General features: G+C 37.8%; 90 protein-coding genes, 1 other RNA gene, 6 pseudogenes and 1 riboswitch. Of the genes and pseudogenes, 80 read left to right on the top strand and 17 right to left on the bottom strand.

Annotated elements, in window-relative coordinates:
• Window positions 1-54 precede the first annotated feature (54 nt).
• From secG to BUB93_RS04350, 9 genes and pseudogenes are all read left to right on the top strand, one after another.
• Window positions 55-282 carry a preprotein translocase subunit SecG gene (secG, locus tag BUB93_RS04390; RefSeq protein ID WP_073269862.1) on the top strand — a complete coding sequence of 76 codons (228 nt, stop codon included), beginning with the start codon at window positions 55-57 and terminating at the stop codon, window positions 280-282.
• Window positions 283-316: 34 nt separating this feature from the next.
• Entirely contained in the window at window positions 317-2,299 is a 1,983-nt protein-coding gene (locus tag BUB93_RS04385; protein ID WP_073269861.1) for a sodium-translocating pyrophosphatase, read from the top strand.
• A 127-nt stretch (window positions 2,300-2,426) separates the two neighbouring features.
• Window positions 2,427-2,693, top strand: coding sequence for a DUF1294 domain-containing protein (locus BUB93_RS04380; protein WP_073269860.1), 267 nt, complete (start codon window positions 2,427-2,429; stop codon window positions 2,691-2,693).
• A gap of 46 nt (window positions 2,694-2,739) precedes the next feature.
• Complete coding sequence (gene rnr / locus BUB93_RS04375) at window positions 2,740-4,866, top strand: ribonuclease R (RefSeq protein WP_073269859.1); 2,127 nt, start codon at window positions 2,740-2,742, stop codon at window positions 4,864-4,866.
• A gap of 59 nt (window positions 4,867-4,925) precedes the next feature.
• Window positions 4,926-5,393 (top strand): SsrA-binding protein SmpB, encoded by a 468-nt coding sequence (gene smpB, locus BUB93_RS04370; protein ID WP_073269858.1) that lies wholly within the window; start codon window positions 4,926-4,928, stop codon window positions 5,391-5,393.
• Between the two features lie 204 nt (window positions 5,394-5,597).
• Window positions 5,598-5,952, top strand: a pseudogene (locus tag BUB93_RS04365) (four helix bundle protein).
• A gap of 96 nt (window positions 5,953-6,048) precedes the next feature.
• Window positions 6,049-6,397: a transfer-messenger RNA gene (ssrA, locus tag BUB93_RS04360) on the top strand.
• A 615-nt stretch (window positions 6,398-7,012) separates the two neighbouring features.
• Window positions 7,013-7,342 carry a type II toxin-antitoxin system Phd/YefM family antitoxin gene (locus BUB93_RS04355; protein WP_073269857.1) on the top strand — a complete coding sequence of 110 codons (330 nt, stop codon included), beginning with the start codon at window positions 7,013-7,015 and terminating at the stop codon, window positions 7,340-7,342.
• Window positions 7,339-7,659, top strand: coding sequence for a type II toxin-antitoxin system RelE family toxin (locus BUB93_RS04350; protein WP_073269856.1), 321 nt, complete (start codon window positions 7,339-7,341; stop codon window positions 7,657-7,659). The genes BUB93_RS04355 and BUB93_RS04350 overlap by 4 nt, the downstream gene beginning before the upstream one ends.
• Window positions 7,660-8,024: 365 nt before the next feature.
• Here BUB93_RS04350 and BUB93_RS11500 read toward each other — a convergent pair whose 3' ends face one another.
• From BUB93_RS11500 to BUB93_RS11315, 3 genes and pseudogenes are all read right to left on the bottom strand, one after another.
• The gene (locus BUB93_RS11500; protein ID WP_073269855.1) at window positions 8,025-8,249 is read right to left on the bottom strand and encodes a transposase; all 225 of its coding nucleotides are present in this window, start codon (window positions 8,247-8,249) and stop codon (window positions 8,025-8,027) included.
• 131 nt (window positions 8,250-8,380) lie between these two features.
• Window positions 8,381-9,586 (bottom strand): IS256 family transposase, encoded by a 1,206-nt coding sequence (locus BUB93_RS04340; protein WP_073269854.1) that lies wholly within the window; start codon window positions 9,584-9,586, stop codon window positions 8,381-8,383.
• 123 nt (window positions 9,587-9,709) lie between these two features.
• Window positions 9,710-10,798: pseudogene (locus BUB93_RS11315) on the bottom strand (IS1182 family transposase); the annotation flags it as partial.
• 557 nt (window positions 10,799-11,355) lie between these two features.
• Here BUB93_RS11315 and BUB93_RS04330 point away from each other — a divergent pair.
• Entirely contained in the window at window positions 11,356-13,515 is a 2,160-nt protein-coding gene (locus BUB93_RS04330) for a BglG family transcription antiterminator (RefSeq protein WP_073269852.1), read from the top strand.
• Window positions 13,499-15,892, top strand: coding sequence for a glycyl radical protein (locus BUB93_RS04325; protein WP_073269851.1), 2,394 nt, complete (start codon window positions 13,499-13,501; stop codon window positions 15,890-15,892). Before BUB93_RS04330 ends, BUB93_RS04325 begins: the two co-directional genes overlap by 17 nt.
• On the opposite strand, the gene BUB93_RS04320 is transcribed toward BUB93_RS04325, so the two are convergent.
• Complete coding sequence (locus BUB93_RS04320; protein WP_073269850.1) at window positions 15,887-16,945, bottom strand: IS3 family transposase; 1,059 nt, start codon at window positions 16,943-16,945, stop codon at window positions 15,887-15,889. The two genes, BUB93_RS04325 and BUB93_RS04320, sit on opposite strands and share 6 nt — an antisense overlap.
• On the bottom strand, window positions 16,942-17,439 hold the full coding sequence (locus tag BUB93_RS04315; RefSeq protein WP_073269849.1) for a transposase: 498 nt from the start codon (window positions 17,437-17,439) through the stop codon (window positions 16,942-16,944). Before BUB93_RS04315 ends, BUB93_RS04320 begins: the two co-directional genes overlap by 4 nt.
• A 160-nt stretch (window positions 17,440-17,599) precedes the next feature.
• On the opposite strand from BUB93_RS04315, the gene BUB93_RS04310 reads away from it, so the two are divergent.
• The 11 genes from BUB93_RS04310 (at window position 17,600) to BUB93_RS04260 (ending at window position 32,295) form a co-directional block, all read left to right on the top strand.
• Window positions 17,600-17,881, top strand: a complete 282-nt coding sequence (locus BUB93_RS04310) for a PTS sugar transporter subunit IIB (RefSeq protein ID WP_073269848.1) — start codon at window positions 17,600-17,602, stop codon at window positions 17,879-17,881.
• 336 nt (window positions 17,882-18,217) lie between these two features.
• Window positions 18,218-19,501 (top strand): PTS ascorbate transporter subunit IIC, encoded by a 1,284-nt coding sequence (locus BUB93_RS04305; RefSeq protein ID WP_073269847.1) that lies wholly within the window; start codon window positions 18,218-18,220, stop codon window positions 19,499-19,501.
• Window positions 19,502-19,795: 294 nt separating this feature from the next.
• Window positions 19,796-20,713 (top strand): glycyl-radical enzyme activating protein, encoded by a 918-nt coding sequence (locus tag BUB93_RS04300; RefSeq protein ID WP_073269846.1) that lies wholly within the window; start codon window positions 19,796-19,798, stop codon window positions 20,711-20,713.
• A 175-nt stretch (window positions 20,714-20,888) separates the two neighbouring features.
• A complete protein-coding gene (locus BUB93_RS04295) occupies window positions 20,889-23,252 on the top strand; it encodes a glycyl radical protein (protein WP_159432061.1) in 2,364 nt (787 codons plus the stop codon).
• 1 nt (window position 23,253) lies between these two features.
• Window positions 23,254-24,138, top strand: coding sequence for a glycyl-radical enzyme activating protein (locus tag BUB93_RS04290; RefSeq protein ID WP_073269845.1), 885 nt, complete (start codon window positions 23,254-23,256; stop codon window positions 24,136-24,138).
• A 728-nt stretch (window positions 24,139-24,866) separates the two neighbouring features.
• The gene (locus BUB93_RS04285) at window positions 24,867-25,628 is read left to right on the top strand and encodes a DeoR/GlpR family DNA-binding transcription regulator (RefSeq protein WP_073269844.1); all 762 of its coding nucleotides are present in this window, start codon (window positions 24,867-24,869) and stop codon (window positions 25,626-25,628) included.
• 240 nt (window positions 25,629-25,868) lie between these two features.
• On the top strand, window positions 25,869-28,220 hold the full coding sequence (locus BUB93_RS04280; protein ID WP_073269904.1) for a glycyl radical protein: 2,352 nt from the start codon (window positions 25,869-25,871) through the stop codon (window positions 28,218-28,220).
• Between the two features lie 163 nt (window positions 28,221-28,383).
• Window positions 28,384-30,408, top strand: a complete 2,025-nt coding sequence (locus BUB93_RS04275) for a BglG family transcription antiterminator (RefSeq protein WP_073269843.1) — start codon at window positions 28,384-28,386, stop codon at window positions 30,406-30,408.
• Window positions 30,389-30,850 carry a PTS sugar transporter subunit IIA gene (locus BUB93_RS04270; protein WP_073269842.1) on the top strand — a complete coding sequence of 154 codons (462 nt, stop codon included), beginning with the start codon at window positions 30,389-30,391 and terminating at the stop codon, window positions 30,848-30,850. The genes BUB93_RS04275 and BUB93_RS04270 overlap by 20 nt, the downstream gene beginning before the upstream one ends.
• 21 nt (window positions 30,851-30,871) lie before the next feature.
• The gene (locus BUB93_RS04265) at window positions 30,872-31,924 is read left to right on the top strand and encodes a PTS fructose transporter subunit EIIC (RefSeq protein WP_073269841.1); all 1,053 of its coding nucleotides are present in this window, start codon (window positions 30,872-30,874) and stop codon (window positions 31,922-31,924) included.
• A 50-nt stretch (window positions 31,925-31,974) separates the two neighbouring features.
• Window positions 31,975-32,295, top strand: coding sequence for a PTS fructose-like transporter subunit IIB (locus BUB93_RS04260; RefSeq protein WP_073269840.1), 321 nt, complete (start codon window positions 31,975-31,977; stop codon window positions 32,293-32,295).
• A 237-nt stretch (window positions 32,296-32,532) separates the two neighbouring features.
• On the opposite strand, the gene BUB93_RS04255 is transcribed toward BUB93_RS04260, so the two are convergent.
• Window positions 32,533-33,246 (bottom strand): MurR/RpiR family transcriptional regulator, encoded by a 714-nt coding sequence (locus tag BUB93_RS04255; RefSeq protein WP_073269839.1) that lies wholly within the window; start codon window positions 33,244-33,246, stop codon window positions 32,533-32,535.
• A gap of 392 nt (window positions 33,247-33,638) precedes the next feature.
• On the opposite strand from BUB93_RS04255, the gene BUB93_RS04250 reads away from it, so the two are divergent.
• From BUB93_RS04250 to BUB93_RS04185, 15 genes and pseudogenes are all read left to right on the top strand, one after another.
• Window positions 33,639-35,117: an FAD-binding oxidoreductase gene (locus BUB93_RS04250; protein ID WP_143159056.1), complete on the top strand. Its 1,479-nt coding sequence runs from the start codon at window positions 33,639-33,641 to the stop codon at window positions 35,115-35,117.
• A 99-nt stretch (window positions 35,118-35,216) separates the two neighbouring features.
• Window positions 35,217-36,518: an MFS transporter gene (locus BUB93_RS04245; RefSeq protein WP_073269838.1), complete on the top strand. Its 1,302-nt coding sequence runs from the start codon at window positions 35,217-35,219 to the stop codon at window positions 36,516-36,518.
• A gap of 1 nt (window position 36,519) precedes the next feature.
• Window positions 36,520-37,311 (top strand): electron transfer flavoprotein subunit beta/FixA family protein, encoded by a 792-nt coding sequence (locus BUB93_RS04240; protein ID WP_073269837.1) that lies wholly within the window; start codon window positions 36,520-36,522, stop codon window positions 37,309-37,311.
• Entirely contained in the window at window positions 37,308-38,294 is a 987-nt protein-coding gene (locus BUB93_RS04235) for an electron transfer flavoprotein subunit alpha/FixB family protein (protein ID WP_073269836.1), read from the top strand. The genes BUB93_RS04240 and BUB93_RS04235 overlap by 4 nt, the downstream gene beginning before the upstream one ends.
• Before the next feature lie 28 nt (window positions 38,295-38,322).
• Window positions 38,323-39,102 (top strand): SDR family NAD(P)-dependent oxidoreductase, encoded by a 780-nt coding sequence (locus BUB93_RS04230; protein WP_073269835.1) that lies wholly within the window; start codon window positions 38,323-38,325, stop codon window positions 39,100-39,102.
• Window positions 39,103-39,128: 26 nt separating this feature from the next.
• Window positions 39,129-40,574 carry an FGGY-family carbohydrate kinase gene (locus tag BUB93_RS04225; RefSeq protein ID WP_073269834.1) on the top strand — a complete coding sequence of 482 codons (1,446 nt, stop codon included), beginning with the start codon at window positions 39,129-39,131 and terminating at the stop codon, window positions 40,572-40,574.
• 97 nt (window positions 40,575-40,671) lie between these two features.
• Window positions 40,672-42,252 (top strand): BCCT family transporter, encoded by a 1,581-nt coding sequence (locus BUB93_RS04220; protein WP_073269833.1) that lies wholly within the window; start codon window positions 40,672-40,674, stop codon window positions 42,250-42,252.
• Window positions 42,245-43,024, top strand: coding sequence for a 5'/3'-nucleotidase SurE (surE, locus tag BUB93_RS04215; protein ID WP_073269832.1), 780 nt, complete (start codon window positions 42,245-42,247; stop codon window positions 43,022-43,024). The genes BUB93_RS04220 and surE overlap by 8 nt, the downstream gene beginning before the upstream one ends.
• 260 nt (window positions 43,025-43,284) lie before the next feature.
• Window positions 43,285-43,476 carry a transposase gene (locus tag BUB93_RS11550; RefSeq protein WP_073269831.1) on the top strand — a complete coding sequence of 64 codons (192 nt, stop codon included), beginning with the start codon at window positions 43,285-43,287 and terminating at the stop codon, window positions 43,474-43,476.
• Window positions 43,477-43,516: 40 nt separating this feature from the next.
• Window positions 43,517-43,678: pseudogene (locus BUB93_RS11545) on the top strand (hypothetical protein); the annotation flags it as partial.
• Window positions 43,672-43,815 (top strand): annotated as a pseudogene (locus BUB93_RS11540) (IS3 family transposase); the annotation flags it as partial. The pseudogenes BUB93_RS11545 and BUB93_RS11540, both read left to right, overlap by 7 nt.
• A 178-nt stretch (window positions 43,816-43,993) precedes the next feature.
• Entirely contained in the window at window positions 43,994-46,459 is a 2,466-nt protein-coding gene (locus BUB93_RS04200) for an HD domain-containing phosphohydrolase (protein ID WP_073269830.1), read from the top strand.
• A gap of 250 nt (window positions 46,460-46,709) precedes the next feature.
• Window positions 46,710-48,116 carry a sensor domain-containing diguanylate cyclase gene (locus BUB93_RS04195; protein ID WP_073269829.1) on the top strand — a complete coding sequence of 469 codons (1,407 nt, stop codon included), beginning with the start codon at window positions 46,710-46,712 and terminating at the stop codon, window positions 48,114-48,116.
• Between the two features lie 130 nt (window positions 48,117-48,246).
• The gene (locus BUB93_RS04190) at window positions 48,247-49,470 is read left to right on the top strand and encodes an HD-GYP domain-containing protein (protein WP_073269828.1); all 1,224 of its coding nucleotides are present in this window, start codon (window positions 48,247-48,249) and stop codon (window positions 49,468-49,470) included.
• A gap of 389 nt (window positions 49,471-49,859) precedes the next feature.
• On the top strand, window positions 49,860-50,684 hold the full coding sequence (locus BUB93_RS04185) for a Fic family protein (RefSeq protein ID WP_242945364.1): 825 nt from the start codon (window positions 49,860-49,862) through the stop codon (window positions 50,682-50,684).
• Window positions 50,685-50,907: 223 nt separating this feature from the next.
• Here BUB93_RS04185 and BUB93_RS04180 read toward each other — a convergent pair whose 3' ends face one another.
• A complete protein-coding gene (locus BUB93_RS04180; protein ID WP_073269827.1) occupies window positions 50,908-51,477 on the bottom strand; it encodes a carboxymuconolactone decarboxylase family protein in 570 nt (189 codons plus the stop codon).
• Between the two features lie 238 nt (window positions 51,478-51,715).
• Here BUB93_RS04180 and BUB93_RS04175 point away from each other — a divergent pair, with 238 nt between their 5' ends.
• Complete coding sequence (locus tag BUB93_RS04175; RefSeq protein ID WP_073269826.1) at window positions 51,716-53,269, top strand: ABC-F family ATP-binding cassette domain-containing protein; 1,554 nt, start codon at window positions 51,716-51,718, stop codon at window positions 53,267-53,269.
• A gap of 66 nt (window positions 53,270-53,335) precedes the next feature.
• Here BUB93_RS04175 and BUB93_RS11365 read toward each other — a convergent pair whose 3' ends face one another.
• Window positions 53,336-53,509, bottom strand: coding sequence for a hypothetical protein (locus BUB93_RS11365; RefSeq protein ID WP_159432060.1), 174 nt, complete (start codon window positions 53,507-53,509; stop codon window positions 53,336-53,338).
• Between the two features lie 522 nt (window positions 53,510-54,031).
• Between BUB93_RS11365 and BUB93_RS04170 the strand changes: the two genes are divergently transcribed.
• The 4 genes from BUB93_RS04170 to BUB93_RS04150 all read left to right on the top strand — a co-directional run bounded on the left by BUB93_RS04170 (window position 54,032) and on the right by BUB93_RS04150 (window position 58,778).
• Window positions 54,032-55,114, top strand: coding sequence for a PQQ-dependent sugar dehydrogenase (locus BUB93_RS04170; protein ID WP_073269825.1), 1,083 nt, complete (start codon window positions 54,032-54,034; stop codon window positions 55,112-55,114).
• 494 nt (window positions 55,115-55,608) lie between these two features.
• A complete protein-coding gene (locus tag BUB93_RS04160; RefSeq protein WP_073269823.1) occupies window positions 55,609-56,256 on the top strand; it encodes a cobalamin B12-binding domain-containing protein in 648 nt (215 codons plus the stop codon).
• Window positions 56,256-57,287: a uroporphyrinogen decarboxylase family protein gene (locus BUB93_RS04155; protein WP_242945363.1), complete on the top strand. Its 1,032-nt coding sequence runs from the start codon at window positions 56,256-56,258 to the stop codon at window positions 57,285-57,287. The genes BUB93_RS04160 and BUB93_RS04155 overlap by 1 nt, the downstream gene beginning before the upstream one ends.
• A 147-nt stretch (window positions 57,288-57,434) precedes the next feature.
• A complete protein-coding gene (locus BUB93_RS04150; RefSeq protein WP_159432059.1) occupies window positions 57,435-58,778 on the top strand; it encodes a GGDEF domain-containing protein in 1,344 nt (447 codons plus the stop codon).
• Window positions 58,779-58,880: 102 nt separating this feature from the next.
• Here BUB93_RS04150 and BUB93_RS04145 read toward each other — a convergent pair whose 3' ends face one another.
• Window positions 58,881-59,549, bottom strand: a complete 669-nt coding sequence (locus BUB93_RS04145) for a molybdopterin-dependent oxidoreductase (protein WP_073269820.1) — start codon at window positions 59,547-59,549, stop codon at window positions 58,881-58,883.
• 755 nt (window positions 59,550-60,304) lie between these two features.
• On the opposite strand from BUB93_RS04145, the gene BUB93_RS04140 reads away from it, so the two are divergent.
• The 12 genes and pseudogenes from BUB93_RS04140 to BUB93_RS11535 form a co-directional block, all read left to right on the top strand.
• Entirely contained in the window at window positions 60,305-69,139 is an 8,835-nt protein-coding gene (locus tag BUB93_RS04140; RefSeq protein ID WP_242945352.1) for a glycoside hydrolase family 94 protein, read from the top strand.
• 292 nt (window positions 69,140-69,431) lie between these two features.
• Window positions 69,432-70,037 (top strand): sigma factor, encoded by a 606-nt coding sequence (locus tag BUB93_RS04135; protein ID WP_159432058.1) that lies wholly within the window; start codon window positions 69,432-69,434, stop codon window positions 70,035-70,037.
• On the top strand, window positions 70,034-71,026 hold the full coding sequence (locus tag BUB93_RS04130; RefSeq protein ID WP_073269818.1) for an anti-sigma-I factor RsgI family protein: 993 nt from the start codon (window positions 70,034-70,036) through the stop codon (window positions 71,024-71,026). Before BUB93_RS04135 ends, BUB93_RS04130 begins: the two co-directional genes overlap by 4 nt.
• A gap of 369 nt (window positions 71,027-71,395) precedes the next feature.
• The gene (locus BUB93_RS04125; protein WP_073269817.1) at window positions 71,396-72,454 is read left to right on the top strand and encodes a galactitol-1-phosphate 5-dehydrogenase; all 1,059 of its coding nucleotides are present in this window, start codon (window positions 71,396-71,398) and stop codon (window positions 72,452-72,454) included.
• A 128-nt stretch (window positions 72,455-72,582) separates the two neighbouring features.
• Window positions 72,583-72,876 (top strand): PTS sugar transporter subunit IIB, encoded by a 294-nt coding sequence (locus BUB93_RS04120; protein WP_242945346.1) that lies wholly within the window; start codon window positions 72,583-72,585, stop codon window positions 72,874-72,876.
• Window positions 72,877-72,881: 5 nt separating this feature from the next.
• Window positions 72,882-74,132: a PTS galactitol transporter subunit IIC gene (locus BUB93_RS04115; RefSeq protein ID WP_242945340.1), complete on the top strand. Its 1,251-nt coding sequence runs from the start codon at window positions 72,882-72,884 to the stop codon at window positions 74,130-74,132.
• Window positions 74,133-74,288: 156 nt separating this feature from the next.
• Window positions 74,289-74,948 (top strand): deoxyribose-phosphate aldolase, encoded by a 660-nt coding sequence (gene deoC / locus BUB93_RS04110; protein ID WP_073269815.1) that lies wholly within the window; start codon window positions 74,289-74,291, stop codon window positions 74,946-74,948.
• A gap of 434 nt (window positions 74,949-75,382) precedes the next feature.
• Window positions 75,383-76,084, top strand: coding sequence for a pirin family protein (locus tag BUB93_RS04105; protein WP_073269814.1), 702 nt, complete (start codon window positions 75,383-75,385; stop codon window positions 76,082-76,084).
• A gap of 271 nt (window positions 76,085-76,355) precedes the next feature.
• Window positions 76,356-77,549 carry a flavodoxin family protein gene (locus tag BUB93_RS04100; protein WP_073269899.1) on the top strand — a complete coding sequence of 398 codons (1,194 nt, stop codon included), beginning with the start codon at window positions 76,356-76,358 and terminating at the stop codon, window positions 77,547-77,549.
• A gap of 99 nt (window positions 77,550-77,648) precedes the next feature.
• On the top strand, window positions 77,649-77,963 hold the full coding sequence (locus BUB93_RS04095; protein WP_073269813.1) for a hypothetical protein: 315 nt from the start codon (window positions 77,649-77,651) through the stop codon (window positions 77,961-77,963).
• 102 nt (window positions 77,964-78,065) lie between these two features.
• Window positions 78,066-78,596 carry a hypothetical protein gene (locus tag BUB93_RS04090; protein ID WP_073269812.1) on the top strand — a complete coding sequence of 177 codons (531 nt, stop codon included), beginning with the start codon at window positions 78,066-78,068 and terminating at the stop codon, window positions 78,594-78,596.
• Between the two features lie 363 nt (window positions 78,597-78,959).
• Window positions 78,960-79,190 (top strand): annotated as a pseudogene (locus tag BUB93_RS11535) (ATP-binding protein); the annotation flags it as partial.
• An 808-nt stretch (window positions 79,191-79,998) separates the two neighbouring features.
• On the opposite strand, the gene BUB93_RS04080 reads toward BUB93_RS11535, so the two are convergent.
• Both BUB93_RS04080 and BUB93_RS04075 read right to left on the bottom strand, forming a co-directional pair.
• Window positions 79,999-81,165: a levoglucosan dehydrogenase gene (locus tag BUB93_RS04080; protein WP_073269811.1), complete on the bottom strand. Its 1,167-nt coding sequence runs from the start codon at window positions 81,163-81,165 to the stop codon at window positions 79,999-80,001.
• A 50-nt stretch (window positions 81,166-81,215) separates the two neighbouring features.
• Window positions 81,216-82,130 carry a sugar phosphate isomerase/epimerase family protein gene (locus BUB93_RS04075; RefSeq protein WP_073269810.1) on the bottom strand — a complete coding sequence of 305 codons (915 nt, stop codon included), beginning with the start codon at window positions 82,128-82,130 and terminating at the stop codon, window positions 81,216-81,218.
• A 246-nt stretch (window positions 82,131-82,376) separates the two neighbouring features.
• On the opposite strand from BUB93_RS04075, the gene BUB93_RS04070 reads away from it, so the two are divergent.
• The 6 genes from BUB93_RS04070 (at window position 82,377) to BUB93_RS04040 (ending at window position 91,291) form a co-directional block, all read left to right on the top strand.
• A complete protein-coding gene (locus BUB93_RS04070; RefSeq protein ID WP_073269809.1) occupies window positions 82,377-84,410 on the top strand; it encodes a LacI family DNA-binding transcriptional regulator in 2,034 nt (677 codons plus the stop codon).
• A 1,105-nt stretch (window positions 84,411-85,515) separates the two neighbouring features.
• Entirely contained in the window at window positions 85,516-86,325 is an 810-nt protein-coding gene (locus BUB93_RS04060; protein WP_073269807.1) for a sugar phosphate isomerase/epimerase family protein, read from the top strand.
• A 63-nt stretch (window positions 86,326-86,388) separates the two neighbouring features.
• Window positions 86,389-87,552, top strand: coding sequence for a substrate-binding domain-containing protein (locus BUB93_RS04055; RefSeq protein ID WP_073269806.1), 1,164 nt, complete (start codon window positions 86,389-86,391; stop codon window positions 87,550-87,552).
• Window positions 87,553-87,633: 81 nt separating this feature from the next.
• Entirely contained in the window at window positions 87,634-89,139 is a 1,506-nt protein-coding gene (locus BUB93_RS04050; protein WP_073269805.1) for a sugar ABC transporter ATP-binding protein, read from the top strand.
• Window positions 89,117-90,094 (top strand): ABC transporter permease, encoded by a 978-nt coding sequence (locus tag BUB93_RS04045; RefSeq protein ID WP_073269804.1) that lies wholly within the window; start codon window positions 89,117-89,119, stop codon window positions 90,092-90,094. The genes BUB93_RS04050 and BUB93_RS04045 overlap by 23 nt, the downstream gene beginning before the upstream one ends.
• Window positions 90,095-90,118: 24 nt before the next feature.
• Entirely contained in the window at window positions 90,119-91,291 is a 1,173-nt protein-coding gene (locus BUB93_RS04040) for a Gfo/Idh/MocA family protein (protein WP_073269803.1), read from the top strand.
• Between the two features lie 346 nt (window positions 91,292-91,637).
• Here the strand turns inward: BUB93_RS04040 and BUB93_RS11465 are convergent.
• Together BUB93_RS11465 and BUB93_RS11460 are read right to left on the bottom strand one after the other, a co-directional pair.
• Window positions 91,638-92,207: pseudogene (locus BUB93_RS11465) on the bottom strand (IS3 family transposase); the annotation flags it as partial.
• 147 nt (window positions 92,208-92,354) lie between these two features.
• On the bottom strand, window positions 92,355-92,807 hold the full coding sequence (locus BUB93_RS11460) for a transposase (protein ID WP_073269802.1): 453 nt from the start codon (window positions 92,805-92,807) through the stop codon (window positions 92,355-92,357).
• Between the two features lie 200 nt (window positions 92,808-93,007).
• Here BUB93_RS11460 and BUB93_RS04025 point away from each other — a divergent pair, with 200 nt between their 5' ends.
• From BUB93_RS04025 to BUB93_RS03985, 10 genes are all read left to right on the top strand, one after another.
• Window positions 93,008-93,769 carry a class I SAM-dependent methyltransferase gene (locus BUB93_RS04025; protein WP_200789413.1) on the top strand — a complete coding sequence of 254 codons (762 nt, stop codon included), beginning with the start codon at window positions 93,008-93,010 and terminating at the stop codon, window positions 93,767-93,769.
• Between the two features lie 65 nt (window positions 93,770-93,834).
• Complete coding sequence (locus tag BUB93_RS11415) at window positions 93,835-93,987, top strand: hypothetical protein (protein WP_200789410.1); 153 nt, start codon at window positions 93,835-93,837, stop codon at window positions 93,985-93,987.
• A gap of 95 nt (window positions 93,988-94,082) precedes the next feature.
• A complete protein-coding gene (locus BUB93_RS04020; RefSeq protein WP_073269801.1) occupies window positions 94,083-94,688 on the top strand; it encodes a DUF502 domain-containing protein in 606 nt (201 codons plus the stop codon).
• Between the two features lie 92 nt (window positions 94,689-94,780).
• Window positions 94,781-95,761, top strand: coding sequence for an alpha/beta hydrolase (locus BUB93_RS04015; protein ID WP_242945338.1), 981 nt, complete (start codon window positions 94,781-94,783; stop codon window positions 95,759-95,761).
• The gene (locus BUB93_RS04010) at window positions 95,748-96,197 is read left to right on the top strand and encodes a DUF3788 domain-containing protein (RefSeq protein ID WP_073269800.1); all 450 of its coding nucleotides are present in this window, start codon (window positions 95,748-95,750) and stop codon (window positions 96,195-96,197) included. The genes BUB93_RS04015 and BUB93_RS04010 overlap by 14 nt, the downstream gene beginning before the upstream one ends.
• A gap of 214 nt (window positions 96,198-96,411) precedes the next feature.
• Window positions 96,412-97,356: a nickel ABC transporter permease gene (gene nikB / locus BUB93_RS04005; RefSeq protein WP_073269799.1), complete on the top strand. Its 945-nt coding sequence runs from the start codon at window positions 96,412-96,414 to the stop codon at window positions 97,354-97,356.
• Window positions 97,357-98,226: a nickel transporter permease gene (gene nikC / locus BUB93_RS04000; RefSeq protein ID WP_242945334.1), complete on the top strand. Its 870-nt coding sequence runs from the start codon at window positions 97,357-97,359 to the stop codon at window positions 98,224-98,226.
• 11 nt (window positions 98,227-98,237) lie between these two features.
• Window positions 98,238-99,788 carry an ABC transporter substrate-binding protein gene (locus BUB93_RS03995; protein ID WP_073269798.1) on the top strand — a complete coding sequence of 517 codons (1,551 nt, stop codon included), beginning with the start codon at window positions 98,238-98,240 and terminating at the stop codon, window positions 99,786-99,788.
• The gene (locus BUB93_RS03990; protein WP_073269797.1) at window positions 99,785-100,570 is read left to right on the top strand and encodes an ABC transporter ATP-binding protein; all 786 of its coding nucleotides are present in this window, start codon (window positions 99,785-99,787) and stop codon (window positions 100,568-100,570) included. The genes BUB93_RS03995 and BUB93_RS03990 overlap by 4 nt, the downstream gene beginning before the upstream one ends.
• A gap of 3 nt (window positions 100,571-100,573) precedes the next feature.
• The gene (locus BUB93_RS03985; protein ID WP_073269796.1) at window positions 100,574-101,329 is read left to right on the top strand and encodes an ABC transporter ATP-binding protein; all 756 of its coding nucleotides are present in this window, start codon (window positions 100,574-100,576) and stop codon (window positions 101,327-101,329) included.
• A gap of 55 nt (window positions 101,330-101,384) precedes the next feature.
• On the opposite strand, the gene BUB93_RS03980 is transcribed toward BUB93_RS03985, so the two are convergent.
• The 3 genes from BUB93_RS03980 to BUB93_RS03970 are packed head-to-tail and all read right to left on the bottom strand — an operon-like array spanning window position 101,385 to window position 103,039.
• A complete protein-coding gene (locus BUB93_RS03980; RefSeq protein ID WP_073269795.1) occupies window positions 101,385-101,612 on the bottom strand; it encodes a thioredoxin family protein in 228 nt (75 codons plus the stop codon).
• 35 nt (window positions 101,613-101,647) lie between these two features.
• A complete protein-coding gene (locus BUB93_RS03975; RefSeq protein WP_084116939.1) occupies window positions 101,648-102,655 on the bottom strand; it encodes a permease in 1,008 nt (335 codons plus the stop codon).
• A 36-nt stretch (window positions 102,656-102,691) separates the two neighbouring features.
• Complete coding sequence (locus BUB93_RS03970) at window positions 102,692-103,039, bottom strand: ArsR/SmtB family transcription factor (protein WP_073269794.1); 348 nt, start codon at window positions 103,037-103,039, stop codon at window positions 102,692-102,694.
• Between the two features lie 197 nt (window positions 103,040-103,236).
• Between BUB93_RS03970 and buk the strand changes: the two genes are divergently transcribed.
• Genes buk through BUB93_RS03945 form a run of 5 tightly spaced genes read left to right on the top strand, consistent with a single transcriptional unit; the run spans window position 103,237 to window position 106,940 of the window.
• Entirely contained in the window at window positions 103,237-104,322 is a 1,086-nt protein-coding gene (gene buk / locus BUB93_RS03965; protein WP_073269793.1) for a butyrate kinase, read from the top strand.
• Between the two features lie 15 nt (window positions 104,323-104,337).
• Window positions 104,338-104,586: an indolepyruvate ferredoxin oxidoreductase subunit alpha gene (locus BUB93_RS03960; RefSeq protein ID WP_073269792.1), complete on the top strand. Its 249-nt coding sequence runs from the start codon at window positions 104,338-104,340 to the stop codon at window positions 104,584-104,586.
• Complete coding sequence (locus BUB93_RS03955) at window positions 104,579-105,649, top strand: 3-methyl-2-oxobutanoate dehydrogenase subunit VorB (RefSeq protein ID WP_073269791.1); 1,071 nt, start codon at window positions 104,579-104,581, stop codon at window positions 105,647-105,649. Before BUB93_RS03960 ends, BUB93_RS03955 begins: the two co-directional genes overlap by 8 nt.
• Window positions 105,646-106,392: a thiamine pyrophosphate-dependent enzyme gene (locus BUB93_RS03950; RefSeq protein WP_073269790.1), complete on the top strand. Its 747-nt coding sequence runs from the start codon at window positions 105,646-105,648 to the stop codon at window positions 106,390-106,392. Before BUB93_RS03955 ends, BUB93_RS03950 begins: the two co-directional genes overlap by 4 nt.
• Window positions 106,393-106,394: 2 nt before the next feature.
• A complete protein-coding gene (locus tag BUB93_RS03945) occupies window positions 106,395-106,940 on the top strand; it encodes a 2-oxoacid:acceptor oxidoreductase family protein (protein WP_073269789.1) in 546 nt (181 codons plus the stop codon).
• Here the strand turns inward: BUB93_RS03945 and BUB93_RS03940 are convergent.
• Window positions 106,937-108,415 carry an alpha-amylase gene (locus tag BUB93_RS03940; protein WP_073269788.1) on the bottom strand — a complete coding sequence of 493 codons (1,479 nt, stop codon included), beginning with the start codon at window positions 108,413-108,415 and terminating at the stop codon, window positions 106,937-106,939. The genes BUB93_RS03945 and BUB93_RS03940 overlap by 4 nt on opposite strands.
• A 184-nt stretch (window positions 108,416-108,599) precedes the next feature.
• Between BUB93_RS03940 and BUB93_RS03935 the strand changes: the two genes are divergently transcribed.
• The 5 genes from BUB93_RS03935 to BUB93_RS03915 form a co-directional block, all read left to right on the top strand.
• On the top strand, window positions 108,600-110,282 hold the full coding sequence (locus tag BUB93_RS03935; protein WP_073269787.1) for a GGDEF domain-containing protein: 1,683 nt from the start codon (window positions 108,600-108,602) through the stop codon (window positions 110,280-110,282).
• Window positions 110,283-110,434: 152 nt separating this feature from the next.
• A complete protein-coding gene (locus BUB93_RS03930; RefSeq protein ID WP_073269786.1) occupies window positions 110,435-111,499 on the top strand; it encodes an inorganic phosphate transporter in 1,065 nt (354 codons plus the stop codon).
• 3 nt (window positions 111,500-111,502) lie between these two features.
• Window positions 111,503-112,135, top strand: coding sequence for a DUF47 domain-containing protein (locus BUB93_RS03925; protein ID WP_073269785.1), 633 nt, complete (start codon window positions 111,503-111,505; stop codon window positions 112,133-112,135).
• 157 nt (window positions 112,136-112,292) lie between these two features.
• On the top strand, window positions 112,293-113,351 hold the full coding sequence (locus tag BUB93_RS03920) for a DUF5050 domain-containing protein (RefSeq protein WP_073269784.1): 1,059 nt from the start codon (window positions 112,293-112,295) through the stop codon (window positions 113,349-113,351).
• A gap of 109 nt (window positions 113,352-113,460) precedes the next feature.
• A riboswitch (cyclic di-GMP riboswitch) is annotated at window positions 113,461-113,544 on the top strand.
• 115 nt (window positions 113,545-113,659) lie between these two features.
• A partial coding sequence (locus BUB93_RS03915; RefSeq protein WP_159432057.1) for an InlB B-repeat-containing protein occupies window positions 113,660-115,343 on the top strand: 1,684 nt, incomplete at its 3' end.

Here is a 115,343-nt window from a genome sequence, read left to right as displayed (position 1 = left end):
TCCCATAAGACTGTGTTACAATACATATGTTAACCATTCGGGGAGGTAAAAAACATGGATAAACTACTAATTGCACTATTGATTTTGTCCAGCATCGTCTTGATTGCAAGCATACTGCTTCAACCGGGAAAAAGCGCTGGATTATCAGGTTCGATTGCAGGTGGCGCTGAGAGTCTGTTTGGCAAGAAAAAAGCCAAAGGCTACGAAGCAATGCTTGAAAAAGCGACAACCATTTCTGCAGTTATTTTTATGTTGTCGGCATTTCTATTTTCTATAATTTAATAAAGGCATATATCTAAAGGAGGAATTTTACACAATGGAGTTAATGTACTTAGCCCCTGCTGTGGGAATCGTCGCGCTTGCGTTTGCCGCTTATCTTTCTGCGAAGGTAAACAAAGTTGACGAGGGAACAGACAGGATGAAAGAAATCGCATCTTACATTCAAGAGGGAGCAATGGCTTTCCTTAGAAGAGAGTATAAGTCCATCGCGATTTTTGTTGTGGTATTGTTTATTGTTTTAACTTTTACGCCTGGACTTGGAGTAAAAACGGCCATTTCTTTTCTTGTTGGTGCGCTTTTTTCAGTTTTAGCCGGATTTTTCGGTATGAAGGTTGCAACAAAAGCCAATGTAAGAACAGCAAATGCAGCTAGAACATCCGGAATGAACAAAGCGTTAAGCGTAGCTTTTTCCGGCGGTGCCGTAATGGGCATGAGTGTTGTAGGTCTTGGCATTATTGGTGTCAGCGGACTTTATATTATTTTTGAAGACCCGACTATTATAACGGGTTTTGGCCTGGGAGCTTCTTCAATTGCACTTTTCGGACGTGTCGGCGGTGGAATCTACACCAAAGCTGCGGATGTTGGTGCTGACCTTGTTGGTAAGGTTGAAGCTGGAATTCCTGAAGACGACCCAAGAAACCCTGCGGTTATAGCAGATAACGTTGGAGACAACGTAGGAGACGTGGCGGGAATGGGCTCTGACCTTTTTGAGTCTTATGTAGGTTCTATCATATCAGCCATTACTTTAGGAGCTTTGGCATACGGATTAAACGGTGTTTTATTCCCTGTAATCCTGGCTTCAGTTGGTATCTTGGCGTCTATCGTCGGTACTTTCTTTGTTAAAGGCGACGAAGGATCTGATCCACACAAGGCACTTAAGAATGCAACTTATGTAAGTGGAATAATAATGATAGCAGTAGCATTCTTCTTAAGCAAGTACTTCCTTTCAGAAATAAGCGAAAGCGCAGGTACGGGAGAATTCGTAGCGATTATTGCAGGTTTGGTGGTGGGTATCGCCATCGGACAGGTTACAGAGGTATATACTTCTGAAGAGTACAAGTCGGTTAAAAAGATTGCACAGCAGTGTGAAACAGGACCGGCGACAGCAATCATCAGTGGACTTGCTGTCGGCATGTACTCTACGGCACTTCCTATTGTAGGTATCGTAATCGCAATCTTAGTTTCTTACCAATTTGCAGGTCTTTACGGAATAGCTCTTGCGGCTGTAGGAATGCTTTCTGTAGTAGGCATAACCATAGCGGTTGATGCTTACGGTCCAATATCTGACAATGCCGGTGGTATTGCTGAAATGGCTGGACTTCCTAAAGAAGTAAGAGGTATTACTGATAAGCTTGACGCAGTGGGCAACACTACCGCTGCAATCGGAAAAGGTTTTGCGATCGGGTCTGCGGCTCTTACTGCTCTTGCGCTGTTTGCATCTTACTCCCAGGCTGTAGGACTAAGTCGAATAGATTTACTAGATCCCTTTGTTATTGCCGGATTGTTCCTTGGTGCGGCAGCCCCGTATTTGTTCTCAGCTCTTACTATGGAGGCTGTAGGCTCGGCGGCAAACCAAATGATCGAAGAAGTAAGAAGACAGTTCAAAACTATTCCAGGAATCATGGAAGGAACAGGAAAGCCGGATTACGCTAGATGTGTTGATATTTCAACTACTGCAGCACTTAAGCAGATGGTCGTTCCTGGCCTATTGGCAGTCCTTCTGCCTCTTGCTACCGGATTATTGCTTGGAAGCGAAGCCCTTGGCGGACTTCTAGCAGGTGCTTTAGTATCAGGTGTTCTTATGGCGATTCAGATGGCCAACTCCGGTGGAGCTTGGGATAATGCCAAAAAGTACATCGAAGGAGGAGCCCATGGCGGCAAGGGAAGTGAAGCCCACAAAGCCGCTGTTGTTGGAGACACTGTAGGAGATCCATACAAGGATACTTCAGGTCCTTCAATCAATATCCTGATCAAATTGATGACAATCGTATCTTTGGTGTTTGCACCACTGTTCATGTAATCACACTGCCGCAGGTATTATTCCTGCGGCTTTTTATATGCTTGATTGCGGATTTTGAGCAAAGCAAAGATTCTTTGTTTTACTGAGGATCTGCTATATGTTAAAATGAAACTGAGGAGATTAAATTATGATAGATGAGAAATTGATCATAGCAATATTTTTAAACATAATGGGCTTTGCTTCTATGGGTCTTGACAAACTATTTGCTGTAAAAAATAAAAGAAGAATCCCGGAGAAAACCCTCATTGCTTTAGCTGTGCTGGGGGGGAGCGTTGGAACGCTCATCGGAATGCAGGTATTTCATCACAAGGTAAGAAAGCCTCTGTTTTTATACGGAGTCCCTGTGGTACTTACGCTGCAGCTTTATCTATACTACTATTTCTTTATCAGATGATGGAGAAATGAAGAAAACGCGCATTGGCGCGAAATGAGGAGATTAAATGAAACTTAAAAACGTATTATTAAACGTGATGAAGAGCGAAAACTACAAGCCCCTTGGGTACAAGGATCTTATGTTTTTGCTTGAGATCAAAAACAAAAGCGAAAAGGCTGAATTTAAAAAGCTGTTGGATAGGATGTTAAGCGAAGGAGAAGTCGTGAAGAACAAAAAAGGCAAGTACATCCTGCCGCCAAAAGACCTTTATGTCAAAGGAACCCTTCAGGGGCATGCCAGAGGTTTTGGATTTGTAATACCTGAGGATGCTATTACAGGAAGCGACATCTTCATTAGCGCATCAAGCTTGAATGGAGCTTTGGACAAGGACAAGGTATTGGTCAAGATTATCAAAAAGACTGCTAAAAGAGATGAAGGCGAGATATTCAAGATATTAGAGAGGGGACATCAAAAAATCGTAGGAACTTACGACAAGAGCAGAAACTTCGGCTTTGTGATCCCGGATAATGACAAGCTTGTCAAGGACATATTTATCTCAAGCTCAGATGAAATGGGAGCTAAGAATGGGGACAAAGTAGTAGTTGACATAACCAATTGGCATCCGAAGAAAAACCCCGAAGGCAAGATAATAGAGATACTGGGAAGCGCCGACAGCGAAGGGATAGAAATACTTTCGATAATTAGGGAATACGACTTCAATGTTGATTTCCCACCGGAGGTTGTATCTGAACTAAACGAAGTGCCGGATAAAGTGGATCCCGACGAGGCGAAGAACCGAAGGGATTTAAGAAACATAAAGATGGTCACCATAGACGGCAAGGATGCAAAGGATCTAGATGATGCGGTATCGGTCAAAAAACTTGATAACGGCAATTATCAGCTTGGAGTCCATATTGCAGACGTCACCCATTATGTAAGGGAGGACACCGCACTTGACAGAGAGGCCTACGGCAGGGCTACCAGTGTATACTTAGTTGACAGGGTAATACCCATGCTTCCCCAGAAGCTGTCTAACGGGATATGCAGCTTAAATGCAGGAGAGGACAGACTTGCGTTTACTTGCATGATGGAGATTGATTCTAAAGGGAAGGTCGTTACTCACGAGGTATTCAAATCCGTTATCGATATAGATGAAAGAATGAATTACGAGGACGTAACAGCCATCTTGAAAGGTGAAGACGAAAGCCTTATGAAAAGGTACGAAGACTTCATCCGGGACTTCAAGCTTATGGAGGAGCTTGCAGAGATTCTAAGGACCGAGCGCCGCGACAAAAGAGGAGCGATTGACTTTGACTTCCCTGAATCTAAAATAATTTTAGATGAGAAGGGAAAGCCTGTGGACGTAGTATTATACGAAAGAACTGTGTCCCATAAGATAATAGAAGAATTCATGCTCGTGTGCAACGAGACGGTGGCTGAATTTATGTTTTGGTCTAACCTGCCTTTTCTATACCGAGTGCATGAAGATCCTTCAAGCGAGAAACTGGATGCCTTAAGGAATTTTCTCACAAACTTTGGTTACACCTTAAAGAAGGGAAAGGAGATTCATCCGGCGGCTATTCAAGAGCTTGTAAAGGATATTGAGGGAACTGATGAAGAGGATTTTTTAAGCAGGCTTATTCTAAGAGCTATGCAGCAGGCTAGGTATTCACCGGATAATATTGGCCACTTCGGCCTTGCAGCCAAGTACTACTGCCATTTCACTTCTCCTATAAGAAGATATCCGGATCTATTGATACACAGGATCATGGGTCAGATGTTGAACAATGAGCTGACTGAAAAGAAGATAAAAAAATACATAAAACGAATGGAAGAGATGGCAGACCACACTTCTCAGCGGGAAAGACTGGCTGAGCGGGCTGAAAGAGACACCGATGATCTTAAAAAGACTGAATTTATGGCAAATAAGATCGGCGAGGAGTACGAGGGGATAATATCAAGCGTTGCATCCTTCGGTTTTTTTGTGGAACTCAAAAATACAGTGGAAGGCCTTGTCAGAGTACAGGACTTAGGTGATGACTATTACATCTACGACGAAAAAAACCACAGGTTCATAGGGGAAAGAACAAAAAAATCATTCAAGCTGGGAGATTCAATATCTGTAAAAGTAGCAAAGGTAAGCATCCCGCTGAGACAGGTAGATTTTGCTGTCGTTGACAAAGATGCAGAATAACAATATAATTAAAGGATGCGGCTAATTAATTTTGCCGGTGAATCAAGTAGAGGTGTGTTATGAAAAGTGGAGTAAAAGTTATAGCTCAAAATAAAAAAGCAAGACATAATTATTTTATTGAGGAAACCTATGAGGCGGGTATCGAGCTTTTCGGTACTGAGGTCAAGTCCATTCGGGGCGGCAAGGTAAACCTTAAGGATAGCTATGCGGACATCTATAATGGCGAGCTATACGTATACAACATGCATATAAGCCCCTACGAACAAGGCAACATCTTCAATAAGGATCCTTTAAGGATCAGAAAGCTTTTGATGCATAAAAAAGAGATTGCAAAGCTGATCGGCCTTAAGCAGACACAGGGATATACCTTGGTGCCCCTTAGCCTTTATTTTAAGGGCAGCAGGGTAAAGCTTGAACTTGCCCTTGCCAAAGGTAAAAAGGTCTACGACAAGCGACACGACATAGCGAAAAAGGACGCAGACAGAAGGATCCAAAAGGCAACGAGGGTAGACCGAAGAGGAGAATAGAAATTACAAGTTGTAAGCTATAAGATATAAGCTGCAAGTAAAAGCAGGTTGACACCATTAAGAAAAATCAAACATGATTGAAGGTGCGTGCATTTAAGAGATATTAAAGGTGTACGTGCTATAATTCTAAATGTGGGCAAAAGTTGATTTCAGTTATGTATATTTAAATCCGCAATTTATGAAATTGATTATAGGAGTCAAATAGTGGAAAATAATTTTGAGAATCTATTAGTTTGGCAAAAATCCAGAGATTTGACAATGGTGTTATACGATATTATTGATAATTTTCCAGATGAGGAAAAGTACGCAATGGGAAGTCAATTGCGAAGAGCTGTAAACTCGATATCAGCAAATATCGCTGAAGGAACTGGGAGGGGTAGCAATAAGGATTTTGCAAATTTCTTATACTTTGCCAGAGGATCTTTGTTTGAGACGAAAAATTTTATATATTGCTAAGGATTTAAAATATATCGACATAAAAAAATATGATTTTTGTATAGATATAATAAATGAAATTGGGAAAATGCTAAACGGTTTAATTAAAAGCTTGAAGCAATAAATTATCCAATGTGTGTAAAATAACATCGTGCAACTAACGACTTATAAGGAATACCCAATAACTAACGACTAATAACTAACGACTAATAACTAACACGGGGGCGCAATGGCTTCGACGGGGGTTTTGAAGCAAGAGCAGCGAGCCGATGTGCCAAACATCGTTAAAAGTGGCAAACTAAATATAAACGCTAAAAATAATAATTACGCTTTAGCTGCGTAAGCAGCTTTCGTCCGACCCAGAAGACCTGCGATCAGGGACCCGGGCGTCAACTTAGCAGGGAACCGTTTTTCAGGATGTCTCGACTGATTAACGAATAATTGAGGCTGGTCCGATTGTAACTCTGTCACTGGAGGTTCAATCGGCGAGATTAAATCAGTGACTGCGCTCGGAGAAACTTTTGTGAATTGGCTTTCGGACGCGGGTTCGATTCCCGCCGCCTCCACCATAAAAGACAACCAGAACTTCAATTTTGAGGTTCTTTTTTTATTTTTTGCGCGGTGTGAAATCGAACCCGCCAAAAACACGAAAAGTAGATAGAATTATTATCTATAAAATAAAGATAAAGAATAGAAAATCGGTTATAATACATAAGAAAGCGAGTCGGGCTCCTACTTCGATTCCCGCCGCCTCCACCAAATAACCTACCACCCAATGATAAAAAAGATTTTATCATTGGGTGGTTTGATTTTGTCTTAAATGTACTGATATCAAAGGGTTTTAGCGATTGGAAGATGAAAGATAATAAAATGTACCCCAGGTTATCTCTTGGACCTTTGGGAATGTTATAAACAATATCATGGGTTGGCAAAGGCGAAAAAGGAATATTTCATTGATGAAATTGTACCTGAATGGGTTTAGATGTAATTCCTGTGCGTAAATAATTAAAATATACGAACTAAAATGACAATACAGATCAGCCTGAATTGGGGTAGATTATGATATTGTGCGGAGAAAGTGTCTATAAATATAACGACAAATTTATTGATAAATATACTGAGGAGCCTTATAATAATAACAGAAGAAGCTGTAGCTTTAGTATACTGTAATTGAGGTGAGTAGTATGATTAAAGAGAAAGTGCCAATAGGTAGCATTCGAAATTCACTAGTGTCGATTTCGCGTTTTAATCGAGGAGAAGCAACTAAGATTTTTAAAGAGGTTGACAAAATTGGAGTTAAATATGTACTGAAAAATAATGAGCCTATAAGTGTTCTTATGAGTCCTTCTCGTTATGAAGAGATGATGGAAGCCTTGGAAGATTACGTGTTGTACTTTGAGGCAGAGAAAAGGGTTGCAGCAGCTAAAGGAAAGTATATTACATCAGATGAAGTTCTGGCAGAGCTTGGAATAAGTGATTCTGACCTTGATGATATCGAGGTAGAAATTGAATGAGCGAATGGCAAGTTGAATATACAGAGGATGCGAATGATGATTTGAAGGATCTTGACGGAAGTCAACGGCTACTCGTTTTGAAGGCGATAAAAAAGGTGTCAAAAAACCCACTGCCCTATACTGAGGGAGTTTATGGTAAACCACTCGTAAATCATAATACATCCAAACTGGCAGGGTATCAAAAGATAAAACTTAAAGATGCAGGAATTCGTGTTGTTTATAGTATTGTCCGAGATGATAAAAAAATGCGAATTATCATTATTTCTATTAGAGATGATGAAAAGGTTTATAAAATGGCACAAGACAGAATAAAATAAAATTTACGAGCCTTTTTAGGCACTCCAAAATGGGGGGTCTTTTTTGATGCCCGAAAGAAAAAAGAAGAAAAAAAAGGAGACACTTCACAACCAACCGTCAAAACTGACATTAAGGGTGCATAAAAACATCCGTAACCTTTGTCGTATGATTTAATAATTAATCATAGCGAACTATCAAAAGACAAAAAACGCAAACAATCACAACAAAACTAATCCACCGGTTTGGAGGATATCAGGAGCTTGGTTTTAATTGTCCTTATGAAGCTTTAGGTTTTATGAAATCTAGGATCTCCGGGTAGATATTTTGATATTTGGGGATCGACTTGATCAGCTCGTAACTCTTGTTGAAAATCTATCTGCCCTGCTTAAGAATCTACCTTGGAAAACATGACCGTGCCTTCTGTACTTTTATTGTAATACTGGGCGTAGCAAAGATTGATGCCATGCATGAACTTGGACATATCAGATCTTCTGGGATCAAGTTGTATGTGGACATGGGTATCCATAAGGCAGTATGAGAGTATGCTGCACTGGAATTTCTCACAGTACAGTGCAAGAAGAAGTTTAGTGAGGTAAATAATATGTTGCAATTAGAGTTGTTTGATGGATAATAAGGATATAGTTGAGAACTGTCCCTATACTTGATAGAGTATCCATTAAAAGACCTGCTCAACAACGCAGTCAAGTCCATAAAAGTGTGTAAATTCCCTCGGTTGTGTAATTAGGCAGCAACAACAGACTTCTGAGTGGCTCGGCTTTCGTGGTACTCTTTCATATCGAGGTACTTTTTGCCGGTCGTCCATTTTTCATCCTGCTCCATGAGCAGGGCACCAATCAGACGGATTAGCGAATCTTCATTGGGAAAGATTCGAATCACACGTTCCCGTCGACGGATTTCCTGGTTTAACCGCTCAATACTGTTGCTGGTGAGCAGTCGCTTGCGATATTTCTTTGGTAGATTCATGACAGCCATCACATCATCAAACCCGAGTTCTAGGGTTTCCATGGCTTTAGGAGCTGTCTGAGCATAGGTTTCAAGCATTTCATCACGAAGAGATCGGGCAATTTCAAGCTTGGGTGCATTGTAGATTTCGGTAAGGCATTGCTTGATTTCTGGTTGCAGGCGTTTTGGGGTTTTATCCAAAACATTGCGAGAAAAATGGGTCTGACATCTTTGCCAGGTTGCTCCTTGAAAGTGCTTCTTGATTGCATTAACAAGGCCCCCATGGTTGTCTGAAACAATCAGGTCAACATCAACAAGACCTCGCTGTTTTAGTGATTCAAAGAACTCGCTCCAGCTGGTTTCCGATTCGGAATCTGCGACACAAAGGCCCAGAATTTCACGATGGCCATCATCGCGAACTCCAATTGCAAGGAGTAAACCCTTGGAGCGCACACGACCATTTTCCCGAACCTTGGTGTATAGGGCATCCACTATAATAAAGGGATATTTGCTATCTAGTTTCCGGTTGCGGAATTCATCAACCACCGGATCCAGGTTTTTGCAAAGTTCTGAGATCGTTGATTTGGAAAACTGTTTGCCGCACAATTCCTCGGTTATTGCACTTACTTTTCTGGTGGATACGCCGTTTATGACCATTTCCATCATGGCAAGCACTAAAGCCTGCTCGCTACGCTGATATTGGCGAAACAATGTGGTTGAAAAATTACCGTCACGAAGTCTGGGTACTTGTAATTCAATGGTTCCAACACGAGTAGTCATGCTGCGCATACGAAATCCGTTGCGATAGCCCAAACGATCATCAGAGCGTTCATAACGATCTGCACCGATCTGTTCGCTGACCTGGGCATTTAAAACCTGGTTGAGGATGCTTTCTAGCAGCTTGGCAAATGCATCATCTTTGCCGTTTGAAGTGAAAAGTCCGTGCAAAATTTCGGATTCTAAGGTAACATTAATCTGAGTCATTTGGGTTTCCTCCTCGGGTTGATGGTTTTTCGACAACTCTATTTTATCCGAGGTTGAACCCTTTTGGCTCATTTTTTAATTTTTGAATTTACACCATTATATAGACTTTATCCAGTAGGAATTGCTTTTGTATTCCTTATAACCTTGGCGGTTTGTTGTGGAATATCGTAAGATTTGGTTGTTTGGACAGATATAACAATCATAGTATTCATCGTAAACGAACTCTTGTTTGTTGAAATAACCCTTCTTCGTCATAGGTCGAGTATAGGGGAATAATGGAGTAATTCCGTAATCAAGGAGCCACTTGGCTATAGCCGGATTTTTGAAGCCAGCGTCAAGCACCATAGTCTTAATATCCTGGTGTTTGATCTTTTCATAGATCCTGTTAAATGTGCGACTGTCATGATGATTGCCTGGATGGATGCTGTAGCCTAAGATCCAACCATTCTTGTCGCAATCGGTCTGCACCGAGTAGGCAAAAACGTGTTTATGCTCCCCTTTGCGAAACCATCCGCTTTCCGGATCTGTTTGGGAGAATTTTATCGTCTTTGGTTCTTTCTTGTTGTCCACTTTACCAGTCGATAACGGTTCATCGTTTTGCAATGGAGGTGGACCATCATCTTCGTCCTCGTCTTCAAAGGGTTTTTCCCCATTGGATTCCCAATCCATGTTGATCTCTTTACGAAGGAGTTTTTCGTAGAACAATGCCTCCTCTTTAGCAATTTTTCTACGCATTTTTCGATTGTTGGCATGAGCTTTCACATGCGTGGCGTCCACAAATACTTCCCGATGATCAATCAGTTTGAGCTTGTAAGATTCCTCAAGAATTCGACTGAAAATCTGCTCAAACAAATCTGTATCTTTAAATCTTCGGGTGTAGTTTTTGCTGAAGGTAGAAAAATGAGGGACACTATCAAACATTCCAAGCCCCAGAAACCACCGATAAGCGACGTTGACTTCTATGTCCTTGACGATTTGGCGCATGCTTTTGATACCGTAGAGATACTGGATAAAAGGGATTTTAATGAGCATCACTGGATCTGTGCTGGGACGTCCAGATTCTGCTGAATACTTCTGTGCGACCAGTTCATAAATGAAGTTCCAGTCAATGGTCTAATCGATCAGTCGAAGCAAGTGATTCTCAGGTACCATGTCATCCATGCAAAATATTTGCACTTGCTCACGATTTTTTTCTACGTTTTTGCTCATCATCAGCTTATTCACCGCCTTGACTTGATACTTTTATTATACCAAAAAAAGACCTGAAAGCATTGAAAATACTAGCTTTAAAGGTCTAAACACGTAGAAAAGCCCGAGGTTTTCCTCGGACTTTGTCGACAGTCTGTTGCGGCCTGCTGGCCGCTTGTTTTATTGTGAGTATGCGATTATTGACCACTTGCTTTTCAATTGCGATGTCAAATTTCTTTAGATGTTTCATTGAAGATTGCATATCTATCTCCGTTAGTACGTGTATTAGTCATTATTCAAAACTAGAATTATTCCATTATGACAAAATTCGAAAAACAAATAAATGCAAATTGCAACATAAGAATGAAATTATTAACACTTTTGGATGTATTGAATAACTGTTGTTCGTCAAGTATAATTAAGTAAATCAGTAATATAGAGCAATTAATTGGCGATTTAAACTAAAAACTACGATCGAGAATGAAACGTTTAAATCAAATCCGAAAAATACTTTGTTTCTAAAATAAAAATATAATATAAAATTGCAACATATAAGTTGAATGAGGATAGGAGAGGACAAATTGTATCTTAAGCTAAGAACAAAAAAAATTTTAGAGTTTTTATTTAATCAGACTGATTATATAAGTGCAAAAAAAATATCAAATAAGTTTAATGTCAGTACGCGCACTATCAGATATGATTTAGATGAAATAGAAGACCTTCTAAAATCATACAATATACTTATGTACAAAGTTCCTAAATTGGGGATATTGATTAAAAGTTCAAAAGAACAAAAATATAAAGTTTTAAATGAATTAAATTCAAAGACTCCGGAGGAGGTATTTTTAACAAATGAGCAAAAGAAGAAATATATAATTTCTAGATTATTAGCAGCTGACAAACCAATAACAATTGGTGATTTAAGTGAAGAACTTTGCTTAGGGAAATCTGTTGTCGCAAAAACACTTAAAGATGTAGAAATTTGGTTTCAAGAAAAAAACATACAACTTATAAAAAAAACCAAAAAAGGTATATTTATAAAAACTACTGAGAGTGATTGGAGGAAATCTGTAACAGAACTATTAAGCTATGAAATAGATAGTAAATATATTGTAAGATATCTTGAGAAATTATCATCAGAGATAATAGATACATCAACGAGTATGGATTACGTATCATCCCAATATTTTAATATGATTTTTAATGGTATAGATATTAGATTATTAGGTGAATTAATTACAAGGCTTGAGAAAGAAACAGATACGAAACTTGTCGATTCTTCATTCATTGCGTTAATGGTGCATATTGCCTTAGCTGTTAAAAGACTAAAATCAAAAAAAGCAATTTGTTTTGAAGCAAGAAACTTAGAAAAAATAATGAATAATCATGAGTTCAATATAATAAAATCGGTCGTAAATGAATATCAAGAAAAGTTTGACGTTGTAATTAATGATGATGAGATAGGTTATATAACATTGCATTTGCTTGGTTCCAAAACTAAAACACACAGGAAACAAGAAGACGATAATACATTGAAAGACCTTAGCCTGCGTTTAATTAATAATATTGATAAAAAAATAAGTGAGAAGATATTAATAGACGATCAATTAATTAAAGGGATAATGCTTCATCTAGAACCAGCTTTAGTCCGAATGTCCAATAAAATGTTTATTAATAACCCAATGCTAAATGAAATAAAAGTTAAATATAAAAATGTTTTCAATGTTGTAAAAATACAATGTGAAAATTTATTTAGAAATTATGGTGTAGACCAAATACCAGATGATGAAGTGGCATATATAACACTTCATATAGGAGCAAGCATTGAAAGATCTAAAAGAAAGATAAAAAATGAAATAAGGGCTTTACTAGTTTGTGGGAGTGGTTTTGGTACCGTTAAAATGCTGTCATCAAGAATGAAGTATGAATTTCCAAAATTAGAGATTGTAAAAGAAGTATCGGTTTTAGACATAACAGATGATGATTTAAATTCAGTCGATCTTATTATAGCGACAGTAGATTTTGATATTAGTTCAAATAAAAAAGTAGTTAAAGTTTCACCATTATTGACTATGGAAGATATTAAAAAAATTGAAACTTTCTTAAATGTTCAATTTATAGCAGAAAATAATAAATACAAGCCAAATATTATGGAGCTATTATCAATTATCGAAAAACATTGCGAAATACAAGATAGGGATTCACTAACAAAAGAATTAAAAATAGAATTTTTTCAATATTACGAAAAAGGAGAAGATTTGCCTATGTTATCAGATGTGCTGAAAGAAGAAAATATAAACTTATGTCATCATGCAAATAATTGGGAAGAATCTGTATATGAGGCTGGAAGGTTATTAGTAGAAGCTGATTGTGCAGAGTCTAGATATATTGATGCTATGATCGAATCGGTTAAAGAACTGGGACCTTATATTGTTATAGCGAAAGGAATTGCTATGCCACATGCTAGACCAGGTAATGGGTCTAAAAAGGTTTCAATGAGTTTGGTTAGGCTAGATAAACCTGTGGAATTTGGCAACAAAGATAATGATCCGGTTGATTTGGTTTTTGCATTAAGTGCGACTGACAATAACTCACATTTAAAAGTTATGGCGGATTTAAGTTCTATCTTAAGTAATGAAAATTACATAAGAATTCTAAGGGAAAGTAAAGATATTAGAGAAGTGCTTAATTTGATTGAGAACGTGTCTGAAGGGAGAAGTATTAATGAGTGGGATGAGTAAAAGAATTGAAAAGCTAAGAAAGACAGTGGTTGAAGCTCAACCTGAAATATGTATTGAAAGAGCCAGAATAATAACGAATGTCTATAAAGAAAATGAAGATATGCCTATTGATATAAAAAGAGCAAAAATGGTTAAAGAAGTTTTAGACAATATGTCGATTTATATTGAAGATGGTGAAATGATTGTAGGAAACCAGGCATATAAAACTAGAACTGCACCAATCTTTCCAGAATATTCATGGGATTGGATTTATAATGAAGTCGATGAGTTTGAGAAAAGAGATGGAGATAGATTCTATTTAAAAGAAGAATATAAAAATGAATTAAGGGAAATACTGCAATTTTGGAAAGGAAAAACTTTAAAAGACAGAGTCTACAAGACGCAAACTCAAGATGTTTTAAAAGACAAAAAATATATAGGTGTTTTAGGTTGGGAGGGAAATGTAACTGCAGGTGAAGGCCATATAATTGCTGATTATAAAATGATACTTGACTTAGGTTTCGGTGGCTTGAAAAATAAAGCAGAACAAGAACTAAGGAATTTAGATGAAACTAATCCAGAAGATTTAAGGAAGAGAATATTTTTACAAGCAGTTATAATTACAATTGAAGGTTGTACTAGATTTATCAATAGGTATGCAGATTTAGCTAAAGAATTAATTAGTAAGACTGATATAATTGCCAGAAAAGATGAATTAGAGAAGATTCATATGGTATGTAAAAATATTTCTATGAAACCGCCTGAAAATTATTATGAAGCTATTCAGCTGTTATACTTTGTGCATTTAATACTACAGATTGAATCTAATGGTCATTCAATGTCTTTAGGAAGGGTGGATCAATATCTATATAAATATTATAAAAATGATATTGATTCTGAAATTATAGACAAGGGATTTGCTAAAGAATTAATGCACTGTTTCTACATTAAAATCTTTTCGATAATTAAATTACGTCCTTGGACGCATACAAAATTTGTTGCAGGTTATCCAACATATCAAAATATCATTGTTGGGGGTCAGGATGTTAATGGTAATGATCAGACTAATGAATTAACTTATTTAATGCTCAAATCTTTAGGTGATATTAAGTTAAGTGAGCCAAATTTTTACGTGAGAATTCATCAAAATTCACCGGAAAAGCTTATGATGATGTGTGTTGATGTTATTAAAGAGGGATTTGGTATGCCTGCGTTAGTAAATGATGAAGTTATAATACCATCACTTATACTCAGAGGGGTTGAGAAAGAAGATGCTTATAATTATGCAACAATGGGTTGTTTGGAGGTTCAAGTTCCAGGAAAATGGGGTTATAGGGCAAATGGAAAGAGTAAGTTAAATTTATTAAAAGTATTAGAATTGGCTTTAAATAATGGTGTAGATACTAGAAGTGGAATACAACTAGAAGAAGGGCTAGGCAAGTTAGATGATTTTACATCATTTGAGATGGTAATGAAAGCTTGGGAAAAACAATTGAAATATTTTACAAAGTTACATGTTATAGCTGATAACATTAACGATTTGGCGATGGAAGAGTTAGTGCCAGATATTGTATGTTCTGCATTGGTACAAAATTGTATAGGAAGAGGGAAGACTATTAAAGAAGGTGGGGCTATTTATGATATGATAAGTGGTTGCCAAGTCGGGGTGCCAAATGTTGGGAATTCTTTATATGCAATCAAAAAATTGTGCTTTGATGAAAAAAAGATAACATTGAATGATTTAAAAAAAGCATTAGATAATGATTTTGATGGAGTGGAGGGCGAAAAAATTAGACAAATATTATTAAATCATGCAGAAAAATATGGGAATGATATTGATGAAGTTGATAATCTGACAAGAGAGGCTTATGACATTTTTATTAGAGATATTGTTAAGTATAAGAATACAAGATTTGGAAGGGGGCCAATAGGAGGAATATTTATGCCTGCAACAGTAACAATTTCTGCCAATGTACCTTGCGGAAAGGCATGTGGGGCAAGCGCTGATGGAAGAAAGGCCAACCAGCCAATGGCAGATGGTATATCACCTATGCATGGTACTGAAAAATTTGGTCCAACAGCAGTATTTAACTCAGTATCAAAATTATCTACTTTATTAACAACTGGTGGACAATTATTAAATATGAGATTTCAACCTAGTATACTAAAAAATAATTCTGATATAAATAAATTTATTTCATTAATAAAAACATTTTTTTCTAAGATGGGATGGCATGTTCAATTCAATATTATTTCGACAGATATACTTAAGAAAGCACAGGAAAATCCAGAAGAATATAGAGATTTAGTAGTTAGAGTAGCGGGATACAGTGCGTTATCGGTGTTTGTCAACATAGTTGTCGTGCAAACCTTAAAAATTTGTAATAAGTTTTTATAAGATTTGAAGATCTTTATCTTGTGACTTTTCGGGATTAAGCCAAACCTTATCCTCAATTGACCAATCCCTAATGCTACGTGACCAACGCTGTGGATTCATTGTTTTTGCTGCTTCATAAACTGCGATGCGTTGCGCAAATATCTGATCACTCAGTCCGTCATGTCGCTGGTTGGGGGTCAGAAAATTAAGACCACTGTGGTGATGCTGTGTGTTGTACCACCTTGAAAATTTCTGCACCCAACTCCTGGCATCATCAATGGTTGCAAAACCCTTATGTGGAAATCCGGGTCGATATTTGAATGTCTTGAATACGGATTCTGCATAAGCGTTGTCGTTGCTCACTCTTGGCCGACTGTTTGAAGGTACAATGCCCAGTGAATATAATGTCTCCAGAAGGGTTGCCCCTTTCATGGGACTTCCATTGTCTGAATGAAGAATCAAAGGTTGTGGATCATGGGTCCGATTCTCCGCCATTATCGCTTTTCGAACGACCTGGCTGGCGTATTCAGAACTTTCTTTCTCCCAAACTTCCCAGCCAACGACTTTACGGCTGAACAAGTCGATGATCAAATACAGGTATAAATACAATCCTTTCACATATGCCGGCAGATACGTGATATCCCACATCCATACCTGATTGGGTCCATCTGCGCAATGTGTTGATATTGCACGTTTTATCGCTTTTTTGACAGCCCCTCTGTGCTTGTTCATCTCTTTCTCTTTGAGTACTCGATACATGGTAGATTCTGATGCGATGTATTCGCCTTTATCCGCCAATGCCGGAACGATTTGGCTGGGAGGCATACTCTGAAACTCGGTAGAGTTTGCCACTTCAATGATCTTTTTTCTTTCGTGATCACTCAGCTTGTTTTTGGGCTCAGGGCGCTTTGCATGGGGTCTTTGATCTTGTGCCGGTTCTTTATCACTACGCCATCTGTGGAGTGTTCTTTGGCTGATTTCGAGGACTTCGCAAGCCTTTATTTCTCTTGCTCCGTTGCTGACCGCTTCTGCAATGAAGTTGACTGCAAGCAATCGGTCTTCCGGTGATGTCATTCTTCCTCGTTGTCCCCCCAGATGGCTTGGGCCTTTTTTCGAAGTACAATAAGTGCAGCGGTTTCAGCCAAAGCTGCTTCCTTGCGCTTTAGTTCTTTTTCAAGCTTTCGGATCTCTTTTTCTTTATCTTTATTGGCTTTACTCAGTTTTTCTGCTTCTTGGGCGACACCACCATTTGCTTGCATGCACGCATCTTTCCAGGCTTCCACTTGTTCGACATAGAGACCTTTTTTACGGCAATACTCTGATAGCTCTGCGTTGTTGAGTGATGCGGTTTCCACTACGATCATGAATTTGTCTTTCGTGCTCCATTTTTCCGTTTGGACTTCACCATCTGTAATGACAATGCCATTTTCTTTCGCTTGACGTTTCCATGCGAATAGGGTTTGCCGAGCGATACCGGTTTCTTTTTCTAGTTGGCTAACGGATTTCTTTTGCGGGGATAGCATCTGTTTGATGATACTCAGTTTGAATTCTTCAGTATACTTTGCCATGGGTTCCTCCAAAATATTTAGTCTGTTTAGTTACTATATATTTTTTTAAGGCTCATGACAACTATCCTAACACATAGGGTTATTTACAGCATTAGACCCCATACAACAGCAAGATATAATAAGCAGATCTGAATATTGTTTATAGAAAGGGGGTCTAGATATGAAAATTGCAACAGCATGTGGGTGTGGTTTAGGAACTTGTTTATTATTAAAAATGACATGTGAAAGAGCTTTAAAAGAAATGGAGATAACAAATTTTAATGTTGCACATGGAGATTTGGGGACTATGATTAACGCTGATTGTGACTTCTTTGTAATTACTTCTGACTTAGAAAAATATTTTGATGGATCAGGCAAAAAATATGTATCAGTACAAAATGTTGCAGGAACTGATGAAATGAAAGAAAAATTGCAAACTATTATTGAAGAATTAAACTTATGAAATAATGTATTAAATTTAGATAGGATTTTGATCTTACGAATATGAAGGAAGCTCTTCAATTAATTGGGATACATTAGAAGAACTTCCCGTGTTATTAAATTAATTATAACAAAAAAGTTACGAATATAGTTATTAATACAAATATTTACACATTAACTTGTTTAGAAGGTGGTGCATAAAGTACATGAAAAAATCATAACAGACAAATTATAAATAAATCAATATTTAAATAATCAAACTTTGCATTTGTTCAGATTAATATATTAACGAAATTTGTAAAATCTATTATACTATCTTGATTTAAATAAAAATTAATGAACATAGGGGGTAAGATTAATGAATATCATCTCATACATTGCGACGCAAATATTAGGAGAACCAGCAATCCTTTTAGGAGCAATTGCTCTAGTCGGATTACTAGTTCAAAAGAAAGATTTTTCAGATATAATCGGTGGAACTATGAAAACAATCATAGGTTTCATGATACTTGGATTAGGTGCTGGGCACATAGTAGGTATACTTTCACCAATTGGAGGGATGCTAGAAGCATCTCTTGGGATCACGGGTATAGTACCCAATGACGAAGCTATCGCATCAGTAGCGTTGTTAGAATATGGTGCTAGTGGTGCACTGGTTATGGTAACAGGATTTTGCGTCAATGTAATTGTTGCAAGATTAACTAAATTCAAATATATATATGTAACTGGACATCATTTATTATATATAGCACTTCTTGTAACGGTGATGTTGGAGCTTTATACACCTCTCTCTGGTATGGCCCTAGTTCTACTAGGTGGATTGATTGTCGGTATATACTGCCCGTTGATTATAGCACTAGTTCAACCATATATGGATAAAATAACAAATAATGCAGGAATTGCATATGCCCATTCTACGAACATAGGTTGTTTCATAGGTGCATTTCTTGGAAAATTTGTAGGAGATCCTGAAGACAGTACAGAAAAAATAAAATTGCCAAAATGGGCTATGTTTTTCAGAGATACTACTTTGGCAACTGGATCTACAATGGTAATTGTGTTCATAGTAGTAGCGTTCATTGCTGGTGGAGATATAGCTTCAAATTATACTGGAACACAAGATAGGATAATGTGGTCAATAATGCAAGGTCTTCAATTTGGTGCTGGTATAACGGTCTTGTTGGCAGGTGTAAGAATGATTATTGCTGAAATAGTACCAGCCTTTAAAGGAATATCTGAAAAAATTGTACCTGATGCAAAACCTGGCTTAGATTGTCCTGTAGTTATGCCATATGCTCCAAATGCGTGGTTATTAGGCTTTTTAATAAGCTTTCCATTAGGGTTAGTATTCACTTTATTGATGGCGGGACCTTTAGCATTCAAATATGTAGTTATAGCTGGAGTTGTACCACACTTCTTTGCTAGCGGCCCTGCAGCAGTATTTGGAAATGTTACTGGTGGAAAACGTGGGGCTATTTTATCAGCAATAATTTCATCAGTAATGATTAGTTTTACAATTGCATTGCTAATACCATTAACTGGGGAAGTGTTAATATCATCGGGAACATCTTGGGGTGAGATGGATTATGGTATATTAGGTTTGATTGTGGGTTATTTATCAAAAGCGATTACAGGTATGTAGTATAGATATAAAGGTGAACCTTGAAGTTCACCTTTATACTAATAATATATATATACAGTATAAATGGAATTGTTTATACTGTATACTTATTTAATTTAAAATAATAGAATCCATATAACATGAAGATGATTGTCTAGTAAAATTTCAAGTTAAAAGATTTATTTCTATACCAATAAATGAACTGCTATTCAAATACATTGTATTCTGAGTAAAGAAACTTAAATTTGGTGAAGAAAGAAGAAGTTTTAATTTTGAGAATAGAAAGTATTGTCAGTGGTTAAATTAGGAGATAAAATGGGAAAAATTGAAGGATTGGTAACCAATATCCAAAGATATAGCATACATGATGGACCTGGGATTAGAACAATAGTTTTTTTGAAAGGATGCCCATTAAAGTGTAAGTGGTGTAGTAATCCGGAATCTATAAAAAATAGAAAGGAAATATTTTGGCAAGAAGATAAGTGCATTAGTTGTTTGACTTGTTTGTCAGTATGCCCAGAGAAAGCTGTTCGAATATCAGATGAGAAAAAAATATTCATTGATCTGAATATTTGTAAATTAAATGAGTTATGTATAAAAAATTGCCCTTCTGGTGCTTTGGATATATTTGGTGATAAAATGACAGTTGATGAGGTATTAGATATAGTGAAGAAAGATTTATCCTATTATAATGTTTCAGGTGGAGGAATTACATTGTCAGGTGGAGAAGTAATGCATCAGTTTGAATTTGCGGTTGAACTACTCAAACATTGTAAAGCAGAAAAAATAAACACTGCAATTGAAACAACAGGATATTCTGATTGGAATAAAATGAAAGAAATTATAAAATATGCAGATTTGATTTTTTGTGATTTAAAATTAATAGATGAGGAGATGCATAAAGAATATACAGGAGTTTCAAATAAAATAATTTTAGAAAACATTATCAAACTTGATGAGTTAAATAAAAACTTTATTGTTAGAATGCCGCTTATTCCTGGTGTAAATGATACGAGTCAAAATGCACATAGCATGATAGATTTTTTCTCTAAATTCAAATCAGGAATCACGCTACAAATATTACCATTTCATAAATACGGACACTATAAATATAAATTGTTGAAAATAAAATTTAAAATGGAAGATACTGAAATGCCTGAGCAGACTGCTTTAGAAACTTATAAAGAATATTTTAAAGGAACGAATGTTAATGTTGAAATTGGTGGCAGATAAGCAGTGAATATCAATCTAGACAGTGAAGAATAAGAAGGAAATCAGAGAGTAGATAAAAATATCGCATATGTTGTGATAAAATCATTTATTGATATAAATGGAAGAAGCAAGGCAAGTAAAATATCATTTAATTAAAGTAATAAAGAAAATAGTAATTTATATGGAGGCACAGAATATGAATGATAGAATAGCAAAACTCAGGAACACATTCTTATCGGCTGCAAGGATGGCTGACACTGAGCGTGCAGTACTAATAACAGAGAGTTATAAAAAAAATGAAGATAAATCTGAGCCTATGAAACGAGCTCTTGCGCTTCGTCATTTGATGGACAAAATGAGCATTAATATCCATGAAAATGAACTTCTAGTAGGTTGCCATACTCAATTTGTGCGTAGCGCTCCGTTGTTTCCAGAATATTCGGGGGGATGGATATCTGCTCAAATGGATGATTTTCCAACGCGCCCAGGTGATAAATTTGATATAACCGAGGATCAAAAGGCTACGATGAGAAAATTACTTGAGTATTGGAAAGGACGTTCACTTGACGAACGTATTATGGCTTGTGTACCTGATGAATTCAAGCCGGTACTCGATAGCAAAGTCATATATAATGCTAGTTATGCTGCAAAATCTCCAGGACATTTAGTACCTAATTACGAGTATTTATTAAAAAATGGATTAGATAAAATTATTCAGAGGTGTGAAAAGAGGATGCATGCACTTGACATGTATAATGATGATTATGTAGAGAAACGCGAGTTTTATCTCTCTACTATAGAATCGATGAAAGCAGCAATTAGTTATATGAAGAGATTCTCTGAACTGGCTAAAAAAATGGCTGAGACTGAGAAAGATGCTCTTCGGAAACAAGAGTTGATAAAGATAGCAGAAAATTGCGCAAAAATACCTGCAAAACCGGCGTCTTCGTATTGGGAAGCTCTTCAGTTCATATTATTAGTTCAGCTGACAATTCAACTTGAAGGAAATGGTCTCGCTATAAGCCTTGGTAGAATGGACAAATACTTATACCCTTACTATAAAGCTGATATTGATGCGGGGGAAATAGATAAAAAGCATGCACTCGAGCTTATGGAGTGTCTATATTTAAAATTATCTGAAATAGATAAAATAGCATCCAATGAATCTGCTGCGGTTAATACGGGTCCAGCTCATGGTCAGACGATAACAATTGGCGGAACGTTAGAGGACGGAAGTGATATCACTAACGATATTTCCATACTTGTTTTGGAAGCTGACAGACGAATAGGGTTGGCACAGCCGGATATTGCTGTTAGGATACATAAAGGTACTTCGCAGAGGCTAATAGATGCGGCTACTAAGAATGTTAAGTCAGGTCTTAATAAAGTGAAAATATATAACGATGAGCTAATAGAGCGTGCGGTAAAAATGGTTGGAATCAGTCATGAGGATGCATATAATTTTAGTTTTCTAGGATGTAGCGAACCTGTAATAGACGGTAAAACTAATAGTTGGGGAAACAGTGGTCATTTAAACCTTGCAAAATGCTTTGAACTGGCGCTAAATGACGGACGATGCATGCTAACAAATCAGCAAATGGGACCTAATACTGGAGATTCATCTTCATTTTCGTGTTTTGATGATGTAAAAGAAGCTTATAGAAAGCAAGTAGATTATTTTACAGATAATCTTGTTAAATATGACAGGGTTATCGATATGTGCCATAAAAGATATCTTTCATTGCCATTTTGTTCGGTTGTTATTGATGATTGTATAGAAAAAGGTGTGGATTTTGAACGCGGAGGAGCAAAGTATAATTTCATATCACCATTAGGGGTTGGCCCAATAACTGTAGGAGACTCCTTGGTGGCGATAAAAAAACTCGTCTATGATGATAAAAAGCTGAGCATGGGTAAACTTATAAATGCATTAAAAAGTGATTTCTCTGAAGAGGAACCTTTGAGATTGATGCTGAAAAACAAAGCACCTAAATATGGCAATGATATAGATGAAGTTGATGAAATGTCTGATTTTGCGATGACAGTATTTTGTGATGCCCTTGAAGGACATAAGGATGCGCGAGGAGGTGTGTTTACTGCAGGAATCTATTACCTTACGGCAAATATTCCGAATGGTGAACGTACTGCGGCTACTCCAAATGGTAGGCATGCAGGAGAGCCTCTTAATGATGGGGGTATATCTCCCACACATGGAGATGATAAGTCTGGTGCAACAGCTGTACTGAAATCCGCTGGCAAACTCTCGAATGTACGGGCAGGGCATGGTTCGGTATTGAATCAGCTTATACATCCAACAATATTTAAAGGTGAAGACAGCGAAAAAATATTCGGCGAGTTCATGCGAAGTATAGTAGATTGTGAGGTGTGGGAAACACAGTTCAATGTAGTTACGAAAGAAGATCTTATTCGAGCACAAGAGCATCCTGATGAATATAGATCACTTGTTGTCCGTGTAGCTGGTTATAGTGCGTTTTTTACCATTCTTGGCAAAGATGTGCAAAATGATATTATAAATCGAACTAGTCTGATGGAGTATTAAAATGAAGGGTTGCGTATTTGATATTCAAAGATTTTCAATTCATGATGGTCCTGGGATAAGAACTACGGTGTTTTTAAAGGGATGTCCACTAAATTGTAGATGGTGCTGCAATCCAGAGTCGATCAATCTTTTACCGGAGCTTATGTTCAATCCTGAATTATGTATCGGTTGTGGTTTTTGTGTCGAGGTATGTGAGGTGGGAGCTTCAAGCATTAAGGGTTTTGATCGTTCGCGATGCACCGGTTGTGGTAAATGTGCGGATAGATGTTACGCGGAAGCGAAGTATGTCAAGGGGCGGTATATGGAACCTAAAGACGTTCTTGAAAAAGTCCTCAAAGACGTCTCTTTCTATAAACGCACTAATGGTGGCGTAACATTCAGTGGTGGTGAGCCGTTGCTTCAGATAGATTTTTTGGAAGAAGTACTTAATCTATGTCAAACTAAAAATCTTAGTAGCGCAATTGAAACGTGTGGTTATGTACCCTGGAAGAATTTTGAGAGAATTGCTCATCTTGTGGAAGTGTTTTTGTTTGATATTAAAAGTACAAATAACATAAAACATATTGAATATACAGGTGTGGGATGTGAACGTATAATGGAGAACTGCGAGCGTTTAACAAAGATTGCTAAACGTTTAGTAATCCGTGTTCCTGTCATACCAGGATTCAATTATAGTTTGGATGATATCACCCAAATAATCAGATTTGCCGAGAAAATTGGGGTTAGAGAAGTGAATTTCTTACCGTACCATAGGTTTGCAGAAAGTAAATATTCTTATATGGGACTTGAATATTGGAACCCGAGCGTAGAACGTCTAGACGATTCATTGCTTAAAGAGTTCATTGATAAGATTGAGACATTCATAAAAGTTAAGATTGGAGGTTGAAAACTATCTTAGTATGGTGGGAGCAACCGTTTCAGTTGCTGTAGAGATTGAAGAAGCCGTGAAATAAATTGGTGAATCATATCGAAAGGCAATAATGCGATGACAAAAGGCAAAGTACTTAAGTATGTACAGCGATAGTGTAAAGAAATATCAAGAAATGCTTTGGAGATACATGACAAACGGTAAGCGGTCAATAATCGCATGTGCACAATAAAACAAGCTGTTTATGGCAATCTAGAACTGCAAGAATAGAAGGGGACACTTTGGAGTGACCCCATTTTAGTACACAGTTTGGGTACGGTTAGTTCTATGTGTTTTTTTAGGAATTTAAATAGGTATTTTTATATGCACTTGGGGACAATCCCCCAAGTGACTTTTGTGGTCTATCATTTAAATGTAAATAAGGGACACTTTTCAACCAACCGCCAAAAATGACATGAAGGGTGTATAAAACATCCTTCATTTTCAGCCCTTTATTAAAAAAAAATAATCAAAGAATACTGGGCGCGTCAAAGATTGAAGCATGCATGAACTTGGAAGTGTCAGATACTCTGGAATATAGCTGTATATGAACATAGGTATCCATGTTCTTTTAAAAAGTGTAAGGGGTCATTTTGTATCAAGTAATTTATTGTTTTGCATTGTTGACAATTGTTTTGAATTGTAATATATTTACGTTAAATCAAAAGCGACAAGAATGAATTTAATATATCATAAAGGAGATTTATATGTTTGCAGAAGAACGATATGATAACATTATTTCATTGTTAAATGAAAATGGAACTGTGAAAGTTAAAGATCTAAGTTCTGAGCTTGGAGTTACTGAAGATTGCATCAGAAAGGATCTTACGTATTTAGAAAAAGAAGGGCTATTAAAACGTACGCATGGGGGAGCCGTGCTTCCGAGAAATAACATTCATCAGTTTACGGTGACTTCTAGAAAAAATGTGAACATTAAGGCAAAAAGAATTATTGCAACTAAAGCCATGGAACTGATAAAAAACGGTTATACTATTTTCTTGGATGTTTCAACGACCAATATTCAGCTTGCTAATCTTTTGCTTGATTGTAACAAAGAGGTTATAGTGGTTACAAATATGTTAGAGATTGTTTCTATACTTGCCAAGAGTAAAAACATAACTGTAATATCTGTTGGAGGAATGCTGAATAATCCAGGTGATGCATTTGTTGGCAGCTTGAGTAATGAGATTATTGAAAAGTTCAAGTTTGATTTGTGTTTTTTGGGCGTAGTGGGACTGGATGTCTATAAAGACAGTGCTTATAGCTATCATGTGGAAGATGGAGTAACTAAAGCTGTTGCTGCTAAGGCGAGCAAAAAAGTCTATATTGAAGCCGAAGAGAGCAAATTTCTAAGAGATGGTAATTATAAATTTATAAAATTAAGCGATATCACAGGTGTTATAGTTGACAAATTGCCGCCGGAAAAAATAATGAAGCACTTAACAAAAGTTGACGTTGAGATCCTTTAGCTAGAGAAGAATTTACTAGAATTAAGGAAAAATTTAATATTTCCTAATGTTGGAGCGTAGAAGCAGTACATCATTATACGATGTGCTGCTTCTACGTTTTTTACATATGGAATAACTAAAATAAGAGAAATATTCAGCTTGCAAAGAAATATGATGAAAGTTATAATAATCCTAAACAATACGAAACAAATAAAAACAATTCGATTCAATAATTGCTGTATCGGCAGAAAGGGCGAGGATATGGAACTTACGATGACAAATAGGATTTTAACACTCAAAGATAAGATGATGAAAGAAGAGAGGTACTTGTCAATAGAGCAGGCTTTTATTATAACTGAAACTTATCAAGAAAATGTGGGTGAGCCAGTGGAAATAAAAAGAGCGTTGTCTCTTAAAAATGCCCTTTGCAAATTAGAAATAGATGTCCATCCAGAAGAGCTAATTGTCGGAAATAGAACAAAGGGGATCAGAGGTGGCGTGGTTTTCCCTGAAAGTGGCATTGCATGGATAGATAAAGAAATAGACTCAATAAACGAAAGACCGCAGGATAAATTTAATGTAAGACATGAAGACATAAAAATATTTAGAGAAAAAGTATATCCTTACTGGGAAAAGGATTCCATGGAAGCAGTTATCAGACAGCGCTATGGAACGGAGATATCTGAAATAGAAAAAGTAGTTAAAATAAATCAAAAAGATCATGCGCAAGGTCACATTTCACCTGATGTTGCAAAATGGCTTAAGCTTGGGCCTAAAGGAATAATAAAAGATGCTAAGGAAAAGCTCGAAAAATCAGACGATAATCAAAAGTTGTTCTACCAAAGCGTAATCCTTGTTATGGAAGGCGTTCAAACTTATATGATGAGATATCATGATTTGCTGATGGAAAGATCAAAACATCAGAAGGATACAATGCTTAGAAATAGCATGGAAGGTGTTGCGAATATATGTAAAAAGCTCTCTTGCAAAGTACCAGAAACTTTTCATGAAGCTGTGCAGTCGATATGGTTTTTATTCACAGTTCTTCATATGGAGTCAAATGCTTCTTCTTTTTCGCCAGGTAGGATGGATCAGTATTTATATTCCTACTATAAAAAAGATAAAGATGAAGGAATTCTTACTGACCAAGAAGCCCTTGAAATTATAGAAGCTATATGGATTAAATATAATCAAATTGTTTATATGAGAAATGCTCATAGTGCAAAGTTTTTTGCTGGGTTTCCAATAGGATTTAACATAGCCGTTGGGGGGCAGGACATAAAAGGAAGAGACGCTACAAATGAACTTTCATATATTTTCTTAAAAGCTCAAGAACATCTGAAGCTCCCTCAGCCCAACTTATCTGTCAGATTGCATGAAAATACACCAATTGAATTTTTAAAAGAAGCGGTTAGAGTAGTAGGTAAAGGTGGGGGAATGCCTCAATTTTTCAACGATGAATCAATTATGCCTGCTCTTCGGGAGCTTGATATTGAAGAAGAGGATGTTAAAGATTACGTAATTGTAGGATGCGTTGAAATTTCTACTCAAGGCAATAACCTAGGTTGGAGCGATGCAGCTATGTTTAATCTTAATAAGGTTTTGGAACTCACAATAAACAATGGAAAGTGCCTATTGACAGGTAAACAGATGACAAAAGATTACGGTAGCCTTGAAAATTTTAAAAATTATGAAGAGTTAGAAGAAAAGTTCGGCAAAAATATTCGTGAATATATAAAACGAATGGCAATCGCTTGCGAAGTAGTTGAGAAGGCACATCAAGAACATTTACCATCTCCTTTTTTGTCAGCAGTTATTGATAGGTGTATGGAAACGGGCATAGATGTAACAAGAGGAGGGGCTAAATACAATTTGTCGGGCATTCAGATGATACAGGTGGCAAATCTAGCTGACAGCTTAGCTGCTATTAAGCACCTTGTATTTGATACCAAAAGGATTTCAAGTCATGAATTGATGGATGCTCTTCGAAATAACTTTGAAGGATATGATGTTCTCAAAGCGATTTTGTTAAACAAGTCTCCTAAATATGGAAATGATATTTCCTGGGTGGATGAATTAGGGGCAAAGTGGGCAGAGTTTTTTAAAGCCGAGCTTGAGAAATATACGAATTATCGAGGCGGAAAATATCACACAGGAATGTACACAGTATCAGCCCATGTCCCTATGGGAGAAAACCTGGGCGCATCTCCTGATGGCAGATCTTTAGGCGAACCACTTGCTGATGGTGGGATGTCCCCTGTGTATGGAAGAGATATATCAGGCCCAACTGCTGTATTAAAGTCTGTTTCTAGACTGAATAACAGTCTTACAAGCAATGGTGGACTTCTTAATATGAAGTTTTTGCCTAGTATTTTTAAAACGGAATCAGGAATAGAAAATTTCGTCTCTTTTCTTAGGGCATTTGTAAAGTTACAGATACCACATATTCAGTTTAATGTTATTAATAGAGAAGACTTGATTGCGGCTAAAAATAAACCTGAGGAACACAGAAGCCTTGTTGTGAGGGTAGCGGGATATACAGCATACTTTACTGAACTATCTGGCGAATTGCAAAATGAAATAATAGCACGTACAAGTTATGGAAAGATGTAATTTTATGTTAAACATCAACAGATTAAAGAAAAATAGACTTAAGTCTTATTATGTACAGTTGTTTTCCAACAATGCGGAAGCAACGTTGAACAGGGGCGTATTTTAATAATCGATGAATGATGATAACATAAAATCAACAACAGATTGAAGGCGAGGGATCTAGTTGGAAAGTAATAAAAATTTGAATTTCGAAATTCTGAATATGTTACTAGATGCAAAAACACCTATTACGACCAAGAAACTGGCATGGGAGACAGGCAAGTCTTCAAGGACTATCAGAACACACATTAAAACGATATCGGAGGTACTTGAAAGTGAAGGGTTTTTGTTGGTCAAGAAGCCAAATGTAGGAATATATATCGAGGCAACTAACAAAGAAAGACAACAAATTAAGACCAAGTACAAGCAGTTGATGACCCAGAACGAAGACTATGATTCGGATTTTAGAAAAAATTATATACTTGAAATTCTCTTGATAAACAAATTCAGCTACACTATGCAAATGTTTGCGGACGAGCTCTATTGTAGCAAATCTACAATAGCCAACGACTTTGATGTGGTAGATGAATGGTTGAAATCTCGCGGTCTCAAATTGATAAGAAATAAAAGTAGAGGCTTTTGGATTGAGGGTGCAGAAATCGATTTTCGAAAGGTAATCGTTGATTTTTTATCAAAAAACTGCAATAGCCAGTATCAGAAAGATGATTTTGAAAATAATATTTCAGATTATCGACTAGGCATGGTAAATAGCATGAGGTTAAAGGAGTTTTTTCCGGAAATTGAGCTCGCTGAAGTTGAAAGGCTGGTAAAGCTAGCTGAGAAACAACTAGGTACTATCTTTACTGAGCAGGCGTTCATAAACTTGATAACTCATATTGCCATAATCATACGAAGGGTTAAGGAAAACCGTGAGATTACAATGACCAAGGATTTCAATGAAAAATTTAAAGGAAGTGATATATATCCAGTAGCAAAAAAGTTGGTAGAGGGACTCGAGTCTGCCTTTACTGTAATTATGCCAGAAGATGAGATCTGCTACATTTGTCTTCATTTGTTAGGTTCTAAAATATATGAAGAACTTACAGAAGATAATTGCAAGATGATTTTAGGAAGTCAAGAAGAGTTTCTCTTAAAGATTGCAGATGAGATTATAAATTTGACAGGCATAATATTAAATGTTGATCTTAATGTAGATGATTTTTTAAGAACATCTCTTGTATTGCATTTGAGACCTGTTATTGTTAGGCTTGAAAACGATTTAAGATTAGAAAATCCTATGCTAGAGACTATAAAAAGTGAATATGGTGAAATATTTTGCGCATCTTGGGTTTGCGGAACAATATTTGAAAAAGAATGTGGATTGCAAATTAATGAAGACGAAATTGCATATATTGCCATGCATATAGCGGCAGCAGTTGATCGTAAAAAATGCCATGTTAAAACAATAATTGTATGTTCAAGTGGAATAGGTACTGCACAATGGTTAAAAAGTAAGCTGGCAAATCAATTCGCCAATATGGAAATAACAAGAGTACTGTCTGTAGAAAAATTGACTAAAGAGCTGATAGATTCATGTGATTTAATAATTTCTACCATACCATTTAAAAAGCATTCGCCTAAAGTGGTAAAGATCAGCACTTTAGTAACGACGGAAGATGTAGCAAAAATCAATAGAGCCATCGGCGAAATCAAGTCTAAAAAACCCATTCAAGAAGAAACTAACACAAGATCATACAGCGATTTAGATTTGATAACAGAAAATTATTGTTTTATTGAAAAAGAACTTACAAAATATGAAGACGTTATAGAGAAATATGGCAATAGACTAATAGAAGATGCGTATGCAAAGGATGGTTTTGTTGAAAGTGTCCTAAATAGGGAAAACGCCTCGTCTACCTATTTAGGCAAAGGGATTGCGATACCCCATCCAACAATTGAATATGTAAGAAATTCAAAAATTGCAGTAATTAAGCTTGATAAGCCAATAATAAATAAATATGAAGTCATTGAAATGATTTTCTTGCTTTGCCTTAAGATTGAAGGATACGGAATAGCAACAAAAATATTTAGTGAATTTTATTCTATGCTAGGAAACGAGAAATATATGAATGACTTAAAACAGGTTGAGAGTACAGAACAGATGAATACTATGCTAAGGAGATTTAATTATGGAGAAAACATACAGTGAAGAATTGATAAATGATGAGCTGATATTTACCGCGCAAGATTTTAAAACCAAGGATGAGATAATTGAATTCATGAGTCAACGCATGCATATGTTAGGTAGACTTAATGATTATCAAACATATATACAATCGGTACATGATAGAGAGAAATGTTTTCCGACATGTATAGGATTTGGTATCGCTATTCCACATGGAAAATCTGAAGGAGTTAAAACACCCACAGTTGCATTTATGAATTTAAAGCAAGAGATTATGTGGAATGAAGAAGAGGAAGTAAACCTAATCTTTTTATTGGCCGTACCTGTTGAAGCCTCAAGTAATTATCACCTAAAAGTTTTAGCGGAGCTATCAAAAAAACTAATTGAAGAAGATTTTAGAGAAAGGCTGAAAAATCTTGGTGATAAAAAAGAAATATGTAATATGTTAACTTTTCATATTAATTAAAAAATAAGGAGGAAGAATGGAATGAATGAGTTAATGGAAATTTTAAAAGACACAAGAAAACACCTTATGACAGGCGTGTCGCACATGATACCAATTGTTGTAGCTGGAGGGGTATTGATAGCATTATCTGTAGCCATGTCGGGTTCGCCATCTGTTCCTGATGAAGGAACATTTCTAAAGGGTATCTTCGATATCGGGGCAGCAGGATTTGCATTAATGGTACCTTTTTTGGCAGCGTACATTGCGTACTCGATTGCCGACAGACCTGGGCTAGCGCCGGGAGCAATCGGCGGATTTCTATGTAATTCTATTGGCGCAGGCTTTTTAGGTGGGTTAATAGTAGGTATCATAGCTGGAATCATTGCACATCTTTTGAAGAAGATACAAGTTCCGACTACTTTAAAACCAGTCATGCCAATATTTGTTATACCTCTTGTTACCACTTTGTTAGTGGGGTCATTGGTAATGTGGGGGATAGGTGCCCCTATTGCTTCGATGATGGAAGGTTTGACTAATTGGCTGGTGGCATTAAATACTGGTAACAAAATTTTGTTAGGGGCAATAATAGGAGCAATGTGTGCTTTTGATATGGGTGGACCTGTAGGTAAAGTAGCGTATACATTTGGTGTAGGACTTCTTGGTTCTGGTGTTACAACAGTAATGGGAGCAGTTGGAGTAGGTGTGTGCATACCACCATTAGGAATGGCACTGGCAACGTTCTTAGCACCTAAAAAATACACTATGGGAGAGAGAGAAAATGGTAAAGCGGCACTAATAATGGGGACTATAGCTATTTCGGAAGGGGCGATTCCATTTGCTGCAATGGATCCGCTGCGAGTAATTCCTTCTATGATGATAGGTGGTTCAGTCGGATCAGCCCTAGCTATGATGTTTGGAGCTACTAATGCTGCACCTTGGGGTGGGTTGATCGTTTTACCTGTAATAGGTAATCCGATTGGATATTTGGTATCAGTAGTAGTTGGAGTAGTCATTACAGCATTTACAGTTAATGCACTCAAAACTGTTGTTGCAGAAGATGCAGATGAGGATTTAGAAATGGAAATGTTGAGCTAAAAAATTATTTAGAAATACGAAATACAACTTAATTGGAAGGAGAGATTATTTTGAGAATTGTTGCAGTTTGTGCTTGCCCTTCGGGAGTTGCACACACTTACCTAGCAGCAGCTTCACTAAAAGATGCGGCAAAAAAGCACGGAGTTGATATTAAAGTAGAGACTCAGGGATCTATTGGTGTCGAGAATGTCATAAAGCAAGAAGAAGTTGATTTGGCAGATTATGTTATTATTACAAACGATACAGGGCTTAAGAATATGGAGAGATTCAAAGGCAAGAAGATTTTGAGCGTAAAAGCTAGTGATGCTATAAAAAAAGCTGATTTGATAATGAAAAAAGTTAAGCAACAAGATGAGGCGATAGGTAGTTAATAAAATAATTTGACTTTGGCAACAGGCATTTAATAATGGTGCTTATTGAATAATGATTGTTGATTGTCGATTGTCGAGTAAAAATGACCCACTTTTCGTTTGAATCTGACCCGCCTGAGTTTTGATTAATGGCGGGTCAGATTTATTGTGCCCCCATGCTGGGCGCACAACAAAGCACGGATTTCGGGGTATTCCCTTTTCCGTGCTTTTGTATTTATTTACTCTATTTAAAAATACTTAATGAGATTTATTTTTATACATAAGTTTTTGTACCACTTCTTCAAGAAAAATAAAGAATATTGTTCTGGACTTTTCATATGGCAACAATTCATTCGGCTGATTGTATTTTGAAAGCCAAAATATGCGATCACATTGATCAAATAGGTTAGCGTTGTACTCTTCAAGCAGTATAGCAACTTTAGCACCTTTTAGCTTTGCAGTTTCATAGATGTTTTCGAAAGTATTAAAAGTTCCAGTAACTGTTAAAAGCAGTACTAAATCAGATTCATTAGCCATAGACGATATAGATATCTCATCTGAAACTGCTACTATGACCTTATTGGTGCATGTCCTTAATCGATACTCAAAATATTGTGCACATATAAGAGACGGACCATATCCAAAAATAACTATTTTATCATGATTTTCAATCAGAGCTATTAATTCATTTACTTTGTTTTCATCGAAGTCTTCAATAAATTTTTGAACCCGGTTTAACTCATCAGATTTATTGAAAGACGACATCTCTCTTCCATGCAAAAAATCCATATATTGCTTATAATTTACAAATCCTAACTTTTTCACGAACTTTGATATTTTAGATATTGAACACTCACATAATTTTGCTGCTTCAGTTATTTTTATGGTATCAAAGTTTTTGCTATGTTCTTTAAGCTTGTTGTGAATTTCCTGTTCCAAGGCATTTAACGCTTTAAAATCTATATGTATCATAACTCACATATAATCAAATCATCATTAGATGGTGATTTAATTAATTCCCTTTCTCCCAGGTTCTCTGGGTTTCTATTTCCATCTTTGATATATTTATAAAAGCACTGTGGATCACCTCTATCGTTTTATTACATTTATTTTATCACGGAGATGTCGTGATGTAAATATGTACGGAAAATTTTCCAATGATAAACGGAAAATAAACGGAAAATAATACACCAAAACAGCATTAACACAAAATAATAAGAAAATTTTCTGATTTATTATTGACATTTTCTATAGGCGTCTATATAATCAAGTTGTGATCACGAAAAATACCTAAAGAAGCGCCCTTAATTATTTATTGGTTATTAAGCTGATAATTATAAGAGAGTGACTTGAAGGAGGAATAAATGTTGAATTCAGAAAACCTAATTACTGCATTAAACAATATTTTATCACCAGAGCAAATTAATACAAAAGAGAGTGATCTTTATGAAGCTTCTGCAGATAGATATAAGAAGTATGCAAAAGCAAGAAAAGTTCTAGATGTTCCAAGTCCTGTTGCCATTGTGTATCCTTATAATAGCGATGAGGTAAGTACAATTCTTGAATTTTGTAATGAGAATCAAATAAATGTTATACCTAGAGGTGGAAATACTGCAACTGAAGGCGGACTGGAAAATTGGAAAGACATCACTGTTGTAATCGATACCCTTTACATGAACAAAATCATAAAAATTGATTCATATAACTCACAAGCTACAGTTCAAGCAGGAGTTTCACTTGAGGAGCTAGAGATAGAGTTAAGGAAAATAGGATATACAACAGGACATTCACCTCAGTCAAAACCTGTTGCAAAATATGGCGGTTTGGTTTCAACAAGGAGCATAGGTCAATTCTCTACACTATATGGGGGAATTGAAGATATGGTAGTTGGTCTTGAGTGCGTTTTTCCGGATGGACATATAGCAAAAATTAAAAATGTATCAAGGCGTGCTGGTGGCCCGGATATTAGGCACATTGTTATTGGAAATGAAGGCACTTTATGCTTTATAACCGAAGTGACGATAAAAATATTCCGTTATTATCCAGAAAATAATAAGTTTTATGGTTATCTCGTTAAAGACGTTGATACCGGAATCAAAGTCCTTAGAGAAGTCATGGTTAACGGATTTAGACCTTCAGTTGCTAGAACTTATTCTGAAGAAGATGCTGCTCAACATTTTTATCATTTTCACGAAAATAAATGTGTGCTTATTTTTATGGCAGAAGGGCCAAAAAAGATAGTCGAAGCAACTGGCGAAGCCATAGAAGAGGCAGCAGAAAAATATAATGAGGGCATAATAAAGCAGGTTGATAGCAGCCTGATAGAAGACTGGTTCAATCATTTAAACTGGACGCAAAAAGATATTGATGACGAGATAGAAGGGATGATCGAAAATAACAGCCATTCGGGATTCACGACAGAAATTTCAGCGGATTGGGAAACGATTCCTTTGATATACAACAATGTAATAGATAGAGTTAGAAATGAATTTCCAAGAGCTCACGATCTGACAATGCTTGGAGGGCACTCTTCACATAGTTATTTAAATGGCACAAATATGTATTTTGTATATAACTATGATATTCATTGTGCGCCAGAAGATGAGATGATAATTTATCACCATCCTATACAAAAGATTATTGTAGAAGAAACACTAAAAGCAGGAGGATCTATGTGCCATCATCACGGAATTGGTAAATACAGGAGTGAGTGGACAAAGGACGAACATGGAACAGCTTATTACATGCTTGAAAAGTTGAAAGAAGCATTTGATCCAAATGGGATAATGAATTATGGAACAATTTTTCCACAGGCAGAGGGAATAAACAAATACATAAGATAGTAATGCAAAACTATTTTTCATCGGTAAGTGCAACAGCTCATAAGCTGTTGCTGCCGATTTATCAAAAATATAAAAATTATATATAATGTAGGAGGGCTTATGAATAATAATAATTTTCGTCGATATTTCCAATTTTTCTTAATAGTATTGGCAGCAGGGGCAATCTATCCGGTTATATATTTAAGAACAAATTATCAAGTGACCATTTTAGAGGTTTTCAACTTAACCCAACCTCAACTTAATAACTTTTATTCAATGCTTGGGATTGCCTATGTAATCGGGTACATACCTAGTGGCTTGATCGCTGATAGATTTTCAGCAAAAAAGTTAATCGGGGTTTCGCTTCTAGGTACAGCACTTTGTGGATTTTGGTTTGCACAAGTACCGGGTTATACATCGGTTAATATAATATTCTTTTTATGGGGCATCTTTTCTGTATTTACTTTCTGGAGTGCTCATATGAAGATTGTAAAAATGCTTTCCAGATCTAATGAGGAAGGTAGATTCTTTGGGATATTAGATGGTGGACGTGGGATAGTTGAAGCAGTTATGGCTAGTGTTGGCCTTGCGATTTTTGCTTCCATATTGGGAACTAGCGATTTTATACAAGATAAACAGTCGGCTTTGGTAGCAGTAATCTATCTGTATTCAGTCATTGTTTTTGCTACTGGAGTTTTGATTCTGATATTTGTCGATGATGATAAAAAGTTGGCGTCAATGTCTGAAAATAATGGAGAATCTAGTGAGGATGAAAAGTTTCATCTTAGAGATGTTGGTAAGCTATTGAAGAACAAATATATTTACCTTATGGGTGGAATTATATTTATGGGCTACTCGGTTTTTTGGACGGTATATTATATAGGGGGCTTCTTGCAAACAAATATAGGAATCGATGCTGTAAGTGTCGGAACTATAACGGTAGTAATACTATGGATGCGTCCCGTTGGAGGTTTCATAGGTGGTTTTTTAGCTGATAGGATTGGTCGTACTAAAACTATAAGAATAGCCCTAATCGGGGCTGCATGTTTTTTAGCTATATCAGCATTGTTGCCAGTAAGTATGGCAGGATTATTCCAAATCATAGTAGTTGGTCTAGGAGTTTTCTTGTATATGATTCGTGGAACATATTGGTCTTTACTGGGTATGTCAAAAATTGAGGCAGCTATGATGGGGACGGCTATTGGAGTAATTTCATTTATAGGCTATTTACCGGATATTATATTACCTCAATTAAACAGCTTTCTTTGGGCAACATTTGGTGACCAAGGAGGATATAATGCATACTTTATTGTAAGTGCAGCATTGGGATTAATAGGTGTCGGAATCCTGTCAGTATATTCTCATCTAAACAGCAAGGAAAAAGCGATTGCAGAAAAATTAGAGACTGCAAAGGATATGTAATATGAAACTAATATGCATCATTAAATATGTGCCAAATGTTGACAATTTTAATTATGATTTCGAAAACAATACACTAATAAGAGACAATATTCGGCTAATGTTAAACGCTGATGATGCTTGTGCAGTAGCCTATGCGCTTAAAGTCAAAGAAAAATATCCTGAAGCAAGTATAGAAGTAGTAACAATGGCTCCAAGTTCAGTTGTGCCGCATTTAGAAGATCTCATTCGCTTAGGAGTTGATAAAGCAGTTATTTTAAGCGATAGAACATTTTCTGGAAGCGACACTTACGTTACTAGCAAGATATTGTCTAGATATTTATCTAAGCAAAAATTCGACTGCATTTTAACAGGTACAAATGCAGTCGATGGAGACACTTCACATGTTCCAGCTCAAATAGCTGAGTGGCTTGGTTTAGACCAAATATCAGGTGTAGTTGATATCAGTGATATAAATAAGAAATCTGCAACAATAGTAGTTGATAAAGAAGATGCTTCAATATGCTATGAAATTTCAATGCCTGGAATCATTAGCTTGACTAGAGAAAGCAAATACGAGCTTCCATATGTACAAAAGGGAGACATGAATAAAGAAGTGAAATCTCAAATATTAATGTTGAATGCCAATGATCTGAATTTCAAAAAAAAGGAAGTAGGTATAGAGGGTTCATTAACCCAGGTTGCAAATACTTACACCAAGCATTTCCACAAGAGAGATAAAAAATTGGTTAAAGCAAACGATGAAGGCGTCGAGACAGTTTTTAAATTTTTAAAAGAAAAAGGATTAATTAAATGAAAAGATGTTTGATTTATGTCGACAGTGAAAACATAAAAAACAGTATGGAGTTATTAGAAGTTGCTCGCCAAATATATAAATCTAAATCTTATGAATCCTATTGTGTTATTGTTAACAGCGCTCATGAACAAGCGATAGGCTTATTTGATAATGTCATAAAAGTAGATAACCAAAAAATAAGTTTATATGACTTTAAAACACTTACAGACATATTATTAGATATTCATAGGATATTTGATTTTGATTTAATATTAATTCCTGGAACTTGGGCTGGCAGGATGTTGGCACCGCGATTAGCAGTGAGGCTTCATACAGGTCTTACAGCTGATGTAACAGAAATACGTCAAAGCAAAGATGGATTGGAGCTGGTAAGACCTGCATTTAGCGGAAGACTTTTAGCTGGTATAAAAAATAAAGGCGAAGGTCCAATAATGCTGAGTGTACGACAAAATATATTTAAATATGAACCAATTAGTACTGCCGATACAAAATTAATCAAATTTGAATATGACAAGCCTATAAATGTAGGAATTAAGCAGATTTCAGTTTTCAATAAAGCGAACTCTTATGACATACGTGACAGTAAAATATTGATTTCGGGAGGAGCAGGCGTCGGCGGAGGGTTTAATCTACTACAAATACTAGCGGACGAACTTGGTGGCACAGTTAGTGCAAGTAGGCAAATCGTTGACAGAGGTATTGCAAATCGGCATATTCAAGTGGGGCAATCAGGAAAGACAGTTAGCCCTACGCTTTATATGGCACTTGGCATTTTTGGAGCAATACAGCATGTTGAAGGATTAAAGAACGTTGAAAACATAATTTCTGTAAATACAAATAGAAATGCTCCAATTTGCAGTATATCAGATATTGTGGTCGAAGGTGAAGCTATTGAATTTATTAATATGTTGATTGCAAGAATTAGAAAGTATAAATCTGAGGTTAATGAACCGTCAGAAAGCAGCAAATATAAATTATATTAAATATAAAATAATCGATGGAGGTTTTGATATGCAACTACTAGATTTTAATATGGATTTTTTCTCTTTAAAAGGTAAAAATGCAATAGTAACTGGAGGAAATGGTGGACTAGGACAAGCTTTTACAACAGCACTGGCAAAAGCGGGAGCAAATGTTTTGGTACCAAGTCTTGAAGATGACAACGGCGCAACAAAAAAGCTAGTAGAAGGTTGTGGAGTAGAATATAAATTCATGATCGCTGATATTACTGCTGAGGGAGAGTGCAAGAGAATAGTTGATGAGTGCGTCAATTCCTGGGGCAGTGTTGATATTCTAGTAAATTGTGCTGGAATCAGCATAAATGTACAAGATGTCACAAAGTATACTCGAAAAGAGTGGGACAAAATGGTATCTATTAACTTGACCGCTGCGTTTGAAATGATACATGAATCGTGTAAATATATGATTAAACAGGAAAGTGGTAAAATAATAAATATAGCATCGCTGTATTCATACTTAGGCGGTCAATGGTCACCTGCATATGCATCAACTAAGCATGGAATCGTCGGCCTTACAAAAGCTATGTGCGATGAACTGGCACAATGGAATATACAAGTAAACGCTATAGCTCCTGGGTATTACGCAACTCCGATGACAGAAATGACAAGAAAAGATGAAAAACGAAATGGGGAGATATTAGCACATATTCCTGCAAACCGTTGGGGATTTACGGCAGACTTGATGGGGGCGACAATATTTCTTTCCAGTCGTGCTTCAGATTATGTTAATGGCACTGTACTGACTGTAGATGGGGGCTATTTGGTCAGATAAAACTTATAGTTTGAAAGGGTGAGGATATGAATCAAAAATATATCATTGCAATTGATGGAGGCACACAGAGCACAAAAGTAGCTATCTTTGACACGAAAGGTACTGAAATTTGTTCTCACACAGTTAAGTTGAGACCTATGGAGCTGTATGGAGAAGGCTTTGCCGAACATCCAGATGATGATCTGTGGGATAGCTTGAAAGAAGCATGTACAAATACGATGAAAAAATTCAATGGAGATCACAAGTCTATAATTGGAGTAGGTCTAGGATCCATTAGATGTTGTAGGGCACTTGTAAAGGAGGATGGTAATCTAGCTTCTCCTGTACAGAGCTGGATGGATTTAAGATTATCAAGACCATACGAACATACAGATGATAGTGTTAGATACGTCACTACTACTACTGGATATTTAACCCATAGATTAACCGGAGAAACAAAAGATACTAGATCAAACTACGTAGGTCCTTGGCCGATTGACCCAGCAACTCTTGACTGGTATGAAGATAAAGATAAGTTTGAAGCATATACAACACCCAGAGAAATGCTTTTTGATTTAGTAGATCCATCAAGTGTTTTGGGGTATGTAACATCGGAGGCAGCTGCTGTTACCTGTATTCCAGCGGGGATACCGGTAGCATCAACATCAAACGATAAAGCAGTTGAGGCTCTGGGTGCAGGACTAGAGGATGATGGAACACTGTTGGTTTCATTAGGAACGTATATTACTTCAATGATGATGGGAAAAGAAGATAAGGCTGATACCATGAATTATTGGTGTAATCCGGGAGCTACCCCAAATGAGTATCTTTATGAAAGCAGTGGGATAAGAAGAGGGATGGCGACAGTTACATGGATTAAAGATTTGCTGGGAAGCGATATTGTCAAAGAAGCTGAATCAAGAGAAATCTCAACAGAGAATTATTTAAATATTTTAGCTTCTGAGATACCTGCAGGGAGTGACGGATTATATACAGTATTACATTGGTTAGCAAGGCCCACACAGCTTCATGAACGGGGAATGATTATTGGTTTTAACGGAAATCACAATGGTATACATATGTTTAGATCAGTATTAGAAGGAATCGCCATGACTATGAAAAATCATGCGCAGGCAATGTGCGATGAAGTAGGTATAGACTTAAAGAGAATGATAGTTAGCGGAGGTGGCTCAAATGGCGAGCTTTTCATGCAAATTTTCGCAGACGTATTTGGTGTGCCAGCAAAAAGAAATGTTGTTAATGGATCAGCTAGCCTTGGTGCTGCAATATGTGCAGCATTGGCATTAGATGTATACAAAAGCAGAGAAGAAGCGGTAAAAAATATGGTTGTAAAACGAGATGAATTTATGCCAAATAGTGAAAATGTTAAGCTTTATAAAGAAATAAACGAAAAAGTATATAGTAAAATTAATCTTTACACTGATGAATTGTTGAAAGAATCTCATGAAATATTAAGCAAAAGACAGTTGTAGATTTGCAATAAAAAAACTATATTGCAGGCGACAGACATTCTAGAATAATGGTCGCCTGTATGTAGTTTTTTTGAAAAAGTTGTAATGGAGGATAACTATGATTCAAAATAAAAAGCAAAAAGACGATAATCGAAAACTAAAGCCGATAGTATTTTTCCCAGCATTTTTACTTTTAATATTCACAATTGTACTTAATTTTGTTAATTATGATGCTTTCATAAGTATAACAACCAAAGCTAAGGATTTTATGGTGATTGACATGGGGTGGATGTACAATTTAATCGGCATCATGTGTCTTGTTATGATTATATTGGCATATTTATCACCGTTGGGAAATGTAAAATTAGGAGGTCCATCTGCAAAACCGATGCTTAAGAAATCGTCTTGGTTTGCAATAACAATCTGTACCACAATCGCAGCTGGAATACTCTTTTGGGGTACATCAGAACCAATTTGGCATTTAGCTTATCCTCCAGAATCTCTAGGCATAGAACCTATGTCTAATCAAGCAGCAAAGTTTGCAATGGAGACGATGTATCTGCATTGGACGTTTATACCCTATGCTATTTACGCAGTTCCAACTATCGTGTTTGCTTTTGCATATTATAATATGAAGCGTTCGTTCAGTGTAGGATCTCAAATATCACCCCTAGTATCTGAAAACAAGCAAAAAAAACTTAGCGTGATTATAGACGCAGTAGTATTGTTTACCGTGGCAGCTGGTATTTCATCTTCTTTAGGGACAGCTATACTTAATATGGGTGGTGGATTGAACGCAGTTTTTGGAGTAGAAAACGGAAAGACTTTGTGGATATTTTTAACGATAATCGCAACGCTAGTTTTCATGATATCTTCAGGAACAGGTTTGATGAGAGGAATTAAGTATTTGTCGGATGCCAATATGTATATCTACTATCTAATACTGAGCATATTGTTATTTATAGGTCCAACTGCCTATTATGCAGGGTTAGGAACAGAAGCATTTGGCGGGTTTTTAGACGGTATTTTTAGCAAAGCAATGTTCACGGGAACTTCATCAGGTGATACGTGGGCATCATCTTGGACGATGTTTTATTGGTCAAATTGGCTGGCATGGGCACCTGTAAGTGCTGTTTTTTTAGCTAGAATTTCATATGGATATAAGATTAAAGACGTCATTGTGATTAATTTCATAGCACCTAGTATTTTTAGCGTTTTATGGATGACGATAATTTCGGGTACAGCTCTTAATTTCCAGTTAACAGGTAGGGTAGATGTACTCGGCAAAATGAATGAACTTGGTTCAGAAGCAGCAGTATACGCAGTTCTGGGGGAATTACCTTTTTCAGGGATGTTGAGCATATTGTTCCTGGTTGCTATATTTATTTCCTTTATAACTGCAACAGATTCAACTACAAATGCTATGGCTAGCATATGCACAACCGGAATAAAAGGTGGTGAAGAAGAGGCGCCTTTATTCATAAAAATAATTTGGGGAAGTACAGTCGGGCTAGTAGCATTAGTATTCATATCGACACTGGGAATTGATGGAATCAGAATGATGTCATACTTAGGTGGTTTCCCCGCACTTTTCTTGGGAATATTTACGATTTTATCGCTATTTGTTATTATTCAAAATCCATGTAAATTTGATAAATATGCAAAAGTAGATATAGACAAGGAGAAGTATAATGAATAATCGACCTTTGATTCTGATAACGAATGATGATGGAGTTCATTCTCCTGGGTTGCTAGCTCTTATTGAAGCAGCATACGGTCTTGGAGATTTGCTCGTAATTGCACCAGAAAATCAGCAAACAAATATGGGCAGAGGCGCATTGGCTGGGGAAAATGTAGGAAGAATCAGAATTAAAAAAATAAACACCCAAATAGGGCAAATCGAGTCTTACGCAATACTAGGATCACCGGCACAAGCTGTAGCTCATGGAATATTGGAGTTGAGCGAGAGAACACCTGATATTTGTTTAAGTGGAATCAATTATGGAGAAAATTTAGGGTTGGCTTACACTTGTAGCGGTACGCTAGGTGCTGCTTTTGAAGCAGATAGCTTTGGCATCAGGTCAATAGCTTTTTCCAGAGCAATTCCTTTTGAAAAACAAAGATCTAATCAATTTCATAAAATGGACTGGGAAATAGTTAAATCTCTTGCACGAAAAATCATATTTGATGCTATTAATGAAGGAATTATTTATGGAGCAAGAATACTAAACGTAAATTTTCCTGAGTTTACGGAACAGGAAACAGAGATGCGGATAACAAAACAAGCAAATATGAACTGTGGAAAATATGTAAACCCAGGTAATCGAGACTTAAATAATGCATTGATGTTGCAGTGGATAAAAAATTCAGAAATATCAAAGGCGCCTGAAGATACTGACATATATGCTATTCATTTTGACAATGTGATCTCATTGACACCATTAACGCCTATTATGTCTATACCTATTTAAAGGTTAAAAGGGAATTAAAAGGGGACACTTCACAACTATCCGTCAAAAATGAAAAAACGGGTGCTTATAAGCACCCGTTTTTTCTAGTTTTATGATTAACTAATTAAGTTCAATGTTTATAAGGAGTGAAAAAACGCAAACAATCACAATAAAACTAATCCACCGGTATGGAGGACTTCAGGAGTTTGGTTTTAATTGTCCCTATATAATGGACCCAAAGAATTGACACAAGATCTTGCTAGTTAAGTTATAATGGAAATATGAGCAAAAGAAGACGATTCATACCCGAAGAAAAAGCCAAGATTGTACTGGAACTGCTTTCTGGCGAGCATACCATAGCAGAATTGACTGCCAAATACGATGTGAATGCAAACCAGCTTGAAAAATGGGGAAAAGAATTCATAAACAATGCAGACGTAGCCTTTGGAAAAGAAAACAGCAAAGAAACCTAAACGATAAAAGAAAACGAAGAAGCATTACTTAACCAGAGCATTTAAAAGAGCGAAACCCGAAACAATAAATAGCGATCAAGGATCGCAATTTATTAGCAATGAGTATATATCACTATTAAAAGATCATTTCATTAAAATCAGTATGGATTCAGTCGGTAAAGCTACCGATAAGCTTGGATTTAGAGATTCTTCAGGTCCATAAAACAGGAGAAACTCTATATTTACGAATATGAGATAGTTAATGAACTAAAAGTTCTAGTTTCAGATTATATACGCTTCTACAATTATGATAGGATTCACCAAGCTCTAGGGCACTTGACGCCATATGAGTTTGCTTGACCGCTTAAGCATGTCTAAAAATATAATAGAAAGGACTAAATTAACCGCAAATTTTTTTGTCTTGACAGAGGGGTTGATTGTAAATTAATTACATATAGCGATAAAGAGTTAAATATTATGATGGGATATGCCTGTATTGGAAAAAGCATTCTAAATTTATTTAAAAGGAGGCCGGAGAATGGGAAAAAAACTCAGTGATTTAGTTAATCAAAAATTATCTCGGCTCTTTATAGGCTTTTCTAAGCTATTTCTGGGGGCATCACGTAATAAACCTAATCAAGAAGAAAAAAAAGACTTAGGATACTATAAAAATGAAGCATTTCATAAACTTGCAATACTTTTTATTACCATTGGTCTATTTCCGATATGTTATGGAGCTTATATGTTTTTTAGGAAAAATAATATCATAGCTGGAGTCTTAGAATTACTGTCATATCTCGTTGTTTTGATATTACTATTAAGCAGTCGAATTAACATAATGAAAAAGAGATGTGTTTTCGTTCTATCCATTTTCTTATTAGGTTTAATGCTGTTATTTATCGCCGGACCAATGGGGGCAGGACTAGTTGTAATATTTTCAACATTTGGACTAGCTGCTTTCTTGCTGAATAAAAGACAAAGCATAATTTTTATTTATATTAGCTTATTAGCATTTATAGTTATTTCTGTGTTTCTTTATATAGGGCTTCTAGATAACTTGGCAATATATCAATACAGGGATTCATGGTACATAGTTGCTATTTCAACTCAATGCATGGGCACCTTATTTGTATTGATCATTAATAATCTTTTTAACAACATTGAAAACCTAATAGAAGAGATTGAAAAGAGTGTAAAAACAACTGCCGAAAGTGAACGCAGCAAATCCGTTCTTATATCAAATCTTCCGGGTATGGCATACAGGTGTAATTATACCAGAGATTGGACTATGCAATTTGTTTCTGACGGTTGCATAAAGTTGACTGGTTATCCCCCTGAAAGCCTTATTGAAAATAGGGACATATCTTTTAATTCATTGATGACTCCTGAATGTCGGGGACCCTTGTGGAGAGAGTGGGAGCGTATTCTTGCCAAGAGACTGCCATTTGAATATGAATATGAGATCACGACAGCTAGCGGAGAACGAAAATGGGTCTTGGAGTTGGGCGAGGGGGTATATGACATACATGGTGAAGTCGAGGCTCTGGAAGGAATCATTCTAGACATTTCAGATCGAAAAAAGTCTCAAGAAGAAACAAAACGTTTGCTTGAGCGCACCCATTCAATGATTAATAATCATGATGCTGTGATGCTTCTTGTTGAGCCGGAAACTGGAGAAATAATAGAAGCGAATCCCTCTGCCAGCAGTTTTTATGGGTATTCCAAAGAGGAACTCTTGAAGATGACAGTGCGGGATATAAACGCAATGGATCAGGAAAAAGCCGCGGAGATGCGTCTGAAAGCATTAAATGGAGGGCAGAAATATTCTGCTGTTCCACATCACTTAAAAAGCGGAGAGATTAAAACGGTGGATGCGTACATCAGCCCCATAGACTACGATGATCAAAGAGTTTTGTTCGCAATCATATTCGATGTGACAGAGAGAGAAATAATTGCAAAAAAGAACGAATTTTTAGCAAACCATGATTATCTTACTGGACTATATAACAGAAGATTTTTTGATGAGGAGTTTGAGCGGAGAGTTATACGAGGAGATGTGCCTATTGCTTTGTTGTTAGGTAATATAGATGGATTTAAAAACTTTAATGACGCATTCGGACGTTCCAAAGGTGACGAAGTTTTAAAAGAGATGGCAAATAGATTAGCAGCACTTATCTTTGATGGTGGCGTACTTGCTCGTGTTGGTGGTGACGAATTTGCCATATTAGTGTCGGGCAAAAACGAAGATGAAATCAGGAGGTGTTTAGACACACTGACTAGAGAATTTGATAAAGATCTTGGGGATTCAAGGAAAGATGAGCTTCTTACTATTTCATGGGGTTATGGAATCCAAATGAACGAGGATGATACATTGGATGACCTTCATAGACAAGCTGAAGCATTTATGAACAACAGAAAGTTCTATAATACAAACAGTCTCAGAAGCAAAACTGTCAACGTGATTATGGAAACTCTATTTATGAAAAGCGAAAGAGAGAAAAAACACTCTGAGCGTGTCGGAAAACTTTGTGAGACAATCGCCCGGAAAATGAGTTTGAGTAAACCGGAAGTGGATAAAATTAGAGTTGCAGGACTTTTACATGACATCGGTAAAATCGGTATTGAAGAATCTATTCTTAACAAAGTGGGCAAGCTTGACGCAAAAGAATGGGAAATGATGAAGTTTCATCCGGCAAAAGGTGCTTCAATTCTTGCAAAAACAATCGAATATAATGATATAGCGGAAATAGTGCTATCACATCACGAACGGTATGATGGGAAAGGTTATCCGAATGGATTAACAGGCACAGAAATACCTATAATGGCGCGAATAGTTGCTATCAGCGATGCATATGACGCAATGACAGAACTAAGAACCTATCGTACACCATTTAGTAAAGAAGAAGCCATCGCAGAGTTGAAAAGGTGTTCAGGTACTCAGTTTGATCCTGAAATTGTACTAGTTTTCATAAATGTGGTTATGGGAATGGAGAAAACAGATTGATAGACTTGGAAACGGAAAAGTTTTTTATAACATTTATTGGGGACAAGTACTTGGATAAATACTATCTACACTAAGAAGCATTGACTGGGTTATAGAGGAAATGTTAGCGATTCAAACTAATTTAAGACAGACTTCTTGCTACATCAGTACATAGTACAACTATTTCTTACGAGCATTTTTAAATTTTATATAAAGCCACTATAATATTATCGGGAAACGACAAAGTTAAATGTTGCGAGGAGGCCCAAACATGTTAACAAAAAAAAGAATCAGCATCATATCATTATTGATAATTGTACTTCCTGCATTTATCTATTTATATTTGAATAATTTTAGAACTGAGCTAATAATTAATGGAGATTTACACTTTTATTATGTGATTTTCAGTTCAGCGATAGCAATTTTAGTTGGATTAGCATCATATCTCGAGTATAAAAAAAATAAGGTCGAAAAAATATTTTACATTTCTATTGGATTTATTGGAGTAGGCGTGTTTTACACATTTCATGCCTTAGTTACACCTAATATGACTTTCGGGCAATTTTTTGAATTTCCTGATATGATTAGTAATATCAGTGCTTTTGTTTTGTTTGGAGACTTGAGTAGGTTCTGGTTGGCATTGATGATGTTTGTCCCAGATAATATGTTTGAACAAAGATATCAAATCAAAAAATATTTCAATGGTTATGTTTTGTTAATATTGTTTATTATTTTGTCTGGGTCAGTATATTTTGGTTTATTAACTCCAGAAATATTTCCTGTTTTCAAAAACGATGACCTAACAGATACTAATTTAGCTATTATTACAAAGGTTGCAACACTACTGTTTTTGGGTATAAATTCCTTAAAATACTATTATTCATATAAAGCAAAACAAAATATTACCATTCTTTCATTCATCATTGGTTTGTGTCTTATTATGGAAACAGTAATTATATTTATGATTTCCAAGCCTTGGAGTTCAAACTGGTGGTTAGCACATAACTTGTTTTTGATGAGTTACATAGTAATAGGATTAGGAGTTTTGTATAGTTATTTTGATAAACAAAAGTACGAATACTTTGATGTTCTTGGCCAGATAAACAGATACACTAAATTGCTGGAAGAAAAAAACATTAAATTAAATCAACTAGCTAACTATGACGCCCTAACAGGACTATCAAATAGAAGCCACTTTATAACTACAACTGAAGAATATATAAAAAAAGCAAGTATTGAAAATACTACTTTTGCACTTATGTTTATAGATCTAGATCATTTCAAAACAATAAACGATAAATATGGACATCAAGTTGGAGATGAATTATTAAAGATTATTTCTAAAAAGATTATTAGTATTATAAAATCGAACGATATGGCAGCAAGAATTGGTGGAGATGAGTTCTTGTTGCTGCTAAAAAATGTAAGCCGAATTGAAATTGACGCAATTTCTAAACGCATCCTTGAACGATTAACAGAACCGATGGTAATAGATGGAAATACTTGCAGAGTAGGTGCAAGTATTGGAATAAGCATTTTTCCGGATAATGGTAATACAATTGATGAACTTATTTCAAAAAGCGATGAAGCAATGTATAGAGTAAAAAAAGAAGGTAGAAATAATTATATGATTCTTTCACAGCAGAAAAAAAACCCAAATCCTGGACACCAGATTTAATCTAGTGGTAATAACAGTGATATGATACTGCTACCTCTGAATGCTTAATGTGAAGAATATGAGGAACGTACAGCTCAAATAAAAAATACTTATGTACAATATTTGAACAAAAGACGAGAGGGGCTATAAAATGGTTTTTGATATTAACGAATTTTTAGAAGCTATTTCAAACGTACTGGATGTAATAGAAACAGATATTTTTGGTGTACCAACAAACCATTCAAAAAGATTGGCTTGCATAACAAACCGACTCGCGCGTGTCATGAATTTTTCAATGGAAATGCAATACGACCTGGCTGCACTTTCAATACTTCATGATAATGGTGCCAGCCTTAAAATTCTGCATGATAGTTTATTGGGGAATGCGAAAGCCAAACAGAATATAATAGAAAGCAGTAAAGAGCACTGCAGGATAGGAGAGAATAATATAAGTAGCTTTCCATTTTTAACATCACCTAAAAATGTTATCCTCTATCATCACGAAAAATTTGATGGCTCTGGTTTTTTTGGCCTTAAGGGGCATGAAATACCGCTGATGTCCCAATTAATAAATTTAGCGGACACTTTAGATCTTGAATTTGATCTTGGAAACGTTTATAAAAATGGTGGACATCACGAAGAAATAATAGTATTTATTAAAGATCATGCTGGAACCCATTTCGCTCCGGATTTGTCTGAGAACGCTTTAAAGGTTATTAGCGAAAACGAATTATGGGCGAGTCTCTCTGATGAAAAGATAGATGAAACTCTTAAACTTGCGATTCCAGCACATAAAAGAGAGATGAGCTATAAAGAAATTCACGATATAACAAAAATATTTTCTCATATAATAGATGCCAAATCAAAATTCACAATGATGCATTCATCAGAATTGACAAAACTGATGAGTCGGATGGCGAAATTTTATAATATCAAAGGAGATGAATTTTGGAAATTAATAATAGCTTCAGACTTGCATGATCTAGGAAAACTTGGAATCAGCAATTCTATTTTGGATAAGCCAGGGCCTCTTACTGATGAAGAGTTTAGTAAAATCAAAGAACATCCGGTAACAGCAAAACAAAATCTGGAGGAAGTACAGGGATTTGGTGAAATTTCGGAGTGGGCATATAATCATCACGAGAAACTTAATGGAACGGGGTACCCCAGAGGCTTAGGTGCTGATGAACTTGATTTTAATTCCCGACTATTGGCTTGCCTAGACATCTACCAGGCACTTGGAGAAATACGTCCATATAGAGAAGCTATGACACATGATGAATCAATAAAAATTATGAGGCGCATGGTGGATGAAGGTCTAATCGATCCTGAAATTACAGAGGATATCGCGAAGCAATTGCAACCTACTAATTGAGATCTTTTTTATATATAAATTAGGGAAAATTATAATGGAATAGAGGTTGTGTTCGATGCTTCTAATTAAACCAAGGACGGCTACTGTTTATGGTAATCTAGAACTGCATAAATGGCAGTCAAAAATACAAAATGAATTGCCAGTGCAAACCTAACAATATACCCTATTGAGTGACTAGGCTTATAGGGGAGGAAAGGAAGTTTTTCGTAGAGATTCTTGCTGTTTTAATCATATCGTTTAGAGCATTGACATTATTCCGATATCGGTATAATATTGTGGTGGGGTGATATTTCGTGAAATATATGAGTTCTAAAGAAGTAAGTGAAAAATGGGGAATAAGTGACCGCCGAATCCGAGTGTTATGTAGTGAGGGACGTATCGAAGGTGCTATGAAAACTGGTCGAAATTGGTCTATCCCTGCTGATGCTGTCAAACCTGCAGACGCAAGGGAAATAAGCAAGAAAAACTACATTGGATTGGATTTTGACTTCAGTTATATAGATTTACTTAAGGAATCTATCGACGAGAATAGACCTTTTACCAAAGGACTAGGCAATTCGCTAAAAGAGAAACTTATTGTTGAATGGACTTATAACAGTAATGCCATAGAGGGGAATACTCTGACATTGTCAGAGACCAAAGTTGTTCTTGAAGGAATTACCGTTGGTGGGAAAAGCATGAGGGAACATCTTGAAGCAATTAACCATCGTGAAGCTATCCTTTTTGTAGAAGACTTAATTGCCAATAAGGAACCGCTTTCTGAATGGAATATCAAGAATATCCATGCATTGATAATAAAAGAAATAGACAATACAAATGCTGGTAAATATCGCACTGAAAATGTTGTAATCAGCGGAGCAAGACATATGCCGCCGAAGCATTATGAAGTTGGAGATTTGATGCAAAAGCTTATTGCGGAATATCAGAAGGAATGGAAAGAATTTCATCCTATTGTTAGAGCAACACTGATTCATGGAGAGTTTGTAAAAATTCATCCATTTATAGACGGGAATGGAAGGACCTCCAGGTTGCTTCTCAATTTCGAATTGATGAAAAATGGATACCCTCCTATCATAATAAAGAATGAGGATCGCGCCAGATACTATGATGTTCTAGATATGGCACATACCACCATGAATTATGAGCCTTTCATAAAACTGGTATCAGAACTGGTTATAGAGTCAGAAATACTATGGTTATCTTTGTTAGATTAAAGTAAAAGTATAATTGGATTGTCAACATTTATCTAAATAGTTTTCTTAAGGTTAGACAACGGGCATCTAACAAAGTAAATATATGATGACCTATTGTTTATCTAACACATTTTGGTATGCTATGGCTAAATAGGCTACCAGAACTTCAATTTTTGAGGTTATTTTTTAATGGTTATTTCGAAAGCTGCGGGTGAAAAAATTGCAACTACAAGAAATAGCTTTTTCAATCAGATAGATCACATTGATCTGAAAATCCAGCAGGTGGAACTCCCAATGACTTCAATAGTCTTGCCCAATAATTTACTTGTGCAGCTGTACTGGCCAAAATAACAATTTCCCGCTCTGTAAATTCTGATCTTAGTTTTTCAAAAAAAGATAGAGGCACATCAACCGGAGTCTTCGATATTCTAATAGTGTACTCCAGTGCAAGTTTTTCTTTTAGTGAAAAGGTTTCAATTAAATCTAAATTAACCTGATTGACCAAGTTTGACATTTCCTCATCAGAAATCCCGTTTTTTTCATACTCAAAGGAATTCATGTCAAGACAAAATGGGCATGCTATTGAAATCGAGGATTGGATTCTGATAAGCTTTAGAATTCGTTTGTTTAAGTCATTATTGCCATGTGCTACCATAGCTTCAAGAACACCGGAACTAAAAGCAGCCTTAGGATACCACGCCAGAAGTTTGGGTGCCAATAAATCTTTTTTTGTGATTTTTTTTGAAATGGCTATGCCAAGCTTAATAAAAAACGGAATTTTAGCTGGCGGTTTAATAAAGGCAGTATTGCCCATAGCGATTCCCCCTTAGATTGACGTTGTACCTTATAATGTTTATGTTACACCAAAATGTTGGATAAAGCCATAAGATATAAAAAATCAGTTTTAGTGCTAAATTACAGAGAGTCTATTTAAGTTTTAGCACTTTTATTTTTACTTAACTATTGATAATTAAGCATATAATAGATAAGATATTATAGCGCAATAGTTCATTATACGTTATAAATTGTTAACTAATTGGAAAGGTGATCAAATGAGCATATTAACGGTAAAAAACCTGAACCACGGTTATGGTGGCAGGGAGATTTTAAAAGATGTTTCCTTCAGGCTTCTTAAAGGTGAACACGTTGGCTTGGTAGGAGCAAATGGTGAAGGTAAATCTTCTTTTATGAACATAATAACAGGTAAGCTTGAGCCTGATGAAGGTCAGATTGAGTGGGCAAAGAGAGTTAGAGTAGGATACTTGGACCAGCATGCGGTGCTAGAAAAGGGTATGAGCATCATAGATGCCCTAAGAGGTGCATTTAAGTATCTGTTTGATATGGAACAGGAAATGCAGGATTTATATATGAAGATGGGTGGGGTATCTGAGGATGAATTAGCTTCTATTATGGAAGATGTCGGAACCATTCAGGATATATTAGACCATAATGACTTTTATTTTATTGACTCAAAGGTAGGAGAAACAGCCAGAGGACTGGGTCTTGATGAAATAGGATTAGAAAAGGATGTAGATGACTTAAGTGGTGGTCAGAGAACAAAAGTCCTTTTAGCGAAGCTGCTTTTAGAAAAGCCGGATATACTTATGCTGGACGAACCAACCAACTATTTAGATGAGCAACATATAGTATGGCTTAAGAGATATCTTCAGGAATATGAAAATGCTTTTTTGCTTATATCCCATGATATTCCATTCTTAAACAGTGTGGTAAACCTTATATATCATGTAGAGGATAAAGAGGTAACCCGTTATGTAGGAGATTATAACGATTTTGAAAGGGTTTATGAGGCTAAAAAAACTCAACTTGAAGCAGCGCATAAGAGACAACAACAGGAGATTGCAGAGCTTGAAGATTTTGTCGCTAGAAATAAAGCTAGGGTTGCAACAAGAAATATGGCTATGTCGAGACAGAAGAAGTTGGATAAGATGGATATTATAGAGTTGGCAAGGGAGAAACCAAAGCCGGAGTTTAATTTCAAAGATGGAAGAACTGCCGGTAAGCTAATATTTGAATCCAAGGATCTAGTCATTGGATATGACGCGCCCTTATCCAGGCCAATAAATCTTAAGATGGAAAGGGGTCAAAGAATTGCCATAACAGGAGCCAACGGAATTGGCAAGACTACTTTTTTGAAATCTATATTAGGGCAAATAAAACCTTTTGAAGGTGAAGTCGAATTGGGAGACACTCTGGAAATTGGATACTTTGAACAGGAGGTTAAAAAAAAGAATAAAAGATCTTGCATAGAGGAGATATGGCAGGAGTTTCCAAGCTGGACACAGTTTGAAGTAAGGTCAGCATTGGCTAAATGCGGGCTTACTACTGATCATATTGAATCTAAAGTAATGGTACTAAGTGGTGGGGAGCAAGCCAAGGTAAGACTTTGTAAGATTTTAAATAGAGAGTCTAATATATTGCTTCTGGATGAGCCTACAAACCACCTGGATTCAGATGCAAAAGAAGAATTAAAAAGAGCTTTAAAAAAATACAAGGGCGGGGTACTGCTGATATCCCACGAACCGGAATTCTATCAAGATGTAGCCACTGAAATTTGGAATCTAGAGCAGTACTCAACAAAGCTTTAAATAAGAATCATATCTAAAATATAAAAAGAGGCATAAATGCCTCTTAAGTTTAATATATTGAATTAATCATCTGCCACTAACATGAGCTGCGATAGCACCAGGAGGTAAACTAGATACTGCTTGACCAAATTCAGCACCAGTGAGACCATGAGCGGCGGGCATTCCAGCTGCAAAAACTGAAGATGAAACTGACACTAATAGCATAACAATAACAGTAAGTATTAAAATTTTTCTTTTCATATCTTAGTCTCCCTTTTTAAAAACAAAAACGTTCATTAAAAAATTACGGACAAGTATTACTATACATCGGGTTCGCCTCCTGAAAATAATTGTTCTAGTAACAATATACCCGATAACATTCTGCACAAGATGGGACATTTCTAAAGTAATAGACAGTAGTGCCAAAATCAAGCCATGGAGATAGATTTGCGTTAAATATCATGTGTTGGGGAGTAATAAAACTTAATAAATCGATATTTTCAATGAATAATGGGTACTTTTAAAATATAAGAGGGGCTTCTATTCGAGCATATATACATTGAAGCTTAAAATGAATGAAAAGAAGTATTATTGGCGCAACTGTGATAAGCCCATTACGTAGATATACTTGGAGGTTGGAAGAGGATGAAAAAAAGCGCATATGTTCTGGCGGCAATTATATTTCTATTATTTTCGGCCTGTTCGCCTGTTGATGATCCTGTTTCACCTGAACAGCCATCTCAACCGGGAGCTCCAGTTGAAACATAGGATCCTAAGCCAGCGGTGGCAGAGAATGGTTATACCGTGGTAGACGCATTCCCTGACCTTACATTCACCCGTCCTGTTGACATTCAAAATGCTGGTGACAATAGCGGTCGTCTCTTTATAGTGGAACAGGCAGGCCGGATTTATGTACTGTCTGGCGAAGACGCCACAGATATGGAAATTTTCTTGGATATCACCTCAATAGTTAACGACAACGGCAATGAACAGGGTCTCCTCGGGCTTGCTTTTCATCCGGAGCATGAGCAAAATGGCTACTTTTTTGTCAATTACACGGACCGATCCGGGACAGTGATTTCCCGTTTTAGAGTTGGTAGCGATTCTAATCAGGCTGACCCCGCCAGTCAGCTGGAAATACTGACCTTCAACCAACCCTATTCAAATCACAATGGGGGGCAGATCGCTTTTGGCCCCGATGGTTATCTCTACATCGCCACCGGTGACGGAGGAGGCAGCGGCGATCCACAGGGGCACAGTCAGAACCGCCGCACCCTTCATGGAAATATATTGCGTATAGATATTGACAGCCGCGAACCTGGTTTAAACTATGCAATTCCATCGGACAATCCCTTTGTAGGAAACAGGGAAGGCTACCGTGAAGAAATCTATGCTTATGGCTTGCGCAACCCCTGGCGCTTTAGCTTTGACCCTCTCAGCGGCAATCTTTGGGCTGCTGACGTGGGGCAAAACGCCATAGAAGAAATCAACCTGATTGAGAAAGGTAAAAACTATGGGTGGAATATCATGGAAGGGACAAGGGAATTTGCTCCGGACCCGGATATTGACACCGATAGCTTAGAGCTGCCAGTTTTTGAGTATTCTCATCCGCTGGGTCGTTCCATAACCGGTGGTCATGTCTACCGGGAGCAAAGGCATCCGGAACTTTACGGTGCTTATATATACGGCGATTTTGTTACCGGACTCATATGGGCTCTTTGGCATGAAGAGGAGAAGGAGCCGGTAAATATATCTCTCTCAGAAACAAATCTGCTGATTTCTACTTTTGGATTATCGGAAAAAAATGAAATCTACCTGGCTGCCTTCGATGGCAACATATACCGCCTTGTCCAGCAGAAGGACTGATTATGTATCTATGATCGGGGTGGCAGTTGACAAATCTTTATTGATGAGTAATTAGAAAATCGATGCCATGCTTTCCAGCTTGGAAGCGGTATTTTATGTTATCTTAGCAAACGTGCCTAACTTAGTGCAACCTATCCAAAAGAAAAGGTCATCATTTGAGGGGAAGGATTCCTTAAACGGTGACCTTAGATTTTTTTCAAATATGAATACATATATTTATATTGACCATATGAGTTTTAAAGTTTATGATAACCATGAAGTGTTGAAAATAGAAATTAAGCCTGAAAAGTTGATTTCCTTTCATATTACATATTCCACGAAAGTCGTTGGCGTGGCTTGTTATTTGCCAAGAAATTTCACATTATTCAATTATTAAAATCGCAACATATGCGAAGCCGATATATGAACGAGTAGATTTGATAGTTGTAAAGATCTTGATGTTCGGAATATTTAATCTATAAAAATCAATCAAGAATAAGGATGGAGGAATGAAGATGGACTATACTACGCTGCCGATTGAAGCATTTCAATCGGCGTTGCTTCAAATTGACAGAATAAAGGCAGAAGAAATCGTTGAAAAATGCTATTTAGAGAATAAAAGCTTTGAATCACTGGAGCATCTTACCATGGGCGCTTTGGAATACGTCGGATCTGGTTGGGAAGAAGGCGAGTTTTCCTTATCTCAAGTATACATGAGTGGAGTGATCTGCGAAGAATTGATTGAAAAGTATATGCCTAAGTATGGTATTAAAACAAAAAAAGAACATCGAATAGGCATTGGGGTTTTGCAAGATCATCATGCTTTAGGTAAACGGATTGTTTATTCAGTTCTTCGAGCTGGTGGCTATGATCTCATTGATTTTGGACAAGGTCTAAGCGTTGAGGAGATTGTTGGAAAAACCATCGACAAGCAAATAGATTTTCTTTTAATATCAACATTAATGCTACCTTCCGCTTTGCAGGTGAAGACAGTAGTTGAAAAGCTTCGTGAAAAAAAATCCACTGTTAAAATCATTGTGGGTGGGGCTCCGTTTAGATTGGACAATAGTTTATGGAAAAAAGTGAACGCTGATGCCGATGGGAAGAATGGAACAAAAGTATCAAAAACTATAGAGATATTGGCACGAGGAGGGAAATGCTGATGAATTCAATGGAACGCGTTATGACGGCTATCGGTCATAAAGAGCCGGACAGGGTGCCTCTTTTTCACATGCTGTCCTGTTATGGAGCAAAAGAGTTGGGAGTATCAATAAAAGAGTATTTTTCCAAACCCGAACTGGTAGCAGAAGCTCAATTGAAGATGAGAGATAAATACAGCAATGACTGCTTTTATACATTTTTTTATGCACCGATTGAAATAGAGGCTTTCGGTGGCGAAGTCGTATTCGTAGAAGATGGGCCTCCCAATTCAGGGGAGCCGTTTATTAAATCTATAGAGCATATCAAAAACATAGAAACGCCTCAAATCAATGAGTCGCGACAATTAAAGAGAGTATTACAAGCGACAGAATCCCTCAAAAAGTCTGTCGGGGATGAAGTTCCTATCATCGGGGTGGTAATGTCTCCATTTTCATTGCCTGTTATGCAGATGGGTTTCGAAAAATATTTGGAACTGCTATACTTTAGAAAAGATGAGTTTAACCAATTGATGAGGATTAATGAAGAATTTTGTGTAGCCTGGGCAAATGCGCAAATTGAGGCGGGAGCGACGGCTATCTGTTATTTTGATCCTCTGGCTTCTCCTGCCATGATTGAAAGAAAAAAATATCTCGAAACAGGTCATAAGGTTGCGGGTAGGACCTTAAGCCGAATCCAAGGAGCGACTGCTACACACATTGCCTCTGGAATCGGTTTGCATGTGGTCGATGATATAGTCGAAACAGGGTCCGCCGTTCTCGGTATTAGCGCTCAGGATGATATTCAAGAGTTAAAAGAAAAGGCCGATAAAAAAATATGCCTGCTTGGAAATTTAAACGGTATAGACATGGTAAACTGGGATAGAATAAAAACCAGAGAAGAAGTAAAGCGATTAATTCAAAAAGCTGCGCCGGGGGGAGGGTTTATACTGTCTGATAACCATGGTGAAATCCCGTGGCAGGTGTCAGAAGACGTGCTGCTGGAAATTGCAGAGACGGTCAAGGAATATGGCACATACCCGATTCAGACAGTTTAGGATATGGAAAAATTACAAATATTCATATGTGAAAACTTTTATAATGACTATCAAAAAGTCTTGCAGCTTGAGGGATTTGAAGATGTTGAAATTCATATCTTTCCGTCTTTGTGCGACCAAAAAGGACGTAAAAGGGAAGTGAAGGATATGATTGAAAAATCGCATAAAAACACGAGTATTGTAATTTGCAGTATGTCCTGTGATGTATTGAATCTTCTCCCCGAAGGTGATTCAATTCGAACCATCACGGGCAATTATTGCTTCAGCCATTTAACCTGCGATGAGTTTTTGGATTATTTGATTTCTCAAGGAAGTTATATTATAAGCTCAGGGTGGTTGAAAAAGTGGAAATCTCATATTAATGATATGGGATTTGACCAAGCAACAGCAAGGAGATTCTTTCAAGAGTCAAACAAACAGCTGGTATTTCTTGATGCAGAAAAAGACAAGGATGATGAATGGCTTGTTAAGGAACTGTCTTCATATGTAGGGCTTCCATACAAGGTTATTTCAGTGGAACTTGAAGGAACCAGGCTTATGATAAGGAGTCTGGTATATGAATGGCGGCTCCATAAACAGGAGAAGGCAAAGAAGTCGGCAATCAATGAACTAAGGAATCAGTGCGCAGAGTATTCTACTATTTTTGATATGTTGAGTAAAATTTCCACATATGCAAAAAGAAGAGATGTGGTCGGTCAAATAAAAGAGCTCTTTGTGATGGTTTTTGGTGCACGGAAGTTTAGTTTTTGGAGTGATGAGTCATCTTCTTTACCGGAAGAGATAAGGAAGCTTAGAACTAGTGAAACAAGCTACCTTCTATTAAAAGAAGACAACAGGTTCTGCATAAAGATTGCTTGGGACGGCATATTCTTTGGAATTATCGATGTCAGCGGATTTTTATTTCCTCAGTATATCGAAAAATACCTCAATCTAGCAGTAGAGGTTTCTAGAATCAGCGGTCTTGTATTTCACAATAATGTTCAGTATGAAAAAATCTTGGAATCTGAGAAAGAGCTTAAATATCTAAGCTTTCATGACGCGATGACGGGATTGTTCAATAGAGCCTATATAAACCGGGTATTATTAGACACTGTAAAGAACAGCAAGATATGTGTTTTTATGTTTGATATTGACGAGCTGAAATATGTAAATGACAATTATGGTCATGTTGAAGGAGATAAACTGATAAAGAGCTTTGCGGAAATTTTGAAAAGAACTTTTAGAGAAACGGATATTGTTGCTAGAATTGGGGGAGATGAATTTATTGCTGTTTTGCACGATTCAGATGAAGAAAGCCCCAAGATCATCAAGGAAAGGATCATTGATCTAATAAAGATCAATAACAAAAATATAAAAGAAGAACACTTAAAATTAAGCGCTTCTATTGGCTGTGCGATGCCGGAGATTGGAAGTAACACGATTGAAGATTTGATGAAAAAGGCAGATATCCAGATGTATGTCAATAAAGCTTGCAAGTGTAACAGAATTTGATGGTTTTATCCTACTTTAAGGAAATGCTGTATCCAACTCACTGACATCAGTTGGATACAGCATTTTTGTTAGTATGATATTATCCCGTAATCCTAATAAAAATCAGTCTTCAACATCAGCCTCGTTGCTATAGCCTCTGCTCTCCCAGTAGCCCAAATATTCAGGATCATCGGACAGCTCTATCTTTGTTACCCACCTGGCCCATTTATAGCCAAGCTTGTCTTCGGCGACTACCATAAACGGGTAGCCCAGTTCGGGAGGAAGATCCAGACCGTTCGATGAATATGCTAAAATGAGGTCGTTTTGAAGAATCTGATCAAGAGGCAAAGACGTGGTGTATTCGTCGACTGCGTGAAAAATAACCGTATTGGCTTCAGGCTTAATTCCAGCCAAATTCATTATATCTTCAAGCAAAACACCCTTCCAAAGTATCGTAGCATCCCAGCCCACTACGCAATAAAGGGTAATTAGTCGCTCATAGGAATCTAATTCCAAAACCTCGCTATACTTTAGTTTGATCGGGTTATTAACCAGTCCGCTTATCTCCAGGTTATATTCATCAATATCCACATACTGAACTCCAATAATCGAATTGTCGTTTGGCCCTATTGCAGGATCAAGGTTTGCTCCCTGATATTCTCTGATTTCACTTTCTCTGTAGCGGCTGACAGTTGCACTTGATTGACCATCTGTACCTAAACTTTCAGTACAGCCAAGAAACAGCAATGTGAAGGCTATTAAAAAGATAGAAATGCACAATACCTTTTGCATGTTAACAATCCTCTCTCAGACAACATGTTTTTCTTTGTGACGGGATGTTTCCGGTTAAGAAATCTATCATATAGGAATATTTTACCCTATGGAGTTGATGCGAAACATACTCAAAACTTTAGAATCAAAATTGGATGTATTTATCAGCATGTAGTGATCAGAAGCTTTTACGAGCAAACTACGGATCGAATTATTTATAATTATAGGCATCCCGACGGTATAATTATAATAAATGTATCGCAATATATTTATATTTTGAATTATTGCGTATTTTTACAAAATCAAGGGTATAATTTAGTTAGGTAAGCAAAAAATCAAGAGTTCTTCATTTTTGTATTCACGATTAAGGAGATTTCGTTTTTATTCAAGAATGCAAGTGTCTTTTTTTATAGAAAAAGGAGGTTTTGATTAAACATATTCCTAAGGGTTATTGTAATTTGGCATAAGGAAATTGATGATGCAAATTATGAACAACATTTTCATTTGGGAAGGGGAGGTAACGATGAATAAAGGTTTGGGCATTATTGGAACAATAGTGGTTATTCTTATAATCCTTTGGCTTCTTAAAATAATTTAGCTTTGGGACTCCTTAAAATAATCTGGAAGTTAAAGGCGCTTTGACAGTGGCTCATTTTTGTAGTATAATTAAAATGTAGTAAGAATACTAATAAATGGAAATCCAAGCCAATTGGTTCGTGCGGCAAAAGTCACCTTTTATAAGGTGGCTTTTTTTAAAATTTAAGGAGGCAAAACAATTGATTAATCAATATATGAATTATATTTATCTATTAGGCGCAGTGGCGCTAATTTCATTGCTAGTATGGGTTGTTCTTCGCAGGTTGCAAATGCACCGAAATATTAACATTCGGGATGCATCTTTGACTATTGAAGAACTTGAGGAACATGCCAGAAGCATGTCGTTAGAGCATGCAGTATCCTCAAAGAAAAACAGATTGAACTGGCCTTTAACGCGCATGAACGATAACGCAAATTTTATTCGCCAAGCTTATGAAGATTTAAATGGGGATATTGTCAAAAAGCGGGGTTTGCCACCTGCTGCCGAATGGTTACTCGATAATTACTATGTAATAGAAGAACAGGTCAGTGGATTGCGCAAGGATCTTTCTAAAAAAACCTATTTTGAACTGCCGGTATTGAAGAAAGGTTCTTATCAAGGGACTACCAGGATTTTTGCCCTTGCAATTGAACTAGTTTCTCATACACATGGTCAAATCGAGGAAGATACATTATTGAAATATCTCAAAGCTTATCAGTCCCATAACATTCTATTTGAAAGAGAGCTATATGTTATACCTGCTATGTTGCGACTTGCAATTATTGAAAGCATTCGAGTGATATGTGAGGATGTTCTCGAAACCAGAAAACAATGGAGTCTCGCAGAAGAAACCGTAGAAAAATGGCTTAAAGGAAACCATGTAGACACAGATGAAATAAGCGGATTATTCAAAAACAATGGCAAGGCTATCAGCGATGCGATAGAAAATGCTAATCCATCTTATGTTGAACATCTGTTTTTTCGATTGCGAAGATCAGGCCGAAGGTATTCCGACGTTTTGCGATACATCGACGAAAGTCTCGACAAATTTGATACTACGACGGAAATCATTGCTCAAAAGGAACACAACACGCAAGCAGTCAGCACAGTTTCCATGGGAAACTATATAGTCAGCCTTAAGAATCTTTCAAGCATGAATTGGTCTGAGTTGTATGATGAAGCCAGTTATCTCGAAAAAATCCTTGTGCAGGATCCTTTAGATACTTACAGATTTATGGATATCAACTCTCGATTTTATTATAAAAACAAGGTTGAAGAGATTGCTAAAACATATGGGGTTTCAGAACTTTATGTCGCAAAAGAGGCTTTGAGTCTTGCCCAAAAGGAGATGTCTTCTAACAGTTTGGATCTTTATGATGAAAATCAAGACGAGCGAAGCAGTCACATCGGATATTACATTGTAGATGATGGACGATCAAAACTTGAACAAAGGCATCAAAAAAACTGCAGTTTTTCTAAAAGGCTCAAAAATAACTTCGAATCTCATCAAGGCGTTATATATATGTTCTCTATAATTTCATTCACTTTTCTACTGACTCTTTTGGCCATTGCATACGCCTTAAGTCATGCATCTTCGAGTTACCTTGCTTTCGCGATTTTAACCACAGTCGCGGTGATAATACCCGCCTCAGAGATGGTCGTATCAATTTCCAACTGGTTTGTAGGTAGAGTTAAAAAGCCAGCGATTTTTCCACGATTGTCATTAAAAGATGGAATCCCGGACAGCATGAGCGCTATGGTAGTGATACCGGCTTTGCTTTCTGACAAAAAGCGCGTCAACGAACTTATGGACAACATGGAAAACCATTACCTGGGAAACAAGGAAGCAAATTTATATTTTGCGCTAATAGGTGCTTTTAAAGATTCGGATTATGAAAAGAATAAAGAGGACAAAAGCGTCATCAAAGAAGCTTCAGATAGGATTGTTGCTCTGAACGACAAGTATGCCAAGGGAAAAAAGGACATATTTTATTTCTATAACAGACAACGAATATTTAATGAAATTGATAATACTTGGACCGGATGGGAGCGAAAAAGAGGCGCTTTAATGGAGTTTAACGAACTGCTTCTTGGCTCTAAAGATACTAGTTTCACCTTTTTTTCAAACGAATTGCTACCCGATACAAACATAAAATATGTCATCACACTCGATGCAGACACGGTTTTGCCTCTAGGAATGGTAAAAAAAATGATCGGGACTATGGCGCATCCGCTTAATAAGCCGATAATCGACACTGAAAAGGGTATTGTCACAAAGGGCTATGGGTTGATGCAGCCAAGAGTATCCTTCGACAGCGACAGTTCCAACAGATCTGTTTTTTCAAGGATCTATACCGGGCAAGAAGGACTTGATCCTTATGCCAGTGCGATATCGGATGTTTATCAGGATCTTTTTGGCGAAGGTATTTTTACCGGCAAGGGGATCTACGATCTGAAAGTTTTTCAAACGGTTTTAGAAGGGAAATTGCCGGAAAATGCAATATTGAGTCATGATCTGTTGGAAGGATCTTTTGTCAGGGCTGCCCTAGTCTCAGATTTAGAACTGGTGGATGCCTATCCGTCAAGGTTCAATTCCTTTATGGCCCGTCTTCATCGATGGATTCGAGGGGATTGGCAACTTGTGCCGTGGTTGCTTGGAGGAATCTATACAACGAACAATACGCTAATAAAGAATCCTTTGTCCCGTGTTTCCAAATGGAAAATGACAGATAATTTAAGAAGGAGTCTTATGACGCCTTCGGTTATGGTTCTGATAGGATTAGGCTTAAGCGTACTGCCGGGGGAAGGTATTTTTTGGGTAGGATTGGGCATTGTTTCCATGGGACTCCCCCTTGCCTTGTCTCTGCTTACTCAAGTTTTGAGTCCCGGGATCAAAGGTGACAGGGTCAAAAGGCATCTAACGGGCTTTTTTGGTATCAAGGCTTCGATTTTCCAGTTTCTATTGGGAATCGTCTTTTTACCATATCAGGCATTGATGGCATTGGATGCTATCGTAGTCACGTTAAAGCGGGTCTTTATCACTAAGAAAAACATGCTGGAATGGGTTACATCTGCCGATTCAGACAAGGCACAACCGAATTCAATTAAAAGCTACTTTATGACTATGGGCTTGAGTGGCGCCGCAGGTATAGCCATCGCATCCCTCTCTTTCTATTTTAAGCCTGAGAGCATAACTATAAGTGTGATACTGTTGACGGCTTGGTTTTTTTCGCCTGTCATAGCATACTTGATTAGCAGAGACGATCCTAAAGAAGAAGAAAAGCTGGAAGATGGGGATTTGTTGGAGTTGGGGAAAATTGCGAGAAAAACTTGGAGATATTTTGAAGAGTTTGCAAACCAGAAAAACAATTACCTGGCACCTGACAATTATCAGGAGGAGCCATACAGCGGCGTAGCATATAAAACGTCTCCAACGAACATAGGGCTGGGATTGATGGCATCGCTTACGGGCAGAGACCTGGGATATATGGGAATCATCGAAATGGAAGAGAAAATTTCAAGAACGATTGCTACTATTGAGAAGCTTGAAAAATGGAATGGACATTTATATAATTGGTACGATACAAGTACCCTTAAACCCCTCTACCCGATATATGTTTCCACAGTAGATAGTGGGAATCTAATTTGCTATCTTACCACCTTGGTTCAAGGCTTAAAGGAGTATCACGAGAAACCTATAATTGATGCCACTTACATAAAAGGCTTAAGGGATACGATTCGTGCCGGTCTTCAAGGTGGACAGGAAATTCCGAAGGACAGCAGGATTTTTGACTTTGTGGAACAAAGTGAAGACGACGATCCTATGCTTTGGTACGAGGCGCTAGAAGGACTTGTAAAGGATTCTAATTTATCGGGAATCATGAAAAGTGAATGGAAAGCCAAATATAATCGAATGGCCATATCTCTGCAACGGGAAATAAGCAGTTTTATGCCTTGGGTTGAAATTTCTTATATTGAACCGAACTTAATATTTGACAAGGAGATAAATAAAAAAATAAATGAATTGCTTAAGCTTTTGAAAACGAATCCTGATTTGGAAGGGCTCAACGATTTAAGCATGAAGATTTCAGAACTTTGTGATGTTTTGGAACAAGACATTAGAAAAATAGAAACAGGAACTTTTGAAAAAGAACTAGCATGGTTGAAAAAGGTGAAAAATGCTGCAGAAGAATCTATCCAATATTCAAGGATATTTATTGAAAAATACGACAGATTGATTCAAAGGATAGATAATCTTTCCAGGGATACGAAATTCGCCACATTATACAACGACCGAAGAGACCTGTTCTACATCGGCTACGACATGGAAGAAAAAAAGCCGACGAATTCCTATTATGACCTATTGGCTTCAGAAGCTAGACAAACCAGTTATATTGCAATTGCAAGAGGTGAGATACCTCCAAAGCATTGGTTTATGCTGGGCAGGGCATTAACGGTAGTGGATCGTTTCAAAGGGTTGGTTTCCTGGAGCGGAACGATGTTTGAATATTTGATGCCGCTGTTATTGATGAGGAGCTATAAAAACACGCTTTTAGATGAAACATACTCCTTTGTAGTAAAAAGTCAGATGAAATATGGGAAGCAAAGGGAAATGCCATGGGGAACATCGGAGTCTGCCTACAATGCTTTAGATATAAATTTGAACTATCAGTATAAAGCCATAGGAGTGCCATGGCTTGGATTGAAAAGGGGCTTGGCAGAAGATGCAGTTGTTTCACCCTATTCGACTTTTCTAGCACTTATGGTAAATCCTAAGGCTGCATACAAAAACATAAAGCACATGAAAGAGGAAGGTCTTGACGGCGAGTATGGTTTTTACGAAGCTGCAGATTACACTCCCGACCGACTGGCATTAAAAGAAAAAAAAGTCATCATAAAGAGCTTCATGGCGCATCATCAAGGCATGAGCCTTGTGGCGATAAATAATTATCTTAATGAAGATACGATGCAACATAGATTTGGGAAAGATCCATATGTAAGAGCTGCGAGACTTTTGCTTCAGGAAAAAGTGCCGCTGAATGTTGTATTCACAAAAGATAGCAAAGAAAAAATTCATACATTCAAAGAAACAGCCTACAGCGACAAAGGGGCGTACAGGCGCTTTACAGCTCCGAATGATGAAATGCCAAAAGCACATGTCTTATCTAACGGAAAGTACTTCGTTGGTCTTACAGATAAGGGTACAGGATATAGCAGGACCAGGGATGCGGCTATATCCAGGTGGCGCGATGATCCGATTATCGACAGCTACGGCACATTCTTTTATATTGAAAATGTGGATCTTAATCAGAAATGGTCCTCAACTTATGCACCGTTGAATGTTGTTCCGGAAAACTACGAAGTTGTATTCACGGCGGATAAGGCTGCATATAAACGTACTGATGGAGATATTGAAACGTTGACAGAAGTCGTTGTCGCATCAGGTGACGATGCAGAAGTAAGACGGATCCAGCTTAAAAATATTGGGTCGAACCCATATACGCTTCAAGTGACCAGCTATTTTGAGCTTGTAGCGGCTCCCCAGAACAGTGATTTGGCACATCCTGCTTTTAGCAATCTTTTCGTGAGCACGGAGTTTGACAGTGAACGCAAAGTGCTTCTAGCAAACCGAAGAACAAGGAGCCAATCTGACAAAAACAGATGGGTTGCCGGCATACCGGTAATTGATGGGGAATCAACAGGGGAAATAGAGTATGAAACAGACCGATCTCAGTTTATAGGAAGAGGCTGCACCACCAAAAATCCGGAGATCATCGAGCGAGGGAAACCTTTGTCAAATACGGTAGGGTCTGTCCTTGATCCTATATTTAGCATGAGGGCCAAGGTGCGGATTGAACCTGGAAACACGGCAAGTGTTTTCTTTATTACTGCGACAGCAGGCAGCAAAGAATCTGTGATGGAACTGGTTGAAAAGTACAATAATGTAGAAGCATGCGAGACTTCATTTCTGCTTGCTTTGACGAGAAGCCAAGTGGAAGCGAAATATTTGAATATTAAAGCTTATGAAATGGAGCTTTATCAGGATTTGATTTCAGACATTTTATTTATCAGTCCTCAAAGGAGAAGGTATGATAAGCAGAGCATGAACAATGAAAAAGGACAGCAATCCTTATGGCAATACGGCATTTCAGGAGATAGGCCAATCGTTCTTTTGGATCTTAGCAAAATCGACGAGATGGAGCTGCTTTATGAATTGTTGAAAGCCCATGAATACTGGAGATTGAAAGATCTTAAGGTAGACCTGGTTATTTTAAGTAGGGAAGAAAACAGCTACAATAATCCGTTGAATTCATTGATCACGGAAATAGTATATGCTACCCAGACCCAGGATGTGATGAACCGCCACAAAGACGTTTTTATACTTAAAACCAGCAGCATGACGGCTCAGGAGATTAACCTGTTCTACGCCAGCGCCAGAATGATTTTTGAGGGCAGTTGCGGTACGATGGAAGAGCAGGACAATGCGGAGATGCCAAAAGACGATTTGGGCTTTACTGATAATATCGATAAGTCCGCAATACAATTGGAAGCTCCTGAAAGAGCTATTGATGAAGACAAAACAAAGCGTTCACTTTTTAAGCATGAAACGGAAGCGCCAGATGAGCTTCAATTCTTCAATGAATTAGGCGGGTTTGGAAAAAAAGGAAAGAGCTACGTAATAAATCTTGAAAAAAATAAAATGACGCCGGCACCATGGGTGAACGTCATCGCAAATCCCAATTTCGGATTTTTGGTTTCGGAATCAGGAGGAGGGTACACCTGGTGCGAAAACAGCAGAGAAAACAAGTTGACAAAATGGTCTAATGACTCTACGGGAGACGAGCCTAGCGAGGTGATTTATATCAGTGATGAGGGAGGAGAGCGATGGTCGATTACACCACTGCCTATCAGAGAAGAAGAACCCTATAGAATTGAGCATGGCTTTGGATACACGGCATTTAGACATAAAAGCCATGGTATCGACCAAGAGCTCGTTCAGTTCGTTCCTGTTTCCGACACTGTGAAAATCAGTATTGTTCGTTTGCATAACGAAAGTCAAGAGAAGAAAGACTTAAATGTGACTTATTACATGACGCCGATTATGGGCGTCAACATGAGCGAGACAGGAATGCATCTAATAAGCTCTCAAACAGAAGAGGGCGCTTTAATGATAGAAAATCCATATAATAGAGATTTTGCAGACAGGGTTTGCTTTATGGATGCCTCCATAAAGAATAGGACAGTAACTGGTGACAGAAAAGAGTTCTTTGGCCTCGGAGGCCTAGGCTACCCTGATGGGCTGAAAAACGACGCGCTGTCGGGCGCGACAGGCGCCGGGTACAATCCTTGCGGGGCAATGCAGGTTAAGGTAAGCCTTGAAGCTGATGAGACAAAAGAGATTGTATTTGTTATGGGAATGGCAACAAGTCATAAGGAGGCACTTGAGATTGCAGGCAGGTTCAAAACAGTTAAAAAAGCAAAGGAAGCGTTAGCGGAAATTGAGCTTTTTTGGAATGAAAAACTTCAGATAGTCCAAGTTGAGACCCCAGATCCGTCCATGAACATCATGCTAAACGGATGGCTACAATATCAAGTAGTTTCTTGTAGGATGTGGGCACGCTCAGGGTTTTATCAATCCGGTGGAGCCTATGGGTTTAGAGATCAGCTCCAGGACAGCTTGTCTTTGGCTGCGACGTGGCCTTCTCTGGCAAGAGCGCAGATTGTAAAACACGCTCAGCACCAATTCGAAGAGGGGGATGTGCTTCATTGGTGGCATGAGCCGGTGGGCAAGGGGACAAGGACCAGAATTTCTGACGACTTCTTGTGGCTTCCTTATGTTACTGCCGAGTATATCAGGATAAGCGGAGATGTTGGCATCTTGAGAAGCGAAGCACCTTATCTCCAAGAGGAACCGCTCAAGGAAATGGAAGAGGACAGATATTGCCAACCGAAGGTGTCTTTGGAGAAGTACTCAATTTATGACCACTGCATTCGATCGGTGGATAATGCACTTCGGTTCGGAACGCATGGTTTGTCTCTGATACGCGGGGGTGACTGGAATGACGGAATGAACAATATTGGAATAGAAGAAAAAGGCGAAAGCATTTGGCTCAGTTGGTTTTTGTACTCGACACTACAGAAAATCATACCAATTTGCCGAGAAATGGGCGACGGAGATCGGGCAGACAAGTATTTGATGTTGTCTGGGAAAATCGCAGACGCAGTTGAATCCCATGGATGGGATGGAAACTGGTATAGAAGGGCGTACTTTGATGATGGCACCCCTTTGGGCTCCGCCACCAATAGTGAATGCAAGATCGATTCGCTTGCACAAACATGGTCAGTGATCTCAGGTGCAGCAGATCCCCAAAGAGCGGCAATGGCGATGAATTCCCTTGAGAATTATCTTGTGATGGATGATGAAGGCATAATAAAGCTACTGACTCCTCCCTTTACGGATGGCTACATGGATCCGGGCTATATAAAAGGCTATCTACCCGGTGTAAGGGAAAATGGCGGACAATATACACATGCGGCAGCTTGGGCCGTGGTGGCATTTGCAAAGCTTGGCGACGGCAACAAGGCATGGGATTGTTTCCAGATTCTTAACCCAATAAATCATGCGCGTACCCACAGAGAGTCTTGGATTTACAAGGTTGAGCCATATGTGATGGCGGCGGATGTATATGGAGAGCCGCCGCATATTGGAAGAGGGGGCTGGAGCTGGTATACAGGCGCTGCCGGATGGATATACAAGGCCGGATTAGAAAATATTCTTGGCTTTAGCAAAGAAGGCAACAAGCTGATCATTGATCCCAGCATACCTGGAAAATGGACATCCTACTCGATTAGCTACAACTATTTGGATACGTTATACGAGATAAAAGTAAACAATCCAACGGGAATCAGCAAGGGACTGGCACATGTGAAGCTGGATGGCAAGCTCCTAGGAGACAAAGGGATACCGCTAGTAAATGACGGAGGGACCCATCAAGTGGAAGTATTGATGGGCATGATCAATCAAGTAGAATAATATCAAAATAATCAAGCTGATTTTTAACAAAGTCTGAGAAGCCGCATCGTATAACGATGCGGCTTCTCAGTTTTGACTAAATTGATTCTGTTGCGTATAATATGGTTCAAGATGATAAAAAAAACTTGTTGCTTGTCAATAGGTGATGCTGCCGAGATAATCGGTCATACCTATACGATATTCAAATATTGAAGTTATAAGTAATAATGCATGATGCAAATGTGAGGTGATTCCGATCCGAGAAATTGATCAAATGGCTGTGAAGGCAGCTAGAGATGATGAGATATTATATATGTTTATTGAGAAACACGAGTTCTTCATATTGAAAACCGCTTCAAAGACAGCCAAGCACTATATATCAAAAAAAGATGACGAATGGTCAGTTGCACTTGTGGCATTTTCTGATGCTATAAAGAAATATGATTACGAGAGGGGAAGCTTCATTTCCTTTGCAGAGCTGTTGATTCATCGCAATCTCGTTGATTATTACAGATCTCAAGGGAGACATAGTCTTGAGAGTCAGGATGAAGGGATTGAAGACAAAGCTGTTATTGAATCCAAAGATAATAATTTGAAGTGGGAAATTGAAGCCTTGACCCAGGTTCTTAAAGAATATAGGTTTACTTTTATGGATTTGGCGGACTGTTCTCCAAAGGCAGCCAAAACTAAAGAGGCATGTGCCAAAGCGGTTTCTTATATTTTGGATAATCCTATATTAGTGAAAGAAATGCGAGCATTAAAACGATTGCCGACAAAAATAATAGAAAAAAATTCAAAAGTACCCCGAAAAATATTGGAGCGCCATCGTAAGTATATAATAGCAGCGGTTGAAATACTTTATGGAGATTATCCTTATCTATCGGAATACTTAGTTTATATCAAGGAGGGCATGAAATGAAAGCAACGGTTTTGGAGCTTAAAGATGGATATGCTGCAATACTGCAGGAAGACGGGACTATCGTAAAAATAAAGAATACGAATTTGGAAGTTGGAGATGTAATGGATATGAAAGAACTGGCACCGAGAAAAAAAAGACGATTCAGCGCAATCGTGGCAGCAGCAGCGATGTTTGTCATGATGATTGGAGGGGGAGCATATACATATGCAACGCCGTCCTACTACGTGAGCATGGATGTCAATCCTGGAATATTGATGGAAGTTAACATGTTTGAACGTGTCATTGGGATAGAAGCTGCAAATGAAGATGCACAAGAGGTTCTTGAAGGAATAGACTTAAAAAATAAAAACATCGAGGAAGCCATGGCTTTGGCTGTAGAGCGCGTCAATGAATTAGGTTACTTTGATGGAGAAGGCGGAAATATATTGATAGCCGCAACTGGGAAAAATGTAGAAAAAGCCGAAAGATTAGCAGGTAAGCTGCAAAGCGCAGTGGAAACGGAAATTGCAGAAAACGGAGTGGAAGCTGAAGTAGCAGCTGAAGCCATAGGATACGAAATGGTACAGGAAGCGAAGGCTATGGGAATGACTCCCGGCAAATACAATATCATAGTTAACCTACTTGGCAAAGATGCAAGGGATTATGTTGATACTCCTGTCAGAGACATAATGAAGGAATTCACAGCTACAAAGGGAGCACAAGGAAGAGAAAGAGCGGAAGAAGCTTCTGAAAACGCGCAAAATCAAAAAGAAAATGGCAAACCAGCTGAAAATGCACAGTTGAAGGAACAAAATGCTGCAGGCAAAGCCAATCAAGCGGAAAACAAAGAAAGAAACGCAGTAGTTGAAATACCTGCATCAGAAAATAAATCTCAAAACGGAGAGGCACCTGAAAATTATGGGACCGAAGAAAAGTCAGAAGAGCCGGAGATGCCAGTAAATTCCGAAGCCCCTGAAAAACCAGAACTTCCCGTAGAAGGAAGGCCATAAAAGTAAATTCCATAATTAAAAATGTGAATATAGTGATTCAAGAGATGAAATGACATAGAATCAAAAATAACAGCCGTATCTATTAAGATACGGCTGTTATTTTTGATTCATAGGAACATTGTTAATCAACGTTAATCAACTCAGAAGATAAGGGTATTTGGTACAAATAGGTTGTAAGTCAAACCAAAATGTTCAAATTTAAGTGAAAGCGTTTTATCCGAAGTTATAAAAAAATATATATTATAAAAATAAATAATTTGTTGTATAAAAATACATTGACATAATCAGTGTAAGTTTATATAATTGAATTGTTCAAATGAACATTAAAGTGTTCATATGAACAACAGATGAATAGTGAGGGTGATAAAGATGAAATCTGCAGCACTGACAAACGTAGGTATAATTGAAATGGTGGAAAAGGCTGTTCCAGAGATTAACGAGTCGGAAGTGTTGATAAAACCTATGGTAGTAGGAATATGTGGTACTGATATAGAGCGGATGTGGCATACAGGGACATGGAAATTTCCTACTGTTTTAGGTCATGAATTTTGTGGTGTGGTTGAAAAAACAGGCGAAAAAGTTACAAATGTAAAAGCTGGCGATCACGTAGTCGTAAATCCAATGGTAACTTGCGGGGTATGCAGATATTGCGTATCAGGACATCAAAACATGTGTGTAGACTATGATTATTTAGGATCAAGATCTGATGGCGGATTGCAGGAATACGTAAATGTAGCTGCCAAAAACGTAATCAAGATTCCCAAGAACATGCCATTTGAAAAAGCGGCATTAGCGGATCCATTGGTAATAGGTATCCATACTTTGTCCAAAGCTGAAATTCAACCTGGAAATACGGTTTGCATAATGGGAGCAGGGCCCATAGGGAATCTAATGATTCAACTGGCTAAAAACTATGGTGCAGGAAAAGTTATTGCAGTTGACCTTATAGATGAAAAGCTTGATTGTGCTAAACAGTCTGGAGCTGATATTTGCATAAATGCGATCAAAGATGATGTGCACAAAGTAATAGAAAAAGAAACTAATGGGTTGATGGCAGACGTTGTAATTGAATCTGCAGGTGCAGTTAAAACAGTTGAAAATAGCATGCTCGTAGCTGGAAAACAGGGCAGGGTTGTCTTTATGGGAACGCCGCACAGCGATGTTTTAATAAATGATAAAGTGTTTGAAGGAATTTTAAGGAAGGAACTGACAGTTAGAGGCTCATGGTGTTACGACTATAAGGAACTGCCATTTGATGAATGGCAAGTGGGAATAGATTACCTGAATATAGGAAAAATCAAAGTTGATCATTTGATAACTCATAGATTTGATTTTGACAATGTCATGGAAGCTTATAATACAGTTAAATCAAGGGATCGCTACTTTAACAAAGTGTTGATATATGTTAATGAAAAACTAGAAAAATGATTCTTAACAATATGTAAAATGATCTGAAAAGGTCATTTTACATGGTAATGAATGTAAACGATGTCACTAATGAGTCATATAGAGGTGGCATCCCTACATAATAATTCTAATGAGGGGAGGTGAAAAGTGTGAAATATAAAGTACTGATAGCTTGTGGGACAGGTATTGCAACTTCTACTGTTATTGCTAAAAGGGTAGAGAACTTATTGAAAGAAAACGGTTATGAAGCGAGTGTCGAACAATGCAAAGTTGTTGAAGTATCGGGGAAAGCTAACGATTACGACTTGATTGTTGCAAGCACAAAAGTTCCGGAGTCTGTTAAGACACCGAAGGTTCAGGCAATTAACTATTTGACGGGTGTGAATATGGCAAAGACAGACAATGAAATACTTGAAATCATGAAAAATATATCTAAGGAGTGATAGTGATGATTGCAATAGTGCAGTATGTGTTAGGTTTGGGCGCAACAGTAATGCTACCGATTATAATATTCCTGCTAGGTACCTTAATGGGAGCAGGTTTCAAAAGATCTTTTAAATCAGGTATTGTAATAGGCGTTGGTTTTGTAGGAATTGGATTGGTCATAGGATTGCTCGTAGAAACATTGGGACCTGCGGCACTGGCTATGCTGGATAGAATGGGACTTAATTTATCGGTTATAGATGTTGGTTGGCCGGCCATGGCATCAATTACTTGGGCGTGGTCCTCAGTAGCATTCGTTTTTCCGGTATGTCTTGGAATCAACTTTTTAATGTTGACCTTTAAGCTTACCAAAACAATGAATGTTGATATTTGGAACTATTGGCAGTTTGCATTCATAGGGGCTGCTGTACACTTTGTAACTGGAAGTTTGGTATTGGCATTGGTAGCGGCAGGTTTAGCATCTGCGCTGGCCTTAGTTTTAGCAGATTATACTGCACCTTTGATTGAAGAGTTTTTTGGGATGCCAGGTATGTCCTTTCCACACTTGACAGCATTAGGATTCTTGCCTTTGGCTATTCCTTTGAACTATTTAATTGATAAAATACCCGGAATAAATAAAATTAATGTAAGTGCAGAGGATGTTCAAAAGAAATTTGGAATATTTGGGGAACCGGTAATGATGGGACTTTTCATAGGTGCTATTCTAGGTTTCTTGGCTGGATTTGAAATAGGGGCAATTTTGCAACTAGCAATTACAATGGGAGCAGTTATGTATTTGATGCCCAAAATGGTTGCCATACTTATGGAAGGATTGATTCCGATTTCGGAAGCAGCAAGAGAGTTTATGTCAAAAAGATTTGGGGACAGAGATATATATATTGGACTTGACGCAGCAGTGGCGCTTGGGGAACCATCTGTAATAGCTGTAGGTTTGGTCTTGGTTCCAATTACAATCATTCTAGCTTTAATAATACCAGGTAATACAGTACTTCCGTTTGCTGACTTAGCGGTAATCCCATTTCTTGTATGTTTGGTAGCTGCTTTGTGCAGAGGCAATATAGTAAGATCAGTATTGGTTGGCACCATTATTATGGCACTAGTACTAGTAATAGCAACCGATATCTCGCCGATTCAGACCGTTCTTGCGCAAAATGCAGGTATTGATTTTCCTGAAGGAGCGACGCAGATCGCAAATCTAGACAGAGCAAACTTTATAACATGGGCATTTATAAGAATATTTGGGATATTTGGTTAGACAAAAATTTGAAATATGATGTTTGCAGACAGGACATAGATCAAAGATTCATCTAACCACAAAATATTATATCAAAAAAACGCTTAAACATTAAGTGATTAGATCTAATTGAAGAAATTATTTTCAAAACAATCAAAGGATATGGGGGGAAGCATTATGAAGATAACCAAGGAAGAACTGGTAAGGTATATTGATCATTCATTGTTAAGGGCACAGTTGACCAATGAGGAGATAATAGAAGGATGCAACTATGCTAAAGAGTTAAATTGTGTATCAGTATGTGTAAATTCAAACAGAGTTAAGATGGCTGCCGAGATTTTAACTGGTAGCAGTACAGCTGTCGGTACTGTCGTTGGCTTTCCATCAGGTGCTCATACCAGCTATATAAAAGCTAAGGAAACTGAAGAAGCTTATAACAATGGAGCTGTAGAAATTGACATGGTAATTGACATAGGTGCCATGAGGTCGGGAGATTATGATTTTGTAAGAGAAGACATTAAAGCAGTTGTAAAAGCCTCACCTGCTATTGTGAAAGTCATATTGGAAAATGCATACCTCACAAAAGAGGAAATCGCAATAGCAAGCAATTTGTGCGAAGAAGCTGAGGCGCATTACGTAAAGACTTCAACAGGATTTGCAATGAGTGGCGCAATTCTAAAGGATATCATGATAATGAAAAATGCAGTGTCAAATAAAATGAAAGTTAAGGCAGCTGGAGGAATAACAGATTTGAAATTTGCTTTGGAGCTGATTGAAGCAGGTTGTACCAGACTAGGTACAAGCAAAACAGCTCAAATATTGGCCGAATTAGATTAAATACTTTCAAAACTGCTCTGTAAAATATGACAGAGCAGTTTTGTATTTAGCATGGGAATATATAATCTTGGTTGTGTGTCCTTTGGATACGACACGGAGATTGTTTTTTTGCTCAAGATGAAAACAGACAATTATAGATACCTCCGAGCCGACTTTTTTGACTCGATTATGACGATTATACATAGTATGGGTAAAGATGCCAATGAAGGGAGCCTGATTTGGCAAAAATTTAAAATGGAAGATAAAAACTTCTGAATAAATTTTAAAGCAGCTGAAATCCACATAATTGTAGGGTCAGCACGACATAAGTAATAAATATGAAACAGGATTATGCTTTGCACATTCAGGGTAATATTTAAATACCGGTGGTTTTAAATTTGAGGTTATGGTTTGAGCGATATGAAAAAACAAAATTGACTCGAAAGGAGAAAAAAATGATCAAGGTATTGAGATTAACAGATATGGGTAAAAGCGATCGAGGATGGTTAAAAAGCATATTTCATTTTTCGTTTTCGGAATATTACAATCCGGATAAAATAGAGTTTGGTGTATTACGGGTAGTCAATGATGATATAGTCCAGCCTGAAAATGGGTTTGAAACGCATCCCCATAAAGATATGGAGATAATATCCTACGTAGTTTCGGGTGAATTGACTCACGGGGACAGCATGGGAAACAAGAAAGTCGTAACAAGAGGGCAAGTTCAATATATGAGTGCCGGGAAAGGCATATACCACAGCGAGCACAACTATGGGAAAGACCCTTTGAGATTTATACAGATTTGGATTAAGCCGGATGCAAAAAATCACGATCCAGATTACGGGGATTATAGATTTGAATGGGAAGACAGGAAGAATAAATGGCTACACATGGTATCCGGGAAAAAAGGCGAAGCCCAAATAAAAGTCAACCAGGATGCAAATATTTACTCTTTAGAGTTGGATGAGGGAAAAGAGGTTGATTTTCCAGTGGAGAAGGGAAGGCAAGGATACCTAGTGCAAATAGAGGGAACTTCAGTCATCAATGGACTAACTCTAAAAGAGAGGAATGCTATGGAGATAGTAGAGGAAGAAATATCTATTAAAGCGGAAAAGACCTCTCATATTTTGCTGATTGAAATGAAGAAGTCAGATTGAATACATTTACAAATTTCTAAAGGAATGAAGCAACAATTTAACGGCTAATAAACATGCTCCACCTTAATAAGACAGATAGAATAATAGCTGTCTTATTAAGGTGGAGCATGTTGCTTTATTATTGAATATTTGAACGGTCAAATAAAAATTGTTGTGATTTTTAATAGGAAAGATGATAATGAAGATGCGGATATCGGGAGAAGTTACAGCTCGAAAATCGCATAGTAAGAGTTAGTATTTGTCAAATTGATGGAAGGGAATGATTTTAGGTATGAAAGTTGTATTTGATTTAAGAGAAAAAGAAGATGAGAAGACGCTCGAAATTATTAAAAGCGCATATGATGAACCTTTAGGAGTATTTAATCTAAGAGGAGAGGCTATTAACTCTTGTATCGGTTGCTGGAGCTGTTGGCTTAAGACGCCCGGCAGATGCATAATGAATGATCGAATGTCAGAAATCTATAAAGAATATATTAATAGCGATACAGTAGTTTTGTTGATGGACACAGCTCACGGTTTTATAAACCATAGAGCTAAAGCCTTTTTCGACAGGACGATTCCTCACTACCATCCGCATATAGAGATTGTTGGCGGTGAATGCCATCATGTAGCTAGATATGAAAGTTATCCGGATATGGTTTTTTATTTTGATAAAAGTATTCTTTGTGATGCAGAAGAACAGGTCATAGAAGATTATCTGTATCGTGTGGCTTATCATTTTAAAGCTAATGCCTATCGGATAATTATTGATGAAGAGACAAAATTAGTACCATTAAGCTCGAGAAGACCAAAAAATAAAAATATAGAATTCGGTTCGGTGGAATCTATAGAAAAACTCGTGGTTTATAATGGATCTCCTAGAAAAAGCAGAAGCAATACGGCTTTGATACTTAAAGGAATAAGTAGAGAACTGGGGGAAAAAGTTGAGATTCGTGATTTAAAAGAAAAAAATAGTTGGCAGGAATGGGCAGAAAAATTTAAACATGATGAGCATGTAATGTTTTTTATGCCATTATATGTCCACGCTATGCCTTCACACGTAATGGAATTTATCGAGAGTCTAAGCACATCTGAGGGTAGCATAAGCTTTTTTATTCAGTCAGGCTTCCCTGAAAGCAGCCAATCATACTATGTAGAAGCGTATTTTGAGCATTTATCTATAAAGCTTGGGAGAACCTATCTGGGCACGGTAATCAAAGGTGGCGTAGAGAGCCTGCAAGGGAGACCGATAGAAGCTCAAGAAAAGATGATCGAACCGATGATAAATGCTATCGAAAATCTAGTTAATGACGGCAAATTTAACCTATATGATATAAGAAGGCTAGCTAGACCGATACGTTTTGGAAAGGTTATAGAGATACTGTTTAATATTGCCGGAAAAAAGTTTATAGACTCTTTCTGGGATCAACAGCTTATAGCAAACGATGCATATGATATAAGCTTTGATCGTCCATATGAGATATAAATCCTTAATTTTATTCAATGCTTTCTTCATAATATCTTCATAAATTTTATATATATTAATTGCATAGCGAAAACCAAAACTGAAAGGAAGTATGGCGATATGATCAAGAAAATAGCAGGATTTGCTCTTGTCGTAGCGATTCTAACCAGCTCGGCCATGGCTGCGCCAGCAAAATCACCTCAAACATACAAAGCAGCCCCAGCCTTGGCAGTCGAGATCTTAATCGAACATGGAGAAAATCCCGAAGGACAAATCATAAAGGAAGTTTCAAGCAAATTAGGTCCGAGAGGAACTTTCATGGGACTTGAGAAAGACGACCCGCATTACAAACACGCGGTGATGCATTATTTGCATCATACTATTGGGGCGATCGAAATGGAACAAAAAGATTGCGAAAACGTTGAAATGAATTAAATCATTTTGATGAGGGTTAAGCAACAGCAGGTTACCCCCCCCTTGAGACGCCCGCTGTTGCTTTTATTCTATAAAATACATTAAACAATATGGAGGAATATTATGAAACTAAAATTAATAATCGCATTGCTTGCTGTTTCCATTATTTTGTTCGCTGGATGCACGACTTCTGATCCAGACCCAACAAACGGTGACAACGATGCAGTAACGGCTGCTTCGCTGGTTGAGGATGCTGAGGTATTTGAAGCATCGATAGGAAGTGAAGGCACCTGGATCGTAGCTATACTTAATGATATAACATCAGAAAATGAGCTTGTCATTGAAGGAGAGTTTTATAACAGAGACGATGCCAGTACTGAACTTTATAGAAAAATCGCTCTTTACGCTCAGGATGCAGATAGAAATGTAACTGACAGATATACACTAGTTGCACCCAAGCTTACAGTTATAAGCCCTAATACCAGAATACAAAGCGGAACATTCGTAGGAGATGTTTACGCGGAGTCGGAAGGCTTCACATTGACTGATGCGACAATCGAAGGGAATCTCTACTTTGCAACCCAAGAAATCATGGACAGCTTTGTTAATGAAGAAAGTGAAGTTACCGGAGAGATCTTAGTAGAAACTGAATAATTAATAATTAAAAGTGGCTGAACTTCAATATACTTTGAGGTTTAGCTTTTTTAATACCAGCTTGGTTATAAGTGACGGTCTATGAGACAGGGATACTCTGTCCAAAATGGAGCCGCTCTTATGCAATTGTAATAATCATAAAATTATTTTATAATTGCTATTTCAAGTGTCTACTTAGAAAAGAGCATATAATATTTTGTCGGTAGAAAAATATTATACAAAGGAAAAAGAAGAAATGATAGAATGGCTTAAAACATTTATTAAAAAAATTATGTAAAGTTTGAAGCTAAGATTTGATTGATTTAATCAGTATCTTGCTTCTTGCTTTGCATAATAAATGACTTTTTATAAGATGAGTGGGGGTATCTCCCCCTTCACCAAGAAGGCGACAGATTGTTGTTTGATATCATTTCTACATATTATGAGACTAAAAGCGTCATCATAACAACCAATATTGAGCTTGGTAGATAGAAAGGTTTTCCATTTGCTGAGAAGCTAACTGCAGCTATCGTTGACAGGATAGTGCACAATTCACACATGCTCATTTTTACAGGTAAAAGCTACCGCATGATGAACTCATTAACCAAGCAATAAGGTTGGTACTGGCTATTGTATTTTTGATTGCCAAAGTTGTACTTTGCTATTGCTAAACACAGTCAGTATGGTGTTGAGAATCCCTGTTTCTTACATAAAAGGAATCAAGAATAACCCGAGATTTGAATACAACCAGAATAGGGATTGCTATCTGGTACGCAGCCAAAGTAGACACTAATGATGTTTTCATGAGTATGGAGGAACTCTGCTCCTGATGGTTACAAAGCATGTTCCATCATCAGAAAAACAGATGATTAATAGTCGACCTTCCGAAATGGAAAAATTGATTCAAGAATTGTTGGGTACCCGTTTATTAGAGTTAAGTAGATACATATCACTGGATTCATCATCAAAAACAATGATGATAGATCACACGTAATTAGAGAATGACGGGTACAAAGGTATAACATACTGACAAGTGGGTCAATTTTAAGTGTTAAAAATAGAATTCACAGATAAATCTACCCCTCCATTAATCAAAACGAAGGTGGGTCAGATTTAAACGAAAAAGTGGGTCGATTTTATTTGACAATCATCACTTATCTCTTAAATCTAGCCGCATAAAATAGAACTACGCAAATCATAATTCGATGATCGGCGTAGTTCTATTTTATTATTTCCACAAAAAGGCATATTCATTAATAAGGAGTTTTAGTCACAAATTTTCTGGAAGTTAACATACTTCTTTAAAAAAGATAAATTTACAGTTGTAATAAAAGATCTATACACAAAATAATTTTACACCCTCGTATCCTATCCCCGACAAAGTCGAAAGTATTGTTTTCAGACTTTGTCGATGGTCAGTGTTCTAACAGCCAGTTTTAACCCATTTTTGTTCTTTTGAAGATTTAATAATGGCGTCACATATTAATTCTATATTATATCCGTCATTGAAGTTTGGAGTGGCTTCTTCTCCGTCTTTAATGGCCTTTATAAAATCATAACATTCAACAATCTTTGTTTCAGTATAACCAATACCAAGTGCTGGTATTGGCCATAGAGCTTCACCATTTGGGTGAGCAGGTCCTGTATATATTGTTCTGAAACCTCGTCTGTCATACGAATCATCTGCAAAATAGACCTGGAGCTCATCACGTCTCTCGTAATTAAAAAAAATTGATCCTTTATCCCCGTGGATTTCAAAAGTAATGTAATTATTTCGCCCCCATCCATTACGGGTTGCCTCAATGCTACCGGTTGAACCATTTTTAAATTTTACCATAAATGATACTTCATCATCTACATCAACGAGAGCTTTTTCGGTTTCAGAGGTTGATTTAACTGTACCTAGTTTGTCTAAAGAACCATTTTGCACTGATCTTTCATGGATATAGGTATTGAGCAAACCGCAAACCTCATCAATATCTCCTACTAAGTACCTTGCAATATCAATTACATGTGTTCCAATATCTCCCAAAGCACCTGTGCCGGCAATGCTTTTTTGAAATCGCCATGAAAGAGGAACATTAGGGTCAGCAGACCAATCTTGAAGATAGGTGCCTCTAAAAGTTAGGATATTACCTATTGCGCCTTCGTCAATAAATTTTTTAGCTAATGTTATAGCGGGTGTTCTTCTGTAGTTAAAAGCTAACATATTAACGACTCCTGATAGTTTTGCAGCCTTTAACATAGCCTCTGCTTCTAATTTTGTTCTGGCTATAGGTTTTTCACAGAAAATATGTTTCCCAGCTTCAGCAGCAGCAATTGCAATTTCAGCATGACTGTCATTTGGAGTAGCGATATCAATTATATCAATATCAGGGTCATTAATGATTTCTTGCCATTTAGTAGTATAATTTTCAAATCCAAATCGAGCGGCTGCGTCTTTTGCACCTTCTTCAGTTAAGTCGCAGATTATTTTCTTTACTGGAATACCAGGAGCTGGCCAAAAAAACATAGGCATAGCTGCATAAGCTATTGAATGGGCTTTCGCCATAAAACCTGCTCCAATGAGTCCGACGTTATATTTTTTCATTTTTATCACCTCAAAAGTTATTTTTATCTAAAAAGTTTTGTTGATAAATTCTAGACAACAAATTGACGAATGTAATGAATACTTAGTTTTAATGAATTAAGTATTGCCTCTTTAGAATCTTCAAACGATTTATCTTCGATTTCTATACATGCATATCCTTTGTAGTTAATGTCTGTTAATGCAGAAACATACTTGCCCCAATTAACATCGCCTAATCCAGGGAGTTTCGGTGACATATATTCAAGAGGATATGCCATAATACCTACATCATTCAACTTATCGTGGAATAACTTTATGTCTTTAAAATGCACATGGAATATTTTGTCTTTAAATTCATATAGAGGACTAATATAATCCATTTGCTGCCATACAAAATGAGATGGGTCATAATTTAATCCAAAATAATCGCTTTGGATTAAGTCAAACATTTTTCTCCATATGGAAGGGGTTGTAGCTAGATTTTGTCCACCTGGCCACTGATCGCTGGTAAATAACATAGGACAATTTTCAATAGCAATTTTTACTTTGTGTTTTTCGGCTAATTTAATAATAGGTGTCCAAATCTGTTTAAATTTTTCTAAGTTTTCTTCAATTGTTAAATGCTGATTTCTACCCACGAAAGTAGTGATAGTTGAGACATTTAATTTAGGTGCAATTGTAATCATATTCATTAAATGTGAAATGTATTTTTCTCGTTTTTCAAGATCTTCGTCAAGAGGATTAGGGTAGTAGGCTAATGATGAAATCATAATATTCTTATTTTTGCAACAGGTTTTTATGTAGTTGATTTTTTCGTCGCTTAATGTATTGATATCAATATGTGTTACGCCAGCATAACGTCTAGACGCCTTTTCTTTGGGCCAGCAGGCCACCTCAATGCACTCATAACCAAGAGTGCTAGCTGTATCGAGGACTTCTTCAAATGAAGACTCATCCAAGATAGAACTTACAAAACCTAATTTCATATTCTTCATCTCCTTTATAAAAATTGCGCAAATTTTACCATAACTTATCTTAACATGTAATGGGCAAAGAGTCAACAAGTCTTGATACAGAAAAGTAAGATTAAATTTTGCGGATATTTTCTAAACTAAGCATATGTCTGTTGACAGAATCTGTTTAACGTAATAAACTAAATTCGGTTGAGCGAATTTGACTTTAAGTGAGTTAGTTTTATTATCTATAATAAACGGAATGGTAGCGTGAATGATATGGCAACGATAAAAGACATTGCGAAGATGGCAGGAGTTTCAGTGACGACAGTTTCTCATGTTGTTAATAAAACGAGATATGTCAGTCCTGAATTAGTTAAGCGTGTAGAAGACGTAATCAGAACCATGGATAATCCGCCAAACTTTGTACTTAGGAAAGAGAAGAACGGCAGTGCATTAACAACTAAAATGAAATATGTTGTTTTTCTAACCGGAGAAGAAAAAACGCCTCTACAAAACCAAGTTGAGAAATATATCAGACGGTATATTGGAGAAAAAGGATATACATTGGTGTCTCTTTGTTATGACGAAGAATCAGAGAAACTAGAATTGTACTCTCAAACATTATTGTCGGTTGAAAATGCGGTTGGGCTTATAGTTTTTCCTGTAAAAGAAAGCGAACGGCTAGAAAAAATACTTAGAATTGTGAAAGTACCGATTCTTTTTATTAATGATGTCATAGAGAGTATTCATGCAGATGCTGTTATATCCGATGATTATAATGGCGCTTATAGAGCTACGAATTATTTAATTAAAGGTGGGCATGAAAACATTGTGATATTGAGTAGCAGCGAAAATGATTACGTTGAAAGAATTGAAGGATATAAAAAAGCCTTGCAAGATAATGGGATTAAAGAAGAATCGGAGTATATTTTTTTAGGAAAAGAAACAAAGCAAGAAGTTTACGAAGCAATCAAAACATTTCAAAAATATGACAATAAGCCGACGGCGCTAATTCTATCTGATTACAAAGTAGTGGTTTCGGTTTTGAAATATTTTGATGAATATAACATCGCATGCCCTAAAGATTTATCAATTATTAGTTGTGATGATTTCGAATGGGCAAAGCTTCATAGCCCTGCAATTACAACTGTGGAGCCGAAAGTTAAAGAAATTGCAGAAAGAGCTTCATCGATCCTTTTGAAACGGGTACAAAAGAACTTGTTTGAAAATAACACGAAAATGAGTTTGGTTACAGTACCAGAAATAATTGTTTTGCCAACGATGCTTCATGTTAGAGATTCTACTAGAGGTATAGGTAGAGGACCGTTTGGAGAAAAGGCAGCTTCAATTGAGTCACTGTATTTAACTGATGATGAACGAAAAAAAGTACAAACGGGGAACTACACAGCGGCAATTTCTTTTCATTATACAGGGACTGCGTGGTCCAGACTTCATGAAAAAGGCATAAAAGATGAATTTAATTCATTGGGCATTTCACTATTAGCTGTTACGGATGCTCATTTCGACCCGGTTATGCAAAGCAAGCAACTAGAAAGTTTGGTTACATTAGAACCCGACGTTATTATCAGCATACCAACAGATCCTACAAGAACTGCAGATGCATATAAAAAAATTATCCAAAGTAAATCTAGGCTGGTTTTAATCACTAACGTACCTGATGGATTGAAACCGGGTGATTACGTGACGTGTATTTCTGTAAATGAACACTCTTACGGAAGATCTATTGGTCATGGTTTAGGTGAATATATGCGACAATTTAACAAAACTAATGTTGGAATGATTAATTATGGGATGGATTTTTATGCAACAAATCAAAGAGACAATGCGGCAGAACAAATTATCCTTGAAGAGTATCCGGAGTTGGTTGTTTGCGGAAAAGTTTCTTTTGATAATGAAGAACAAGTAAAAGAAAAGACTGTAGAGCTCATGAACGCTCATCCTGATATTGGTGGTATATATGTGTCTTGGGGAGGTCCAGCCATGTCTGCGGTAGAAGCTTTGCTGGAGATGGGAAGGACAGATGTTGTGTTGGCGACAGGTGATTTAGAATTTGATCTGGCCTTAAACATGGCAAAGGGAGGTATGGTTAAGGCCATTGGTGCCCAGAGACCATATGAGCAAGGCCAGGCCATGGCGTTGGCTGCGGCAAATAGCTTGTTAGGCAAGGAAGTGCCTTCTTTTGTAGGACTAGAACCATTATACGTTACTAGAGAAAACATACTGAAAACTTGGAAAATAATATTTAAAGAAATGCCACCACGAGAATTGATTGATTTTCTAGAAGTATAATAAGTTGCTAGGAAAGCCATTTTGAAACTATAAAAACTCGAAATGGCTTTAATAATATATCCGGTGGTTGTTAATTTATAATTAAAGCTGACTCACTTTGAGGTGTGATAATCAAGTATCATTTTCAACTTCATTGGTGTTGGCTTTTTTATATTCAAAAACGGTACGCCTGTCCGTATAAAACATAGCAGGAATGCCGTGTGTAGTTAGAATCTGATAAAATACGTTGTAGTATCGGTTCAAAATTTCTTATTCATCGAAATGTCCCCCTAAATATTACCCGTGGAATCGTCAATAGCGATGTGTAGTTGTGCTCTTGAATCTCCAAACCAATCATGGAGCGAGGCATCCATTTGAAGAATTTCTCCGAAGTATGCACACCGAGAGCGCCTGGAATGTGCATCTTCAAGATCCACAATTGAAGCTTGTAGATGATCTTGATCCCTTTTGGTCAAAGCTTCATTGTGCATTTTTTTAGGTTGGCCGCCATTTTCTTTTTAGTTTTCTTGGTGGTGTGAGGAGAAGCTATGTGCTCGTCATAAAGCATTTTAGAGTTTGCGGTAGCAGAGATTGCTATCTGATCATGTTTTTCATGAAGCTCACAAGCATAAGCAAATGTAGCGTCAAAGTATTTGTTGTTATACAGAGTGACGATATCTGTCTTTAATTCATCGCTAAAAACATGGGAAGGCTTGCGCCTTTGTTCACATGAAAAAAAGCGTTTTTTCTTTCTTTTTTATCTGGCTATAAGACGATTGACATGTCTGAGACTAAACCCTAGTTTAACTGCAGCACGCCTTTTGTTCCCGTCATGGTCTACTAAAGATTTTGTGATTTCATACTTCTCTTGTTCTGATATAGTTAAATCTATCCATTTTATTTTGCATGACCATCTTTTCTGGCTATTTAATCTTGAGATTATATCATACAATATATTTACCATTTGGGACATTATCACGTTTGGTTCATAAAAAATTCAAAAAAATAGACAAGATTCTTGACAGACATTGAAAGAAGTGTTAAACTCAAACCATAGTAAAATTTGCGCAAATAAATAACCAATTTTTTATTCAATCAAATATTTTATAAAGAGAGGGGTATTGTAATGAATTTAGGTTATATGACAAATGCTTTTGGTGCGTTAGTAGGCCATGGCGGTGGCGTCACTAACGTCAAAGATGTCCGTTATTTAACAATATGTGATGACGTATCAGCAATTAAAACGATTGCATCAAAAGGATACAAATTCATAGAGGTATTTGATGGGAATCTCTCGGAGTACGAAAGTGATCCGAATAAATTCACTCAAATATTGGAGGAGAATAATATTAAACTGTTAGGCGTATATATTGGTGCAAGCTTTATTTATAAAGATGCATTAGAAGATGAGCTTTTCAGAATTGAAAAAGTAACAACTTTAGCAAAAAAAATGGGTGCAAAACATATAGTGCTTGGGGGAGGAGCAGTAAGAGGGAAGGGGATCCTTGAGTCTGATTATGAACTTTTAGCAAAAGCATTAGATAAAGCTAATGAAATTATTAAAGGATATGGGCTTATCGCAAGTTATCATCCACATTTAGGATCAATTGCTGAAAAACCGGAGCAAATACATAAGCTTTTCTCATTAACAGATATTCCTTTCTGCCCTGACATTGCTCACTTGGTAGCTGGTGGGGGGGATGCATTGGAACTTGTCAAAAGATACTTTGATAGAATTGAATATATACATCTTAAAGATTGGGACAAACAAGAATTTGTACCATTAGGAAAAGGTGTTATTAACATAAGAGAAATAGTTCAATTTTTAAAAGACAAGCACTATAAAGGTGATTACTTGGTAGAAATTGATGGTTATTCAGGATTTCCAGAGGAAGCTTGCGAAACATCATACAAATTCCTTGAAGGTTTACTTTAAAAAAAGCAGAGAGTAAATCTTCTTAATTGATTATCTTATAATATGGAATGGAGGAACAGAATTATGAAAAAATTATTAGTAATTGTATTGATGCTATCAATTATGTTGGGGATGGTAGGTTGTGGCAATAACAATGATCAACAAAATAATACTGATGCGACAAACGATCAGTCACAAGATACCTCAAACGAATCGCATGGAATAACAGCGGAAGATGAAAACGAAATCAAGAGTGTAGGTCCGAATGGTGAAACCGCGGTTAATGCATTTACGCTAAGTTTGACGGATGCAGAAAAAAATCAAATAAGAGAAGGAGGCTTTAAAGCTGCAATTAGTTTCCATTATGGAGGAAATGATTGGTCTTCAACTCAATTAAAAGCGCTAAATGATACTTTTGCAGATTTAGGGATTGAAGTTGTTGGGGTTACCGACGCAAACTTTGCGCCTGAACAACAAGTATCTGATCTAGAAACATTGATGGCGCTGGATCCAGATGTCATTGTCAGCATACCGACCGACCCCGCAGCAACTGCAGATGCATTTCGACGTGTTTCTAATGCAGGCGTTAAATTGGTATTTATGGATAATGTACCCAATGGTTTTGTAGCAGGTGTAGATTATGTAAGTTGTGTCTCGGCAGACAACTATGGTAATGGTATTGTTGCTGCTGACTTGATAGGGGAAGCGTTGAATGGTAGAGGAAATGTCGGTGTTGTATATTTTGATGTTGATTTCTTTGTCACAAATCAAAGATTAGAAGCATTTAAAAAGACAATGGCTGATAAGTATCCAGACATCGAAATTGTGGCTGAAATGGGATTCCAAGATCCAAATGAAGCAAGTGGTGTGGCGGATGCGATGATCACAAAACATCCTAACTTGGATGCGATATTTGCACATTGGGACGTTCCAGCAGAAGGTGTTCTATCATCTTTAAGGGCTGCTGGAATCACGGATATCAAATTAAGCACAATTGATTTAGGAAATAATATTGCTAAAGAAGTAGCAGCAGGTAATATATTAGGGCTTGGTGCACAATTGCCATATGACCAAGGTGTGGCAGAAGCAACTTTAGCAGCTTATGCGCTGTTAGGTAAAGAAGCACCCGCATATGTTGCAGTACCTGCTAAACGTGTTGACAGAAATAATATTATTGAAGCTTATGAAAACATTTACAAAGTTAGTGCTCCTGATTGGCTTCTAAAAGCAAAAGAGAGTAGCAATTAGGCATTTGACAAAGTCTGTAGCACTACTTACATGAATAAAAGTTGCTACAGACTTTGCTTAAAAAAGAAAGGAACATATGAGATGGAACAACAAGTCATTCTCAAAATGAAGAATATTAAAAAAAGTTTTGGATCAGTATCTGTTTTAAAAAGTGTCAATTTTAATCTTAAAAAAGGTGAAGTTCATGCATTGGTAGGTGGTAACGGTGCTGGTAAATCTACATTAATGAAAATAATGACAGGTGTATATGCTTTGGATGAAGGTGAAATCTTTATTGAAGGGAAACTGACTAAAATAGAAGGATTGAAAGATGCCAAGGAAAGAGGTATAGCAATGATTTTTCAGGAGTTATCATTAATTCAGACAATGACTGTCGCTGAAAATATATTCCTTGGTGATGAACTAAAAAAGGGTGTCTTTAGAGATGTAGATGATATGAATCAGAAAACAAAGAAAGTTTTGCATGAATTAGGCATAGAAATTAATCCAAACACGCCAATGAACCAACTTAGCGTTGGAATGAGCCAGATGGTTGAAATTGCAAAAGCGATTTTGAAAAATGCAAAGATATTGATTTTAGATGAACCTACAGCGTCTCTTTCCACTGCTGAAACAAAACAATTATTTAAAATCATTAGAGATTTAAAGACGAAAGGTGTTTCTATGGTTTATATTTCACATAGGATGAATGAGATTATTGATATTGCTGATTCCATATCCATTTTAAGAGATGGAGAATTAGTTTTAACGGAGTCAGTTCAAAACATTAATTTGGATCAAATCATAAATCATATGACAGGAGGAGAGGATTCTCGAAAAAAGTTCGAGTGGATAGAAAGACACTATGATTTAAATGGTGAAGATTTACTTAGTGTTCAAAATCTAAAGGTTAATGATCGCATCAATAATATTTCGTTCTTGCTTAAACCGGGAGAGATCTTAGGGATAGCTGGACTAATGGGTAGTGGTCGAACTGAGATTTTGGAAACATTGTTTGGATTAAGGAAAAAAATTTCTGGTACGGTTTTAGTTCAAGGGCAGGCTGTTGAATCCAGACATTCAAGTGATGCTATAAAAGCGGGGTTTGCTCTTGTGCCGGAAGATAGAAGAAAGCAAGGATTGATATTAGAAAATTCGGTTAAAGAAAACTGTATTTTGCCAATTATAAAAAACTTAACAAGAAAAGGATTTATTATTGAGAGGGTTGCAAATGAGGTAGTAAGAAAAAATGTTTTGGAATTAAATGTTGTCACGAACAGTATCCATAAAACAATTAAACTTTTATCAGGAGGAAATCAACAAAAAATAGTGATTTCAAAGTGGCTAAATACAAATCCAAAAATTATGATGCTAGACGAGCCTACGGCTGGGGTTGACATAGGTGCTAAGTCAGAAATACTTCAGATAGTTCGGAAGTTCGCAGATGAAGGAAATGGCGTAATATTAGTTTCCTCCGAACTGACAGAGTTGTTGGCAACTTGCGATAGGATAATAATTTTATTTGATGGACGAATTACGGGTGAAATGCCTCGTCAAGATATTAAGTCAGAGGAGGAACTTCAGTATGCAATACAAAAAAGCCAATAGTGAGAATAGATTCTCACTAAAGAATATTCAATTCAGCAAATATATGGTGTACATCGTTTTCTTTGTAGCATTTATATTGTTTGCTATCACATTAAATGACAAAGGATTTACTAGCAGTCGAAATCTAATGAACGTGTTGCGTCAAACGGCTATGATTTCTATAATGGCAGCGGCTGGTACTTTCGTAATTGCAGCAGGTCAAATAGACTTGACAGTTGGTTCTGTAGCAGCTATGACTGCTATGATTTCAGCATTAGTGCTTCAATCTACAAATTCTATAGTACTTGCTATAATTTGCGGACTAGGAGTTGGTTTAATTGTTGGCTTAGTCAATGGCTTGTTGGTTACTAAGTTAGGTATTCCTTCTTTCTTAGCTACTTTAGGTATTATGTCAGCAGTTAGGGGTAGTGCTATGTGGATAACGGATACCGCTGCTGTACCTATTGAAAATAGTACTTTTAATAAGGTTTTTGGAATTGGTGATGTAGGCGGTATTTCTGTATTGATATTGTGGACTATCTTTATTTACATAATAGCTGTAATTGTTTTTAATAAAACAGCATTTGGAAGACACGTACTTGCAACAGGGGGGAATGAGGTATCGGCAAGATATAGCGGGGTTAAAACAGATCGCATTAAAAGATCAGTTTTTATTATATCGGGTTTATGTGCCTCTTTTGCAGGAATACTATATGCAGCGCGCATGCAAGCAGGGAGATTCTCATTTGGTCAAGGCGATGAATTGACAGTTATAGCGGCAGTTGTTCTTGGTGGTGCAGCCATGAGTGGTGGAAAGGGTTCTATCATAGGTGCATTGACTGGTTCAGTCTTAATGGGTATTATAAACAATGCTTTGATTTTAGCAGGTTTAAGTACAGCGCAACAAACTATTGTAAAGGGATTAATTATTGTTTTAGCAGTTGCTTTGAGTAATTTTTCACAAAATAAAAAATAACAAAATATAGGAGGTCGAATTTATATGAAAAAATTAAATATAGGATTGGTTGGGGCTGGGTTTATGGGTAAAGCCCATTCTGTAGCTTTTTCAAATATGCCCAAATTTTTCTGGCCAGCACCTGCGGTACCTGTTTTTAAAACAATTTGTGACATTGAAGAGGATATCGCAAATCAAGCTAAGGATCGTTTTGGTTTCCAAAAATGTTGTACTGATTGGAGAGATATTATAACAGATAATGAAATCGATGCGGTCATCATCTGTACACCGAATGACTCTCATGCAGAAATTGCTATCGCAGCTTTAAATTCCGGGAAGCATGTTCTTTGTGAAAAACCGATTGCAAGTACAAAAGAAGAGGCACAGGCAATGGCTGATGCAGCTGAAAAGGCGAGAAATAAAGGAATTATTAGTATGTGTGCCTACCAATACAGAAGAATTCCAGCTATTGAATTAGCTAAAAAGTTTATTGATGAAGGATCAGTTGGTAAGATTACAAATGTGCGTGCTACTTACTTGCAAAGCTGGAGTGCAGACCCGTCATCTCCATTATCATGGAGATTCCAAAAAAATAGAGCTGGCGCCGGTACATTAGGTGATATAGCATCACACGTTATTGACATATCACAATTTTTGGTTGGAGATATATCAGAAGTTGTATCAACTGTTAAAACATACATAAAAGAAAGACCTGTTCAAAAAGGTGGAGTAGATTTGTTAGGTACAGTTAAACTTGATGAAGGTTCTGAGAAAGCCCCAGTCGATGTAGATGATGAAGACTTGTTTTTAGTTAAATTTAAAGACGGTGCTGTCGGAAGTATTGAAGCGACAAGAAATGCATGGGGTAGAAACAACTTCATAACAATCGAAGTCCATGGTACAGAAGGGTCATTATTCTTCAACTATGAAAGATTAAATGAGCTTCAAGTATGTTTTGCAAAAGATCCTGATGATAGGAGAGGCTTCAAAACAATTTATACTGGACCAGCTCATTTCCATGGCGAAGTTACTTGGAATATCCCAGGGATGAATATTGGTTATGGTGAGCTTAAAACAATTGAAGCTTATGAATTTGTAAAAGCTGTAGTTGAACAAAAGCAACCGTCTACAACGTTTTTTGAAGGTAATAAAGTGGATAAAGTATGCACAGCGGTATTAAAGTCATCTCAATCCAATCAATGGGAAATGGTAAAATAAGAGACAATGTTTAATGCAGGTTTAGTTGTGTGAAAACAATTTGAAATTAGAGTTGCAGGATTTAAGGATATAATGGAGAAGATTGCCTTTGTGCTTCTTGGATAATTCCTTGCATAAATACAAATTATAGACAAAGCACGGATTTGGGAATTATCCCTTCTCCGTGTTTTTGCAATTCAATATTTATTCAGACTTTTAAAATTGTATTTTAATGAGATTTGTTTTTATACATTAGTTTTTGTATTACTTCTTCAAGAAAAATAAAAAATATAGTTCTTGATTTGTTTTTGGTAATCTAGAAGTGCAATAATAATAAGGGCATGCGGATGTTTTTTTGGACTCTTTTTTAGACAATACCAAGACTTTTCCGGTAAGCAATTATGCTCTTACCCCCAAGTTTCATTTTGACTCTGTCATTATTGTACCATTTTAAATACTGATCAAGTATTCTAATGAAGTCTTCAATGGTGACATTCCTCCATTTGCAATTGTAGAACATCTCGTTTTTGATTCTGCCAAAAAATCCTTCGCAAGGAGCATTGTCAGGGGTGTAGCCTTTCTTTGACATGGATCGCTTCAGTCCAGCTTTTTCTATTAAGTGAATCCAATCTGGCCAACGATAATGGCTTCCCCTATCAGAGTGAATAATGGGAGTTTCTCCTTCAACCAAAGTAGTTATTGCTGATTCAAGCATACTAGTAGTCAACTCAGCATCAGGATGATTGGATATGCTCCACTGAACTACCTTTCCATCAAAGCAATCTATGATTGGTGAAAGATATACTTTCCCTGCGGGTAGCCTGGATTCGGTAATATCTGTCAGCCATTTACTGTTTGGCTTATCTGCAGTAAAATCGCGTTGAATTATATTATCAGGTGCTGGTGAGAGTTCACCTTTGTAAGAGTTGTATTTTTGGTTTTCTTTGTTTGTCAGATTGGCTAGACTGATGCCCGGTTCTTTTTTAAATGTATCTATTTCATCTTTAAGCTTGTCTTTAGTTAAATTTAGATATATATTCATTGGTATGTGCAACTCCTCTTGAAACAGTTCTCTTTTCTAATTCTAAAGTGTCTCTCGGTTAACGTTATGGAGTTCTGCAACAACCGTAGCACTTTCTTTTCGGAAGTAGAGTTCAGAGACTGCTTTTAATTTATGCTCCTGAGAATATTGTACATTACTTCTACCTATTTTTTTCTCTTCTGGAGCAATTTCAGCTACCCATTTTCTAAGTGTTTCTCTTGACGGATATCCCAATGCTTTGACTGTCCTAGAACAATTTTTACCTCTTTCAAGGTAATATTCAATAGCAATGCCAATCTCTTCTTCAGTGTATCGAGGTTTCATTTTACATGGATCCTTTTCAGTACCATCAAGTAGTTGTTGTTGGTATTCAGCATACCATTTTTTTAGTGTTCTATAGTTCGGATAACCTAAATCTCTTATTACACCAGCTATACACTTATCGTATTTTAAATACAGATGTATCGCTCTGTTTCTTTCTTCTCGGGAATACATAGACACCCTCCTAAACTATTTTGTCCAAGATTTTGTCCGCATGCCCAAATTGCATTTACATATTGCCAAACACACGTAACCCTAATATCATATAGTATGAAATATGCTATAATTATTATAGAAGCTTGTATTTAGATTTTTGACTTCTGAGAAAGATGTCGCTTCAGGCTAAAAGGGGTATTAAGGGAGGAAAAATTATTATGAAGCAGTGGTATGAAAAGCTTTTTGAAAACTATGCAGATAATTACGACAAGGAAGTTTTCACTCAAGGCACGTTAGGAGAATGCGATTTTATTGAAGAAGAAATCGCCTATGACAAATCCCTTAAGATAATAGATGTGGGTTGTGGCACGGGCAGACATGCCATTGAGCTTGCAAAAAGAAGATACGACGTAACGGGAATCGATTTGTCTGATAACCAACTTGATAAAGCCAGGGAAAAGGCATTGTCAGAAGGTCTGAAAATCGATTTTTTTAAGCACGATGCCAGAAACCTGCCCTATGAAGACCAGTTCGATCTTGCCATCATGCTTTGTGAGGGAGGATTTCCTTTAATGGAAACAGATGAGATGAATTTTGAGATACTCAAAAACGTCTCGAATTCACTTAAGAGCTCTTCAAAATTTATCTTTACGACTCTAAACGGTTTGTTTCCGATATTTAATTCCATAGATGATTTTCATGAAACAGGAGCTGCAGAAGATGGTGCTAAATATAAAAGCAGCGGTTTTGATCTGATGACTATGAGAGACTACAACGTAACTACATTTACAGATGATGACGGGGTCGAACATGAATTGAAATGCGATGAAAGGTACTACATGCCAAGCGAGATAACCTGGCTTTTGAAGTCTTTAGGCTTTAAAAAGGTAGATATATATGGTGCAAAACTGGGAGCCTATTCGAGAGAAGACAAGCTTAGCATTGAAGATTATGAAATGCTTGTAATTGCAGAAAGATAATAAATCGCAAAATTAGGAGCACTAAATAATTATGAGATATAAGAGCAGATAAGGAGATGACCGTGGTGAAAACATTTGAATACAAATGCGTATGTATTTGGGGGCTTGGAGAAAGCACGACTAGAAAGCTAAACGAATATGGCAGGGAAGGCTGGGAACTTGTCGAAGTAGTTTGGTGCTGGCACTACTTTAAAAGAGAGTTGGCTGAAAAGTTTTAATAAAAGATTGTAGCATTAGTATATTGAAAACAAAAATAAATAAGAGTATCTCTACGACCATTAGCGAAACTCTTATAATACGAGGACGATGCAACATGAAAAGAATGAGGCAAATATTTATAAGAGGTCTGTTTTCTCTATTGCCGATAGCTGCGACGATATACTTGATACAAATAATGTTTAGCTTCATGGATGATATTATCGGGAGGCACATAGAAAGCTTATTTGGCATATCAATTCCGGGAATAGGAATTTTCATTACGATTATTTTGATTATGATAACGGGCACTCTAGTCTCAAACGTTGTAGGTGAAAGACTGTTTCATCACGGAGAAAAGTTGCTGCACAAAATCCCAATAGTTCCGAAGGTCTATTTTGGGATTAAGCAGATAATAAACGCCTTCACTCTCGAGGGGAAGAATATATTCAACAAAGTAGTCTTGGTCGAATATCCAAGGAAGGGAACATATGTAGTAGGATTTTTAACAGGTGAAAGCGGCGGGGAGATACAGCAAAAGACTGAAGCAAAGCTTATGAACGTTTTTATACCTACGACTCCAAACCCCACATCCGGGATGCTTGTGCTGGTGCCGAGTGAAGAGGTGACCTATTTGGACATGTCCGTAGAGGAAGGCTTGAAGCTGATAGTAAGCGCCGGGGTGGTAGTGCCCGAGGAGCTAGGTGGATCATATCAATCATAAACAATTTTTTAATAGGATCCACTACGGCATCGACGAGAAATGGAAACAACAGTCAAGATAATATCGACCTTTCATAAATAGAGGAGATGGGAATGATGATGAGTTATCGCGAAGAAAATGTAGCTATACAGGGTAAATACCAGTTACAGGGAACTCTTGAAATCCCTATAGGAGAGGGACCTTTTGACGCAGTATTAGTGATAGCGGGTTCTGGCAGCGGTGACAGGGACGGGAATTTCAAAGCTGGAAAACTTTTCCCTAATATTTACAAGAACGTTGCCAACTATATCAGCAGCCTGGGGTTCATCACTCTAAGAGTAGATAAAAGGGGATGTGGTGAAAGCTCAGGGAATTTTCTGGAGACCGGTTTGTTCGATCTTGTAGATGATATACTTTCGAGTATTGAATATCTTAAGAACCATCCTTTGGTTGAGAAGGTTATTTTATTGGGGCACAGCGAAGGAGCGACTTTGATTGCAGCTGCCAACGCAAGATGCCCCGTAGATGGACTTGTTTTTCTTTCGGGAGGAGCAGAATCATTGCCTGATGCCCTCGTGAGGCAAAGAGAATTGGCTAAGAATGAAATTGTGAACATGAAGGGCTTTAAGGGCATTATAACGAGGTTGCTGAAAGTCGACGAAAAGGTTGAGAAGCAGGCTAAGAAACTTAATGACAAGATTATGGCAAGCAATAAAGATGTCATAAAATATCAATTCCAAAAAATTAATGCAAAATGGTTTAGAGAGCACTATCAATATGATGTTTTTGAAGATTTAAAAAAAGTCGAGTGTCCATCACTTGCAATAAATGGAGATAAGGATATTCAGATTACTCCAGATAAAGCTCATGATTTGTCATCATATGTAAAAGGGCCAGCTTGCACCCATGTAATTGAAAATATGGACCATTTGCTTAAAGAAGTAGACAAGGAAGCACCTATTTTAAGTGCAGCAAAGGCATACAAGGAAAATCAGGATAAGCCTATGCACCCGGTGCTGGAACTAAGGCTAAAAGAATGGTTAGAGATGTACTATCCAAACGAGGTTATAGGAGGCAGCCATGAAGTGGAATGATAAATTTGATTCTGATAATGTCCCTGACATAGAGGATATCAGAAGGTTCATAGGCGATAAAGCCGGCTTATGGGACGATTTGACTGACTACTTAAGGGATACTTATAAAGTTAGACCGGATTTTGACTACAGCCGGTGTTCAGCTCAGCCCGGTTGGAATATAAAATACAAAAGAAGCGGGAAATCACTGTGTACAATATATCCGATGGATGGGTACTTTATCGCATTAGTGGTAGTAGGCAATAAGGAAGAAGAAACCGTAAAAGATCATTGCAATGAGGGATTGTTTACTCCCTATGTGTCTGAACTGTACAAAGCCACAGGTTTTTCAGCAATGGGAAAATGGCTGATGATAAAGGTGACAAATCGAGAGATACTTGAGGATGTGAAGAAATTGGTTGGGATAAGAATAAAGCCACAAAACCTCCAAGAGTGATCTCAAACCGCTTGACATGGTTATAACAAAACTTTATAATTATACATACATATACAAGCTATGAAAGCTTGATCGCAGATATCTGCAAGGCTTGCACCATCGGTGCATGTTTTTTGTAGTTTATGGGATGAAACCAGGAGGTTGCCGTTGATTGCAATCTCTTTTTTTTGTAATCAACACTCGATGTTAAACTACAAGAGAGGATTCCTTTTTAGTGAAAAAATTTATATTCAAACGATTGATTCAAATCATACCCATTATACTGGGGATTACATTTTTGTCTTTCGCCTTGATGCATACTGCTGCAGGAGATGCAGTGGATACCCTTTATGACAGCAATTCCAGTGGGGTTTCAGAACAAATCAAGGAAGAGAGGAGAGCGGAACTAGGGTTAGACCAGCCATTTATGGTTCAATATTCTAAGTGGCTAAAAGGGGTTTTAACAGGAGATATGGGGATTTCTTATATTTCGGGAAAACCGGTATTTGAAACCTTCATATCAAAATTGCCGGCTACGGTTTATTTGATGCTGACGTCAATAGTTTTAACCTTGCTTATAGCTGTTCCCCTTGGAATTCTAGCAGCGAGGAATCGAAACCGACTGCTGGATTACAGTATCCGGTTCTTAAGCTTTATGGGTAACTCGATGCCGAATTTTTTCGTATCACTTTTGCTTATATATTTTTTTGCATTGAAGTTAAAGATCCTTCCTGTAATGGGATATGGCAGCAGCCCTTTGGTGAGCGTGATTTTACCTACATTGACGCTAACTATATCCATGGCATCAAAGTATTTGCGCCAAGTAAGAGTTGCGGTATTGGAAGAAATGAACAAGGATTACGTTTTAGGTGGAAAAGCTCGTGGAATACGAGATAATGTGATTTTTTATCGCAGCATCCTCAAAAGTTCAATGCTGACTATAATAACGCTGCTGGCGCTATCAATAGGATCATTGCTTGGCGGAACGGCAATCGTCGAATCCATATTTATGTGGGACGGCGTGGGTAAATTAGCGGTGGATTCTATAACCATGCGTGACTATCCTATGATACAGGCCTATGTCATATGGATGTCATTTATTTATGTGGCAGTAAATCTAATCGCTGATATGACTTATCAGTATTTGGATCCTCGCATCCGCTTGAATCAGGAGGATTAGATGAAAAACACAAATGCGATGGAAGTTTCATCAAAAGGATATTTAAATATCAAAAAAGGGAAGGCAGCTTGCTTTAAGCTTTATTTGTTGTGCGCCTTAACGGGGATTCTGCTTTTGGTTACATTTTTTTCACCTCAATTAGTTCCATACGATCCCTATGAACAGAACTTATCTGAAGCGCTTCAAGGACCAAGCAATGCCCATTTGCTTGGTACAGACCGTTTCGGCAGGGACATGTTCTCTAGGATATTGGTTGGGGGGCAGACCACTATACTTACTTCCCTGTTGCTTGTAGGCATAATAACTTCTGTAGGTACGATTGTAGGCGTTGCTTGTGGGTACAAAGGCGGTAAATTCGATTCGTTTATTATGCGTATTTCCGATGTGTTTCTTGCTTTTCCCGGCATGGTTTTTGCCATAGCGGTTGCATCCGTGTTGGGAGGCGGCATCATGAACGCTGTAATTGCTCTGGCATGCATTTCTTGGCCAAAGTACGCAAGACTGGCAAGAGGGCAGGTTCTATCGGTAATGAGCATGCCTTTTATATCTGCAGCAAGGTTAAGCGGATCGAATTCGATGAAGATAATAATAAAGCATATTTTGCCTAACATTTCAGGAACGATACTGGTAACAGCATCCCTTGATATCGGAACGATAATTATGGAGCTGGCAGGCTTATCCTTTCTTGGACTAGGGGCAATGCCCCCAATTCCAGAGTGGGGTTCGATGATGTCAAACGGAAGGAGCATGCTGCAAACATCCCCGTGGACGGTTTTAGCACCCGGATTTGCCATATTTATAACTGTAATGTTGTTTAACTTGCTGGGAGATACCCTTAGAGATGTATTTGATCCAAAAACTAAAATATAAGGAGTCTTGACATGAATAAAAGATATAGGATTTTCAGTTTGTTTATTACCTCCATATTGGTTTTGACGATGTTGTCCGGTTGCGAAAATACGGGCTCGACGTCACAGGAAAAAACCTTTAATTACGGAACGATGGCCTATGGAGTGGCTATGGGAAATACAGGTTTAAATCCACATGAAGGATACAGCGGGTGGTCAACAATCAGATACGGGGTAGGTGAAACCCTGTTTAAGTTTAACGAATCCATGGAATTAGAACCTTGGTTGGCAACCGATTATGAACAGATTGACGAGTATACGGTTAGAATAAACTTAAGGGAGGACGTGACATTTTCTAATGGAAACAAGATGACAGGAGAGGCTGTTAAGGACTGTCTGGAAAATTTAATAGCAGTTCACGATAGAGCGCCTTCAGATCTTCAAATCAAATCCATAGAAGCAGATGGACAAAGCATCACGATAACTTCTAATATCAAGGTACCCGGATTCGTAAACTACCTATGTGACCCATATGGCGCGATAATTGATATGGAAGCTGGAGTTACTGAAGATAAAAATGTCGTGGGGACAGGCCCATATATTGCCACTAGAGTCACCGATACAGAAATCAATTTGACATCCAATGATAATTATTGGGATGGAGAAGTAATTGTTAATAATATAAATGTAAAAAGCATCACAGATGGAGATACATTGACAATGGCGCTTCAAAGCGGCGATATCGACGCAGCACAAGGGCTTCCCTATGTAAGCCTTCAATTGTTTCAAGATGACCCGGATTATACGATCAGTTCTACCAATACCTCCAGACTGTATCAGGCAGCTTTAAACTTTCGGTCTGAATTGATCCAAGATGACGCAGTGAGAGAGGCCATGGCTTTGAGCATGGATAAGGAAGGTTTTACAAGCGTTCTCCTTCAAGGAAACGGATCTCCTGCAATCGGGCCATATCCGGCAAACTTCACCTTCGGCGGAGATGCGTTAAAGGCTGATGAGTACGACGTTGAAAAAGCCGGGGAGATTCTTGAAAATGCAGGCTGGATAGATTCTAATGGAGACGGGATACGTGAAAAAGATGGGAAGAGATTGACAATAAGGTGGCTTACATACACCTCAAGGCAAGAGCTTCCGCTATTGGCAGAATCAGTTCAGGCAACGTATAAAGAGGCGGGAATCGAGGTGTTGGTAAATGCTACGGATAACTTTAGGGACTTTCTCCAATCTGGAGAATACGATGTATATGCAAGCGCCTTCGTCTCTGCTCCAACCGGCGATCCGCAGTACTACTTCACCACCCACGTTGTAGACGACTCGGATTACAACAGGGGGCATTATCATAATGACAATGTAGAAAAACTGGTAGAGCAGTTGAGAGACGAGTTCGATACTGAGAAAAGAAGCGAGCTTGCAGTTAAAATTGCACAGCAAGTACTGGATGACCGTGCATATATCTACGCGTCACATTTAAAGATGTCCTTTGTAATGAGAGAGGGGGTTGCCGGTTTTATTGCACATCCATCGGACTATTATGAAATCACTTCAAAACTGGATATATATAAATGACCAAGCCATTATTTGAAATGCGTCAAGTCGAAGTGAGCTATAACGGGGAACCTGTGGTTTTTGATATGAATCTAAAACTTGACAAAGGAGAAGTACTGGGAATCGTTGGAGAATCAGGCAGCGGAAAAAGCACTCTGGCGAAGGCAGCCATGGGTCTTTTGGGAAGCGAAGGCAGCGTAACCAAAGGAAGCATCATCTTTAAAGGAAACACTCTATTGGATATGTCCAAGGAGTCTTTAAGACGGTTAAGAGGACCCCATATGGGGATGATATTCCAAAACTGCGAAAGTGCGCTGTGCCCTCTTCGAACAATTGGCGATCAATTATTTGAGGCTTTGCAGGAGCATGGGCAAAGGAATCGTAAAGATGCCAGAGAACAAGCACTTGTGATGTTTAAGAAAATGAATTTGCATGATGGTAACCGGATCTTAAAAAGCTATCCTTTTGAACTTTCCGGCGGAATGAATCAAAGAGTGGGGATTGCCATGGCGATGATGTTTAAACCGGAGCTGCTAATTGCCGATGAGCCCACCTCGGCACTAGACGTGATATCACAAGCCAAGGTCGTTGAGGAAATAACCAGTTTAAGGGAAGAATATGGAATATCCATGGTTATTATCACCCACAATATAGGACTCGTGTCTAAGATTGCCGATAAAATAGCCGTGATGCACCAGGGACGACTTGTGGAATATGGTGATGCTGGCGCTGTTATAAATAATCCCAAAGAAGACTACACACAAAAATTGATTCAGTCCGTACCAAGAATCAGGAAAGGGTAAGGAATGATACCTGTACTGGAACTTAAGAATATCCATAAAAGCTATCGCAGAAAAAACAGCACTGTGCAAGCAGTCAAGGGCGTGGAGTTTAAGATTTTTCCCGGAGAGTGTCTTGGACTTGTAGGTGAAAGCGGCTGCGGCAAAAGCACTCTTGCAAAACTCATAACAGCATCTGAGTCTGCAGACAGAGGAGAAATTTATATTAAAGGCAATAAAATACTTGAAGGAGGTAAAAACTCACATAAGATGATTTGCGAAACGGTGCAGATGGTTTTCCAAGTACCTGTAACCTCATTTAACCCGAGACAAAGGCTTGGAAACAGCATTATGGAGGGTATGATAAATCGTGGGATCGGTAAAAAAGAGGCTCGTGATAGAGCTGGTGAATACTTGGAAATCTGCGGGCTTGCGAAAGAGTACGCAGAAAGGTATCCTCATCAAGTCAGCGGAGGAGAATGCCAGCGAGCGTCTTTTGCAAGGGCGATAGCGGTAAATCCAAGCCTTCTGATCTGCGACGAAGCAACCAGCGCCCTGGATGTTACGATACAGGCTCAAATAATCAAGCTGATTGGAAAACTAAAAAAAGAGAACAATACTGCGTACCTGTTCATCAGTCATGATATAGCGGTGGTACAGGAAATCTGCGACAGGATGATTATCATGCATCAAGGCCAGATCGTGGAAGAAGGTAGGCCGGACGAAATAATATCAAACCCGAAGAATGAGTACACAAAAATATTGATAGATTCTTGCTTGTAATAAAAGACCCCCAATCCTAACCTCTATTCTAACTAAAGGGTGGATTGGGGGTTTCTTAAAATAGTTTTTGGATTTCTGCAGGCTTTAATACCTTGCCCGTGCTCTTAACCTCGCCATTTATTACAAGTGCAGGAGTGTTCATGACACCGTATTCCATGATGTCTTTTAAATCCTCCACTTTTTCAATGCTGGCTTCTATGTTGGCGGCTTCAAGTGCTTTTTTTACATTTTCCTCGAGTGTTTTGCACTTTTTACATCCTGTTCCTAAAACTTTGATTTCCATTTCATATCCCTCCTAAATTTTTATAGATATTAGTTTTAATGAAGTATTAAATTGAAAAAATATCCTACAAGAATTATTCCTGAGCCTGTTATGATGATAAATACTGCCAAGAGCTTCGGCTTTATTACTTTTCTAAGAAGTATCATGGCAGGCACGGACATGGCGGCAACCGACATCATAAAAGAAAGCGCGGTGCCCATTCCCATACCCTTGGCTATTAGGGCTTCAGCGATTGGTATAGTTCCGATGACATCGGCATAAAGTGGAATCCCAATGGCAACACCTACAAGAACGGCAAAGGGGTTGTCAGGACCTGCGTATCTTGTCAATATCTCTTCCGGAGCCCAACCGTGTATTGCAGCACCAAGACCAATTCCGATCATCAGATAAATCCAGACATGGCTAACTATGCTCTTAACTTCTTCAACAGCATATTCAACCCTGTCTCTTTTGGTCATTTGTTGTATTTCAACTTCCTTTGAAGATATCTCATAGACATAGCCTTCGACTTCGTTTTCAAGGTTAAGCTTGCCTATCAGGGTACCCCCGATAATTCCTATTAAAACACCCATCAGTATATACAAAGCCACGACTCTCCAGCCAAATGCCGCCAACAGAACCACTATTGCCCCTTGATTGATCAGAGGAGAGGTAATAAGAAACGAGAAGGTGGCACCCAGTCGTACGCCGCTCTCTACAAAACCTATGAAAATAGGCACAGATGAGCATGAACAAAAGGGTGTGACGGTGCCAAGGAGCGATGCCATGATGTTTCCCTTTATGCCACCGACTTTTTCAAGCATTTTCTTAGTCCGTTCCGGAGGGAAGTAGCTTCTCACATATGATATTATAAATATCATTATACTAAGGAGCATAAGAATTTTGATTACATCGTAAATAAAAAAATGTATCGCTGAACCAAGCTTCGTCTCCATAGACAAATTAAATACGTTTTCTACCAGTGATTCTGTTAAATTGTAAAGCCATTCAAACTTAAGCATGCTTGTGAGCAAGCTCCATGCGTCGTTTAAAAATTCAAGCATTTTTCTCTACCTGCCTTTGTATTTTATGTTTTTGAATTAATTTGCAAAGTCCTTGACCTGGATGTATCTGTCCACATCGTTTAACCTTTCTATGTCGTTCATTATGGTTTCATCAGACTTTAAGTTGTCAAAAGTTATATTAAGGATATCGGTTAAACCGATATTTGACGTATCCAAGGAGTAGAAGGAAAGCTTTTCTTGTTTCGTGACCGTTACCAGTCCTAAGTCCCTCAATCTACCAAGGTTTTTGGATATTTTTGGTTGTGTCTCATCCATTATCGCCTGAAGCTGACATACGCATAGGGTTTTTGAATTTAGAAGCAGCAAAATTCTCAAACGGGTTTCATCAGATAAGATCTTGAAAATATTAGTCATTGCGTTCATATGAACACCTCACATTCACATCATGCACATATACACATATATGCATATGTACATGATAAATCAAAAAGATAGACTTGTCAACTTAAAACAAAAAGAACCGCTTCTTTGTTTTTAACCTTGCAATGAGTATGTATTTTCAATCAGGGGTATCAAATATAAGAGGCTTGTATACAAATAAATTGCCTTGGAGGAATTTTATGTACAAGATATTGGTTATTAACCCGGGATCCACATCCACAAGATTGGCGTTGTATGAAGAGGGAATAGAGCTTTTCAGAGAAAAAATAAATCATCCTAAGGAAGAGTTGAACGTCTACAAAAGCGTTATGGAACAGTGTCCATTAAGAAAAGATGCAGTGATCAATATGTTAGACAAGTGGAAAGTGCCAATCAATGAATTGGCGGCAGTAGCGGGAAGAGGAGGCACTTTGAGGCCTATTAAAAGCGGAACTTACATTGTCAACCAACGCATGATAGAAGACTGTATAAGGGGCGTGGGCGGCCATCATGCTTCAAACCTAGGTGCTGTTATTGCCAGCGAGATTGCCGCTAAGGCTGGTATTCCGGCTTTTGTGGTGGATCCACCGGTAGTCGATGAATTAGGTGAGCTTGCCAGGATAACGGGCTTGCCTGAAATAAAAAGAAAAAGCAGGTTTCATGCCTTGAACCAAAAAGAGTGCGCTAAGGCTGCAGCCAATGAACTAGGCAAGAGCTATCAAGAAGCTAGAATTATCGTAGTTCATTTGGGCAGCGGGATTTCAATAGGAGCCCATATTTGCGGTCAGGTGGTAGATGTCAACGACTGCTATGATTCGGAAGGGCCGATAATGCCGGAAAGGGCTGGAACTTTGCCGGCTGGAGATCTCGTCAAGATGTGTTATTCCGGCAAATTCACCTTGGAAGAGATGCAAAAAAAGCTTACCGGAAAAGGCGGAGTATATGCCTATTTAGGGACAAGTGACATGATAAGCGTCAAGGGGAAAGTTAATCTAGGGGATAAGGCGGCAAAGCTCTTATACGACGCCATGGCTTATCAGGTATCGAAATTTGTGGGGGCGCTATCAACGGTTCTTGAAGGTAATGTGGACTGCATCGCAATGACAGGTGGACTGGCTGGTGACGATGATTTTATAAAGATGGTATCTTGCAGGGTAGACTGGATAGCTCCGGTGAAGGTTTATCCAGGAGAAATGGAAATGGAAGCACTGGCAAAAGGTGTGCTTGAGGTTTTGCAAGGAGCTGTAGAAGCAAAAATTTACTGTGATGATTCTATAATTGATTAAAGGTCGGGGGTAGATATGAGCGCAAAAAGATTCAATGTCATTATTGATCAGGAAAGGTGCAAGGGATGTGGGTTGTGCTTAAGATTTTGTCCGGCAAGCATTTTGAAAATAGACACAGAGAAGCTTAACAAAAAAGGATATCATCCCTCCTCGGTGATTAAGATGGAAAGGTGCCTCGGATGCGGCAACTGTTCAGTCGTATGTCCAGATGCAGCCATAACGATTCAACTTTTAGAAGGCAAGGAAGGTGGAGGTTATGAGTGAAAAGCTAATGAAGGGAAATGAAGCTCTAGGTGTTGCTGCAATCATAGGGGGTTGCAGGCATTATTTTGGATATCCCATAACTCCACAAAGCGAATTGATGGAATGCATGGCAAGAAGGCTGGATAAAGTGGGAGGAACCTTTCTTCAGGCAGAAAGCGAAGTTGCCGCAATCAATATGGTTTATGGTGCTGCGGCTGCAGGAAGCAGAGTCCTTATATCATCCTCTTCTCCCGGGATCGCGTTGATGCAAGAGGGCATAAGCTATCTGGCAGCAGCTCAGCTTCCCTGCGTAATAGTCAACGTATCAAGAGGAGGGCCGGGGCTTGGAAACATACAGCCTTCTCAGGCAGACTATTATCAAAACACTAAAGGGGGAGGAAACGGAGATTATAGAACTATCGTATATGCCCCTGAAAGCATACAGGAGGCGGCTGATATAATGATAAAAGCCTTTGACATCGCAGACAGGTACAGAAATCCTGTTATCATTTCCGCAGATGGCATGCTGGGGCAGATGATGGAGCCTGTTGATTTGATGACTCCGGTAAAAGAAAAAAGGGCTGAAAGCAAAAGTTGGGCTCTAACGGGAACCAGAGGGAGGAGAAAAAAGAATATAATAACTACCCTTTATCTAAATGCTGAGGAGCTGGAAGGCAAAAATAAGGAACTAAAGAAAAAGTACGACCTGATAGAAAAAAATGAAACCAGATACGAGCTGTACAATATGGAAAAGCCTGTTTTTATAGTAGCAGCCTATGGCACGACGGCTAGGATCGTTAGGAGTTCTATAGAAATTTTGAAAAACGAAGGGTTAGCAGTCGGACTCATTAGACCAATATCGCTGTGGCCTTTCCCTCATAAAGCCTTCGAAGGGCTGCCAGATGGGGTCAAGGGAATCGCAGCCATTGAAATGAGCATGGGTCAGATGATAGATGATGTAAAAATTGCTAATAATGGCAGACTACCTGTTTTCTTTTATGGCAGAACCGGAGGCATGGTGCCAACCCAGGTAGAAATAGCAAAATGGTTGAAGTGCGTTATCGAAGGAGTTGAAAACAATTGAAGACGATATACAGTAGAACTAGAGGGTTGACTGATAGAGACACCATATTTTGTCCGGGTTGCACTCATGGCATCATACACCGAATAGTCGGCGAAGTTCTTGAAGAGATGGATCTCATAGAAAATGCGATTGGCGTATCGGCAGTTGGATGCTCTGTTTTTGCTTACGATTACTTTAACTGCGATATGATAGGAGCGGCCCATGGAAGGGCTCCCGCTGTGGCGACTGGTATTAAGAGGGTCCATCCTGATTCGGTAGTGTTTACTTATCAGGGAGACGGGGATCTTGCTTCAATAGGAACCGCAGAGATAGTCCACGCCGCAGCAAGGGGAGAGAAGATTACCACGATTTTTGTAAACAACGCCATTTACGGAATGACAGGAGGGCAGATGGCTCCTACTACGCTGATTGGTCAGAAGACGACAACCACACCTAAAGGAAGGACTATTGAAGGTTTTGGAAGTCCCATCAGAATCAGCGAGATGCTGTCTACTTTGGAGTGCGCGGCTTTTGTGGAACGAGTTGCGGCTAATAGCCCCGGCAACATAAGAAGGGCAAAGGTGGCTATAAAGAAAGCTTTTGAAGCACAGATAAAAGGCGCTGGGTTTTCAATTGTAGAAGTTTTATCCTCTTGCCCAACAAACTGGGGAATGAAACCTGAAGAAGCTCTCAAGTGGATTGAAAGCACTATGATGCCCTACTATCCTCTGGGTAATTTTCGAAATTGGAAAGAGGGTGATTGAATATGTATGAACATAGGATAATTTGCTCCGGGTTTGGAGGTCAGGGAATACTTTCCATGGGAGAGGTTCTGGCATATGCCGGGATGAGTGAAGGCAGGTTCGTGTCTTGGCTTCCCTCTTACGGTCCTGAGATGCGGGGAGGCACTGCAAATTGTCAGGTAATAATATCCGAGGAAAGAATAGCATCTCCTATTATAGTAGAAGGGACTTCAGTTATCGCGATGAATCTTCCTTCACTGAGAAAGTTTGAAAAGTCTCTGGATAAAAAAGGGGAACTCTTAATTAACAGTTCCCTGGTAAAAGAAAAAACAACGGATAAAACAGCTAAGGCACTATATGTTCCTGCCACTGAAATTGCCAGAGACCTCGGCAACGAAAAAGTTGCTAATATGGTCATGATGGGGGCTTTGATACAAAGAACAAAGTGCCTTCAGCCAAATTCGGTAAAGAAATCCTTAAAACAGGTGTTTGAAAATTTGAGCGAGGAGCTATTTGATTTAGATGTAGAAGCCATAAAAAGGGGAAGGGACTATGTATCAGGACTTTAACACTTTGCAATCCATACAGACATTGATCTGCCGGGGCATGGAAAGGTCCCTTCTCCGTTTTTATTAGTTTTGACAGACTCCGTGATGTGCTCTGTAAGATCAATGAATGAAGTGTTTTTTGCACCGGTTTTAACGAATAATGAGCCTTCATCCCCATTGCTGATGACGACGACCATGCCGCAAGGGTGGTCGCGATCACCTGTACGAGCCCAACCTATGCAGTTTGGGTGTTCAAAATAATCAATTTGATTTCCATATGCATAGTGGCGCCTTGCATGCAAAAATTTGTCGATCAACCACTTGTGGCTAGGCAGCTCTATCTGATGGATTTCACCTTTATAATCGGCATCTGCATAATTAGCGCCGTAATAATCTGCTGTAAATACGCAGGGGTATCCGTCACGCCTTAAAAGTGTAAGAGCATAAGCTAGCGGAGTAAACCAGTGTTCAACCACGGATTCTAATGCTTGAAGGGGCTGTGAATCGTGATTGCTTACGAAGGTCACTGCGAGATCTGGTCGATCTTTTATGAGCGTATTGTCAAAGATCTGCCTCAAGTCGTATTCCTTGCCTTTTACGCTTGCATCTGAAAAATTGTAATGGAGATTGACATCAAATAGCATCAGTTTCTCTTGGGTATTTTCGATAAACCTGTCTTGGGCGCCTCTGTCCCCAGACCAGTATTCGCCAACAGCAAAAAGTTCCTTGCTTGTATGAAGCTGCATCTGATGGAGCCAATGCCTAAAAAAGTCTGCCTTGACGTGCTTTACGGCGTCGAAACGAAACCCGTCAACGCCGGTGGTGTCAAGGTACCATTTCCCCCAATGTATGAGCTCCTCTATAACGTCTTGATTGTTCATATCAAGGTTGCAGCCCATCAAATAATCAAAGTTTCCCTTTTCTTCATCCACCTGCTCGTCAAAGCTTTTATCTTTAAATAAATATATAGCATCCGTTTTTTCGTTTAACGCATTGTAATCCACGGCATTAAAGTGCCACCAGTGCCATTTTAGAGAAGAATACATATCATTTCGGCCTGGAAAAGTGAAGTTTGTCCAGACTCTTATCTTTTGCATCTCGCCGATAGGCTTGTGGCGATCGTCATGGCTATACGGCCTGGCTTCGAGCTCTTCTTCCCGGTCCGCACCCATCTTGTGATTGAACACTAAATCTGCGTATACTTGAAGATCATGTTCGTGGCAAGCGTCAATTGCTTTTATATATGCTTCTTTTGTGCCGTATTTAGTCCGTATGCTGCCTTTCTGGTCGAACTCTCCAAGGTCGAATAAGTCATAAACCCCGTAGCCAACGTCCATTCCCCCTCCGACGCCTTTATATGCAGGAGGAAGCCAAAGGGCGGTAAAGCCTGCTTGGGAAAGGTTCTTCGCCTCGCGAGATAGGGTATCCCAAAGACTTCCATCATCTGGGGTATACCAATGAAAAAACTGAATAATGACGCCATTAATAACTGACATGTCAGATCATCCTTTCTTTATAGACAAGCTGTCAGGATAAGATATGCGATAATCATATACTGTGATACTATCTATTATTCCCCAAAAGCTTATGATTTAAGCTGTGTTAATAATTTTTTATAGAAATCAAGATAGTCAAGTGGTAGAATAATAGAAAACAAATGGACATTTGGGAGACTCGTTGATGAAGCCTATTAACAAGAGCAAGCTTATTACTTTAGCATTTGCCGCATTTTTAATAGCCGCTTTCGTGTTTATAAGCGGTTATTTTGACGATGAAAACTATAGGATAGTTAAAGGCGATGTTGTCTTGCTTGAACAGGAGTGGAATGTATATTATGAGGATAAATCAATATTAAATACATATTTGCCTATAGATCTGGACTTGGACTCCGGGGTGTTATACAAGGCGGAAACATACTTGCCGGAAGACACGTCCCGGAAGGATCATTTATTGTTGCGATCTTCAATGCAGGACATCGTAGTATATCTAGAAAATATAGAAATTTATCGTCATGAAAACTCTTCCTACGGCGTGTTTGCCAAGCCTCCAGCTAGCCTTTGGCTATTGGTGGATCTGCCGGAAGATTACCAGGGGAAAAAGCTCACCCTTGATGTAACAAGCGAGGTATCCGCCTTTGGTGGGATGTTGAACGAAGTTAAAATGGGGCGAGCTCAGGATCTGCTGTATGATCTGATAAAAAGTCAATTTACAGGAATTATCGTATTCGTGATTTTATTTCTGACAGGATTTATAATAACGATATTTTCTATCTTTATTAGATTTGCAAAAGACAACAGGCTGCTTTATCTTGGGTTTTTATCTATGTCTGCTTCCGTGTGGATACTATCCGAAGCCAAGCTGATGCAGTTTTTTACAGGGAATCGGTTTGTGATTGGCGGGATAAGTTATGTCATGATTCCTTTGATAGGAGTGTTTTTATCGTTATACATAAAGGAAGCAGTCTTGAGTCAGCATATAAGCAAGAGACTGATTAAAGGAATCTCCTTGGGACAAGCACTGATGATTTTAGGAATTGTATTGCTTCAACTTGCAGGACTGAGAGCTTTCATAGACACTGCAAGATATATGAACCTTATAATGAGCATTTCAATTTTGATGATAATATCGATAATGATTTACGAGTTTGAAAGACACAGGAATAATAATGTCAGGCGCATGTTTAAATACACTGCTGTAATTGTTATTAGCACGGCCCTTGAAATTGCAGCATTTTATAACAATCTATTTGAATACACATCTACTTTTTACAGGATTGGAATGCTGATTTTCATAGGGTTATTAATATATGATGCATATATATATCTTAAGGAAAATCTCGAAAAAAACAAAGAACACGTTCTATTGGAAAAGCTTGCCTACAAGGATTTTCTCACTGGAGGGGGCAATAGGTCAGCCTACGAACGGGATTTGGAGAATCTGAAAAGCAAGAAAAAGATAGATCCATTTAGATTGGTTATATTGGACTTAAATGACCTGAAATACATTAACGATACATTTGGACATAATGTGGGTGATGATGCGATCAAGGCGACATACTATTTGGCAAAAGAAGCATTCCAAGGTTTTGGAGAATGCTATCGAATCGGCGGGGATGAATTCATCGTTTTAATGGATAAGCCGGATAAGGATATATACAAAAGATGTATGGAGAATTTAAGGTTGGGTCTTAATAAGAAAAAATCAGAATCATCTTATCCAATCGATGTTGCAGCAGGCTCGGGTGTTTATATGGAAAACAGCTGGAGTAATTATTCCGAATTTTATCACCATGTAGATCAAAACATGTATTTAGATAAAACGAAAAGAAAAACAATTTCCACAGAAGCGGTTATGGATACATGAAATGAATAATAGATGTTATAAGTTGCTGCAATCAAATATTGGTTGCAGCGATTTTTATGATTTTATCCAGTAGAATCTAATAGTGATAATGTAAAAAAAGAAGGGTATATATAACCCAAAGATAAAACTAATGCTTATTCCGGGAGGACAAAGTGGATATAACCATTTATGAATTTGCTGGTGAGATGTTAAGGAAACCGGAGCTTTTTATAACAGTTATTTTAACCCTGGGAGTTTTTCTCGTTAACGGATGGACGGATGCTCCAAACGCAATAGCAACCTGCATAACCACCAGGTCATTATCACCGGTAAAATCAATAGTGATGGCTGCTGTATTAAACTTTTTAGGTGTGTTCATAATGATGCTAATAAATTCGAAGGTAGCCCAAACCATATATTTGATGGCAGATTTCACTGGAGATTCCAGAAGCTCGCTGATTGCATTGTGTGCGGCCATGTTTGCAATTATCATCTGGTCAACTATGGCTTGGCGGTTTGGAATGCCCACAAGCGAAAGCCATGCATTGATCGCAGGCATATCCGGAGCTGCTATTGCTCTGCAAGGGGGGCTTTCAGGGATAAATTCATCCGAATGGATAAAGGTAATTTATGGTCTGTTGTTTTCCGTGGGTGCTGGATTTTCCCTTGGATTTGGCATAAGCAGAATAATACAGAGGATATTTAGATATAGCGAGAGAAGAAAAACAACTCCAAAGTTTAAAAAAGCTCAAGTGGCAGGAGCAGCAGCGATGGCATTTATGCATGGTGCTCAGGACGGACAGAAATTTTTAGGAGTTTTCATGTTGGGGATTTATTTATCTAGAGACTTGGGGATGCAAGGAGAATTCGATGTTCCCGTTTGGATAGTATTGGTTTGTTCTATAATGATGGCTCTGGGCACTTCCATAGGTGGAATAAGAATAGTGAAAACTGTAGGCATGGATATGGTGAAATTAGAACCCTTTCAAGGGTTTGCTGCAGATTTGGCAGCATCCATTGCATTGCTTGCATCATCGATCTTTGGTTTTCCGGTGAGCACTACTCATACAAAAACAACAGCCATTATGGGAACAGGCATATCTGTGAGGTTTTTTTCTATAAATTGGAAAGTAGCAAAAAATATGGTTTATACTTGGATTTTGACGTTTCCGGGTTGCGGGTTAACAGGGTTTTTAACGGCGAAATTATTTTTATCTCTTTTTGCGAAAGGAGGATAGGATATGACGATTTTCAAGAAAAAAGATAGATACGACTACATAAGAGCCTTTGACGATATGTCGAAATACTCCATAGATGCTGCAGGATTTCTGCACCGTATTCTTAAGAATTTCGATAAGGAATCACTTGAGGAGCAGGTTGTAAAAATGCATGAAATTGAAAAAGCAGCAGATATGAAAAAAAAAGAAATGCTGGAAAACCTCATATCTGAATTTCTTCCGCCAATAGACAAAAGCGATATCATAGATCTGTCTCACAAGATTGACGATGTTACAGATGAAATCGAGGAAGTTTTGGTGGCGATATATACCTTCAATATTTGCGAAATCAGGCAAGAGGCTTTGAAATTTTCAGAAATGATACTTGAAGCCTGCGAAAATATGAACTTGTGCCTTGTGGAGTTACAAAATTATAAAAAATCCAAGACGATTTTTGACTATATAAGTAAAGTCAATAGCGTCAAATCAAAGGCTGAAGTCATATATAAGACATCGATTTCGAATCTTTATAAGATGGAACAGGATCAATTTCCTATTTATGAATACACTGAGGTCTATAAAAAAATGAGAAGATGCTACCTTTACTGCAAAATGGTTACCAACACAGTGGAGCAGATAGTTGTAAAGTATCTTTGACAGAATAATAGCAAGTGATGACAAAAGCGCTTTAAATGTGACAGACCAAGTCATTGCCAAAATAAATAGATGTGTGGAATTCTAAGTTTGAATTTCGTATAATTTTATTGTTAAGACTTGCTTAAAAATTCAATTAACTTCGAGAGGATGTTTGGTGATGACCAGAAAGTATCAATTAATAACAGTGATTTTTTTAATGATATCTCTTATTATGACAGGGTGTGGGGGAAATTCGGACAATGCGGATAGAAATGGTAAGAATAGAATAAATAGTAATGAATCAAATGTGGCTTTGAACCTTGCAGGGACTGGAAATACTCCGGCAAATCTTCTCCACGATGGGATGGCGGCAGAATATGAAGGTTATATATATCACATTGATAAGATGATAAATGGCAACCTATGGAGAACAAGTATAGATACCGGGGAAAGCGAGCTTCTGCTAAAGGGCATGCTTCATGACATAAACGTAAATGGGGGTGCAGTTTTCACACTTGGTTCAATACCTGATCCTAATGATGAAATGCTGAGCCTATATGGGTTGTTTAGAATAAATATGGATGGGAGCAACTTGACCATCATAAAAGAAGGAAGCTTCGAAGAACTAATATTAAAAGATGATTATTTGTACTTTACAGAGATCATTGATGGAGGGCTTTACAAAATTAGATATGATGGGAGCGAGGAGAAGAAACTCCTTGATGATATTTACGATAATGTAGCAATCATAGACGAAAATATTTATTTAATGTCCGATTTGGATGAAGAATATGTTATGAATATATACAAGTTGGATCTAGAGGGAAGAGGACAGCCTGAAAAAGTAATAAATGATGTTTTTGGAGGCACTTTTGACGTTGTTGGAAATGAAATATTCTATATAGCTAGAGATAATACTAGCAACATTTACAGATATGATACATTGACAGGAGAGAAGGAGTTGTTTTTATCAAAGTGGGTGGATTACTTGAACACTGATGGCGAGCATCTGTATTATTTTTGGTCAGGCAGACGTCAAGACAATTCAGACTCTGGTGTTTACAAATCATCGTTAGATGGTTCAGGTGAAGAAATGATAATGCCGGCCGATGTGTTTTTTAGCTTAAACATTGCAGGTGGCAAGATGTTTTGGCACAACAACGATGATGAAAGGCGGATATCAGTTATGAATCTTGATGGCTCTAATATAGGATTTATAGAGCAAGCAGGAAATTAGCCGAAGGAGTTTGTTTTAATATATGAAATAATTCAATTAAGTATTAATTGTAAATGATAAAGCGTTTACAAAATATAGAATCTAGAATATAATTAGTGTAGTAAGAAAGCGTTGTTATGGAAGCACTGACTCTAAGGGATTATTTGGACGCTTTGCCCTTAGGAGAGCTGGTAGCGTAACCGACCATTTAAGGTCGGTTTTTTTGTTGAATGATATTTATGGATTAAGTACGGAGGTGATAGATAAAAGGAAACAAATAAGAAGGATACGCGTTTAGCAGTCACCATGTTGCAAGGGAGGGAATGAATATGTTAAAAAGGCATTTGAAAAATTCATTTAATCTCCTATTGGCAGTCGCAATGATTTTTACATTAATATTGGCTTCTGTGGCTGCCACAGGGGTGACGACAATTGAAGGGAAGAGCTCTGGAGTACAAGTGACGTCCAGTAGCGCATTGACGATATCGCCTGAAGAAATTGAATTAGTAGCGGGGGGAGAATCGGCCACTCTTACACTTACAAGCACAATTCATCCAACTGTGCAAAATGCCAAATGGAGTTCAAGCAATCAGTCGGTTGCAACAGTGAACAAAGGAGTAGTTACCCCGGTATCTCCTGGTACTGCCGTAATAACAGCGACGATTTCATCGGATAAAAGTCAGTATGCAACATGTTTTGTTACAGTTTTATCTCCTTCGACTATATACTACAGATTGACATACTCAGCGGGAACAGGGGGATATGTACTGGGAGAATTGAGTCAGACTGTTAATCAAGGTGGAAGCGGAACAGCTGTCGAGGCTATTCCAAATGAAAATTATCATTTTGTCGGCTGGAGTGATGGGAGAGATGATAATCCTAGAACTGACGCAAATGTAATGGCAAATGTCGACGTAGCAGCCAATTTTGCAATAGATAATCAAGAAACCTACTTATTGACTTTAGCAGCAAATCCAAAAGAAGGAGGTACAGTCACGGGTGGTGGCAATTATGCTCCTGAAACAACAGTAAGAGTTGTGGCAGTACCAAATTCCGGTTATGATTTTGAATACTGGACTTTGGAAACAACTCCTGTTAGCAATAGTGCGACCTTCGATTATACTATGCCTGCATCTGATACAACGTTAGTTGCAGTATTTAAAACTGCGGAAAGTAGCTCAGTAATGGTATCGCCAACAAGCATGATATTGACGGTAGGAGGTGAAGACGGAACAATAGCGGTCACTCAAAATCCGTCACATCCAACAAACAGAAATATCAAATGGAGCTCAAGCAACACGGGAGTCGCAACAGTGAACAACGGTGTAGTGAGAGCAATTTCACCCGGTGTCGCAACCATAACCGCTTCTAATTCATCAGGGAGTGGGACTTGTCAGGTTACAGTAAATCCGGCACTTCCAAAATTGTTTGTGGTGACATTTTCGGATCCCAGCAATGGAAGCATGACTGCTTCAGTTGAGGGGGCTTTAATAAGTAGCGGCTCATCTGTAACTGAAGGAAAGGATATATTATTTACAACGGTTCCAAATCTAGGGCATGAAGTTTCCTCTTGGAGGGTAAACGGAACTGTGGTAGCAGGAGAGACTGGCCTAACTTACACATATAGAAACCTAGACCGAAATATTGCAGTTGAAGTGATGCTCAAAGAACCTGATCTCAAGGTAGCAAGCGTAGCCAGCGTATCCACGAAATACGTAGACTATGGCACCCCATTTGGGTCAGTGGGCTTGCCATCAACCATAGAAGCTACCTTAGAAGATGGAAGCAAGACAAATCTCGGAGTGACCTGGAGCAAGGGAAGCTATGACGAAAACGTAGCCGGAACGTACACAGTGGAGGGCACCCTAACCATGAAGACAGGTGTCGTGAATCCTGATGGAGTGAAGGCTTCGGCACAGATAGTAGTCAATGAAAAGCCTGATCTCAAGGTAGCAAGCGTAGCCAGCGTATCCACGAAATACGTAGACTATGGCACCCCATTTGGGTCAGTGG

The sequence above is a fragment of the Alkalibacter saccharofermentans DSM 14828 genome, from assembly GCF_900128885.1.
Lineage (GTDB): Bacteria > Bacillota > Clostridia > Eubacteriales > Alkalibacteraceae > Alkalibacter > Alkalibacter saccharofermentans.
Note: the sequence above shows the minus strand (reverse complement) of the source record. Positions and strands in the feature narration are given on the sequence as shown.

Bases quoted from the DNA above. Each gene is read 5' to 3' on its own strand.
- secG (WP_073269862.1), top strand. From the start codon at position 55: ATGGATAAACTACTAATTGCACTATTGATTTTGTCCAGCATCGTCTTG.
- BUB93_RS04385 (WP_073269861.1), top strand. From the start codon at position 317: ATGGAGTTAATGTACTTAGCCCCTGCTGTGGGAATCGTCGCGCTTGCG.
- BUB93_RS04380 (WP_073269860.1), top strand. From the start codon at position 2,427: ATGATAGATGAGAAATTGATCATAGCAATATTTTTAAACATAATGGGC.
- rnr (WP_073269859.1), top strand. From the start codon at position 2,740: ATGAAACTTAAAAACGTATTATTAAACGTGATGAAGAGCGAAAACTAC.
- smpB (WP_073269858.1), top strand. From the start codon at position 4,926: ATGAAAAGTGGAGTAAAAGTTATAGCTCAAAATAAAAAAGCAAGACAT.
- BUB93_RS04355 (WP_073269857.1), top strand. From the start codon at position 7,013: ATGATTAAAGAGAAAGTGCCAATAGGTAGCATTCGAAATTCACTAGTG.
- BUB93_RS04350 (WP_073269856.1), top strand. From the start codon at position 7,339: ATGAGCGAATGGCAAGTTGAATATACAGAGGATGCGAATGATGATTTG.
- BUB93_RS04340 (WP_073269854.1), bottom strand. From the start codon at position 9,586: ATGACTCAGATTAATGTTACCTTAGAATCCGAAATTTTGCACGGACTT.
- BUB93_RS04325 (WP_073269851.1), top strand. From the start codon at position 13,499: ATGAGTGGGATGAGTAAAAGAATTGAAAAGCTAAGAAAGACAGTGGTT.
- BUB93_RS04320 (WP_073269850.1), bottom strand. From the start codon at position 16,945: ATGACATCACCGGAAGACCGATTGCTTGCAGTCAACTTCATTGCAGAA.
- BUB93_RS04315 (WP_073269849.1), bottom strand. From the start codon at position 17,439: ATGGCAAAGTATACTGAAGAATTCAAACTGAGTATCATCAAACAGATG.
- BUB93_RS04310 (WP_073269848.1), top strand. From the start codon at position 17,600: ATGAAAATTGCAACAGCATGTGGGTGTGGTTTAGGAACTTGTTTATTA.
- BUB93_RS04305 (WP_073269847.1), top strand. From the start codon at position 18,218: ATGAATATCATCTCATACATTGCGACGCAAATATTAGGAGAACCAGCA.
- BUB93_RS04300 (WP_073269846.1), top strand. From the start codon at position 19,796: ATGGGAAAAATTGAAGGATTGGTAACCAATATCCAAAGATATAGCATA.
- BUB93_RS04295 (WP_159432061.1), top strand. From the start codon at position 20,889: ATGAATGATAGAATAGCAAAACTCAGGAACACATTCTTATCGGCTGCA.
- BUB93_RS04290 (WP_073269845.1), top strand. From the start codon at position 23,254: ATGAAGGGTTGCGTATTTGATATTCAAAGATTTTCAATTCATGATGGT.
- BUB93_RS04285 (WP_073269844.1), top strand. From the start codon at position 24,867: ATGTTTGCAGAAGAACGATATGATAACATTATTTCATTGTTAAATGAA.
- BUB93_RS04280 (WP_073269904.1), top strand. From the start codon at position 25,869: ATGGAACTTACGATGACAAATAGGATTTTAACACTCAAAGATAAGATG.
- BUB93_RS04270 (WP_073269842.1), top strand. From the start codon at position 30,389: ATGGAGAAAACATACAGTGAAGAATTGATAAATGATGAGCTGATATTT.
- BUB93_RS04265 (WP_073269841.1), top strand. From the start codon at position 30,872: ATGAATGAGTTAATGGAAATTTTAAAAGACACAAGAAAACACCTTATG.
- BUB93_RS04255 (WP_073269839.1), bottom strand. From the start codon at position 33,246: ATGATACATATAGATTTTAAAGCGTTAAATGCCTTGGAACAGGAAATT.
- BUB93_RS04250 (WP_143159056.1), top strand. From the start codon at position 33,639: ATGTTGAATTCAGAAAACCTAATTACTGCATTAAACAATATTTTATCA.
- BUB93_RS04245 (WP_073269838.1), top strand. From the start codon at position 35,217: ATGAATAATAATAATTTTCGTCGATATTTCCAATTTTTCTTAATAGTA.
- BUB93_RS04240 (WP_073269837.1), top strand. From the start codon at position 36,520: ATGAAACTAATATGCATCATTAAATATGTGCCAAATGTTGACAATTTT.
- BUB93_RS04235 (WP_073269836.1), top strand. From the start codon at position 37,308: ATGAAAAGATGTTTGATTTATGTCGACAGTGAAAACATAAAAAACAGT.
- BUB93_RS04230 (WP_073269835.1), top strand. From the start codon at position 38,323: ATGCAACTACTAGATTTTAATATGGATTTTTTCTCTTTAAAAGGTAAA.
- BUB93_RS04225 (WP_073269834.1), top strand. From the start codon at position 39,129: ATGAATCAAAAATATATCATTGCAATTGATGGAGGCACACAGAGCACA.
- BUB93_RS04220 (WP_073269833.1), top strand. From the start codon at position 40,672: ATGATTCAAAATAAAAAGCAAAAAGACGATAATCGAAAACTAAAGCCG.
- surE (WP_073269832.1), top strand. From the start codon at position 42,245: ATGAATAATCGACCTTTGATTCTGATAACGAATGATGATGGAGTTCAT.
- BUB93_RS11550 (WP_073269831.1), top strand. From the start codon at position 43,285: ATGAGCAAAAGAAGACGATTCATACCCGAAGAAAAAGCCAAGATTGTA.
- BUB93_RS04200 (WP_073269830.1), top strand. From the start codon at position 43,994: ATGGGAAAAAAACTCAGTGATTTAGTTAATCAAAAATTATCTCGGCTC.
- BUB93_RS04195 (WP_073269829.1), top strand. From the start codon at position 46,710: ATGTTAACAAAAAAAAGAATCAGCATCATATCATTATTGATAATTGTA.
- BUB93_RS04190 (WP_073269828.1), top strand. From the start codon at position 48,247: ATGGTTTTTGATATTAACGAATTTTTAGAAGCTATTTCAAACGTACTG.
- BUB93_RS04185 (WP_242945364.1), top strand. From the start codon at position 49,860: ATGAAAACTGGTCGAAATTGGTCTATCCCTGCTGATGCTGTCAAACCT.
- BUB93_RS04180 (WP_073269827.1), bottom strand. From the start codon at position 51,477: ATGGGCAATACTGCCTTTATTAAACCGCCAGCTAAAATTCCGTTTTTT.
- BUB93_RS04175 (WP_073269826.1), top strand. From the start codon at position 51,716: ATGAGCATATTAACGGTAAAAAACCTGAACCACGGTTATGGTGGCAGG.
- BUB93_RS11365 (WP_159432060.1), bottom strand. From the start codon at position 53,509: ATGAAAAGAAAAATTTTAATACTTACTGTTATTGTTATGCTATTAGTG.
- BUB93_RS04160 (WP_073269823.1), top strand. From the start codon at position 55,609: ATGGACTATACTACGCTGCCGATTGAAGCATTTCAATCGGCGTTGCTT.
- BUB93_RS04155 (WP_242945363.1), top strand. From the start codon at position 56,256: ATGAATTCAATGGAACGCGTTATGACGGCTATCGGTCATAAAGAGCCG.
- BUB93_RS04150 (WP_159432059.1), top strand. From the start codon at position 57,435: ATGATTGAAAAATCGCATAAAAACACGAGTATTGTAATTTGCAGTATG.
- BUB93_RS04145 (WP_073269820.1), bottom strand. From the start codon at position 59,549: ATGCAAAAGGTATTGTGCATTTCTATCTTTTTAATAGCCTTCACATTG.
- BUB93_RS04135 (WP_159432058.1), top strand. From the start codon at position 69,432: ATGTTTATTGAGAAACACGAGTTCTTCATATTGAAAACCGCTTCAAAG.
- BUB93_RS04130 (WP_073269818.1), top strand. From the start codon at position 70,034: ATGAAAGCAACGGTTTTGGAGCTTAAAGATGGATATGCTGCAATACTG.
- BUB93_RS04125 (WP_073269817.1), top strand. From the start codon at position 71,396: ATGAAATCTGCAGCACTGACAAACGTAGGTATAATTGAAATGGTGGAA.
- BUB93_RS04115 (WP_242945340.1), top strand. From the start codon at position 72,882: ATGATTGCAATAGTGCAGTATGTGTTAGGTTTGGGCGCAACAGTAATG.
- deoC (WP_073269815.1), top strand. From the start codon at position 74,289: ATGAAGATAACCAAGGAAGAACTGGTAAGGTATATTGATCATTCATTG.
- BUB93_RS04105 (WP_073269814.1), top strand. From the start codon at position 75,383: ATGATCAAGGTATTGAGATTAACAGATATGGGTAAAAGCGATCGAGGA.
- BUB93_RS04100 (WP_073269899.1), top strand. From the start codon at position 76,356: ATGAAAGTTGTATTTGATTTAAGAGAAAAAGAAGATGAGAAGACGCTC.
- BUB93_RS04095 (WP_073269813.1), top strand. From the start codon at position 77,649: ATGATCAAGAAAATAGCAGGATTTGCTCTTGTCGTAGCGATTCTAACC.
- BUB93_RS04090 (WP_073269812.1), top strand. From the start codon at position 78,066: ATGAAACTAAAATTAATAATCGCATTGCTTGCTGTTTCCATTATTTTG.
- BUB93_RS04080 (WP_073269811.1), bottom strand. From the start codon at position 81,165: ATGAAAAAATATAACGTCGGACTCATTGGAGCAGGTTTTATGGCGAAA.
- BUB93_RS04075 (WP_073269810.1), bottom strand. From the start codon at position 82,130: ATGAAATTAGGTTTTGTAAGTTCTATCTTGGATGAGTCTTCATTTGAA.
- BUB93_RS04070 (WP_073269809.1), top strand. From the start codon at position 82,377: ATGGCAACGATAAAAGACATTGCGAAGATGGCAGGAGTTTCAGTGACG.
- BUB93_RS04060 (WP_073269807.1), top strand. From the start codon at position 85,516: ATGAATTTAGGTTATATGACAAATGCTTTTGGTGCGTTAGTAGGCCAT.
- BUB93_RS04055 (WP_073269806.1), top strand. From the start codon at position 86,389: ATGAAAAAATTATTAGTAATTGTATTGATGCTATCAATTATGTTGGGG.
- BUB93_RS04050 (WP_073269805.1), top strand. From the start codon at position 87,634: ATGGAACAACAAGTCATTCTCAAAATGAAGAATATTAAAAAAAGTTTT.
- BUB93_RS04045 (WP_073269804.1), top strand. From the start codon at position 89,117: ATGCAATACAAAAAAGCCAATAGTGAGAATAGATTCTCACTAAAGAAT.
- BUB93_RS04040 (WP_073269803.1), top strand. From the start codon at position 90,119: ATGAAAAAATTAAATATAGGATTGGTTGGGGCTGGGTTTATGGGTAAA.
- BUB93_RS11460 (WP_073269802.1), bottom strand. From the start codon at position 92,807: ATGTATTCCCGAGAAGAAAGAAACAGAGCGATACATCTGTATTTAAAA.
- BUB93_RS04025 (WP_200789413.1), top strand. From the start codon at position 93,008: ATGAAGCAGTGGTATGAAAAGCTTTTTGAAAACTATGCAGATAATTAC.
- BUB93_RS04020 (WP_073269801.1), top strand. From the start codon at position 94,083: ATGAAAAGAATGAGGCAAATATTTATAAGAGGTCTGTTTTCTCTATTG.
- BUB93_RS04015 (WP_242945338.1), top strand. From the start codon at position 94,781: ATGATGATGAGTTATCGCGAAGAAAATGTAGCTATACAGGGTAAATAC.
- BUB93_RS04010 (WP_073269800.1), top strand. From the start codon at position 95,748: ATGAAGTGGAATGATAAATTTGATTCTGATAATGTCCCTGACATAGAG.
- nikC (WP_242945334.1), top strand. From the start codon at position 97,357: ATGAAAAACACAAATGCGATGGAAGTTTCATCAAAAGGATATTTAAAT.
- BUB93_RS03995 (WP_073269798.1), top strand. From the start codon at position 98,238: ATGAATAAAAGATATAGGATTTTCAGTTTGTTTATTACCTCCATATTG.
- BUB93_RS03990 (WP_073269797.1), top strand. From the start codon at position 99,785: ATGACCAAGCCATTATTTGAAATGCGTCAAGTCGAAGTGAGCTATAAC.
- BUB93_RS03985 (WP_073269796.1), top strand. From the start codon at position 100,574: ATGATACCTGTACTGGAACTTAAGAATATCCATAAAAGCTATCGCAGA.
- BUB93_RS03980 (WP_073269795.1), bottom strand. From the start codon at position 101,612: ATGGAAATCAAAGTTTTAGGAACAGGATGTAAAAAGTGCAAAACACTC.
- BUB93_RS03975 (WP_084116939.1), bottom strand. From the start codon at position 102,655: ATGCTTGAATTTTTAAACGACGCATGGAGCTTGCTCACAAGCATGCTT.
- BUB93_RS03970 (WP_073269794.1), bottom strand. From the start codon at position 103,039: ATGAACGCAATGACTAATATTTTCAAGATCTTATCTGATGAAACCCGT.
- buk (WP_073269793.1), top strand. From the start codon at position 103,237: ATGTACAAGATATTGGTTATTAACCCGGGATCCACATCCACAAGATTG.
- BUB93_RS03960 (WP_073269792.1), top strand. From the start codon at position 104,338: ATGAGCGCAAAAAGATTCAATGTCATTATTGATCAGGAAAGGTGCAAG.
- BUB93_RS03955 (WP_073269791.1), top strand. From the start codon at position 104,579: ATGAGTGAAAAGCTAATGAAGGGAAATGAAGCTCTAGGTGTTGCTGCA.
- BUB93_RS03945 (WP_073269789.1), top strand. From the start codon at position 106,395: ATGTATGAACATAGGATAATTTGCTCCGGGTTTGGAGGTCAGGGAATA.
- BUB93_RS03940 (WP_073269788.1), bottom strand. From the start codon at position 108,415: ATGTCAGTTATTAATGGCGTCATTATTCAGTTTTTTCATTGGTATACC.
- BUB93_RS03935 (WP_073269787.1), top strand. From the start codon at position 108,600: ATGAAGCCTATTAACAAGAGCAAGCTTATTACTTTAGCATTTGCCGCA.
- BUB93_RS03925 (WP_073269785.1), top strand. From the start codon at position 111,503: ATGACGATTTTCAAGAAAAAAGATAGATACGACTACATAAGAGCCTTT.
- BUB93_RS03920 (WP_073269784.1), top strand. From the start codon at position 112,293: ATGACCAGAAAGTATCAATTAATAACAGTGATTTTTTTAATGATATCT.